The organism is Alkalispirochaeta americana (assembly GCF_900156105.1).
GTDB classification, from domain to species: domain Bacteria; phylum Spirochaetota; class Spirochaetia; order DSM-27196; family Alkalispirochaetaceae; genus Alkalispirochaeta; species Alkalispirochaeta americana.
Genome location: NZ_FTMS01000003.1, coordinates 1 through 115343 on the forward strand (window position 1 = coordinate 1; position 115343 = coordinate 115343).

Below are 115343 nucleotides of genomic sequence, written 5' to 3' on the forward strand. Positions count from 1 at the left end.
CCCACCCGTTCCCATTCCGAACACGGAAGTTAAGCCCTCTCGCGCCGATGGTACTGCCGCAAGGTGGGAGAGTAGGTCGTCGCCAGACGTTTTTTTTTGTATCCCCAGGAACCGCAGGGGCCTGGGGATACAAAAAGAACTCGATGGAAGGCGACGACCGTGCCAGGCGCGTACCGCAGGGACAAGGTCCCGAGGAACGCGCCGACGTCCGAACGAAGTGAGCGTGCTGCAAATTACAGTGGTACCGTGACTGGCGCAGGAGTAAAACGACAAATCGGCACCAAAAGCTCGCTTTTTCCGAGAGAGCGATCCTGGAAAATCTGCTCTGAGCGAAGAGTTCCCGGAAATCGTCAGCTACCGACTTGCCAACCATCGGTTGGGGCGCTATGCTGGGTATGGAAGGATTTCATGAGCGATCATAACGACGAACTACAGTTAGTGACATTTCAGCTTGGTGCTGAGTACTATGGGATCGACATTATGCAGGTGAAAAGTATTGAGGAAACCAAAGAGGTTCGCCCGATACCGAATTCGCCGGCTTATGTGGAAGGCATCTTTAATCTTCGCGGTGAGATCATCCCGGTAATAAACCTGCACAAGCGTTTTCATCTCGCCCGTGTCGCCGCCGACGAGGACGATGAACTCCTGCGGGGTTTTCTGATCATCCGGGTGGCGGGAATGCACGTGGCGATCATCATCGATAAAGTATCCCGGGTTCTCACGGTGAGCGCCGGCGAAATTCAGCAGCCACCACAAATGATCTCGGGAATTGGAGCTGAATACATCGAGGGTGTCGTGGCCCGTGAAGAGGGATACCTGATTATTCTTGATATCGACAGGCTCTTCAATATGCGTGAACTGGCTCAGCTGGAAACGATAGCCCGGTAAACAAGAGATCAATTCTCATGATTCCCACATTTCGACCTACTATCAGACGGGCTGACATGGATGCGGTCCTCACACGGCTTGCCGAAGACTCCATCGGTTCGGGCGTCTTGGCAAGCGAGTTTTCACAGAAGCTGGCCAAGTATCTCAACCGTCGCAGTGGGGTGTCCTTGCGTAGCTGGGGTTTGGCCTTTCGCGCGGCTCTCACGGCCTTGACTCTGCCTGCAGGGGCGCGAATCGGTTGTTCCGTCCTGGCGCCGGAAGCAGTTCGTCGTCAAATAGAGCTAATGGGCTTTGAAGCGGTGCTCCTGGACACACAAAAGGAAGTCCCTCTTCTTCCTTCTCCCCTGAACGTGGATTATGAGATATTCCGCCTGGATGCAATCTACGTTGACACTCGGTTGGGGTTCGTGGCCGATCTGGAAAGCTTCTCCCAACTTGGGATTCCCCTTATCGAGGACGTATCGGAGGGGCTCGGGGGAAACACGGGGAGCGTCATGGCCGGCAGTGTGGGCGAACTTGCCATAATCGGTCTTGAGCCGGATCATATCATTACTGCAGGAGGCGGGGCGGTGGTTGCTACAAGTAACACTCGCCGGGTCTCGGCCCTGAATAGCGCCGTGAACGGGGAGTCGGGTGATCTGCCTCTTCCCGACATGAACTCCGCCTTGGGGCTCACTCAAATGAAACAGCTCGAGACGTTCATAGAACGTCGCAGAGAGCTGGCTCGAAGATTCATGCGAACACTGCAGCGAACTCGCCACTCTCTGCCCGTGCAGCCGGGAGAGGGCGAAAACGTCTATTTTGCGCTTCCCGTGCTGGTGGAAAGCTCGCCCCGGGACGTGGAACACTACGCACGAACTCACGGGGTGACAGTGATCCGCGCCTTCCAGGAGACCATTTTGAATGCCCTCTCCGATGCCGACACCTCCCGGGAGGAGCCTCCTGAAGCCGACTCTGAATCCGGGACGGTTCTGGAACGGTATCCTCACGCCCTTTCCTTGGCGGGGCGAATGGTTCTGTTTCCTCTCTTTCCCACATTGAGCAAGGCTGACCAGGAGCGGATTGAACGCGTTCTCGCTACGCTTCCCTGACCGCCTGCTCATTCTGTGCATTGTATTGTTGCGAGAATAATCGGCGCGGGACAAGCTGCATTCCTTCGCGCACCCGTACTGAACTGCAGGGGAGTATGCCAGTGAAAGACCCAATCCAATCGGTGCTGGTCATTGCCAACACCGCAAAAGCCGGAGCCCGTGAACTTGCTGGTGAGATCGAATCCTATTGCATCCACCGCGGGTTGAGGGCCCTGGTTGTGCTTTACGAGGGAGAGTCCTCATCTCTCCCCGAAAAAGACGGCTTCGATCTGGCTATAACCCTGGGTGGAGATGGGACTGTCCTTTTTGCAAGCCGGGTCCTCGCCGGGCACAACGTGCCGATTCTCCCGGTGAACCTGGGTGATTTTGGTTTCATCAGCGAAGTTGGTCACGACGAATGGCAGCAAGCTCTGGAACGATATCTTGCTGGAGGGATCGATATCGGAGATCGTCTGGTGCTGGATGTAGAAGTAGTGCGAGAGGGGAAGCCTCTCTGCGCCTTCCGGGGGCTGAACGATGCCGTTGTTTCTTCGGAAGGCATATCCCGGATGATACGGCTCACGGTTCGCTTAAGCGATCAGTATCTGGGGGTCTATCGAGCTGATGGGGTGATGGTCGCCACTCCCACGGGCTCAACAGCCTATTCTGCTGCCGCAGGGGGGCCTATTCTCCACCCTGAGATGGAGGCAATGATTCTCAATCCGATCTGTCCGTTCACCCTGTCTCACCGACCAATTGTTATTCCTCCCGATGAAGTGGTGGAAATATCGATTGCGCAGGAGCAACGGACAGAGGTTGCCCTGACTGTGGATGGTCAGACCCTGACGCCTCTGGTCCAGGGAGATGCCGTAATCGTGCGGGCCAGCCCGAAAAAGGCGAGGATTGTTCGCTCCGATCGAAGAACGTTCTATGAAGTCCTCCGAAGCAAACTGAATTGGGCGGGTGGTTTGGATGATTGAGCGCATAACAGTCCGCAATTTTATTCTGGTTGAGCACCTTGAGCTGGATTTTACCCCGGGATTCACCGTGTTGACAGGAGAAACCGGGGCAGGAAAAAGTATTCTCGTGGGTGCCCTCTCGTTGCTCTTTGGCGGAAAGGGAGGGGCCGATCTGGTTCGTGCCGGTGCTCAGGAAGCGATGGTGGCGGGGGAATTCAATGTGGCAGGTCATACTGAGTGTGCATCCTGGCTCTCCTCCCGCGACATTGCCCCCGATGAGGGAGTCGTGCTGATTCGACGTACCGTGAAGACCTCCGGTCGCGGAACGATTTATATGCAGGATGTTCCTGTGACCCGGAGTGATCTGGAGGAATTTGCCGGATTCCTGCTTGATTTACACAGTCAGCATGAACACCAATCACTCTTTCATGAGAGTTCTCACCGCCGCCTGGTTGACCGCTATGCGGGAATCGAAGCGGACGTGGCCCGGTACGGCGAGGATTTTTCCCGTCTGGGAGATGTGCAACAGCAGTTGCAACGTCTGAGAGAACGGGAAAAAGATCGCCAGCGCGAAATTGAAATGCTCGAGTTTTCGCTCCAGGAAATAGAATCGGCAGGAATACGTCCCGGCGAGTGGGACGATCTGGAGATAGAGAGAGCAAAACTGGTCCAGTACGAAAAACTGGCAACTCACATTGAGGCAGTCTGCCACCTGACTGATTCTTCTCTTGCGGGAACACCTTCCCTGGTGGAACAGCTCAAAACAGCCAGGATCGAGCTTGCGGCTGCCGCCCGAATAGATCCATCCCTGGAGGGAGAGGCCTCACGACTGGAGAACTCCTACTACGAGATGGAAGATCTTCTTCAGTCGGTGACGGGGTATCGTGATCAAATGGTTTATGATCCGGCCCGACTGGATGTGATAGAAGAACGGCTGGGTCTGTTGCGGGGGCTCTTCAGGAAATACGGCGAGACGGAAGAGCAGGTTTTGCGCTACGCCGAGGAGGCAAGAGTTTCTCTGGCCGAGATAGAAAAGGCTGGAGAGAGCCGTGAAAAGCTGACTCATGATATCCTTCTGCTGGAGCAACGCCTTGGGCAGGAAGCCCGGCGACTCAGCTCCCTTCGCAGTGAGGCCGGTCAAGGCCTGCAGAAACAGATTCGGGAGGTTCTTGCAGAGCTGGCCATGGGGCGGGCGGAATTTATCGTCTCGGTTCAGATCAGAACAGGTGAATCAGGCCGGCTCATCTGTGGGCCCCACGGTGCTGATCGAATCCGATTCTTGATTTCCACAAACATCGGGGAAGAACCCCGTCCCCTTTCCCAGGTTGCTTCGGGAGGAGAACTCTCGCGGATAATGCTGGCTATCAAGACGGTCCTGGCCGGTAGCGATGATCTGCGCACGCTGGTCTTTGATGAGATAGATACGGGAATTGGAGGCCAGGTGGCGCTGGCTCTGGCAGCCCACTTGCGAAGTCTGGCAGACCACACCCAGGTGATTTGCATTACGCACCTTGCGACGATCGCTGTTCGTGCCGATAATCATATAGCGGTGGAGAAACATGTAGAGGGCGATCGTACGATTATTTCCGCACGGAAGCTCGCTGATCAGGATTGCGTGCAAGAGATAGCCCGGATGCTCTCTGGTGATGGCCAGGAGACGCACAGTGTGGAGCACGCCCGCGCCCTGCTTGACCGCTATCGGGGAGATGCTCATGGGAAAGATTAGTAATGAAGCGCGGCAACAGTACTTCGAGCGAATAAAAGAGTACAAGCATACCGCTGAAGCGATTTTGCAGCGTGAGAAGAGTCTTCTCAAAGTTATCGCAGGCGATCAGAGCGGGGCCAGTTATAAGTACCTTACGCTGGCGGAAGATCGCTTGAATATGGCCTCCTATTTCTTGTTGCAGAATGCCCTCTCGGTAACCCTTCTGGGGGTAAAAAATGAGGCCTTTCTCAACGACGCACGAAAGAGTTGTTATCAGTCGGTGATTTACCTGGAAGAAGTCGTCTCCAGTCACATCGATCTCCCTTTTTCGGAATATTCCGAATTTCTGGAGTCGATTGACGGTATTTCCGACGAGAATCGCTATCGGCTTGCACGAAAATTGGGCTTTACCATCCAGTCGGTTGTAGATGCTTTCGGGCGTAATTCAAAATGGCGCTGGTCTTTTGTGGAGCTCGAGGGGCGCTACGCTGCGGTAGCAAAGAACCTGGTGAATTTCAAGACCTTTCTGGCTGGAATGGATCCTCAGGAAGAGGGGTATCAGGCTCGAATGGGGATGCTGGAGCTGATCATCTACCTCTTGAGCCAATCGGCCGACCGATACCGGGAGAAGTACGAGCTTTCCACTCTCCGTATCGACGATTTCAAGAGGGCTATATCCTTTCTTGCTGCTTTGCGCCGCATCTACACAGTCCTGGGAGAGGCTGAAAAAGCAGAGGACGTGAAGAAGAAGATGGAAGTCTGGAAAGCGAAGATGGATGCCGACGAGAAAAACCAGGCGCAACAGCGGAAGCGCAAGGGATAGTTCTGGTGGGAGCAGTTTTACGGATACTTCTTCTCGGGCTGGCCGCAGTTTCCGTGGCCTTGGTTGTGCCTCGTGCGGCAGGTGACGAGCTCCAGGTGCGAATCCGTTGGGATCGGGTGATCTCTCAGGAGATGGTAGCCCTGTCCGAGTCAGGAGGGTGGTCCTTTGGAAAGGGCCTTTTCGCTGTCGGGCGAAGCACTCTGGGCGTTTTCTCCGAACCTGACGGAGAGATCCTCTCCAAGGCGATTCGCCATCGCGCTTTTTCAAGTTCCGGTGATTTTTATATAAATCAGGCGGGGACGATTGCTGATCGATGGGTTGTCACCAACCGACGAACCGGAGCTGTCAGCTTTCATGAGCGCCGGGGGGTTCCCCGCTTGTATGGCTCTATCCTCGCGCAGTTCGCAACGCGGACGATAACGCTTCGGGACAGCCGCTACGGAGGGAAAATCCATCTTCCCCGAAGAGTGGCTCTTTCTGCCTTTGATGCACTTCCTGGTCGGGGGGATGAGGGAGATTTCGGGTTTGCTGTTCTGGGCGACCTTTTTGGGGAAGTATCGTTCCACCGGCTGGATTTCAAGGGAATCGAAGAGGAACAGTACTTTTTAGCCTCCGCAATGGGTCCGGTATTCGGGATAAAGCTCATATCCGGAAACACTCCCCATGTGCTGGTTGTTCGTGGGCGTGATCCCCAGATGGTAGAGCTTTTTCGGTATGGCGATAAGGAGCCCCGGATGCGGGAAGAGATCCCCCCTGAAGCGGCTGTGAAGGAGCCTCTGGCATTTCACGAGATGAGTGATTTCCTGATGATGGTCGGGTTAAAGGAGCGCTTTCTTGTTCTCGACAGTCAGGCCAATGAGCTTCGGTATAGCAATGCTTCCATGGCGGGAGCTGTTGCAGCGGTGATCCCAGGTGCGGGGGGAGAACTCCTGGTCGCCGCCGCACAGGATCAGGGCCTCTCCCTGGCCTTGTGGACCCTTGCCGGCTTTGATCGCCCCCGAGAGGATCGCCGGGGACCTGTGGCCTGGTCCGTGCCGGGAGCCCGCTTTGCTGCAGCGGGAGAGGATCTTCTGGTGGTCGAGCGAAACGATCGCTTCTTTGCGCTTGAGGTGACACGATGATTGTGACTGTGGGCCTTCTTCTTCTCGCTTTGGTCCTTTCGCCTGCCGGGGCGCTTGAGGAGGGGTGGGGCTGGCCTGTGGATGGATCTTTTGATCTTGAAGAAGGAAATTCTGCAGCGGGATTTGTCTATCGCCTGGTTCCTCGTTCCCGGGACAACGCCCTCCGGGCCATCGCTCCGGGAGAGGTAATCTTTCGATCCAGCCCCCCCCGGACAGAATCGCTTCGAACCTCGGCTATACCTCGGGAGGCGAACTTTGTGGCGATCCGGCACCGGGAGGGGTTTATTTCCGGCTACTTTAGCGAAGGGTCGCTCGAGGGCTTCCCCCGGCAGGGAAGTGGCAAGGAGGAACATCTTGCCTGGATCGATGTAGTTCTGTGGGATGAAGTTCTTCAGGATCAGGTTAATCCCCGCCTTTTGTGGTCCGAGCCGGAAGTCTTTGGAAAAACCGGCTTGCCCCAGGTTGAGTTTGTTCAGCAGGGAGATCCGGTGCACCCCTCGGCTTTGATGGAAGGAGAGGTGGTCTTGCGCATTCCTCCCGGAAGCCTTGATGCTTCACGGTTGCCGTGGGAAATACGCCTTCTTGAAGGGCGAGAGAAAAAAGTACAACAACGATTTGTGTTTCCCCGGGATCTTGATCGGTTTGAAGAACCCTCCGGGGGCTTTGAGCTTTTTCGCTTCGACGCACGTCCTGGGCGGGGGGCCTTCGTGCTGGAGGCGGTGCGGTTTGATCGGACGTTGCAGCGAAGAACCCTGCGCTTTACCGTCCGGGAGGATCAGTCTGCCCAGCCCGGCCCTTGACACTTCCCGATGCTTTTTCCATGATGCGGTAATCTCTTTGGAGATGATTGCGTGATTAGACGTCGCCTGGAAGAACTGTCCCTGCAAGCCCTTTTTACCCTGGCAGAGCAGAACGGGCTGGATCTTGGGCCGGATACGGATCGTTCATCGGTTATCGAGGAGCTGCAGGATCTGATCGCTGAGAACCAAGAGGATCGGGAACAAAATAACAGTGTTACCGTTCAAATTCAGCAAAAAAAGTTTGCTCTGATCAACGATGACGATACGCCTCTGACAGGGGAGCAGCTGGATAGCTTTGAGCTTCCCGATGACTACGAGATAAACAAAATAACCCTGATGCTGAGGGATCCTCGCTGGGCCTTTGCTTACTGGGATTTAAGCTCGGCGAAGAAACGGGAGTACAGTGAGTCTTCCCGTTTTGACGGAATCTCCCTGCGGGTTATTGAGGTGGAGCGGGAAAAACAGGAGATCATCATTCGTGACTCCTTTGAGATTCCTGTGCAGCTGAGTGACTCAAGCTGGTACATACACATTCCCAGGCAACAGACTTCGTATCGAATTCAGCTGATCGGGCTGAACCAGCATCGTCGGGAACTTCTGGCTGTTTCCAATCGAGTGTACGTCCCGGCGGCTCATTTGCCGGTGATGCCCGAGGCGATGACGCCCCAGCAGATGGCGCTCTTTGAGCTCTGCGGTATGGAGTATCTGGAAGTGAGTCCCTTCGGCAGCGACGCTGCACAGTCGACGCAGGAGTAACATTATCGTGGGAAAATCTATCCTCATTCTTCATTCGCATTTGCCTTTGGTACGCCATCCTGAGTACGAAACGTTCCTGGAAGAGCGATGGCTCTTTGAGGCGATCAGCGAAACCTACCTTCCTTTGTTGCGGATGATGCACCGCCTTGATACCGAAGGAATTCCTTCGCCCATGGCGATGTGCTTTTCGCCTACCTTGAGTTTCATGCTCCAGGATCCTCTTCTGATGGAGCGCTACGGGCGCTTCCTGGACAAGAACATTGAACTGGCAGAGCAGGAACTGGATCGGACAGCGGGCGAACCGGCTGTTCATTCCCTGGCTCGCATGTATCATTCCCGTTACACCACGGACCGCGAAGAGCTTCATTCTCTGTATGGAGGAAATATCCTCAAGGGTTTTGACCGCTTCGCCCGGAAGGGGACCATTGAGCTGATCGCCACGGCTGCCACGCATGCCTTTCTTCCCAATTACCGCAGCTATTCCGAGGTGGTTCGTTGCCAGGTGGAGCTGGGGGTCGAGAGTCATACAAAGCACTTTGGGCGTCCGCCCCGTGGCTTCTGGCTCCCCGAATGCGGCTATTACGAGGGGCTTGACCGGATTCTCGCCGATGCGGGGGTCGAATATTTTGTTGGGGCTGCCCACGGGGTTCTCTTTGGCGAGCCCTCTCCCGATACGGGAACTTACGCACCTCTCGCTACAAAGGCGGGGGTTGCTGTTTTTCCTCGCGATGTCTACACAGCGACGTGGGTTTGGTCATCAAACCAGGGATATCCCACCAATCCCTCGTACCGGGATTTTTACCGCGATATCGGCTACGATCTCCCCCTGGAGCAGGTAGGGCCGTTTATCCACGATGGAAACGTCAGAATAGATACGGGATTCAAGTATCACGCCATTACCGGACCAACCGACGATAAAGAGCTTTATGACCAGGAGGCAGGACGACGAAAGGCCCGGGAACACGCCCGCGATTTCTACACTCGCCAAAAAGAGCATAGTGCACGACTGGGAGAGGTTCTTTCCGCAGAACCTGTAATAACCAGCCCCTTTGACACTGAGCTCTTTGGTCATTGGTGGTTCGAGGGGCCACAGTGGCTGGAAGAACTTTTTCGTGTTGCCCACGAGGATCAGCAGGAGTGTGTGAAGGCCAACGGTGCAGAGGGCGCTCCTTTTTCCATGACCACCCCGTCGTCCTATCTGGACGAGTTTGGCCCTGCCGGTGAGGTGGCTCCCACTTTTTCCAGTTGGGGGAGCGGGGGCTACGCCCAGGTTTGGATGGATGGAACCAATGACTGGCTCTACCGCCACACCCATCAGGCAGTAGAGCGAATGGCTGAATTGGTGGCCCGGTTCCCCGATGAATCGGGGTTGAAGGAACGCGCCCTGAACCAGGCAGCCCGGGAAGTCCTTCTTGCCATGGCCTCGGACTGGCCGTTCATCATGAACGCCCGCACCGTGGTGACCTACGCGGAACGAAGGGTCAAGGAACACCTGTACAATTTTACCCGGGTCTACGCAGCCCTCTCTCAGCGAAATATGGGAACCGAATGGCTCACGAGGCTCGAGAAAAAACACCCTCTGTTCCCTGACCTCAATTATCGCCGGATGAAACGGGCCACCACCGAGGCTTTGAGGGATCTGATCTGACCCTCGGGTGTCTGCTGGATCACGCCGGCGAGGCGTGAGGGATTGGTATCCTGAAGATTCCGATAGCCACATTGTTTGCCTGAAAGACTGACCGAGCGGTTCTCCGCTCGGTTTTTTTTGCTGTTATAACGCTCTCAGAGAAAGATGCTTCACTGAACCCCTGACAGACGGGGAATGTCAGGGGTAAACGTTTGTGTATCTCTTTCCCCCGTTTTTTTTTCCGGATCTGCAGAATTCTGTCTACAAACATTGACAGCTTTGTTTGGTGCGGTAGTATATAATGGAAGTGGTAAAGAGTGGGAAATACTAGGATTTTGTGGTGAAAAAGGGATGATTACTGGCCAATACCGGAGTGTTCTCGACGAAAAGGGCAGGGTGTTGCTACCCAGTCGCTTGCGGGGCGAGATTCCAGGATCATCTCTGGTGGTCACCGCAGGAATTGATCGTTGCCTGTGGCTGTTCCCCCCCGATGAGTGGAAGCAATTGTCGGATCAGCTCATGGAGGCTGCGTCTCCCTTTTCACGGCGCGCCAGGCTCCTGCAGCGACGTATTATTGCGCCGGCTCAGGAGATTGAGCTGGACAAGACGGGGCGGATTCTCATTCCGCCGAGCCTGAAGGAGACCGTGGGGCTCAAGAAGGATTGCGTCCTCCACGGAATAAAAAAATATATCGAGATATGGGATGTGGACGAATATTCTGCGTATCTCCGGGAGAATGAAGATGAATTTCAGGAGGCGGCCGAAGAACTGGGAGGAGCCGTCTCCTTCTTTTGATTCTCTTCATCCTTCCCGGAAGATGCTGGATCTGGCCGCATTGAGTATTGAATGAAGTGGGAAGCACGCGATCTGGACGTGGTGCGTGCAGACGGAAAAGCCCGTGACAATCGGGATATTTTGGCTATGGAGACGCTTGACCGCGGAGATGCTTTGATAATGACAGATCTTGTGCATGAGCCAGTTTTGTTGCAGTCCGTGGAAGAGTTCTTTTTTCCACTGCATCCGGGGGGGGTGATCTGTGATGCCACCCTGGGAGGAGGGGGCCACACTGCCCGTTTCCTGGAGCGCTCTCAATCATGTCGCGTTGTGGGGATTGATGTGGATAGTCAGATGCTGGCCCGGGCACGGAAAAGGCTTGGAGATGATCCTCGGGTGGAGTTTGTTTGTGGCTGGTTCGACGAGGTCCTGGCAGAGCGAAGCGGCTTTGACAGAATTCTGATCGATCTGGGGGTTTCGATGATTCATATGAAAAGCCCCGATCGGGGATTCTCCCTGCGAGAGGAAGGCCCTCTGGATATGCGGCTGGACGCGACAGGCGACGGCCTTCCGGCGGCCGAGTTTATCCTGCAGAGGAGCGAGCAGGAGCTGGCCGACGTGATTTTCCGTTACGGCGAGGAACGCTATTCGCGTCGTATCGCTGCCGCGATTGTGGATGCCCGCGATGCAAAGGGAATACATACCACGGCAGACTTGGCCGAGATCGTGCGGAGGGCTGTTCCCCCGGCCTACCGCCGGGGAAGAACGCATCCCGCAACAAAAACCTTCCAGGCTCTCCGGATTGCCGTAAACGATGAGCTCGGAAGGCTTGAACGGGTACTGCCCCGGGCAGCGGCGGCTCTGAACCCCGGAGGCCGTCTGGGGATCATTACCTTTCACTCGCTGGAAGACCGGATTGTAAAGCATCGATTTCGGGACATGTCCCGCGAAAAGAACTCTTCCGAACCTTCCCATATGCCGATGGTAGTGGAAGAGGAAAGCTTTCGGGTGATTACCAGGAAGCCAATCGTTCCTTCGGAGGAGGAGAGGGCAACCAACCCCGCCTCACGAAGCGCCAAACTCCGTATTCTGGAGCGAAAGCACCCAGGAGAGTCCCAGGGGGATAGATCATGACGAAAATCGTGATGATCGGAACGGCAATAACGCTGATCTCGACACTCTTTTTTGCGAATGTGTGGCAGTCCTACCGTTTCACCCAGCTGGAACGGGATGTTCTTGCTACCCAGAGGGATCATCGATTGCTTCTGGAAGAGAACAAACGGCTGGTTGTGGGCATCGCAGGGCTCCGATCTCCCCGGAGGATTCGGGCTCTTGCCGAAACAGAGCTGGCTTTGGAACCGCTTTCGGCGAATCGCATACAGCGGGTGGATATCTCGGGAGGTTTGAGTGCCTCTCCGTGAGTTGTTGCGCCTGGGGCAACTGCCCCTTGCTGTTCATGGGGAGGTGCTTTTCTCTGCTCCCGCCGTGGCCCGGGAGGAGGACTCCCTGCTGTCGGTGTGCATTGATTCCCGCGAATGTTCCCGGGGTTCTCTTTTTTTTGCGCTTCCTGGTGCGCGCACTGACGGTCATCGTTACGTCCAGGAGGCGATCAGTCGGGGAGCTGTGGCGGCAGTCGTGAGTTCTCAGGAGGATCCCCTGAGCGGGCAGGAATGGGCCGTGCCCGTGGTCTGCGTGCAGGATGTCCTCACGGCGCTGCACCAACTGGCCTCGTGGTATTGCAAGACACACCTGGCAGGGCCTGTTCGAATTGGCGTTACCGGAAGTAACGGAAAAACCACAACAAAAGAGATGATCGCATCGATTCTCCGGTGTGCTGGCCCCACGAGTTCCAGTTTCGGGAACCTGAACTCCGAGACGGGATTGCCTCTGGCCGTTTTTCAGACGGATCCCGACGCCCGTTATGCCGTGTACGAGATGGCCATGAGCAATCCGGGTGAGATGGAGGTGCTGGCAGACATCGTGCGTCCCGATCTTGCGGTGATCACAAATATTGGCGAGGCCCACATCGGGAATCTGGGGAGTCAGGAAGCTATCGCCCGGGAAAAAAAGGCGATCGCCTCCCGCTTCGATGGTCCCCAGCGCCTCATCATCCCTGAGGATGATCCCTTCTCGGCCTATTTGCGAGAAGAAATCCCGGGAGAGGTTCTTTTTTTCGGGATGCAGAGTCAGAAGGCTCGTCTTGAAGCCGGCGAGAATCCGGGTGCTCAGCGGCTGTTTGTAGATGAAGAATGCTACCCCCTCCCCCTGGAGGGTGCGCATAATGGTCGAAACGCTCTTGCGGCGGTTGCTGTGGCCCAGGCGTTGGGGATCGGTTCCGATTGTGTCCGCCAGGGTTTCCAGACACTTCGGTTGCCGTCGGGGAGAAGCGAGCTGCTTCAGGGCAAAAACGGGGGCCTTGTTCTGAACGATTGCTATAACGCGAACCCTGAATCGTGCATTGCTGCCTTGGAAACTGTGGCTGCTGTGCACAGCGAAAGACAGCGGCGGGTTCATGAGGGCGGAGGCAGGCTGGTTCTGATTTTGGGGGAGCTGGCCGAACTGGGGGCTGCCTCGATTCCTGGCCACAGGAGGGTTCTGGAAAGAGCTCTTTCTCTTGAGCCCGATCTGATTATACTGGTGGGGGTCGCAGACCAGATCGGTCCTGCGGGAACGGCTTCGGCCTGGGACGGCCTGGAGGAGCTGGAAGAGATAGCTCTTCCCCCGGGGAGACAGCTCTGCCGCTTTCCCTCGGTTCAGGAGGCGCTGGCTGGCGTGCCTCCGCTTCTGGCAGGGGGAGAGACGATCCTTCTGAAGGGAAGTCGTTCTGTTCAACTGGAGCGGCTTCTGCCTGAACTGCTTGATTCCATGTCTGCCGGGACAAGCCCGGGGGATAGTCAGGGATCGGTGGTCTCAAAATCATCTGATGCTTTACAACACCTCTTGAATCCGGAGGACTCTGACGATGCTTAAAGAACTTCTGTTCCCGTTGAGCCGGCATTTTTCGCCGTTCAACGTATTTCAATACATTACCTTTCGTGCTGCCTATGCGGCTGTGACGGCCTTGCTGATTACCTTTCTGTGTGGTCCCTGGGTCATTCAGTATCTGCGGCGGCTCCGCTTTGGCGAAGAGATACGCGCCGACGGACCGGAAACGCACCAGCAGAAATCAGGAACCCCTACCATGGGCGGGGTGCTGATTATTTTCTCGATTGTTGTATCGGGTATGCTCTGGCTCGATATCTCGGTGGCCTACAGTCTCATCGGTCTTCTTGCCGTGGTGGGATTTGGAGCTATCGGGATGGTCGATGATCTTCACAAGATACTTCGAAAGGACAAGGACGGGCTTAACGGGTGGGGGAAGATCCTCGGTCAGGTGACGGTGGCTCTCGTTATTGCGCTGTTGCTCTACTATTTTGGCGGGGAGCACACGACGCAGCTCTATTTACCCTTCCTCAAGCGTCCGCTGCTGGATCTGGGCCTCTGGTACATTCCCTTTGCAGTACTCCTTCTGGTGGGGACTTCCAACGCGGTGAATCTTACGGATGGTCTGGACGGCCTTGCTACGGGGCTGGTTCTCATGGTGAGTCTCACCTTCGGGGTTATCACCTATGTGAGTGGCCGTGTTGATTATGCCTATTATCTGCAGATTCCCTACATTCCCGGAGGAGGGGAGCTTGCCGTCTTGAGCCTTGCTGTGGCTGGGGCCTGCGTGGGTTTTCTCTGGTTCAACAGCCACCCCGCAGAGATCATGATGGGTGATACGGGAAGTCTCGCGCTGGGCGGTGTGATCGGCGTTCTTGCCTTGATGATTAAAAAAGAGATCCTCCTGATCATTGTGGGGGGGGTCTTTGTAATGGAGGCGGTGTCTGTGATTGTCCAGGTTCTCTCCTATAAAGTGCGGGGAAAACGGGTCTTTCGCATGGCGCCTGTGCATCACCATTTCGAACTCCTGGGGTGGTCCGAGACAAAGGTGGTGCTTCGCTTATGGATACTGGGAGGGCTCTTCGCGATTCTGAGTCTCTCCACGCTGAAGATTCGGTGACGGTGGTGATCGGACGAAACAGTTTTTTCGTGGAACAGAGTAACGACGAGATCTCCCGATTTGACCCCATTCTGATGGCTTTGGTGGTCCTTCTGCTTGTGGTGGGCCTCGGGATGCTTCTCTCGGCCTCCTGGTTTCGTGCAGAACAGCTCTACAATCAACCTCTGCGCTTTGTGCTGCGTCAGGCTCTATGGGTGCTGGCGGGGGTAGTTCTCTGCGCCGGTGCAGCGCTTGTTCCCCTGAATCTGGTTCGTCGCAAATTGTGCTACCTTGTTTCTGCTGTGGCGGTCCTTATGGCCATGACCTTCCTTCCCGGGATAAGCGCCCGGTATATGGGAGCGAGCCGCTGGATCATTTTATGGGGATTCTCATTTCAACCATCGGAGCTGGTCAAGTTAGTTCTGGTGATACATCTTGCGCATCTTCTGTCCAAACGGGAGGGGGATTTTCCCCGGCACCGCTTTTTTATTCTTCCACCTCTGGTGGTGGCGGTGGTGGCTGCCGTTTTTGTTCTGTTGCAGAACGATTATTCCACGGCGATTTTTCTGCTGTTGCTGACGGTTCTGATTTTCTTTGCAGCCGGCGTGCCGGTCCGGTATTTTTTTCGCTTCACCGCTCTTACGGTTCCTCTGGGTTTGATCGCCTTGTTCAGTCGGGAACACCGGGTCCGCCGGGTTGTCGCTTTTTTGAACCCCGATTTCGATCCTGCCGGCAGTGGCTTTCAGGTCATGGCAGCTCGTCGAGCTCTGGCTGAGGGAGGCCCCTGGGGTGTGGGGATCGGTCGGGGTGTGCGAAAAATGGGAGGGATTCCCGAGGTCCAGTCGGATTTTATCTTTGCCGTTCTGGGAGAGGAAATCGGGTTCTTTGGTGTCTTCCTGGTGCTCTCGGCGTTTCTGCTCTTCACCTTGCGGGGGATCGCCCTGGCGCGTCGCCAGGAAGACTGGTTTCGGTATCTCTTGATCTACGGCCTCACCATGAGCATAACCGTTCAGGTGATGATAAATGTAGCGGTTGTGGCTGGATTGTTGCCGGCCACGGGAATTCCCTTGCCCTTTTTCTCTTCCGGGGGGTCATCGCTGGTAGTAACCATGATCATGTGTGGTTTGATCATGAACGCCGCGGCTCCCTCTGCTCCCAAAGGACCGAGACTGTGGGAGGGATCACGTGTCTGAGGCCGCCTCATTCCGGCGAAACCGAAGCACTGCCTCTCCTGCGCCCAGGCGGATGCCCGCCGGTGGAAACCGGTGGAGAGTATTATGGGGTCTCGCCGTTACTGGTGCGTTGCTCCTGGGGGGGCTTCTGGTGGTGCAGGGCAGCTGGTTGAAAATCACCCGCATCCATGTCCACGCTGATTTCGATATGTCCCGGGAAGAGGTGTTGCACCAGGCTGGTATCACGGGGGGGATGAATTATTTTCTCCTTCGGCCCGCCGAGGTGGTGGCTCGACTCAAGAGGAATCCCCTGATTCGTGAAGCCCGGGCGGAAAAAATCTTCCCCAACGCGCTCCGCCTTGATCTTGTCCGTCGAAGGCCGCTGGTCTTGACGATCTTCTCCCGGGGCGACCGCGATGTTCTGGCGGCTGTTGACAGGGAAGGAGTGATCTTTGATGCTGGACAACACTTGGGAGGTGCCAATCTTCCCGTTTTCTCGGGTATAACCTTTCAGGGAGTTCCTGTGGGGTCTCGTATGCCCCGGATGCTAGAGCAGCTGCTCGAGGATTTGCACAGGCTCCGTCTGGAAGAACCCAAACTTTTTGAGCGAATATCAGAGCTTCGGGTTGTGCCCCGTAACAACGGAGGAGTGGATATACTGCTGTTTACCGCAGATTATCGGATACCCGTGCGCATTGGTGACAGGATATCACCGGAGTTATGCCGGTGGATTCTCGTTGTCCTGGATATCCTGTCGCAACAGGAGACGGCAGATCAGGTGGCGGAGGTCGATTTCCGGTCAGGAGAGGTGGTGTACCGCATGAAGGAGGGAGCCCGTGGCAGGTGAAAATATGATTGTGGGGCTCGATATCGGGACCAGCAAGGTCACTGTGGCAATCGCCGAGGTCCGGCCCGGGGAACCCCTGGAGATTATCGGAGTGGGGACATCCCCCTCGTCAGGTCTTCGTCGCGGGGTGGTTATAAATATCGAAGCCACGCTTCGCAGCGTGGTGGACGCGATCGAATCGGCTGAACAGATGGCAGGACGCGAGGTAAAGCGTGTTGTCAGTGGTATAGCGGGAAGTCATATCAGCGGACTCAACTCCAGTGGTGTTGTTGCCGTGACCGGACGGGGCCGAGAGATAACTCCGGCGGATATCGCCAGAGTTATCGAAAACGCCCGGGCTGTCTCGATTCCCATGGACCGGGAGATTCTCCATGTGATCCCCCGGAATTACGTTATTGATGAGCAGGGAGGAATCAAGGACCCTCTTGATATGATCGGTGTCCGCCTGGAGGTGGAGGTGCATCTTATCACCGGTTCTGTGACGGCAGCGCAGAACCTGGTGAAGTGTGTAAACCGGGCCGGTTTTGAGATAGAGCAGGTGGTGTTTAACTCCATCGCCTCTGCTGAAGCGGTGCTTTCCCAGGACGAAAAAGATCTGGGAGTTCTCCTGATCGATATCGGGGGAGGGACCACCAACGTCATGGTGTACCAGGACGGTGCTCCCTTCAGCAGTTTTGTTCTGCCCATGGGGGGGAGCCAGGTGACGGGGGATCTCTCCATCATGCTTCGCACCTCTGTGGAGTCGGCCGAGAAGATCAAGCGAGAGGACGGATGCGCCTATATGGCGCTGGTTGAAGAGGGCGAACCTGTTCTTGTTCCGGGGGTGGGTGGTCGAGCTCCTATCCAGTGCACCCGAGAGCAGATTTGCGAAATTGTTCAGCCCCGAATGGGAGAGATTTTCCGCCTGGTTCGCGAGCGACTGGACCGCCAGCGCATGCTGGATCGTGTGGCAGGCGGGCTTGTTCTTACTGGCGGAGGGGCTCTGTTGCCGGGAGTTGTGGAACTCGCCCAGGATGTGTTCGATCTGGGCGGGCGTATCGGCCAGCCCAGTCGTCATGGAGGATTGGCTGATCGTTATCAGAGTCCGGAGTTCTCCACCGCCGTAGGCTTGGTGTTGCGCACCTGGCACAGTGGTGGGGGAGATGTCCCGGGCGGAACGGAACGACGGAAAGCAGGTTTAAAGCGCGTCACCCAGTGGATGAAGCACTTTTTTTAATGGATTTGCACGCTTGAAGAAGCGGTAGAGGTTTTGATCCTGTGCACAAGGGGAGGGTAGTGCATGAATTTTCAGGTTTATGAGGACGATCTTTCGATCGCCTCAAGTGGGACGAGTCCCACGGTGATCAAGGTGATCGGTGTCGGTGGCGGCGGAAGCAACGCGGTGAATCGGATGATTCAGTCGGGGCTGACCAATGTCGAGTTTATCGCGGTGAATACCGATCTGCAGGCTCTTCAGGGGTCCCAGGCGGAGGTCCGGATTCCTCTGGGAACCAAGATAACGGGTGGTCTTGGTGCGGGGGGAAAACCCGAAATCGGGGAAAAGGCCGCCCAGGAAGACAAGGATCAGGTTCGGTCGGTGCTTGAAGGTGCTGACATGGTCTTTGTTACCGCCGGCATGGGTGGTGGAACGGGCACGGGGGCCGCGCCGGTGATCGCTGATATTGCCCGGAGTTTGGGAATTCTCACGGTGGCTGTGGTGACAAAGCCCTTCGATTTTGAGGGCCGGAGAAAGAAACAGCTCGCCGAGGAGGGGATTTCCCGGTTGCGCGATGCTGTGGATACGCTTATTACTATCCCGAACCAGCATCTGCTGAAAATCGTTCCCAAGGATACTCCCATAACCGACGCGTTCCTGGTGGCCGATGATGTTCTTCGCCAGGGGGTCCAGGGAATAAGTGATCTCATTACCAAAGAGGGAATGATCAACATTGATTTTGCCGATGTCCGAACAGTTATGGCGGGACAGGGTGACGCTCTCATGGGAGTCGGCTCCGGCGATGGTGATAATCGGGCTGTCGATGCAGCTACCAACGCGATCAATAATCCCCTGCTTGAAGATGCCCGGATAGAGGGGGCTGACAAAATACTGGTGAGCGTTACCGGAGGTACAAGCTTTTCTCTCTCGGAGTACGAGGAGATAATGAAGATTATCACCGCCAACGCCGACGCCGAGGTGCTTGTTATTGCCGGGACTACCGTTGACCAGACCCTGGATGAGCAGGTGCGGGTTACAGTGATCGCCACCGGTTTCGGAGAATCCGAGCAGAGCGGTCTTTGCCGGGAAGAGGAAACGGTAACGGTTTCTGCCGATCCAGGAAAATCCGAGCCCAAGGAAGCAGAGCCTGAGTTTATTACCCTCGATTCCTGGAATACCTACACGCGGTCGAACCCGCACCAGGACGACCTTTTTGCGGAAGATGGCGAGGAGGAGATTCGCCTGGGGGTCCCCGCAATTTTGCGTAATCGGCGCCTCTCGGGGAACCGCTGAGGATAGTTCTGGAGGAAGTGATGGTTTCCACGACGGTACTGGACCGATTTGCTGATTACCTTCGGGTGGAGCTGCGTCTCTCGCAGCAGACCGTGGAGACCTATCTGCGGGAGTGTGTTGGAGCCGAGGTGTATGCAAAGGATCGAAGTCTGGAGCTGTCGCTGCTCACTACGGCCGATGTGATCGATTATCTTCTTCACCGTCAGCATGCCGATGCTCCTCTGGATCACCGGACTGTGGCCAAGGGGCTCTCGGCTCTGCGGTCTTTCTTTCAGTTTTGTGTTCTGGAAGGGTTGCGTCCTGACAATCCAGCTACGACCATCAGCTCTCCCCGGGGTGAACATCGCCTGCCGGGGGTGCTCTCGGTGGAGGAGGTGGAACGTTTGCTCGAGCAGATTGATCTGGCTTCCCCCGGGGGGGTCCGCGATCGAGCTCTTTTTGAGTTGATTTACTCCTGCGGGTTGCGAATTTCTGAAGCGGTTGATCTGGAGCTTTATAATTTGTACCTCGACGAGGGGTTGGTGCTGGTTCGCGGGAAGGGTGATCGGGAACGTCTGGTGCCTTTGGGTGAGGAGGCGGCCCGCTGGGTTCAACGATATCTTGCCGAGGCCCGGCCCTGCCTTGTAAAGGTTGCCTCGGAGCGAGCTGTCTTTGTAAACCGTCTGGGGGGAAGGCTTTCCCGCAAGGGAATGTGGAAACGCTTTCACGAACTTACCCGGGCTGTGGGAATCGAGGCAAAGGTGCACACTTTGCGCCACAGTTTTGCCACCCATCTTTTGGAGGGCGGGGCGGATCTGAGGGCCGTCCAGGAGCTTCTGGGCCATGCCGACATTGGCACAACCCAGATATATACACATATCGACACCGAGGATCTGCGGGCCTATCACCAGCAGTATCATCCCCGGGGCGGGGCTGCCGACCGGGAAGACTCATCGGTGTGAGCAGGTGTGTCGGGGGAGGATGGATGTGATGATCAAGCTCCGGTTCCACCGCCTCGGGGGGGCGCAGCCGCTGCGGAGAAAGATTCCGGAAGTCTTTCTCTTCGTGGTGGCGGCGGTTGCGCTCGGAGGAGCAGTTCTGCTTCTTTCGGGATGTCCCGAGAAAAAGGAACCGGAGCTCGATTTTTTGCGTGCCACCGAAGGAGTTGAGTATCAGGGGGTTGAGGTGGCGCCCGAACGGATTGCGGAACTCCGCCGGGAGGCTCGCCGGTACCGATCCAAGGTGGAAGAGGTCACGGAGGCATTGGCCCGGGAGGCCTCCTTCCAGAAACTGCTTGCCAATGAACTGATGCAGCAGGGAATGCACGGCCCTGCCCTGGAGGCTCTGCAGCGGGCCTTGGCGATCCAGACGGACAACCCCGTGCTGTATTACCTGGCTGCTGTTGCTTCCGGCCGGGCTGCCCGGGCCCATCGGATCGACGGAGGCCGGGAGAAGCTCCTGGAGCAAGCCGAGGCTCTCTATCGGGATGCGATTGCTTTGAATCCCCGGTACCGGGCGGCTCTTTTCGGGCTTTCTGTTCTGCTCTCCTTTGAACTTGATCGCCCCCAAGAGGCGCTGGAGTATGCCCGACGCACGGCGGAGCTGGAAACAAAGGACCCGGCCGTTCGTTTTCTCCTGGCCCATGTCCTGGTTCGTACGGGAGAACTGGCTGAAGCGAGCCGGATTTATGATGATCTTGCCCGGACTGCGCCCGCTGCGGAGCAACGCCGACGGGCCGCTGCAAACCGTGACGAGTTGAGGAGGAACTGGCAGTGAGGGACCAGGTCTGCACCCGGGATGATGTGCTGAGCCGGGCTCTGGCGCAACCCGCTCCCGAGAGAGATGCCCTGCTCATGGCGGGCCGTTTCCTCCCGTTGCGGCCTCTGGAGCGGATCCGTCTGCTTGCGGAAGCACCCGGGACGGAACAGTTGCTGAAGCTGGATCACTACCGGGTGGAACGGATTATCGGGCGTCCTCTGCGCAAAACAGCCTGGAATCCCCGGCAGCTTCTGGCAGAGACGAAGCTCGACCTTGATTGGCTCTCTGGAGGGGAGCGATGGATTCTCTGGATTGGCGATGCCGGGTACCCCGCCCATTTGCGGGAGATCTACGACCCCCCGGCTGTTTTGTACGGCTGGGGGAATGCCCGGGAGGTTCAGCGCCGGGGAATTGCCCTGGTGGGGACTCGTCAGCCTGACCATGAGGGAGAGGTGGCGGCTTTCCAGGCAGGCTATGATCTGGCCCGGAGGGGTATTGTGTGCGTGAGTGGCCTGGCTCGTGGAATAGACGCTGCCGCCCATCGGGGAACGGTGGGTGCCCAGGGCGTGGCCGTAGCTGTTCTGGGAAGCGGAATTGATGCGGTATATCCAGCGGGGAATCGTCCGCTGGGAGCTGACATTCTGGATCAGGGGGGAGCGATCGTGAGCGAATATCCCCCGGGTGCGCCTCCCCGACGGTATCAATTTCCTGCACGAAACCGGATAGTGGTGGGACTCTCGGCGGGTGTGGTCGTTTTTCAGGCTCCTGAGCCCTCGGGAGCGCTTATCTCGGCGGAGTTTGGTCTGCAGCTTGGTGTAGAGGTGATGGTGCATGCTGTCGGGGCTGCCTGGACGGGGTGCCGCCGATTGCTCCAGGCGGGGGCTTCCCTGGTAGAGAACTCCGAGGCCGTGCTGGAACTGATTGGGCCTGGGGCCGTAGAATGCAGGGGTGAGGGGCTTTCTCCCGGCACTGATCTTTCTCCAGGGGATGCTGCAGAACGGGCAAAGCTGGCGCTCTTTGATCTTCCCGGGGAGGTGCGGCCGTGACAATAGGCGAAGAGGTTGCCCGTTACCTGGACTATCTGAGGAATGTTCGCCGTCTGGCCCCTGCCAGTATTGAGGCGTATCAAAGGGATTTGCATATTTTTTGTGCTTTCCTGGAAGAGCACAGATGCGATTCCCTCTCTTCCCTGGACTCCCGGCTGGTGCGGCGCTGGATACGGGCCATGGGGACCCAGGGAGTCGCCGCAACCAGTGTGAATCGACGGCTGTCGGCGGTGAAGGGGTTTTTTTCGTCTCTTCAGGAAGAAGAGAAGATACGATTCAACCCGGCGGAAGCTGTGCGGAGTGTCAAAACTCCCCGGCGTCTGCCCCCTACGATGTTCGAGAAGGAGATGGCCCAGCTTCTGGATATCGATCGTCATGACCTGGCGGGCTTGCGTACACGGGCGCTCCTGGAGATTCTCTATTCCACGGGAGCACGGATCAGCGAGATCTGTGGAGCCAACGTGGACGATCTGGTCTTTCGGAAGAGGGCGCTCCTGGTGCACGGAAAAGGCGGAAAAGACCGGTTTGTTTTTCTGGGAGATACCGCCTTTGAGGTTCTGCGGGAGTATTTACCGCATCGTCACGAGTTCCTGGTCCAGCGGGGATTGGTGACGACCAAGGCCCTGTTTATAAATCTGCGGGGGGGGCGCCTCACCCCCCGAGGAGCAGCGGGGATTATAACCAGGCGAATTGCTGATGCAGGGTTGGGGAAATATCTGACTCCTCACGGATTTCGCCATTCCTTTGCAACGCATTTGCTGAATCATGGAGCAGATATCCGGGTGGTACAGGAGCTTCTTGGGCATTGCCGTTTGTCCACCACCCAGATATACACCCAGGTAGGAATGGATCGGCTCCGTCAGATCTATCGCCAGGCCCATCCCCATGCACGATTGCGGCGGGACACAGCGATGGACCGGGGCACAGAGTGTGGCCGAGGTACAGCGATGGACCGGGACACAGAGATAAAAAAAGAACAATGAATTATACGATGAAGGATGGAATACAATGAGTACCACCAGGGGAACACCCCGGATTCGAAGCACTACAATCGTGGCGGTTCAGCGAGGTGATTCTGTTGCAGTTGCCGGCGATGGACAGGTTTCCATGGGAGAAGCCGTGGTAAAGGGAAACGCCCGAAAAGTTCGGACCATTTATGACGGGCGAATCGCCGTGGGGTTTGCCGGAGCCACGGCTGATGCCTTTACCCTCTTTGAACGGTTTGAAGCCCGGATCAAGGAGTATAGCGGAGATCTGATGCGCAGCGCCGTGGAACTTGCCAAAGATTGGAGAACCGACAGGACCTTGCGCCGCCTGGAAGCGATGCTCCTGGTGGCGGACAAGCACAAGGTTCTTCTCATCTCTGGTACCGGTGATGTGCTGGAGCCGGAACATGGAGTAATGGCAATTGGATCAGGCGGAAACTACGCCTTTGCGGCTGCCCGAGCGTTGCTAAACAACACTGATCTTTCGGCCAGGGAGATAGCCGAACGGTCCTTGCAGATTGCCGGGGAAATATGCGTCTATACCAACGGTCATATTACGGTGGAGGAGCTTTCGTGAAATTAGAGGATCTGACCCCAGCAGAAATTGTCGCAGAGCTGGACAAGCACATTATCGGACAGACCAAGGCAAAAAAAGCCGTGGCGATCGCCCTCAGAAACCGCATGCGGCGCCAAAAGCTCCCCGAAGAACTGCAAAACGAGGTGGCCCCCAAAAATATCATCATGATCGGCCCCACGGGCGTGGGAAAAACCGAAATAGCCCGTCGGCTTGCCCGTCTTACGGGAGCCCCCTTTGTTAAGGTGGAGGCCACCAAGTATACCGAGGTTGGCTACGTAGGGCGCGATGTGGAGTCCATGGTGCGGGATCTCATGTCGGTGGCCATCACCATGGTGAAAGAGGAGCTGCGCGAAGAAGTACGCGAGAAGGCGCAACAGCGCACGGAAGAGCTCCTGCTGGATCTTCTTCTTCCCGGAGGGGGGCGCAGCAGGGCCGATGAGGGGTTGGAGCCCGTGGCGGTGAATGCCGATCCCGAGGGGGATCTCGCCGCAGGAGGGGTTTCCGCTCACACCCGGGAGCGGTTCCGCGGGATGCTTCGTGAAGGAAAACTGGACGAAAAGGAAGTGGACGTTACCCTGAGCAAGCAGGCCATGCCGGCGATCGAGATCTTTTCAGGTAGCAACGTGGAGGAGCTGGATCTCAATCTGGGAAATTTGGGAAGCCTCTTTGGCGGAAAGAAACGAAAGCGTCGCATGACGATCAATCAGGCCCGGGAATATATCCTCCAGGAAGAGATGGACAAACTGGTCGATACGGAACGGGCCGCCGAGTTGGCGCGGGACCGGATAGAGAACACGGGAATTATTTTTATCGACGAGATTGACAAGATCGCCACCCGCGAGGGACGTTCCTCGAGCGACATTAGTCGCGAGGGGGTTCAGCGGGACATTTTGCCCATCGTCGAGGGTTGTCAGGTCAATACAAAACATGGGGTGGTCGATACCTCCCACATCCTCTTTATTGCCGCCGGAGCTTTTCACATGAGCAAGCCCAGCGACCTGATTCCCGAACTGCAGGGGCGCTTCCCCCTGCGGGTAGAGCTGGAAGCACTGGAGGCGGAAGAGTTCTATCGAATCCTTACGCAGCCAAAAAATGCCCTGATCCGACAATACAAGGAACTGCTACTCACCGAGGGAGTGATCCTGGAGTTCGAGGACGAAGCAATCCGGGATCTCTCCCGCATTGCCGCCGATGTAAACAGTCGCACCGAAAATATCGGGGCTCGCCGCCTTCAGACAATAATGGAGCTGCTTCTGGAGGAGGTCTCCTTCAATGCCCCTGATCTTTCAGGACAGACAATCCCCGTTACGCAGCAGTATGTGAAGGATCGCCTGTCCGATGTGGTGGAGGATCAGGATCTGAGTCGCTACATCCTGTGATATATCCTGTGATATATCCTGTGATATATCCTGTGGAGGGTAATAAACCCGGGAGGATGCGCCGATGATAGGAAAAAGGAACCCTTAAGATGAGGAGAAGGAGTCGGACATGATCGAAGGAACCAGCCTGGGGAGGCAGCTTGATATTCTTCATCGCTCCATGGATGCAAGCCTGTTGCGTCAAAACGTGATAGCCAACAATATCGCCAACGCAAACACGCCCAACTTCAAGCGAAGCGATGTGAACTTTGAATCTCGTCTGGCCTACGCCCTGGAGAGTTCTGCCCGGAAGCCCCGATTCCGGGAGCAGACTACCCATGATCGGCACATCCCCTTTCACAAGCCCCTGGACTATCGCGATGTGCGTCCGCGGCGCGTTCTGGATTTTGCCACAACGGCCAAAAACAATGGGAACAACGTGGATATCGACGTGGAGTCGATGGATTTGATGAATAATCAGCTGGCTTACCAGATGATGACCCGCTCCGTGGCAGATTCTTTTGCCCGGATCAACCTGGTCTTGCGGTAAGGCTTTCAGGAGTAGCATATGGGACTTTTTTCCAGTATTAATACAGCAGCTTCGGGCCTGACAGCCCAGCGATTGCGTCAGGATGTGATCGCTGACAATATTGCGAACGCCAACACCACGCGCACCGCCGAGGGTGGCCCCTATCGGCGCTCCCGGGTGGTCCTCAGGCCACGTACGGAAGGCGTCTCCTGGAAGAGCCCCTTCGTTCCCCGGCCCCTGGATGAGGGAGTGGGGAAGGGCGTCCGTGTCACCAGTGTGGAAAAAGACATGGACGCCGAGTTGCGGATGGTCTACGATCCCACTCACCCCGATGCCATACAAAGCGGCCCCCGCGAGGGCTACGTGGAGTATCCCAACGTGACAATCGTGAGCGAGATGGTGGACCTGATCGACGCATCACGAGCCTACGAGGCCAACGTGGCTGTGGTAAATGGAGCTCGCACCATGTTTCAGCGGGCCCTGGAGATCGGGCGGTAAGCCCGAGAGGAGACGCCATGAATATCATGAATCCGGCAGGAATGAATCGACAGGCCTTGCCCATTGCGCGGACGCACCGGAATCACCTGCCGGGGCGCACCGAACCGCTTCCGCCCCGGACAGAACCGTCTGACTTCAGAGGGGCTCTCCTGCGGGGCCTCGAGGATGTAAACACTCATCAAAAAGCTCACGAGTCGCTTTCGGTGCAGGCTATTGTGAGTCCCGAAAGCGTCGATGCCCATGATCTCACCATTGCAGCGGCAAAGGCCAACACGTCCTTGAGTATTGCAAAGAACGTGGTAGACCGGGTGGTTCAGGCCTACCGGGATATAACAAGTCTGCGTTAGCTTCTGTTCCGGGGAGCGAGAGTAACAAGGTGCGGCAGGTTCGCTGATCGGCAGCGGCGGGACCGGCAGAGGATGCACCACAAAGGGAGGGGAAGATGAAAGAATTATTTGCACGCCTGAGGGAACGGATCCAGTCCCTGTGGGGGCAATGGAAGACACCACAGAAGCTGATGTTTGGCGGGATCATTGCCGTAACGCTGGTGGCGCTGGTCATGCTGGTGGTGTTCAGTGCGTCTCCCACGCAGGTTCCTCTTTTGCGGCGTCCCATAACAGATCCCCAGCAACTCAACGATATCGCAAACCGGCTGGATCAGGAAAACGTTTCCTACACCATTACCCCCGACAACCGGATTATGCTCGACGACGAACAGACAGCCCAGCGAATGCGCTCCATCCTGACCAGGGAGGATCTGATTCCTTCAGGAACCGATCCTTGGGAGCTTTTTGATGTGGAGCGTTGGACCCTGACCGATTTTGAGCGAAACGTTAATTTACGCAGGAGTATCACGAGACAGATCGAGCGGCACATCACCGCCCTGAGTGATATCGATGCCGCCAGCGTATCCATTGTCCTGCCCGAGCGTCAGCTTTTCACTTCCGAACAGAACCCGGTGACTGCCTCGGTGATACTTACCCCCAGACCGGGCAGTGATATCAGGGAAAACCGGAAGAAGATCCAGGGGATCGAAAAGTTGATCCAGTTTGGAGTGGAAGGACTGCAGGCAGAACACATCACCATTACGGACCCCTCGGGGGTGGTGCTGAACGATTTCCAGAGCCTCCAGGAGTTTGACCGTCTTGAACTGACCCGGCGTGAACTGGCGATCATCCGGGAGCAGGAAACGCTCTATCGCCAGTCTATTGTGAACGCCCTGGCCGAGATATTCGGACGCCACCGTGTCCAGGTGGTGAATATCAACGTCGACATGGACATGGGAAAACGCACGGAAGAGACGGAAGAGTTCTTCCCGATCGTCACCGTTCCCAACAACCCGAATACTCCCTTCGACGAAACAGAGTTTGTCCTCTCAATTCCCCGATCGCGCGAGCGGGTTGACGAAAAATACGAGGGGACCGGCTTTAATCCCCAGGGCCCTCCGGGGATGGAAGGCCAAACGCCGCCAGCCTACCGGGACCTGGAGGGGCTGGTGGGCCGATGGTCCAACGAAGAGGACCGGACAAACTACGAGATCAACACACGCCGCACCATGGAAGAGAAGAGCCCTACCATCGAGCGTATTACCGCCAGTGTTGCGATCGACGGAACCTGGCGATGGTCCTACGACGAACGGGGAAACGTGAAGACCAACCCCGATGGAAGCATTCTCCGGGAATACACCCCGGTTTCAACAGAGGAGCTTCAGGCTGCCCGGGAACTGGTGGAGCACGCCGTAGGATTCAGCGACCGACGGCGGGATTCCGTAAGCGTTCGGCACCTTCAGTTTGATCGAAGCGCCCAGTTCCAGGAGGAAGACGAGCGATTTCGACGGCAGCGTCAGATTCAGATGATCGTGCTCTACGTCCTGGTGAGCATTGCCATAATTCTGGTTTCCTTCATCGTCTTTCGCCTGGTCTCCAGAGAGATCGAGCGCCGCCGCCGTCTGCGGGAGGAGGAGCTCGCACGGCAACACCAGGCAATGCGGGAAGCAGCCTTGCGGAGTGCCGAGGAGGAGAGCGCCGAAGTGGAGATGTCTGTGGAAGAGCGGACACGGATGGAGCTGGAAGAGATGGCTATCAATATGGCCCGGGAACATCCCGAGGACGTGGCTCAGCTCGTCCGGACCTGGCTCGCGGAGGAGTAGAAGGATATGGCGAAACAGCAGGCAGCGCAGGGATCCGCAGCAGCCGGGGGAGGCCTTGTTGGTGGCGGGGCCGCAACGGGCGGGAAACGCAAGAAAGATCTCTCGGGTCGACAGAAGGCGGCAGTTTTTCTGGTGACTCTGGGGAGCGAAATTTCCAGCGAGATCTTCAAGCACCTTCGGGAAGACGAGATCGAGACCCTGACTTTCGAGATCGCCCGGATGGAGAACTTCGGCAACGAGGAGAAAGAATCGGTCCTTCAGGAGTTCCAGGAACTCATGATGGCCCAGGACTTTATCAACTCCGGGGGTATCGAGTATGCACGGGAACTTCTGGAGAAGTCCCTGGGATCCCAGAAAGCGGTCGATATCATCAACCGCCTTACCACGAGTTTGCAGGTTCGCCCCTTTGATTTTATCCGACGGACGGACCCCACGCATTTGCTGAACTTTATCCAGCAGGAGCATCCCCAGACGATCGCTTTGATCCTGGCCTATCTTGAGCCCCAGAAAGCAAGCGTGATTCTGGGAAGCCTTCCCAACGAGATACAATCGGACGTGGCCAAGCGGATTGCTACCATGGACCGGACCTCCCCGGAGACGCTCCGGGAGGTAGAACGGGTTTTGGAAAAGAAACTGGCTTCCATCTCCAGCGAGGATTACTCCGTTGCAGGTGGTGTGGAAAGTATTGTGGAGATTCTCAACCTGGTGGACCGCTCGACGGAGAAGGTCATTATTGAAAGCCTGGAAGAGGAAGATCCCGAACTGGCCGAGGAAATCAAGAAGCGGATGTTCGTCTTCGAGGACATTGTCATGCTTGACGACCGGGCCATTCAGAAGGTCATGCGGGAAGTTGACACCGCCGAGCTGGGCAAGGCACTGAAGGCGGTGGATTCCGAGGTTCAGGACAAGATTTTCCGCAACATGTCAAAACGTGCTGCAGCGCTTCTGAAGGATGACATGGAGTACATGGGGCCGATCCGCATGAAAGATGTTGAAGAAAGTCAGCAAAAGATCGTCTCCATCATTCGCAAGCTTGAAGAGCAGGGTGAAATTGTTGTCGCCCGGGCTGGAGAAGACGAACTGGTTGTCTAGAAAGCAGGTTGCCCAGGTTGTGTGCCTGGCAACCAGGTCTGTGCAAACGTGACGGTGCAGGGGGGCGTTGGGAATATTCGGAAAACCTGCCGAACCCGGACCTCCAGGGGGAAAGGAAAAAATGGGAAAGAACGTTTTCAGATCGGGTGAGGTTCAGTACAAACCCCATAAAGTGTTTCTCCAGCCTCCGCGGCCGGTAATGCCTCACCAGAGAACGCCCGTTCCCGTTGAGACCATCGACGAAATCGATGAAGTTGAGAGCCTCGAAGACTACACGGGTCCAACTGCCGATGATCTGCGCCGCGAAGCCGAGGCATTCAGGGAACAGTGGGAACAGGAGCGGGAGGAGCTGGTCAGCGCGGCACGAGCCGAGGCGGAAGAAATTCTTCACAAGGCGGAAGAAGAGGCTTTTCGGCAGATTCGGGACAAAACAGAGCAGGCTGCCGAAGAACGCCGGCGGGCCACCGAGGAGGCTGAGGCTGCTCGTGCCGCCGCGCAGGCCGAGGCCGAGCGGATTATTGCCGAAGCCGAGTCCAGAAGTCAGACGATCGAGGCCGAGGCAGCCCGCAAGGGACACCAGGAAGGTCGCGAGGCGGGAATTCAGGAGGGGCTTGGGGAACTCCAGCGCGTGATCGATCGCTTCCACCTGGTCCTCTCCAAAGCTATCGAGCGGCGCAACGAGATCATCCAGGAAAGCGAGTCCCAGGTGGTAGCTCTGGTGTTGAGTATCGCCAAGAAGGTAATCAAGGTGATTAGCGAGCACCAGAAAAACGTGGTGATCAACAATATCTCCCAATCGCTTCAGAAACTTCAGCAAAAAAGCGATATTATCGTTCGGGTCAACCTGGCGGATCTGCCGCTGGTAACGAGTCATCGCGAAGAAATTCTTCGTATGGCCGAGCGGGTGAAGCACATTACCATCGCCGAAGACACCTCGGTCGATCCCGGCGGGTGCATTATTGAAACAGATTTCGGCGAGATCGACGCGCGCATCAGCTCGCAACTCCGGGAAATAGAAGACCGTATTCTTGAGATGGTGCCTATCAAGAACCGTCCCAAGCGGTCCGGAGGGGCGGTGTGACAGAGGAAGGACGGCCATGGCGATAGAGTTTCTGGAAAAGTATCAGGCTCTTGTTGATCAAACCGAAACAATTCGACAGGTCGGCCGTGTTCAGGCTGTGGAAGGTCTCCGCATCGAAAGCCTGGGGCCCCAGGCCCGGGTTGGCGAACTCTGCCAGATCCATATTTCCAGTATCGGACAGACCGTTCTGGCCGAGGTGATAGGTGCCCGCGAAGGGGTCATTCAACTTGCCCCTTACGGCGAGATCGAAGGAATTGAGGTGGGAAACCTTGTAATCGGCCTGGGAGAGACCTTGAGTGTCTCCGTGGGCGATCAGCTCCTGGGAAGAGTTCTGGACGGTTTGGGTAATCCCCTGGACGGATTGGGCGATATTGCCGGGGTTCATCGGTATCCGGCAATCCAGCGTCCCCCCGATGTGCTGAGCCGTCGACCCATTCAGGAGCAGATCGAGACGGGCATCAGGGCGATCGACGGTCTCATTCCTACGGGAAAGGGTCAGCGTTTGGGTATTTTCAGCGGAAGTGGTGTCGGTAAATCTACCTTGATCGGTATGATAGCCCGAAATACTTCGGCCGACGTGAACGTGATTGCCCTGATTGGTGAGCGAGGAAGGGAAGTTCGGGAGTTCATCGAAAACGATCTGGGTGAGGAAGGCCTCGCCCGAAGCGTCGTGGTGGTCTCCACCTCGGATACTCCCGCTCTGGCCCGTCTCAGAGCGGCCTATGTGGCCACGGCTGTGGCCGAGTTTTTTCGCGACCAAGGGCGGGATGTAATGCTTATGTTCGATTCAGTTACGCGGTTTGCCCGGGCCCAGCGGGAAATCGGCCTTGCCCGGGGAGAGGGTCCTGCCTCAAGGGGCTATCCTGCTTCGGTCGACGCTGTGCTGCCCCAGCTTCTTGAACGGTGCGGTACCAGTGAAAAGGGAACGATCACCGGGTTCTACACGATTCTGGTTGAGGGCGATGATATGGACGAACCCGTTTCCGACGCCGTCCGGGGTATCCTTGACGGCCATCTGGTGTTGAGCCGGGAGCTGGCCCAGCGGTACCACTACCCCGCAATCGATGTCCTGGCCAGTGTAAGCCGCCTGGTGAACAAGATAACCCTTCCTGATCATCGCGATGCTGCAGGGGCTCTGCGGCGACTTCTGGCGGACTATAAGGAAGCCGAGGATCTGATTAACGCCGGCGTGTATGTTGCCGGGAGCAATCCCGCCATCGATGAGGCGATACGGAAGCGGCCGATGATCCTGAAATTGCTTCAGCAGAGTTCGGACGAGTGCAGTTCCATTGAGGAAACCCGTAACGCTCTGCGGGAGATCGCGGGAATGGAGATGGCCGATGCGTAAGTTTCACTTTCGGCTCCAGGCAATTCTGGATATTCGTCGTCACCAGGAAGACCAGCGGCGTCTGGAATTAGGGGCGGCCACGGCAGAGTGCACCCGCATCACCGGGGAGATCGAGGTGCGCCGGGAGCTGTGCCGTCGAACGCTCACCGAGGGAGAACCCGGGGCTCGCCTTGAGGACCTGGGCTACCGCTCCGTGCAGGCTGCCTACGCCCTGCGCCTGCGCCACGAGGAGGCAACCCTTCAGAAGGAGCTCGAACAGGCCCAGGAGGTGCGCCAGAAGGCGGCTCTGCGCTATCAGGAAGCCCGCCGTGCCGCTGATGTTCTTGATCGGTTGCGGGAACGACGAGCTGCCGTCTATCGGCGGGAGCAGATCCAGGAAGAACAAAACAAGCTCGATGATATCGTAATGAGCCGGAGGATGGGTCATGGCAGCACGCTATAGCAGAATGGGAGCGCTTCCGCAGATCTTGCTTCTCATGCTCCTTGTGCTGGGGCTCACCGTGGGCGGCATGCTCTGGTTTGACTATCTCGGGCTGATCGATGCCCGGGATTCTTTTGCTCCCGTGCTGCGTCTTGTGGGCCGGGAGCCTCGGGAGGTCTTCGACGATCCCGATGATGTGATGCTCATGGATCGGTTGCGTCTGGAAGCGTTTCACGAGGCGCTCCGGCTTCAGGCCGAGGAACTGGCGCTCCAGCGGGACCAGCTTGCATCGTACCGGCAGGATCTGGAGAAACGGGAGCAGGAACTGGTTGCTACAGAAAAAGAATTGGAGGAACGTGAAGTTTCGCTCAATGAACGGCTCCGAGTGTACGAAAATAGAAGAGCAGTGCTTGAGCAGAACTCGCGGTATCTCACGAGTATGCGGCCCGCAGAAGCAGTAGAGATCCTGAAGGGCTACGACGATCAGTTGATGATCGAGACCTTTCGGGTTACGGAGGAGCTTGCAGCCCAGGCCGGCCAGATGTCACTGGTTTCGGTGTGGCTCTCGAGTTTGCCTCCCGAGCGGGCAGCTGATATTCAGCGAAAGATGACGCTTCGGCCTGACGAATAGAAGGAGGAGGTGCCCAGAACGTGCATACTATTGCACCGCTGGCAACGCCAGGTGGTATCGCTTCAGGAAACGCTCCCGGGGATTTTGTGCGAGAGCGCCGGGAGCCGGAGACCTCTTTTGCAGAGTATTTGCGAGCCATCTCTCGCCAGTCCGATTCCCGGGCCGAGGCTGATGCCCGGGCTGAAGCCAGCCGGAACGCCGCTGCCGACAGGCAAAGAAACACCGACAGGCAAAGAAACACCGACAGACTGGCTGGCCGCGACAAACCCGATGTCCCTGACGCATCTCTTCAACAGGAATCACCTGACACGTACGAAACATCGACGTTCTCTCGAATCTCCGGAAACCCTGAAGAGGAAGCCCGGGCGATGAAAGATCTGGCCCGGTCGGATTCTGGGAAAAGAAGCGCGGAACCATCGGGGGACTCGGAGAAAATCCGTGAGGAGCAGGACGCTTCGTCTTTGGCAACCTTTGCGACGGAAGAGCTTGCAGCCCTGGCAGACGTTCTCTCCCGTCTTGAACAACGTGAAGAGGACCAGAAGGCTGGTGAAAACCTGTTGGCGATCCCCGAGGGAGTTGCTTCAGAGATGGCTCTGTCCGGAGAGGTGTCCGACCCTGCCTCCATCGACGCATCGCAGGAAGATGCCGAAAAAAACAAGGTCTCCGCACTGAAAGAAGGGGAGACGGAATCAGAGCGGAGCATATCTCGCCGGAAAGACAGGGCCGAGGCAGGCCGAAACCGAACTTCCCCGGGAGAAGCCGGGGGGGGCCGAGTTGCCGCTGGACAGGCTGGGCACACGTCGAAGGTTCGGGAGGACACCGGCCAGAGGAATTCCGGAGAAGCATCTCCTCGGACCGAAGCAGCCCGTGGCACACCAGGTGTTGAGGCAGGGCAGGAAAAAGGGAGCTCTGATCCGGACGGGGCGACAGGCACTCTTTCCGGTGTTGTTGCACAACGAGGTCAGGGGACCTCTTCGGGACCTCCCCGGGGTCCATCCAGGGACGCCGGCGAGATTGCTCCCCTGGAAGGGCGTTCGTCGGCGTCTGCCGAGCGGTTGCGGAATCGTCGCAGCGGCGAACACCGTGACCAGCAGGGGGGGCAGCAGGATCGTGACTCCCTGGTACGTGAAATGGTGGTGAATCTCTCGGAGGAGCTGTCCGAGGAAGACTCCTCGGTGACCTCGGAGGGACGGGAGTTCTCTGTTCGACTGGATACAGCTTCATCGCCCCTTCAGGACCGGGGGGCTGCCTCGGTTCCCGAGGCCACGGCATCCCTGGCCCGGCGTTTAAATGGCTCGCTGGGCGATTCCATCGTTCGTCAGGCCGAAGTGATGATGAAAGACTCCGACCGGGGTGAGATCCGCCTGATCATTCGCCCCCCCGAGCTGGGGCGGGTGCGGATCCTGTTGCAGATGGAACAGGGCCATATAGCCGGGCGGATTCTTGTCGATAATCAAAACGTGCGCCAGGTGGTGGAACAGAACCTGGCAGCCCTGGAACGGGCCTTCGCCGAAGCAGGGCTGGAGATGGGATCCCTGGAGGTCAGCACCGGCGATGCCCGGCAGCAGGGCGATCAGAGCGCCCGGGGCAAGGCAGGCAGAGGTTCCGGACCCTCGCGCAGAGAGGGGGCAGAGGCCTTGAGCAAAGGTGTCCAGGATGCTGGAGCCTATGACTTTGGCCTCCGCCGGGTGAACCTCGTTGCCTGAGGTCTCCCGAGCACGACGGAACCGAGGAACTGAGGAGCAGAAATGAATATTTCAATGACGATGGATGCAACCGACAAGTCTCGGGTTCAGTCCCAGGCAAACGCCTTCAACCAGGCTCTCTCCGGGGCGAAGGGATCGGGCCAGGAGCTTGGACGAGACGATTTTCTGAAAATTCTTCTTACCCAACTCCAGAACCAGGATCCCACGAATCCCATGGAGGACAAGGAGTTTATTGCCCAGATGGCCCAATTTTCTGCCCTTGAGCAGATGACCAACGTGGCGACGGGATTCCGGGAGTTGAATGAGAGCCTTATGGCTGACCGGGCTGTGCATGTTTTGGGTAAAACCGTGGAGATAAGCCAGGGAGCTCAGACGACACGCGGAACCGTTTCGGCGGTCACCCAGGGGGGCGTCCCCCAGGTTACGGTGAATAATCAGACCTACGATTATTCCGAGATCCAGAGGATCTTGCAATGATCGCAATGGTAAAGGTGAAGAGGTTTATGAAGTTGATGAAGAGGAGAGCACCCCTATGATGCGATCATTGTATTCAGGCGTTTCGGGCCTGCAAAATCATCAGACGCGAATGGATGTGATTGGAAACAACATATCCAACGTAAACACCACGGGGTTCAAACGCGGAAGGGTCAACTTTCAGGACATGATCTCCCAGATGATGCAGGGGCCCGCCCGGCCGGGAGAGCGAGTGGGAGGCGTCAACCCCCAGCAGGTAGGGCTTGGCATGCAGGTGGCTACCATCGATACCCTCCATACCCAGGGATCGCTCCAGACCACGGGAGTCAAGAGTGATCTGGCCATCCAGGGAGAGGGCTTCTTCATGCTTCGTGCCGGCGACGAAAACTACTACACCCGGGCCGGGGCCTTCGGGCTCGATGCCCAGGGTAACCTGGTGAACCCCGCCAGCGGAATGCGGGTCCAGGGCTGGCAGGCCCAGACGGTAGACGGCCAGACCATGGTGAACACCTCGGCCCGCGTGGAGGATCTGGTGATTCCCGTGGGGAGCAAGGACCCGGCCCAGGCAACCTCCCAGGTCTTTCTGGCCTCAAACCTGAACAAGAACACCCCCTTGATTCCCGAAGATGCAACGGATGCCCAGATTCTTGATGGAACCTGGACCGCCGAGTACGACATTTACGATTCCTTCGGCAATACCCACACCCTGCGGATCGACTTCACCCGAAACCCCGATGCAGAGAATCAGTGGATCGCCACGACAACCCTGGGGCCGGAAGGCGACGAGGTTATCCCCCAGCAGCTCTCGGTGGGCGGTGTCGATAGCGTTGATGGAGCAACTTTTATTATCGAGTTTTCCAACGACGGAACGTTGCAGTCGGTGCAGAACGCCGAGGGCGGGCTCATGAACGACGATGATCTGGGAGTCCAGGTGACCTTCGAGGTTCCGCGCAGCAGCATCCCCCTGGATCCCGAGACGGGCCTCCCTGTGGATGAGGTGCAGCTTCAGACCTTTGACCTCAACTTGGGCAGGGCCGGGGCTTTCGTGGACAGTATGACCCAGTACGCTTCGGAAAGCTCTACCAAGGTATTTAACCAGAATGGCTTCACCATGGGCTACCTGGAAGATTACCGGATCGATCAGAGCGGGATCATCACCGGAATTTATTCCAACGGGAACAACCGCTCCCTGGGTCAGGTGGCCCTGGCATCCTTCACCAACCCCGGAGGGCTGGAGAAGACGGGAGAGACCAACTTCCAGGTTTCCATAAACAGCGGGCTTCCCGATATTGCTCCTGTGGGAGTTGCAGGAAAGGGAACGGTTATCGCGGGCGCTCTGGAGATGAGCAACGTGGACCTTTCGGAGCAGTTTACCGATATGATCGTTACCCAGCGGGGGTTTCAGGCGAACAGCAAGACTATCCAGACAGCAGACCAGTTGCTGCAGGAAGTCTTAACACTGAAGCGGTAAAGGGAGTACCCTGATCGGCGATGATTGAACTGACACGACTGGACGGGCGGGTATTTCACGTAAATCCTCATCACATTGAGTACGTGGAACTGAATCCCGATACCACCCTCGTCATGCTTTCCGGAAAGCGTCTGGTTGTGAGTGAAGACTACCAGACGCTCTTTCGCCGCATTGTCGAGTACCGGCGCATGATCGGTCTGTTCAAGAACGAGGAGTAGTTCTGATGGATCTGGGAACAATAATTGGAATTACCACCGGGATAGTTATGGTTTCTGTGGGAATCATTCTCGGTGGTGTGGGGATCGGTCCCTACATAAGCATAGACTCTGTTCTTATTACTCTCCTGGGATCCTTCGGAGCCATGATGGTGGCGAACCCCCTGAGTCGTATGTTGGGGATCACCAGCTACCTGCGTCATGTCTTTACCGTGACAACCTGGAACGAGGAGGAGCTGATCAGTCAGCTCGTTTCGTTTTCCGACCGGGCCAGGAAAGAGGGCCTGCTGGCCCTGGAGGACAACCTGGACGCCGTGGAAGACGAGTTCATGCGCAAGGGTATCCAGCTGGTGGTGGACGGAACGGATCCGGATATTATCAAGCGTATTCTCTACGCCGATCTGGATCAGCTTCAGGAGCGCCACGCCACGGGAATCAAGGTTTTTGACGACTGGTCCAAAATTGCGCCTGCCTTCGGTATGATCGGAACCCTGGTAGGGCTCATAGCCATGCTTGGAAACATCGGTGGTGATGCCACGGCGATCGGACGGGGTATGCAGACGGCGCTCATTACCACCCTCTACGGGTCATTTTTTGCAAACCTCTTTCTTATTCCCATGAAAAGCAAGCTGGAAGATCGGGACAAGGAGGAGAGCCGGGTAAAGGAAATCGTCATCGAAGGAGTCCTCTCGATCCAGAGCGGTGATAACCCGAGGATCTTGCTGGAGAAACTCGTCTCCTTCCTTCCTCCGAGTCAGCGGCAGGCCGTGCGGAGCGAGAGCGGCGCTGATTGATATGCGCAGAAGCAGGTTGATATGCGCAGAATAGAGGATAGCTGCCATGGCAGGTGATCGGAAAAAATGCAAGAAATGTCCTCCCGAAGGCGCGCCCGACTATATGCTCACCTACGGAGACATGGTGACGCTGTTGCTTACCTTCTTCGTGATGCTCCTTACCACTGCCACCATTGATGGCCATCAGTTGCGGCTTATACTGGCCGCCTTTCCCGGTCTGGGAAGCCTCGAGGGAGGAAACACCCTTGAGGCGGGGCCACTGGCAGAACTTGGTAATACTATAGAATCTCTCCCCTCCATGGAGCGGGGCAGGGCCCTGAGCGAGGCCCGCCGCGAGGCGATCAGCATTTTTCAGCCCGAGATACAGTCCGAGATGGTGCGTGTCCAGGAAGATGAACGGGGGCTCGTGATATCCCTGGCAGGTGATTCGTTCTTTGAGACCGCCAGTGCCCGGGTCCGGATCGAGCAAACCCGGGGGATCCTGCAACGTCTCTCTCGTCTTCTCTCTCTGGAAATACTTTCCGAGAGGACTTTTCGAATAGAAGGTCATACCGATAATATCGCGACTGACCCCAATGGTCCCTGGCCGTCGAACTGGGAGCTCTCCACTGAACGGGCTCTGGCAGTGTTGCGGTATCTGGCGGAGTTTGGTGTGGAGGAATCCCAGTTCCAGGTGATGGGGCTTGGTGAACACCGCCCTCTTTACGATAATACAACTGCCGAGGGACGGGCGTATAATCGCCGGGTTGATGTTATAATACTTACCGACGGTCACTTGTGATCGTCTGGGGCAGAGTTGTTCTGCTCCGGGAGGATGTGCGATGTCTGATGACTTATTTGATCCGGAAGATGAATCGGGCGGTGAAGACAAGCCTGCAGCGGGGAAAAAGAAAATCGGTTTTCTCCCCGCCGTTGTTATTGATATTCTCAAGTGGAGCGCCATCGTTATTGGTGCCATAGTATTTATCGTAGTGGTGGTGGTAATCACCGTCCGGGCCATGGGCGGAGGTGCCAGGGCAGATACCACACGCCTTCCCCTGCATAGCGAGTACGAGCGGGGCGGCGCCGAAATGCTGGACTGGTTCAGCCAGATTGGCGATGTCCGGGGCACCACCAGGGATGAGGTGCGGCGAACCTTTATCGTCACCCCCCACATCGGATATCGCCCCGAGTCGGACGCGACCCTGCAGGAATTAATCCGGCGGGAGATCCAGATTCGTGAGGCGGTTGCGATATACTTTTCTTCCCGGTCTATCCGGGAACTGGAAGGGGTAGAGAACCGCCTGCGGGTAAAACAGGATCTCCGGGAAGAGATCAACAGGATCATGGTGAACCGGGTCCGCGACGTGGCGTTCAGTCGCTATGAGTTCATCGAGTTCTAGGAGTCTGACGCTCCCGGAGGGGTTTCTCTTTTTGGCAAAAGACGGGGCCTGAATGGCTCGTTTGGTCAGAAAGACAGGAGCCGTGCCTTGCAAAAGGCCGAGGGTTATGCAAAAAATGGTATGAAGGGGGCCTGAACCGGTATGAACGAAGTTCTGTCTCAGGACGAGATAGACCAACTCCTCACAGCGATCTCATCGGGAGATGTGGACACTGATGATTTTTCTCAGCCCACAGAATCGCGGAAGATCAAGATCTATGACTTCAAGCGACCCGACAAGTTCTCCAAGGAGCAGATCCGCACTGTCTCGATCATGCATGAAACCTTTGCCCGACTCACAACAACCGCCCTGAGCGCCCAGTTGCGGAGTCTCGTACAGGTTCACGTGGCAAGTGTGGATCAGCTCACCTACGAGGAGTTCATTCGCTCAATTCCGAACCCCACAACCTTGGGGGTGATCAATATGGATCCCCTGAAGGGATCGGCAATCCTGGAGATCGACCCGGCAATCACCTTCTCCATCATCGATCGGCTCTTTGGCGGCCAGGGTGAGGGAACCAAGGTGACCAGAGATCTTACCGATATCGAAACCTCCGTGATGGAGGGAATCATCGTGAGGATTCTCGGAAACATGCGAGAAGCCTGGTCCCAGGTGATTGATCTGCGGCCCCGGCTCGGGCAAATCGAAACAAACCCCCAGTTCGCGCAGATCGTGCCGCCCACAGAAATGGTCGTTCTGGTTACGCTTGAGACAAAGGTCGGTGAGGTTGAGGGGATGATGAACTTCTGTATTCCTTACCTTACCATTGAGCCGATTATCTCCAAGCTTTCGGCTCAGTACTGGTACTCCTCGGTGCGGCGTGGAGCCACCACGGAGAACCTGAATATCCTGAGGGAACGCCTCTCTACCATTGCGGTTCCCATGGTGGTAGAGATCGGATCCATGGATCTCACCGTCCGGGACGTCCTTTCCCTGACGGTGGGGGATGTCATTCGCCTCCAGGATTCTCATATTTACGACCATATGGCGCTCCGCGTGGGAGACCGAAAAAAGTTCTGGTGTAAACCGGGGCAGATCGCAAACAAGCTTGCCGTTCAGGTGACCGGGCGGATCGAGGCGATCGAGACGGAAGAGTTTGAAGAACTCGTGGCGGAAGAAGGAGAGTAGGGAATGAGTGATGGATCCCTGTCCCAGGATGAAATAGATGCACTGTTGGCCGGTACAGGCAACATAGATCTCGGTGAAAGCTCCTCCGGTGGATCGTCCTCTTCGGGAGGGTCTCTGGAGGGGCTGAAGGCGGCCCTTTCCGAGACGGTGCAGCAGCAACAGTCCAACATGGCCATGATAACCAGTCAGGACGTCAAAATGAATGCCCCCACGGTGAACTCCGGAGTTCCCAGCGGGTTTAGCGGTCAGGTGGTTCGTATCAGCTACCGCTTGGGCGACGCCGGGGATCATGCCTATATCCTCTCTGCGGACGATGCCGTCAAGATCGCTGCCGCCTCGATGGGGCTTGACGGGGTGGAGCTCGACGATGCCTCGCTGAACGCAGTCCAGGAGGTTTTTGCCCAGGTTTCGGGGCCGGTGATCAATACTCTGAGTGAGAAAACCGGTGCCACCATCATGCCTGAGCCTCCCAAGGCGGAAATCGTAACGGCCGATTCCCTTGGGTTGCCCGGTGATCCTGTCTACGCCCGCTACGCCGTCACACTGGGCGATAGTGATTCGGTGGTGATCTACGAAATCTTTGAAAGCTCCTTTGCCGCCCGTCTTGAGGGCGGCGCCGGTGCTCCCGACATGATGAACGGGGGGATGGGCATGGGCATGAACATGGGGGGCATGTCCTCTCCCGGAGGCCAGATGGGCCAAATGGGTGGGGGCCAGATGGGCGGAGGCCAAATGGGCGGAGGCCAGATGGGTGGCGGATTTCCTGGTGGAGCCATGCAGCAGCCTCCGGGCGGAGGAGGAATGTTCGGCTCCGGGGCTAACGTCCAGTCTGTGCAGTTTCCGAATCTCCAGCAAAGCACGGGCATTTCCGAGCACGGTAATATCGGGTTGCTCATGGACGTCTACATGGAGATGACCGTTGAGCTGGGCCGCACCAAAAAGCTTATTCGTGAAATTCTCGGAATGGGAGAGGGTACCATCATCGAGCTGGATAAACTGGCTGGAGAGCCCGTAGATATTCTGGTGAACCACAAGCTGATCGCGAAGGGAGAGGTTGTGGTCATCGATGAGAACTTTGGTGTCCGTGTAACCGAAATCGTATCGCCCATGGAGCGGGTTTCCGATATGACCTGAGAAGGGCTTTCCCCGCCGGGGCGGCAGACCGGGCAGGGAAAATACAAAGGGAGGGGAACATTGTTTCAACCACGTGGTGTAGCGGCTCTGGTCGCGGTGGCGCTTGTATGTGCCGCCGTGGCGTTGGTTCCAACACAGAATATTGTTGCACAGGAACACTCTGAAGCACCGACATCCGGGCAGGAGATTTCCGCGCAGGATGTGCCGGTGATTGATGAAGCGCCTCTTCTCCAGGAGGGACGTGACGAGAGCGTCTTCCGGTTTCAGGGGGCGCCTGCAGAAGGGGCTGCTGAGGCAGCCGGTGACGGGGGCAATACCAGGGCCTTTGGGATCGGTGATCTCCTTCGCATGGTGCTGGTCCTGCTTCTGGTCATTGGGGCGGTCTATGGAATCATCTCTTTCCTTCGCCGGAGGGTTCCTCATGTCCGGACCGAGGAGGATTCTCCTCTGCGGCTTCTGGCCTCGCGGGACTTGGGGACAAACACCTGGCTCTACGCGGTCATGGTCGGCCGGGAGGTGCTTCTCCTGGGCGGCGGAGAGGGATCGCTTCAGCTTATCTCCCGTGTGGAAGATCAGGAAACAATAGACGAGCTTGTCCTGGCGGGGTCGCAGAAAACGGCAAAAGACGAAACCCCGCCCTCCTTTGGAGTTCTTCTGGGCCGATTGGCGGGGAACGCCGTTGCTCCCGGCAACGGAACCGCAGCACAACCTCCCCGCTCCTTTCTGGCAGCTCAACAGGAACGGCTGAGAAAGATGCGGCGATGAGACGGCCCTGTTTTCTGGCTGTGGCGGTTCTGTCGCTTCTCCTCCTGTCGACAGCGTTGCCTGTATCGTTGTCGGCCCAATCTGTGCGAGACCGCGATGTGAATACCCTGGGTGATCCTCTCCTCTCGCCGGCGCCGGGTGAAACAGGGCTGCAAATTCCCTTTCTGGATCTGCAACTTCGTGGACCCGATGGCGGGGCCGAGGTTGCCTTTTCGCTCCAGCTTCTGCTGATGCTGGCCGTTTTGAGCCTTTCCCCGTCGATCATTATTATCATGACCTGTTTTCTGAGGATCGCCATCGTCCTGGACTTTGTGAAACGGGCGCTCTCGCTTCAGCAAGTTCCTCCCACCCAGGTTCTCATGGCGATTGCTCTCTTTATGACGGTTTTTATCATGATGCCTACTCTGACGGAGATCTACGACGACGCCTACGTTCCGCTGAGAGACGGGGAGATTGGTCTGGACACTGCCTACAGTCGCTTTGAAGGACCCTTGCGAATCTTCATGTTTCGTCAAATGGAACGGGATACTCGCAGTGTGGAACTTTTTATGCGCATGGCCGATCTGGACCGCCCCGAGACACTCGCTGATGTCCCCACCCATGTGCTGATCCCGGCGTTTGTTCTGAACGAGCTCACGGTGGCGTTTAAAATCGGGATACTCCTTTTTATTCCCTTTATCGTGGTTGATATGGTGGTTGCTTCAGTGCTCATGTCCATGGGTATGATCATGTTGCCGCCGGTGATGATCTCCATGCCCTTCAAGTTGATTCTTTTCGTGCTGGTTGATGGTTGGAATCTGATCATCCAGCAGCTTGTGGTAGGTTTCGGAGGGTTCTCATGAGTCTCGGCCAGGCGGTTACCATTTTCAGGAGCGGGATTTTTCAGCTGTTGATTGTAGCTTCGCCCATCCTCCTGATTGCCATGGTGACGGGTTTGATTATCAGCATCCTCCAGGCTACCACAAGCATCCAGGAACAGACCCTCACCTTCGTGCCCAAGATCGCGGCGATTCTTCTGGCTCTGATCTATTTTGGCCCCTGGATCATGCAAATGCTGATGCAATATACCCTGACGCTGCTGAATCAGATCGGGAGCATGTAACCGCTATGGTACTCGATGGGATCGTCCTGAACGCACCAATCTTTCTCCTGGTTTTTGTCCGGGTCTATGCGTTGCTGAAGGTTTCGCCCATCACTTCTTCCGAGGCGATTCCCGGTCTGGCCCTGTCGGCTGTGGCGTTTTTTACCGCCTTTGCGGTGCTTCCCTCGGTGATCTCCGGAGGTTATCCCCTGCCGGAAACGGGCCTGGATTTTATTCTCCTGGCCGTGGGAGAGATGCTGATCGGTATCCTCACGGGGATGTTTCTGGTGTTGCTTTTCTCCGTTTTCCAGCTGGCGGGTCAGTTTTTTTCGCTCCAGATGGGATTTGGAGCGTCCCAGGTCTTTGATCCCATGGCGCAGATCGAGATCCCCCTGGTGGGACAATTTCTCAATATGATCGCGATGATGGTCTTCATTATCTCCGGAGGGATGCAGCGGATTTTCCTTCAGGGGGTCCAGGGAACATTTTCGGCAATGACCGCCCCCAGCCTTGCCACGGCCGGAGCCGATGTGATGCCCCTTGTGACGGGTAGTTTGGGAAGGCTCTTTGAACAGAGCCTGGTCCTCTCGTTTCCCATTCTGGGTACTCTTTTTCTGCTACAGGTAACGATGGGGCTTTTCGGAAAGGCTGCTCCCCAGATGAACCTGCTCATGCTGGGCTTTCCCATGGCGATCGGCCTGGCCTTCCTGCTGATCTTTCTTACCATGCCCTTTCTGGTGGAGGCCTTCGAGATTGTGATCGACGGTGCATTCCATCAGATAGATATGCTTTTCAGCGCTTCCGCAGGGCCAGGGCTTTCCCCGGGAGGCGGTCCGTGAGAGAGTGCGCCCCCTCTGCATCGGAAGAGTCGGCTCTCCTTGTTTCTGAAGAGCTCCTGCGGGATCAGCTCGCGGCCATGCATCTCCAGTGGTTCGCTGCCGAGGAGGAAGGACGAACCGAGGACCCCACCGAGCAGAAGATCCGCAAGTCCCGGGAAGAGGGAAAGGTTGCAAAAAGCCCCGACGTGAGTTCCGCCGTGGTGATGCTTTTCTCTGTGGTGGCTTTGGGGCTTCTGGGGACCTATATGCTGGAACTGATTCTGGAGATGACCCGTTTCTATCTTGCCCGGGCGGGGGAGCTTGATCCGGGAGAGTCGGGCTTGCTCATGAGAGCTTTCTACGGTTTCTTTCCGCGTATTATTTTGCCCCTTGCGCTGGTCTCCTTTGTTGCGGCGATTTTTGGGAATGTTGTTCAGTTCGGGTTTCTCTTTACCACAAAACCGATCAGCCCTGATATAAACCGTGTGGCACCCAATGTGGGGAAATGGGCGAAACGCTCCTTTCTTTCGGTGGAAGCGCTGTATAATTTTATGCGGAATATTGGTAAAGTTATTCTTATCGGGACGGTTTCGTATCTGCTGGTGAGAAGTCGTTTTGACATGCTGACCAGTATGATCCGGCTGCCCTACCAGCAATCCTTTGCATTTGTGGCGCAGACTGTCTTCATATTGCTGTTGACAGCGTCGTTGCTTCTGCTTTTTATCAGTCTCTTTGACTACGCCTTCCAGCGGCAACAGCATCGGGAACAGTTAAAAATGACCAAGCAGGAAGTGAAAGAGGAGCGCAAGCAGTTTGAGGGTGATCCTCAAGTGAAGAACCGCATGCGGCAACGAATGCAGGATCTTCTCTCGCGCAACATGGTTCAGAATGTCCAGACTGCCGATGTGGTGGTTACGAACCCGACCCACTTCGCCGTGGCGATCCGTTACGATCCGGCCACGATGAGCGCCCCCACGGTTACGGCCAAGGGGCAGGACGAAGCGGCTCTGCGGATACGGCGTATTGCCCAGGAGGCGGGGGTTCCCATGATAGAAAACAAGCCCCTGGCCAGAGCCGTCTATGCCGAGGTTGAGATAGGGGACGAGATCCCGGAGAAGTATTTTGAAGCGATGGTTATTGTTTTGCGCGAGGTCTACCGGATGACGGGGAAAAAGGTGATGTATGGCTGATTCTCCCCGGACAGAGCAGACAGGTTTCCTCCCGGGAGCCGGACGGAGGAGCGATCTGATCGTGGCGATCGGCGTTGTGGTGATCATCATGATGCTGATCATTCCGCTGCCCACGGTCCTTCTCGACACGCTCATGATAGCGAACCTCCTCCTGGGGCTCTTGACGATCCTGATTGTCCTCTATACTCGGGACGCTCTGGATTTCTCTGTCTTTCCCACGCTGCTCCTGGTAACTACTGTTTACGGTCTGGCGTTGAACGTCTCATCGACACGGCTCATCCTGAGTCAGGGAGAGCTTTTTTCAGGACAAATTGTCCGCGCCTTTGCCGCCTTCGTTGTAGGTACCGAGGGTTCCGAGGGGCTGGTGATCGGGCTGATCATCTTCATTATCCTGGTGGCGGTCCAGTTTGTGGTTATCACCAAGGGAGCAACCCGGGTTGCCGAGGTTGCTGCACGGTTCACCCTTGACGCGTTGCCAGGAAAGCAGATGGCGATCGAGGCTGAGTACAACAACGGCTCCCTCTCGGAAGAGCAGATGACCAAGAAGAAGCTCGCCCTGGAACGGGAAGTTGACTTCTACGGAGCCATGGACGGAGCGAGCAAGTTCGTCTCGGGAAACGTAAAGGTCGGTATTCTGATCACCGTGGTGAACATTATTGGAGGGCTCATCGTGGGAACATCGATCCACGGTGAGTCCATCAACAATGCCCTGTATACCTATGTATCTCTTACCATTGGCGATGGTCTGGTTTCGCAGTTTCCGGCGCTTTTGATCAGCACCGCCACAGGTTTGATCGTGACTCGGGCGATCTCTGATGGCACCTTTGGCGAGGATGTGGCAACCCAGTTCAGTAACCAGTCCCGGGTGTACTGGATTGCTTCGGCCTTCCTTCTGATTCTGGCTGTCCTGCCGGGGTTTCCCTGGTATGTGCTGGTGCCGCTCGCCGCGTTGACGGCTTTCACAGCATACCGGCTTCAGAACAGGGACCGGGAAGCTGCCGAGGCTGAGGTAGCCCTGGCAGAAGCGGCTCCCCAGGCCCCGGCCCAGGCGGAACCCACCCACGTTGCTCCTCTGGATCCGCTTTCCATGGAGTTGGGGTATGGTCTGATCCCCCTGGTGGACAAGGAAAAGGGGGCAGAGCTTCTGGACCGGATTACCAGTATTCGCCGGGAAATGGCTTTGGAGCTGGGACTTGTGGTTCCCAGGATCAGAATAATTGATAACATGAGACTGGGGCCCAACGATTACAGTCTGAAGATACGAGGGGTCGAGGTGGGGCGCGGCACGATCCGCATGGGGCGCTACCTGAGCATCAACCCCGGGGGTGTTCGGGAAGAGGTTGAGGGAGAAGCCACCCAGGACCCGGCCTTCGGGCTCCCTGCCCTGTGGATTGCCGAGGCAAATCGGGAACGGGCTGAACGGGCGGGGTATACTGTGGTAGATCCGCCTTCGATCGCGGCGACGCATCTGACGGAGGTGATCAAACGCCATGCCTCAGACCTTCTGGGCCGACAGGAGGTTCGGCAGATGCTGGATCAGCTGAAACCTGATTATCCGGCCGTGGTGGATGAGGTGAATAATGTTCTGGGCTTGGGAGAGATTCAGAAGGTGCTTCAGGGGCTGCTTCACGAGCAAGTTTCAATCAGGAACCAGGTAGTTATTCTGGAGACCCTGGCAGATTACGCGCCGATGAGCAAGGAGATCAGCTTTCTGATCGAGAAAACCCGTCAGGCTCTGGGGCGGCAAATCTGCCTTCAGTACGCTGATGAAGATCGCCTGCTTCGTGTGATCACCATTGACCCGGCCCTGGAGCAGCAGATTGTGGATAGCCGCGTCGATACCGCCAGCGGTCCCGTGAGCGCTCTTCCTCCGGCGCAGCACCGGGAATGGGTGAGTGGTGTTGCCGGAATGGTGCGCCGGATGCAGGAGCAGGGTGCCTTGCCGGTGATCCTCTGCTCCGAGGCAGCCCGAAGGCTTGTGAAACAAAGCCTTCTTCGGGATATTCCCGATGCTGCCGTTCTCTCGATTCCCGAGATCTCTTCGGATATCTCGGTGGAATCCCTGGGACAAATTGAGATACAGCCACAGAGTGAGGATGGATAGATGGATTATTTTGTGGAACAAGCACCCACCGACCAGGAGGTCCACGCGATTATTCGCCAGAAGTATGGTGATCGCGCGCGCATCCTTGCCCGCAAGGAGATTCGCGTTGGTGGCATCCTGGGGCTGTTCCGGCGTACGGCCGTGGAGGTCACAGGGTATTGCAGTCATGCCCCGCAGGCACAGAAAGTAGTCACGCGGGGGTCTGTGGCCGAGGAGAGGAGCAAAATTCTGGAGCAGGTTCTCAATCGCGAGGGAACGGGGGGAGCTGCTCGGGGTAATCCCCGGGAGAAACCGGCCGGGCCTTCATCGGCTGGGGGTGAATCCATGGAATCGGTTCTCTCGGAAATCAGAGCATTGCGGGATACCCTGGTTCATCAGGGATCGGGGAAGGGAGGGAACGATCCTCCTGCGCTTCAGACGATCTGCGACGTTTTGGAGGAGAATGATTTTTCTCCTGTCTATATCCGGAAGCTGGTTGATTCCCTGCGTCGGGACTGCACTCTGGATCAACTCTCTGATACTGATCACCTGGGGCAAGAGGTGGTGGCACGAATCAAGGAATCGATCTCGATCTATCCCTGGCAGGAACGGCGGCGGAGTCCTCACGTTTTTGTTCTGGTAGGGCCTACGGGGGTGGGGAAAACCACCACCATCGCCAAGCTGGCCGCTATGTACGGTGCGGTGGCAGATCCTCCCTTCGATGTGCGGATACTGACCATAGATACGTATCGAATCGGGGCGCTTCAACAGATTCAGAAATACGGTGAGATCATGAATATTCCTGTCCATGCTGTAGAAAGTGTGGGGGACATGAAAAACCAGTTGGCTCTCCACCAGGATGCTGACTTTATCTTTGTTGATACCATCGGGAAGAGTCCCAATGATTTCGGAAAACTTGCCGAAGTGAATCACCTGGTGCAAGCCTCGGGTGGGGAGGTTCATCTGGCGGTGAGCGCCACAACCAAGCGCTCCGACATGGAAGAAATTTTGCGCCAGTTCGAACCCTTTCATTACCAGGCCGTGGTGGTAACAAAAATTGATGAAACGGCCTGTGTCGGGGGGATCATCAGTGCCCTCAAGGAGAAGCAAAAATCCGTGAGTTTTCTCACCGATGGTCAAAGTGTTCCCCAGGATATAGAGCGGGCACGGCTGGAGACGTTTCTCCGCCGACTGAAGGATCTTCCCGGAGGCCCTGCTGAATCTTCGGGGTCCGATTATCAAGGCTATGAGTTCCCGAAAGCCAAGGAAAGGCAGGAATAGGCATGACAGATCAGGCGGAAACACTCCGGGCGATCATGCGCCAGCGCGAGGGTCAGACTGGAGCGGACGCGAAGCGAACGAGGATTATCACCGTGGCGAGCGGGAAGGGCGGAGTGGGGAAGACCAACGTCTCTACTAATCTGGCTTTGAGTTATGCTGCCATGGGGAAAAAGGTGATTCTCATGGATGCTGACCTGGGGCTGGCAAATGTGAACGTCGTCTTGGGGATCATCCCGAAATACAATCTCTACCACGTAATCCGGAAACAAAAGCGGATGAGCGATATCCTTATGGATACCGACTACGGAATACAGATTGTAGCGGGAGCTTCGGGGTTTGCAAAGATTGCGAACCTGAGTGAAGACGAACGACAGGGGTTTATTGAGGAGTTGTACCATCTTTCTCACGCAGACATTATCATTATTGATGCCGGGGCGGGAGTCAGTAACAATGTTCTGGCCTTTGTGGGAGCTGCCGATGAGGCGCTGATCGTCACAACACCGGAGCCGACGGCGATAACCGATGCCTACGGGATCATCAAGATTATTGCCACCGAGATTGATAACCTCAATTTAGGGCTCAAATTGATTGTAAATCGTGTAAAATCGGTTACAGAGGGAAAAAAGGTGGCCGAGCGGGTGATCAACATCGCCGGACAGTTTCTGAACCTCAAGGTGGATTACCTGGGATATCTCTACGAAGATCCCACGGTGCAGGAGGCAATTCTCAAGCAGAAGCCTTTTCTTGCCCTGGATCCCAAATGTAAGGCGTCCATCTGTATTAATCAGATTGCGGGACGGCTGGAGCGGGTAGAGTATCGTGAGGGAGGGGGAGTTGGTCAGTTTCTCAAAAAACTCTTTGGCCGTTTGGAGTAACTCCGGGGGCAACTTGACGGCAATTTTCAATTTGCCGTACTCTGGGGGGTAGGCAATGGAAGAGTATCTCAAGGTTGCCGGAGTGGCGGCTGGATTAGCGGTGCTTATCGCTGTTCTTGCGGGCATCCTCGCGGGTGTCGGCTTTGGGACGGTGGTGGTGCGTGCCTTGGGTGCTGCCCTTGTATTTGCCTTGGGATCATTGGGGATAACGCTTTTTGCACAGCGCTTCCTGCCGGGGCTGGTGGATCCCCTGGATTCCTCCCCTTCTTCGCCTGATCGTACCGTCCGGGAGAGTTCGTCCGGCAGGGGTGATGCTTCTTCTGCACCGGGAAGCACCCTGAACATTGTTGTTGAGGATGAGCAGTTCCCTTCTGATGCGCAGGAGATGGGCGACGACGGATTGGAAGGTGAGGCCTCTTCGGAGAAGACTTCCCCGCCGGATGAAAAACCTCTGGTGGAAGAAGTGGAGGAGCAACGGGCTGACGGTGATGAGGCAGTGGCCGAGCCACCTGACAGGGGTGGTCCTGGCGATCGTAGTCAAGGGGTAGACGAATCCGATCTTGACGAGATGCCGGACATCGGCAGTTTTGCCGGTTCCTTTGTCTCCCGGAGCGACGATGAGCAACAACAGGAGGGGGAGGGGTTTTCCGATGATTCCCTCCCTGAGGCACGTGGGAGCTCCACCTCCGGGGGGAGTGGTGGACAGGATACAGCGCAGATCGCAAAGGCGTTGCGGACGATGATAGCCCGTGATGAGTGAGGGAACGATCCCGTGAACGGGCACTGGGGAGGGGAATGAGCGACCGCGTTCTGACGGAAAAAACCGAAGAAGATCTCTGGAAAGCGTACCGGAAGACGAAGGACGATGCGATCCGCAACCGCCTGGTGAAGCAGTACCTGCCGCTCGTGAAGTATGTGGCAGGAAAGCTTGCCGTGGGCATGCCTCAGAACGTGGAATTCGACGATCTGGTGAGCTATGGCGTCATCGGTCTTTTCGATGCGATCAGCAAGTTTGATCCGGGGAAACATGTAAAGTTCAAAACCTATGCGGTCACCCGGGTGAGGGGCGCCATTTTTGATCAACTGCGGCAGCTTGATTGGGTGCCGCGGTCGGTGCGGCAGAAGACCCGGGAGCTGGAAGATACCATCCGGCGCCTGGAGTCTCAGCTGGGGCGCGCTGCCACGGATCAGGAAATATCGAGCGAGTTGGGGGTTACCCCAAAAGAGTTCGAAAAGATCATGTTGAAGATCAGCGGCACCACGGTGTTATCCCTGAACGATGTCTGGTATGCCGGTGATGACAATGACCGCATGACCATTGGTGACAGCATTGAGAGTCCCCAGGGCAGGAATCCTGATTCCCTGGTGGAAAAGATGGAAATCAAGCGGGTCATCATTGAGGCGATCAATGAGTTGCCCGATAAAGAAAAGAAGGTGCTTGTCCTGTACTACTACGAAGATCTCACGTTGAAAGAGATCGGAGCTGTCCTGGGAGTGACGGAATCCCGCATATCCCAGTTGCATACGAAGGCAATTTTGCGCCTTCGCGGGCGCCTGACAAATGTAAAGCGGGGAATTATGTAAATGGTGACCATGGAGCAGCTTCAGGAGTATATGCGGACACGCGCTCGCGAGGATAGCGAGCGGAAGTACGTGAACGTCAGTGCTGCAACTCTGGAAGAAGCGCTCCGGGAGGCCTCGGTCGAGCTGAGCCTGCCCCTGAAGAAAATCGAGTACGAAATCCTTGAGCGTGGGAACCGGGGTGTTCTTGGGATGGGCAAGAAGCCCTTTCTTCTGGTGGCCTATCCTGCCCGGGAAGAGGGGGGTGCCTCGGACGATGCAGATTCCATGGACATGGATTTTGGGTTTGAAGATGACGATTCTTCCGATGCCGATGGAGAAGCCCTGGTGAGAATGGCCCCTGAAGGGATACTGCTCAAGGTTCTTCCTCCCCAAGGCAAGGGTGATGCGGTCTCGGAACGACAGGCCTTGATGGTCATAGAAAACCGCACCTCTGAAAAGGTCGATACCTCCCTGGTTTCCCGGGTTGTGAAACGCGCCGACGGCGAGTGGGTGCCCGTGGGAACTTTTGCCTACAGTCCTGTCCATGATTCCTCCATAAACTGCGATATTATCGAAGGAGAGATGAAGGCTCTTGTAACCATGAGTCCTCCCGGCGAGGGTGGCGCCGATCCCGGCGCCGAGACCATTCTTCGCGCTCTGGAAAACCAGGGCGTGGTACACGGCGTGAAGGAGGATGTTCTCCAGGCGCTGGAAGAGCGTCCCCGCTATCGAGAGCCAATCCTGGTTGCCGAGGGGACGCGCCCCACCAACGGGGCCGATGCCCGGGCATCTTTCAACTTCCGGACGAACAGTCGAGAGGTTCATCTCCAGGAGAGCAAGGACGGCAGGGTTGATTTCAAGGAGCTGAACCGCATCGAAAATGTGGTGGAGGGTCAGGTTCTGGCCCGGATGGTTCCCGCCGAGGAAGGGCAACCCGGACAAACGGTCACAGGCAGGATGATTCCTGCCAAGGATGGGAAAGCAATTGAGGCGCCCATCGGCGAGAACACGCGTCTCTCCGATGACGGGAAGATGATCCTCGCTGGTATCAACGGCATGGTGAAACTTGTGAACGGCCGGGTAACAGTGGAGCCGATCTACGTGGTAAACGGTGATGTCAACGTGAAAGAGGGCAATATTCGCTTTCTGGGAACAATCATCGTGAAAGGAAACGTGGATGACGGCTTCAGCATCAGCGCTGCCGGAGATCTTGAGGTTATGGGTAGCGTTGGTCGGAGTACGCTGGAGGCAGAGGGCGATGTGATCGTCCATCAGGGTATTGCCGGAAAGGGGAGTGGCGGGGTCACTGCCGGAGGAAGCATCTGGTCCAAGTTTATCGAGAACGCCCATGTGGAGGCCGGAGAGATGGTGGTGGTCTCCGATGGTATCATCAATAGTGTGGTCTACTCTGACAAACGTATTATCTGCCGGGGGAAGCGTGCCAGCATTGTAGGTGGCCATATCCGCGCTGCCGAGGAGGTCGATGCCAAGACGCTTGGCTCTGTTGCGGGCGTGGAGACCCTGGTTGAAGTGGGGTACGATCCCAAGAGTCGTGCCCGATTGCTGGAGCTTGAGGAAAAAGACGGTGAGTTCTCGAAGGAACTCGAAGAAATTGTCCTGAACATGTCCACCATTGAAGGAATGCGCAAGAAAAAGCGGCCCATTACGCCGGACAAGATCAAGCACTACAGCGAGATGAAAACCCGCAAAGAGGAGATACAGAAGCATCGGCAGAAGCTGGGCAAAGAGATCTCTGCGATTCATGCATACCTGGAGGAGCTGAAGACGACGGGCCGCGTGAGTGCCTCGGGAACGGTTTTCCCCGGTGTAAAAATCATGATCAAGGATGCCCAGCTTCCGGTGCGGCGAGAGACCCGGGCGGTGACGTACATCGCCGAGGCGGGACTGGTCAAAGTGACAAAATACGAGGAGAGTCGGGTCGATATAACTGTTCGGAACAGGGGGGGCGGAAATGGCGATGCAGCCCATTGACCTGCAGACACTCTTTGTTCGCTTGAGCACCGTGGGTCGTGAACAGGCCGCGTTGAAGCAGGCCGTTGCGCAAAACCAGATTGTTACGGGCGAGGAGATCGCCCGGCGCTCCCAGGATTCGGGCCATACCGTCCGGGAGTCCAGCGATGTGTCGCCTGGACCCGAGACGGTGGACGATCAGGAAACGGGCGGCAACCAGCGTTCGTCATCGGATAAAAAAGAAAATCATGAGGGGGAGTCCGGAGACGACCAGGAGAGAGAGGATCGAACATTCCGCGACCCCGATCTCGGCCAGCATATCGATCTTTCCGGCTAGGCTATGACGATTGGAATGTATGTTCTCACAACGGGGATTCTCTTCTTTGGCTTCGCTCTCTGGCTCCGGGGTGTGGTTATTGCCAGGGTCAGGCCGGAGCGAATCCTGGAGGATCTCAGCCAGGAGGTCCAGACCCTGGTGGCTGATCTGGATCGGACGAGCGACCATCACATCTCGCTTCTGGAAGATCGAATCTCTACCTTATCAGCTCTTCTGGATCGGGCAGACCGCCAGATAGACGATGCACGGATGCTTCTGGAACACCTTCAGGCTCATCCCTTGCGAAAGGATTGGGCTGTCGGGGCCCGCGGGGTTTCCGAACTGACACCTGCTGATCCTGGTTCTGATGCTGATCCTGACTCTGGTTCTGGTCCGGACTCTGGTTCTGATGCTGGTGCCTCCGGCTCCACTTTGTCCGAGGGGGGATCTTTCGGGGACGGAGTTTCCCCGGGGACGGATCAGCGACTTCCTGCCGGTGCCGTTTCGGCACCATCGGAGCAGCAACCCGGGCAGGATACTGCAAGCGACCAGGGGAGTGATCAACGTGCCCAGGTGATCGCCTTGTATAACCATGGCCTTTCAAGTGACCTCATTGCTGCCAGAACCGGAATTGCCATTGGAGAAGTGGAACTTATCATCTCTTTAAGGGAGAAGCGTCTATGGCGCTGACTGTGGGGATCGATCTGGGGACGACCAACTCTTCCATCGGCTTTTTCGAGGGAGGACAGGTTCATCTGGTCCCGAACGGGCGGGGCAAGATTCTTACTCCCTCGGTGATTGGTCTGGACAGTCGGGGTGCAATGATTGCCGGCGAAGCTGCCCGCAACCAGATAGTGAGCGCCCCCGGCCGAACACTTCAGCAGGTGAAGCGTTCCATGGGTGAGCGCGTTACCCTGCCCCTGGGTGAGCAGCGAATAAGCCCCGAAGAGGCGGGGGCCACCCTCCTGGGGGTTCTCCGGGACGATTATGTCCGCTACACCGGTGAAGACGCTCCCGGGCAGGCGGTGATCACTGTTCCTGCTCACTTCGATGATCGCCAGCGGCTCGCTACGGTTGAAGCGGGTCTCCTGGCGGGATTTCGGGAGGTCCGGCTTCTCAATGAGCCCACTGCGGCAGCCCTGCCCTACGCCTCTCGCGATATTCCCCGGGAGAAGATTGTGGTCTTCGACTTCGGGGGAGGTACGCTGGATATTACCTGCCTCGAGCGGGAAGGGCGCGATTTCTCGGTGATCGCTACCGTGGGGGACGGGGAGCTGGGTGGGATTGATATTGATCGTATCGTTTTTGACCGGCTGGCCCGGGAGGTTCAGGCTCAGACCGGCTTTGATCCACTCAGGGATCGCTCCTTCGCTCATATGCTGGAGGGGATGGCCGAGACTGCAAAGATCGAGCTCTCCGACCTTTCGCAAACCACCGTTTCCATTCCTTTCGTGACAGGCCCTTCGGGGTTGGTTCATGTTGCTGTGGAACTGACCCGCCAGGAGATGGAGGAGCTGATCGCTCCCGTGATCGATCGGGCTTTGGCGATGCTGGACCGCGCCGTGGCAGATGCCTCTTTTGACCGCCAGGGCTTTGATACACTGGTCTTCTCCGGAGGAAGCAGCCGGCTTCCCGTGATTCGCCGAAGGATTGCCGAGTCTTATCCTTCGGTCGCTGCGGCATCGAAGATCAACCCCGATGAGGTGGTGGCCGTGGGAGCCTCCCTGCAGGCGGACTCCCGCCGGTCCGGTGCCTTTACCCTTCACGATGTGGTGACAGGAACGCTGGCCCTGGAGCTCTCCGACGGGAGCTGTGTGCCGATCGTCCGGAAAAACCAGACGATCCCCACCCAGAGGACCCGGCTCTTTACAACGGTCTCGGACTGCCAGGAGCAGGCCGAGATTCATCTCCTCCAGGGAGATCGCTCCGAGGCATGCCATAACCGCTCTCTGGGAAAGTTTGTCCTCTCGGGGCTCTGCGCTGCGGCCAGGGGCGAGCCCCGGATCGCCGTCACTGTTGATGTAAACGCCGACGGGGTTGTCTCGGTTCGGGCCGACGATCAGCAGTCGGGGGCGTCCCGGGAGATGGTGGCCTGGACGCGTCCCCAGGGGAGAAAAGATCCTGTTCAGGGCGATCCCGGGGCCTGGAGGGAAAGCTTGCTTCGCCGTGCCCGCCGTCTCCATGATTCTGCTCCTGCGGCGATCGCGGCGGAACTGGCCGAGGTGGTGGCTCTGGTGCAGAGCTCTTCCGGGGAGGAGTTGCTTCACGAGGGGACCCTTGCCCTGGAAACGCTGGTTTTTGAAATTGTGGCCAAAACGATGGCGCGTGGCGGATCTGGAGGGGTATATGCGGATCGATGAGGCTTTTCGTGAGTTGGGAATTTCTCCCGATACTCCGGTGGCGGAGGTGCGGCGTCGCTATCGTCGTCTGGTGAAGGAACTCCATCCTGACGCAGCCGGGGGGGCTTCTCCTGCCGAAGCGCTGAGGAGCGCCCGGGTTGCCCGGGTGGTGCAGGCCTACCGCAGAATTTGCGGGGAAGAGAGATCCTCCGACGCTGAGGGGCGCGCCTCCCGGGAGGGCTCACAACGAATCTTTCTCCTGGGCCGGACAGCTCTTGAATCGTCCAGCCGCAAGGAGCGTCTCCAGGCTGTTCAGGAGCTGGGAGCTTCGGGAAAGCGAATTGCGGCGCTCTATTTGCAGCGGGCCATCGCTGACAAGGATGCTGATATAGCAGCCCGGGCGGCCCAAGGGTTTCTCCGCTGTGCCGGGGTTCGTGTTGAGGAAGAGGCTCTGGAGCTCTTTGATCAGCTCCCGGCCTCTCGCCGGGTGCTTTTGGTCGAGGCAATTCCGTCTTCAGGGCGACCTCTGCCCCGGCTCCTTGCGTGTGCCCGGATTGATTCTGATGAACGAGTCCGAAGGGCCGTGGAATGTCTTTCGATGCGGCCGGTACGGCCGGGGCAGCGCTCGGCATGAGGGAAGAACGTGCGATCTCAGCGGTGGTGCAGCCAGTTCTCGAAGAACTCCAGGGATGTCTTCTGGCCGACGAGGGGGGTGAGGCCCGCATTGCCGGGCTATCCGGCCTGAATGAGATGATCGCCGGGGCGATCGGGGAGGCCCGGTTTCTTCAGGAGGATGCGGTTCTGGAGGCGCTGGAGGAGCTGGAGCGGTTCCTCCAGGGGGTCGGGGACGATCTTCCCAGTGAGGATCTCTTGCCGAAACTCTTCGCGCTCCAGGAAACGATTCAGTCCGTTGAGGTGACCCTTCCTCCCCGGGAAGAAGGTCGGTGTGACCTTTCCCCTTTTGTCGACTGGGATGCGCAACTTGACCTGCACGAGGTGAGTCGCCTCGACGAGCAGGGCCGCTTTCTCCTGGATGGTGCCCTGAGTCGGGGACAGGAGCCGTACCTGGTGCGCCTGGTTCTTGCTGGGACCGATTTGTCCCCATCCCGGGTGGTCCAGGTCCTGGAAGATCATTTTTTCGTCCTCAAGGGGGTGGTGACGGAGGCGCGGGCCCGGGTTACCGCTCTGGTGGTTCATGCCGGTGAGCCTCCCCTGGAATCGGTTCTGAGAGAATCCTTTGGGGATCAGGCTGGCGGGATTGATAGCGAGATCCGCCTGGTTCCCTCGCAGTGGTTTTCGGGATCAACCGAAGGTACAAATCCCTGGGTACAGGCCGGGCCTGTTCTTCCTCTGTCCCTTTCCCCGGCCCTTCTTGACCGTCTCCGGTTTCTCACCAGTTGGTGCCCCGAAGCTCAGGGGGGCGATCCGGAAGGGCATCCCGAAAGCTGGCTCAGGAATAATCTCTGCGAGGCTGTGGAGGAACTTCTTTCAGTTCCTCTGGGAGATCTCACGGAGCGGGTGCGAGCCGGGCTGAATCAGATTGCCGCTGATCAGGAAAAACCTCTCCTGGTCTCTTTTGGCGGGGGGGTCGAGACTGTCCCCGTGGAGGTGGGGCCTTTTCTGCGGGATGCCCTGGAGGAATTGCTGAAAAACGCGCTTACCCATGGGATCGAGGAGGCTTCGGAGCGGGAACGTGCGCAGAAGCCGCGTCAGGGACAGGTGCGGGTCTTTATCAGTCGTGAAGAGGGTCAGCTCCTGGTGAGGGTCTCCGACGACGGACGGGGGCTGGACGAGGATCAGCTTCGGGATCTCTTTGACTCCCCGGAGCAATCCAGTGGGTTGTTCCGGCTTCGCGATGCTCTGGAGAACGGTCTGGGAGGACGTCTTGCCGTAAAGGGTGGGGCTCGGGGGACAACGGTAACTCTGGCAATTCCCTGGCAGCCGAGGCCCTGGCGGGGGTTGTTGGGTGGCCGGGGCGATTCCCGGTTTGTCGTTCCCGTCGCTCTAGTGGAGGATATGGTGCCAATTCATTCCTCCGACGTGGTGCGTGATTCATCCGGGGGTGCCTTTATCCGCTACCGGGAGCAACTGGTTGCGCTGGAAGATCATGGCGCCGACGAAGCTCCTCTGGCCTTGATTGTGCCCGGGCCGAAGGATGCCGAAGGAGGAAGGGCCGGGGTCAGCTATCGCGCCTGCGCCCTGGATTACGCGCCTCAGGAGGTTGCGGTCTTTCCTGATGGTGCCGGCACGGTGTCGATTCCTTCAAAAAATGCCCGGGGAATTCCTGTGGTGATTCCCGGAAAGAGTTGAAGCCAGGGGGCGTGGGCTCCTTGCGACGGGGCTTGCCTGTTCGGAGCGGATAAAAAAAGGGGTGGCGTGTCTGGACGTCGGAAACACACACCACCCCGGAATCATGCTTTGTGATTCTCCCCTCAGTATCGGATCTGTAACGTGGTGACTTGAATAAAAGACCAGAAAAAACCGGGGAAAATTATTTCAGCGAATCGAGGCCGTAGCGGGTCAGGAGATCCTGATGGTAGGTGCAGGCCTGCGAGAGGGCCGAGTAGATCTCGCGGGCTTGAGCTACGGCTTCCCGGGGTGATGATGGTGCGTGGGCAGCCGCCTCCTCCAGCCCCTGGTTTGCCAGAAATCCAGCCAGCTCCCGATCGCTGCAGGAACAGAGGAGCTGATCGATCCGGTCGAGTCGGGCCAGGTCACGGGGGTCGATGTTCCGGTGGTTTTGCAGGGTTTGACACAGGGCTGCTCCCTGGCGGGCGATGGTGTGTACCTTGGTCAGGCTCTCCCGGAGACCCTGGAGAATCTCTTGCGGCATCGTTTTGCGGCGCGACACCGTTTTGAGTATTCTGGCCAGAACCTGATCCACGGCAAGGGCGGGGGGCTCTTTATTCTCCGGGCCTGGATCAAGCTGTTTTTCCAGCTCCTTCGGGCAGATCAGTCCCACACCATCGATTGCTGACGACTCGGGGGTAAGAAGCCGGGTCGTAACGTCGGGGTGCTGTCGGGCTTGTTCTGCAAACCAGCTGCGGTATACCTCCATGCGCTTATCGCTCAGGAGTGAGCCCCCCCGGGCTGCCGGAACTGGTTCGGCGTGAGCCCCGTGAAGATAGCGGTAGAGTCCCTGTTCTGCCGGTTCCAGCCGGTGGCCCCGCAGGATAAGACGTTCCTCGAAGAAAGAGCCTTTGCAGTGGGTTCGGGAACCGGGAAATCCCAGGTCTATTCCTGCCAGGTAGATCTCCCGGGCTCCCATGAGACGGGCCAGATCCCAGGCTGATGTGGCCACAGATCCTCCTGCTCCCAGTTTCTGCGTGCGCCCCAGACGGTGATCGATAAATGAACCCAGGGGAAAGAGCGATGCCGCCAGAACGCCTGCACCGCCCCAGAGGCGAAAAATCCGCGGATGGGTGGCGGGTTCTGCGACAACGATAGTTTTTTCCCGGGAATTGATATTGTCCAAGTGTCTGGTGTTCCAGTATTGGGGGTCTGCCACAACTGCACAATGGGCGTGGATCCCCTCCCTCTGGAGGACTTTCAGGGCAGTATCAACGGCGATAATGAGGCACCGTTCCTGAAGAATGGCCAGGTTGGGCAAGACGGTATCCAGAGAGGGGCCTGCGCCGCAGATGATCGCGGGAACCCCCGGGAGAGATCCTGCCAGGTCGTCGATGCCGGGCCAGATCCCCTCGGAAGGGCTTTTCCCGGAATTGCCCCAGGTGCGACCCGAAGAGGCCAGGTTTCGCAGGGTATTGCGCACCCAGAGTTTGCCGAAGCGCCGCAGGGTGTTGCGGTTCACCTCGCGTCTCTTCTGGTAGCGCCGAAGGGTTTCCCTGAGGTTCTGCTCCTCCCCGGGGCAGTGCCGGGCAACACCCTGAAGGACTACCAGGGCCGGGGTATATGATCCCCATTGGTTGAGGTGCAGGGTGAGGTCTTCCAGGTTTTCCGGGGTGGTTATCAGATCGGGGCGGTATGTTTCCCACCAGGTCTGGCCGTTGTGGCTGATTGAGAGATCCAGGAGCTCCCGGGATGGCTCCACCAGGGCTACTGGCAGGGATGGGGCCTGGCGGCGAAGCTCCTCCAGATGATAGCCCAGGCCGATTCCAAGAATTACGAGTGCATCAGGTGCTTCCTGAAGAACCCGTTCAGCCAGGCGCCGGGCCTCCCGGCGAGGCGCGACGGAGCTGTGAAGGAACCGCCCCTCCCAGAGGAGGGTCATTTCACCGCTGCGGGTGGGCTGCAGGGAAAAGGTTTCTTCCCGAGAAGGCTCTGGAGGAGACGCAGGCCGGGGGCTCGTCCGGTCGCTGTGGTTTCCATCGTTGTTGCTGTTGTGGATCATTCAAGCTCCAGCGTGATGGTTGCTCCTTCCCGAAGAGCTGATCCGGGAGGAGGATTCTGGCGTACCACGTAGCCGCTTCCTTCGATGGTAACCGCCAGATCGTCTCTTCCCAGGAGCGGAATGACCGAGCGCAGGGGCAGGCCCGAGAGATCGGGCATTCGGTCCTGGACTTCGGGAAGAGGGTTCGGCCGGATCACGATCCGCCCCGGGTGCTGCAGGGTGGTGTCGCTTTCCCGGGGAATGCCGTAATAGGGAGCAAGAACGTTCAGAAGCTCTCCCACGGCGGGTGCGGCGATTCGCCCCCCCAGGTATTCTCCCCGGGGATGGTCGATCACGAGATAGACAATGAGCTGGGGATCGTGGGCCGGTACCAGAGCCAGGGTGGAGGCAAGAAAATGACTGTCGGAGTACCTCCCCTGGTGGACATCGAAGACTTCGGCTGTCCCGGTTTTTGCCGCCACGGCTATTCCCTCAAGGTTGATTCGCCGGGCTGTTCCTCCGGGGCCGGTGGCGCTTTGCATGTAGGAGAGCATGAGTTCCACGGTGTGTGGTGAGAGAACCTGCCGGACCGGGTCCCGGCCAAACCGTTGCAGAACCTCTCCCGAGGGAGAAACGATGCGGTCGACGATCTGGGGCCGCAGGAGAATCCCTTCGTTGGCCAGAGGGGTCGCGGCGGCCACCATCTGAAGAGCAGTTACTCCAATCTCCTGACCTATGGCCAGGGTGGGCTTGGTTCTGCTGGACCACCTGTCGGGACGGGCCAGCAAACCCCGCTCTTCACCGTTGAGATCAATCCTGGTGGGGCTTCCGAAGCCAAAGGCAGAGAGCATGGTATAGAACGCACCCTCTTCCACTGTTTCGGAGGCAAAGGCCGCTCCTACGTTGCTTGAGTATTTGATAACCTCTTCGGGGCCGATGATTCCATACGAGGCGATATCGGTGATTCTGAATCCGCTGTCGCGGGTGGTGTAGGCCCTGGATGCGTTAAAACGGGCCTCGGGGGTGATTCCTCCCAGCTCCAGGAAGGCTGCCATGGTATAGGCCTTGAAAACGCTGCCGGGCTCATAGATGCGGGAGATCGCCGGATTTTTGCGGGATTCCCGGGGATAGGACTGGAAGGAGTTTGGGTTGAACGAGGGCTGGCTGGACATGGCCAGAAGAGCCCCTGATTTTGCTTCGGCCACAAGGATCATCACTGTGTCGGCCTGATGCTCGCTCAAAAGGCGTTTTCCCAGATCATCGGCGGCTGTCTGGATCGCAAGATCCAGGGTGAGGAAGACCTGGTTTCCCATGGATGCGGTGTGTTGCCCGGCGGCTTTTTGTCCAGTGGCTTGCTGCTGCCGTGCGGTCTGTGGCGATGGATAGAGGTACTCCGAGAACATGTACTCGATCCCCGCGAGTCCTGCGTTATCCACACCGGAATAGCCGATCACTGCGGCGGCTGCCTCTCCTTCAGGGTAGCTTCGTCCCAGGTCGGGCTGGAGGTGGACACCGCGAAGATTCCCCTGTTGGAGCTCTGCCCGGATTCTCCTGCTCTGGCTTGGGGTGATTGTTCGTTCAATGGTGACGAATCCCGAGGAGGCTGCCAGTCGTTCTGCAATGATGCGGTGATCCTGATCCAGAATGTCGCCCAGAACACGAGCCGTGTGATCGATTTCCCGGATGTGGGGTCTCCAGGCCGTCACCGTGTCCAGGTTGGTCTGGATTGCCAGGATTCGACCTCGCCGGTCCAGGATCGGTCCCCGCTCAAAGAGAAGCGGCGTGGGGCCCCGGGCTGCTGCGGGAGTTCCGGGGATCATGATATTGCCGTACTGAACGATCAGAACCGTCCAGACAAAGATGACTGTGACGACGGTGATCCTCGTCCGCCTGGTTCGGTTCTCCCGGGCTCGCTGCGCGGTGTTACGGTGATACTCGACGGCCAAGGGATTCGACCCTCCCAATTATTGCGTCCCGAGAGATCCATCCAAAATGACGGGAGTCCAGGGAATCCCGGTGGTTGTCGCCGACAAGATGATAGCGGGGGCCTGGGGCAACAGCGGATACTCGTTTCATCGCAAGCTCTCCTGAATCGGGGGTGCGAAAAGCCACTACATCTCCGGCATCGGGAGCGGAGAAGCGATAAACATACCTGTTCACCAGAACAATCTGGCCTGACCTCGCAAAAGGGTACATACTGTTGCCCGATACGATAAGGAACGCCGCCGGAAGCTCCTGTACTGACCAGGCCAGGGTGGCGACGAGCAGAGCGGTGACGATGATAATTCGCACTGTTTGACTATAATATGCTCCCTTTTTCTTGTCGATACTGCTATGGTATGCCGAACGTGATAGAACATCAGAAAGTTGCACGTCGCAAACGGCGTGCCCAGCGTGTTACACCTTCAGAACGGGGTTCCTTCGCAGGGGCTTCGACCATTCTTCGGTTTCGGCAGCCCCGGCGGCGTAAATTTCGGAGAGGCGCTTCTCTGTTTTCGTTTCTGCCGGGCTTGTCCCGACAAAACCCGAAGGCCAGGTTCCCAAAAATGGCGTTCCCGAAATTGCGGCTCCTTGCCCCGGCGACTCCCTCCTTTTCGTTGCCTGCCGGGCGGATTGGTTTCTTTACCCTGGATGAACGGGATATCCCGCTCCACGCGGCGGCCATTCTTTGTGCTGTTCTGGTGAACATGCTCCTGTTGTCCGTGTCGGTGGACAAGATCATTCTCTCCCGGATAATTCCCTCGATTACTCTACCCGACGTTTCCGGGGTGGTTGTTCGCTCTCCCCTGAGCCGCGAAGAGAGCGATTTTTCCGTGATCGGAGAGGTTTTGGGGGTCGATACCGACGAGTTCTCGCAGCTTCAGGTTGAGACCTACCAGCTGCAACGAGGCGATACTCTGGGAGAGATCGCGCTTCGCCATAATCTCTCCATGGATACGCTGATCAGTTTTAACCGCATCGAAGATGTGCGGCGGATTCAGGCGGGGGCCACCTTCCAGATTCCTGATCGGGACGGGCTTCTCTACACGGTGCGTCGGGGCGATACCCTGGCCCGGGTTGCCGATCGGCAGGGATCATCGGTGAACGCCATTCTCGATGCCAACGATCTGCGTAGCGAGGTTCTTCAGGAAGGACAGGTTCTCTTTGTGCCGGGAGCGCGCCTGAACGAGACGGAGCGCCGGATTATTCTGGGCGAGCTCTTCGCCTGGCCCATGCGGGGACGGATCAGCAGCGGTTTTGGCATGAGACCCGATCCGTTCACAGGGCAACGGCGGTTTCACAACGGCCTTGATATCGTGAACTCCATGAGAACTCCCGTCCGGGCGGCTGCCTCGGGCAGGGTCGTTCATGTCGAGAGCCAGATAGGCAACTACGGGCGCTTTGTTATTCTGCGCCATGCCGATGGGTTCCAGACGCTTTATGCGCATCTGGATAGTTATTCGGTTCGGGTGGGGCAAAACGTTTCCCGGGGGCAACAGATTGGGGCCATGGGAAACTCCGGGCGAAGTACCGGTCCCCATCTGCACTTTTCTGTGATCCATAACGGGCGATTTGTGAATCCCATGAGGTACCTGCACTGACCTCGGAAGGACTGACCCCGAGATGATTGGCCACCCGAGAGGATTGCCCCCCGAGAGGAGTGAGAAGATGAGAAAGACTGTTGTTGCCGTGACGCTTCTGCTGGCGCTATTCTCGTTCATCAACGCCTACTCTCTGATATAGCGCCGATAGAGCCTGGTCAACAGGGGGAGTCAGTTGGAAGAGGAGCCAGCCCCGCAGGGCTGGCCCGGAGAAGCTACTTGCCGTGGCAGTGTTTGTACTTCTTGCCGCTGCCGCAGGGGCAGAGGTCGTTTCTGCCCACCTTGGGCACGGTCCTGCGGACCTGGCTCTGGCGGGGAAGGCTTCCTTCCTGCGGAGCCGGCCCCCGGCCGCCTCCTGCCGGGCCTGATCCCAGGAGGCTGGTGCTGCTGTGTTGTGCCGTACCCTGGGCAACCCCTGCGGGACGGCGCTCTTCCATGCCCGTGGCCCTGATGGCAAACATGAGCCGGGCAATTTTTGTCCTGATATCGGCCAGGAACTCGTCAAAGATGCGGAACCCCTCCAGCTTGTATTCCAGCAGGGGGTTTTTCTGGGCGTACCCCCGCAAATAGACCGCCTCGCGGAGCTCCTCCAGGTTTTCCAGATGCTCCTGCCAGCGCTGATCGATGGTGCGGATGTACTCGATGCGGATAATGTAGTTCAGCCGCTCCTGCCCCACGACCTCCTCTTTCTGGGCCAGCTCCTGGCGCATCTCCGTGAGGATAGTCTTGCGGAACGCCTCCTGATCCAATCCTGCGTAGTCTGGTGCTTCCCGGGGAGCAAAAAAGAGCAACTGCTCCTGGAGCAATCCCAGGAGATGCTGCGCCTGGGCCTCCTGAAGTGAGCCGCTTACGGGGTGTTCCTCAAGGATCTCTTCCAGGACATCCTCGGCGGTATTCATGATGCGCTGGATCAGCGCTGCGTCTTCCATGATGGCATCGCGCTGGCTGTAGACAACCTTGCGCTGTTCGTTCACCACATCGTCGTATTCAAGGAGGTGCTTCCTGATATCGAAGTTCCGCTCCTCTACCTTGTTCTGCGCCCGCTCGATGCTTTTGTTGATCATGGAGTGGTTCAGCGGTTCACCCGGCTCAAGGCCCCGTTCCATGATGGACTTCAGGTTGAACCGGCCGCCGCCAAAGAGGCGCATCAGGTCGTCGTCCATGGAGAGAAAAAAGCGGGATTCGCCGGGATCGCCCTGGCGACCGCTTCGCCCCCGGAGCTGGTTATCGATCCGTCGTGATTCGTGACGTTCTGTTCCCAGGACAAAGAGCCCTCCCAGGGATTGCACTTCCTGGTAATCCTGGCGCCATTTTGCGCGCTCCCGGGCGATTGCCTGCTGGATCTCTTCGGGCGAGGCCTCTTCCGGAAGGGAGCGGCGGGCCCTGAACTCGGGGTTTCCTCCCAGTTTGATGTCCGTACCGCGACCAGCCATGTTGGTGGCGATGGTGATAGAGCCTTTGGCACCCGCCTCGGCAACAATGAGGGCTTCCCGGGCGTGGTTCTTGGCGTTCAGAACCTCGTGACGAACGCCCCGTTTTTTGAGCATCTGCGAGAGTTCTTCCGATTTCTCGATGGAGATTGTGCCGACCAGCACAGGCTGTCCCTTTTTGTGAAGCCGCTCCAGCTCGTCGCAAATGGCGTTGTATTTGTCCCGGGAGGAGACGTAGATCACGTCGTCCTGATCAATCCGCGCCACGGGGCGGTTTGTGGGGATCACCACCACGTCAAGGCCGTAGATGTTTCCGAACTCCTTGGCCTCGGTCTCGGCGGTTCCTGTCATGCCCGAGATCTTGTTGTACATACGGAAGAAGTTCTGGAAGGTGATCGTTGCAAGGGTGCGGTTGCGGGCGGCCACGCGGATTCGTTCCTTGGCTTCGATCGCCTGGTGGAGCCCCTCGCTGTAGCGACGTCCGTGGAGAATTCGTCCGGTGAACTCGTCCACGATCTCCACCTTGCTGTCCTTTACAACGTACTGCTGATCCTTGTGAAAGAGGCGGTGCGCCCGCAGGGCCTGTGTGGCGTAGTGGATATACTCAAAGTTTTCCTGGTCGAAGATACTGCCGCTGATGATCTTGCGCCGTACCAGAAGCTCTTCCAGGTGGTTGAGCCCCTGATCGGTGAAGCTGATCTTGCGGGTCTTTTCCTCAACCTTGTAATCACCCTGGGGCTCTTCGGGATAGTCTCCCGTCTCGGGGTCCTTGGCTGCTTCCTGGAGATCCAGAACAACCTGGTTGACCTCGCGAAACTTGCTGGTATCGTCGTTGGTCTGGCCCGAGATGATCAGGGGCGTTCGGGCTTCGTCGATCAGGATGGAGTCGATCTCGTCGATGATACAGTAGGTATGGCCCCGCTGGACCTTGCCGCTCTGGTCGTAGCGCATATTGTCCCGGAGGTAATCGAACCCGAACTCGTTATTTGTTCCGTAGGTGATGTCCTTGCGGTAGGCCACATGGCGGGCATCGTTGTCCATGTCGGAAACGATGTACCCCACGGAGACCCCCAGGTATTCGAAGACGGGGCCCATCCAGGATGCGTCCCGTTCCGCCAGGTAGTCGTTCACGGTAATTACATGAACGCCCTTGCCGGTGAGGCTGTTCAGATAGGCCGCCGAGACCGACGAGAGGGTCTTTCCTTCACCGGTCTTCATCTCCATGATCTTGCCCTGGTGGAGAACAATGGCTCCCAGGAGCTGAACATCGTAGGGACGTTCTCCCAGAACCCTGCGGGCGGCCTCGCGGGCCACGGCAAAGGCCTGGGGGAGGATATCGTCCAGGGAACGGCCCTCCTGAACCTCCTTTCGCCACTGGGCAGTGCAGCTGAGGATCTCCTCCCGGGAGAGTTTTTGGGCCCACGACTCCTGGGCATTGATGTTCCGCAAGATTGGCAGAAGCTTCTTGAGGTCCGCTTCCGATTTGGACCCGAATAGTATCTGGATGACTGTGTCGAGCATAGCGTTTTAGACTATACTGCAGGAACCTGAGCGGTCAAGGACAGCGTTGACAGGTACAGCGGCCGGTCGGTACTATTCCCCTCACCATGGCTGATGCAACGCGCCCTTTCCCTGTTCTGTCCCTGACAGGCTTGTCTGCTCTTCTTCTATCACTTCTCTTCTCCCTTCTTTTCTCGGGGTGCGACGATTCTGCGGCGGTGATTCTTGAGCGGGAGGAGCGATTTCGGCTCGGCCTGGGGTTTCTGGAAGACGAGCTGGGGCTCTTTGGCAGAGACAACACGGTGCCCCAGCAACCCAATTCGGTGGTCATGCGCGATGGCCTTGTTTTTGTGGGGAACGGCAGTGCCAACAAGATCATGGGCTTTACCTCCTTCGGCGATCTGGTTCGTCTGATCTATCAGCCCCGTGACAACCCCCGGCCTGTAACATTATCCGAGGGTAACTTCGGCGAGGAATCGGGAACTCGCCGGGCCGTGCCGTTTCCTTTCGAGGGCCTTGGGCGGATCGCTGTGGATTCCCGCCGATTTCTCTACGCCGAGGATCGGATTCCCCGTAACCGGGCGATCTGGGACGAGGAGCTGGGGGTGCATTTAAATCGTCAGATCTTCCGGTTCGACAACAACGGCCAGATGGTTGATTACCTGGGGCAGGAGGGAATAGGAGGAACCCCCTTTCCCTTCATTCATGATCTGACCGTGACCAAACGGGACGAGTTGGCCGTGATCACCCGGATCAAAGAGGGATTTATCTCCTTTTTTTATTCATCGGAAGGTGATTTTCTCACAGCTGTGGAGATTGGTCGGGACCGGTTGCCCCTGCCCTCGGAGGATGAAGGGTATATACCGGTTCTGAACGAGGTGGTTGCCGGAGTGGATGAGCCGCGCCTGTATGTGAAAATATCCTATTACCGGGCGCAAAAGGATGCTGCTGCGGGCAGGGATCACGGGATTGCCCTGGATCACGCCCGGGTCTATTGGATCGATCTGGTATCCGGGCGCTACGAAGGCTTTGTGGAACTGCCCCGGGGTAACGGTGAGGAGCATTTTGAGCTGACGGGAGTTGCCCGGGGAGAACATCTCTTTCTGCTCTCCCGGGAGAACCCCTCCAGGGTTCAGCTGGTGATCATGAACGACGAGGGGCGCGTCCTGCGACGGCGGTCTCTTGAGGTTTCCGAAGTGGATCTGACAGCACGAAGCTTTTATCTCTGTTACGATGGGGTTCTTACCGCTCTTCTGGGCTATCACGACCAGGCCCAGGTAGTGTGGTGGCGGAGCGATCGGCTCTTGCCACAGCCCTGATAGTTTGCTGCGGGAGGTGTGCCCATGCGCGAGCAGGATCTTCTGGTTTCCTCGGCCGTTATGGCGGGAATAGACGAGGCTGCCCGGGAAAAGCTGGGTATCCCCGGGGCGGTTCTTATGGAAAACGCCGGCCGGGGAGCCTGGGAGGTGCTCCGGCGGGTTCTTCACACAGAAAAGAACGATCTCTCCCCGGGGCCTCTTGTCTTCTGTGCAGGCCCGGGAAACAATGGAGGCGATGCCCTGGTGATGGCACGCTGGGCGCTCATGGAAGAGGAGTTCCCTCTGGCGGTGGTCACGTCCCGGGCCAGCCTGGGTGCTGCTGCGACGGCGCAGTGGGACATCCTGGAGCGTATGGGTGTCACCCGGCTGGTATGGGACGAAGAGCCTGTTCTGGTGAAGGAGCTTCTGGGCAGAGCCCGGATGATCGTGGACGGTCTGAGCGGAACGGGACTCGCCGGCGCACTTCGAGGGAGCCTCGTCTCGCTGGTGGAGGCCATGAACGCCTCGCCGGCCCCGATCGCTGCGGTCGATCTCCCGTCGGGTTTTCGCGATGGTCCCGATCCCGCAGACCCCCGGGTTCAGGCCGATGTGACCATTGTGACGGGATACCTCAAGCTGTCCCTTTTTACTCCCCTGGGACGGCCCGGGGCGGGGCGGCTGTTTCAGGTAGATCCGGGATTTCCTCCTGCCCTGGTGCGGGACGCCAGGGATTCCGGAGATACCGACCGGTTTCAGGTGCGGCTGGTGAATCCTGAAGACCTTCCGGTTCCGCTTGTGCCTGCTGACGCCCACAAGGGTATGCGCGGCAGGGTGGGGGTGATCGGCGGTGCTCCCGGTACAGAGGGCGCGCCCCTCCTGGCAGGGTTGGGGGCTCTCTACGGCGGAGCCGGAATGGTGAGAATCTGCAGCGGGGGCGGCCAGGCAGCAGGCGGCTACGATCCCTCTCTTATGGTGAGCAGCGATACCCGGGAGAGCAGAAACGAGACGGTTGCCTGGGCGTCAGCCCTCGTGATCGGCCCGGGGTGGACCGGTGCCAGCCGGGAGGACCTGCAGGAACTGCTCCAGGAAGCTCGGGAACGTTCCCTGCCTGTTGTGGCCGATGCCCAGGCTCTTCGCCTTCTGGGAGAGGATCTTCTTTCCGGGGGGGGCGGGGGGGATAGCTCCCGGGGGGGCGGGTTTCCCCTGATTCTGACTCCCCATCCGGGGGAACTCTCGGCGATGCTGGGCTGGTCTGTGCGGGATCTGGCGTGCAACCCCTGGGAAGGGCTTCGACGGACTGTGGAAACCTGTTCTGCTGTGGTTGTTCTGAAGGGAGCCGTCACCTTCGTTGCTGATCCTGGTGGTCAGATCACGCTTTTTGACGGCCGTTGTCCTGCGCTGGCAACGGCTGGAAGCGGTGATGTTCTGGCGGGGCTTGTCGGGGCCTTTTGTGCCGCAGGGATGGAGGCGAGCAAGGCTGCCCGGACCGCTGTGGCGATCCACCTCCGGGCAGGCCGACATCTGGCCTCGCAACGAGGGTGGTTCACGGCCCGCGATCTGGCCCGTTCGCTGGGCACTTTTTCCGGAGGTCTTTCATGAAAGAGGACGATCCTCCGCTCTCTCCTGCTCCCTGGAGAAACGCGGGGTCCGAGGAACTGCATTTTCACTCCCGCCGGACCGAGATGGAGGCGTGCCGGTCTCGCCGATGGCAACCTCCCCAGGGCAGTTTTTTTCGCCGCAACCGGGGTCTCGCTATCGCCCTGATCGACGTGGTGGTGGTGATGATTCTCTTTTTCATCTATCTCTTCTTTCTTCGTCCCCTGGCTGGCCAGGTGCGTCTTGGAGAATATCGCCTTTCCGGGGAGACCTACCTGCTCGCCGAAGAAATTCTGGTGGTGGTGACGATCCGGAATTCCTCGGGCAGCCGCTCCGGTTCCGATGATCCCGAACCACGGGCCCGGGAACTCGAGGCCGGTGGTTTCCAGGAACCTCAGCCGGTGGTGACCGTTTCCTCCTCCGGTCAGAGGATCTCCGATCTGGCCCCCCGGGCGGGGCAGGAGCGAAGTATTCCTCTTCGTCTTGCCAGGGAAGACCTTGAGGATGAAGAATCTCTGGAGGTTCTGGTTGTCATCGGCCGGGATCAAACTGTGTTGTCCATGAAGATCTCCGGCGATTGATCGATTCGACTCAGCGATTTGATTGACCGACAGCCAGGAACAGGGTATTTTTATAGTATGTACCAAATTTACTTCCTCTCAATTCTTGCTAACGTAATAGCCGGAATCGTTCTTGCCTTTGACCGCATGGACGAGCGTATGCGCCTCCACGCAGTATTTAATCCGGAAATGTTCAAGCACACCGGGTTTCGTCTTGCCATGGGGGTTATCGCCTTTGTGGTGGGTTTTCTGAAACTTCTCTCGGTGACCCCTGGTACCCCGCCCGTTGTGGGTGATCTTTTTCCCGCTGTGGCAGGAATGCTCATGGGTTTTGCCCTCTGTTTCCAGTATTATCAGGAACGCACCGAGGTAACGAGTGCTGCCGTGGAATCCCTGGACAGAGTCTTTGGCCGGCATAGTGCAAACCTGGGAATGATCGGCGCTTTTTCCGGAGTGCTTCACTTCTTTCTCCATCGTGTGCTCTTTCTCTGAACAACGGGTCTTGAATACCGTGCTTCCGGAGAACCTGTAGATGGGGTGTTGTGGACGTTCCGGACGGAAGCTCTTCCGTCAGGGCCGACTGGTAACGACTGCTGCCGTGGCGTATCAGGAGGGCCGTTTCTTTGCCGCCCAGCGCAAGGAGACGGGAGCCCAGCCCCTGCGGTGGGAGTTTCCGGGAGGCAAGTGCGACGAGGCAGACCCGGACGAACGCTCCTGTCTTGAACGGGAGTTTCGGGAGGAGTTCGGGGTTTCCGTTACCGTAGGAGACGAGGCAGGAAGTATCCCTTTCGATCACAAGGGCGTCTCCTACGTGCTGGTGGGCTATTGGGTGCAGATTCCCCCGGAACCGCTGATCCTGAGGGAGCATCTCCAGGCGGGGTGGTATACTCCCGGGGAGTTGCTTGAGCTGGATCTCTCCGATTCCGATCGTTCCCTGGTGAAAGAAATTCTCCCGTTGGTTGAATCCTCAAGGAGGTAGAGATATGGCGGAGATCGTACCGGAAATTCTCAGCCGCCGGGCCAGACGGGCCTACGGGCCGCGCACGCTTGAGAGGGATCTCCTGGAGAGACTCTTGGAAGCGGCGGTGCTTGCCCCCAGCTGCAACAACAAGCAACCCTGGCGGTTTCTGGTGTGCCACGACGATGACGCCCTGGAGCTTGCCCGGGGAGCTCTTCTTGGCGGAAACTACTGGGCCCGGGAAGCGCCGGTGCTGCTGGTGGTGACCACCCGGGACGATCTGGATTGCCAGTTGAGCGACAACAGGGAGTATGCTCTCTTTGATACGGGCCTGGCTGTGATGAACCTCATGCTTCAGGCAACACGGGAGGGGCTCTACGCGCACCCCATGGCGGGTTTTGACCCCCAGATCCTGCGGAACGCCTTTGCTATCGAGGAAGGAACCCGGATTGTCACAGTGGTGGCTCTGGGGTATCCCGGCGATGAAGGGACTCTGAACGAGAAGCATCGGAAGTCCGAGGACTCTCCCCGGGAGCGAAAGCCGCTGGTTGAGGTGGTGCAGTGGAACCGATGGGAGCCTCTCTAGCCGGGTTCGGTAGTGGGGCTCGGCCAGGCAAATTGCCCTTTCGGGGCAGATATTTTATTCTCCGACCATGATACCACAAATTATCGGTACAAAAAAATCAGCTGCTTTCCGGCGTTGCCTTCGTTTTTGCAAGGAGCGGGGTATCACCGTTCAGGAACGTGATCTCTATGCCCAGCCGCTTCAGCCAGGTGAGCTCGATACGATCGCTGCCGGGTGCGGAGGCATGGAAGCCCTGATCGATACAGACAGCAAATCCTACCGGCAACGGGGCTTTGCCTGGATGGACTACGACCCCCGGGAGGAGCTCCTGGAAGACCCGGGACTTCTTCGCCAGCCTCTGGTCCGATGTGATCGGGGGGTCTGTCTTGATCCCGGCGAGGCAGAACTCAAGAAACTCCTTCTTTGAACTGTCCGGGGAACTGTCCGGGGAACTGTCCGGGGAACTGTCCGGGCGCTGCACCGTCTTTCCCGAAACCAGCTCTCTTGTTATGATAGAGTGGTGAGTGATAGCGACGTGAGTGAGAAAGCCCCCCTTTGTGATCAGGTCCCCCGGGAGCTTGGAGAATACCGGGCTTCTATCGACAACCTCGATGCGGCCCTGGTGCATCTTCTGGCCGAACGGTTCCGTGTGACCCGCAAAGTAGGTGAATTGAAGCGCCAGGAAGCGCTTCCCCCGGCAGACGAAGGCCGGGAGGAGCGGCAACTGCTGCGTCTGAAGGAGATTGCCACCACCGCCGGGCTGGACCCGACCGTGGTGGATCTGATTTTCCCGGCCCTTATGTCGGAGGTTCGCCGACGGCATCAGGAATTGCGCGGCGACGGTCCCCGGCCATTGTGAAGGCTCCTTCGCCTCCCAGGGGGCCTCAGGGGGCTTCAGGGGGCTTCAGGTCGCCTAGAGGGGGCGTTTCCGGGCAGTCTCGGGCAAGTCTCAGGCCAGCTTGCCTGCGATTCGAGCCACGTAATCCCCCTGGAAGCGAGCTCCCGCCAGTTCAACCTCGCTGGGCATGCGACTGCCGTCAGCTCCGGTAATGGTTGATGCTCCGTAGGGAGACCCGCCGTTCATGGCGTCGATCTGCATCTGCTCCTGGAACGTATAGGGCAGCCCGGCCAGAATCATGCCGTGGTGGAGGAGGGTTATGTGGGTGGAGAGAATGGTTGATTCTGCCCCGCCGTGCTGGGATCCGGTAGAGGTGATCACGCTTCCCACCTTTCCGACAAGCGCCCCCTTGACCCAGAGCGGGCCTGTGGAGTCCAGGAACATCCTCATTTGCCCCGGCATATTGCCGAAACGGGTGGGCACACCGAAGATGATTCCGTCGGCATCGGTCAGGTCCTGGTGAGTTACCTCTTCAACGTGGGAGAAGGCTTTTTGCGCATCCACCGCCCCCATGGCAGCCAGAATATCCTCTCCCAGCAGTTCCGGCACCCGGCGAATTTTCACCTCGGCTCCTGCGGCCTCGGCTCCTTCTGCTGCGGCCTGGGCCATGGCGTACATATGACCATAGGTGGAATAAAAAACAACAAGAACTTTCATGTTTGTCTCTCCTTATGTCGTCAAGATAGGCCACCCGGGGAGGGTGGTCAAGGAAAGAAGACAAAAAAAGTAATATTTTAAGGAGCCATAGTGGACAGCGAACCAAAGGAGAAAAGCTCATGAAAAGGCCTGACGTATTGCACGATCCTGTAGGGCCAGCCCTGGTCCGCCTGGTGATTCCCATGGTGGCCGGAGCCCTGGGGATTGTGCTCTTTAATGTGGTTGATACCTTCTTTGTGGGTCGTTTGGGGGCTTTGGAGCTGGCTGCCATGAGCTATACCTTCCCTATCGTGATTGTGGCAGGGAGTATCGCTTCGGGGCTCGGTGTAGGCGCATCGGCCTGCGTCTCCCGGGCCTATGGTGCCGGTGATCTCCCCCAGGCCCGACGGCTTACCCTTCACGCCCATCTTCTTTCGCTGGCGGTGATACTGGTTCTGGCAGCGCTGGGGCTTGTCACAATCAAGCCGTTCTTTACCTTCCTGGGGGCCGAGGAAAAGCTGCTCGGGCTCATAGGGGATTATATGTTCGTCTGGTATCTGGGCATGCCCTTCATGATGCTCCCCATGGTGGGGCAGAACATCCTCCAGGCCCTGGGTGACAGCAAAACTCCCAGCGCGGTAATCGTTTTTTCGGTGGTGCTCAACATGGTTCTGGATCCTCTGCTGATTTTTGGTGCGGGGCCGGTGCCTGCTCTGGGAATCCAGGGAGCTGCCATTGCCACGGTCATTGCCCGGGGAAGCACCATGGTGGCAGTCCTCTGGATTCTTGGGAGCTCCAGAAAAATGTTCCCCCACCGGGCCGAGCGGTCGGGATTCCTGATCAGTTCCCGGCGAATACTCTTTGTGGGGCTTCCGGCGTCGCTTACAAACCTGGCCTTGCCAATCTCCATGGGAGTGGTGACCCGCCTGATCTCGCCTTTTGGAGCCGAGGCGATCGCGGGTTTTGGCGTGGCCACGCGGCTGGAGTCGTTTTCTCTGGTTTTCACCATGGCTCTGGCCATGGTCTTTACCCCCTTTGTGGGGCAAAATCTGGGGGCCGGGAAGGTCCATCGGGCCCGAGAGGGATATCGGGTGGCGGTGATACTCTCCCTGGTCTGGGGGGTAGTGGTCGCTCTGGTCTTCGGAGTTGCCGGGCGGCCTATCGCTGGAATTTTTACTGATACCGGGGAGGTTGTGGTTGCCACCACGGGATATCTGCGCACTCTGGCTCCCACCTTTGGTCTTCTGGGGGTTGTCATGGTCACATCGGCGGCTTTTAACGGGTTGCACCGGCCCTTTGCTGCTGCAGCGGTGGCCTTCATGAGGCTTGTAGGGCTGTATCTGCCGTTGGCGCTTATCGGGCGTAGTCTGGGAGGGCTTCAAGGGCTGTTTTGGGGGCTGGCCGGGGCAAACGGAATTGCCGGGGTTGCGGCGGTTCTCATTTTCCGGCGGGCATCGCGCACCTTTCCGGTTCCGAACAAAAGGAAGTGCAACGACGATAGAGTGTTTTGTTCACCCCGAAATCCTGGTAAATCCTTGTTTTCCATCGGTGATTGTGGCAAATTATAGGAACCGCCGGTGGAGATGTGTCTCTGCCTGGTTAAAAAGTGTGGAGCCCGATGCATCAAAGAGTATCTCGCCCGAAAAAACGGAAGTCTTTCTCCAGATGGGGTCGGCTCCGCCCTGTCTTTCTCCTCGCTCTGTTGGTGCTGTTCCCCTTTTACGCACTCCCGGCCCGGGAAGGGGCTCACAGGGCTCTCATTGTATCTCTGGACAGCAACTGGCCACCCTTTTCCTTTCTCGATTCCCAGGGCAACCCCCGGGGGGTGCTGGTAGATATCTGGAGGACCCTGGAGGAGCCTCTGGGAAGGCCTGTGGAGTTCCATTTCGGGTCCTGGCCCGAGAGCCTCTCCTGGGTCCTGGAAGGAAGTGCCCATGTTCAGGGGGGGCTCCTGCGCTCGCCGGGGCGGGAAACGTTTTTTGAGTTTTCCTCGCCCCTGCTGCCTCTCAAGGGGTATCTCTTTGTAGCGGCCGAGGCGATGCCCCTGACGATGCAGGATCTGGCCGGTCGGCTTGTGGGGGTAACACGGGGTTCCTTCGAGGAATATTACATGGAGCGGTCCTACTCCCAGGTGCCTCTCCGCCGTTTCGACAATAACGATTATATGGTTCAGGCTGCTCTCCGGGGGGAGTTGGTGGCCTTTGTCGCGGATTTTCCCGTGGCAAACTACCTTCTGGACCGGTATAACGCGGTTACCGCCTTCTATCCCGTCCATGGCCTCTATTCCCGATCGCTTCGGGCGGGGGTGCGCAGGGGCGAGCCCGAGTTACGGGCCCGGATCGATGCGGCTCTGGCTGCGCTGGGCGAAGAGGAGTTGCGGAGGCTTACCCAGCGGTGGCTTCGCAGCGAGACCAGAGAGGTCCTGCCCCGCTGGTTCTGGCCTTTTGTGGGAGCCGGTGGCCTGGCCGTTCTCCTGGGATCCCTGGCGCTGTATAATGCGGTTCTTCGCCGCCAGAGGAGGCACCTGCTCCAGGAGGTCCAGCGGAGGACGGGAGCCGTCCGGGAGAGCGAGGAGCTCTTCAGAACCCTCTCTGATCACGCTGCCGCCGGAATATTTATCCTGAGGGGGAGCAAACTGGTGGTGGTGAACCCCGCCATGGTGCGTATTTTCGGCTATTCCCGGGAAGATATGCTCTCTATGGAGGCGCTGGAGCTGGTGCACCCCGATCAGCGGGAGCTGCTCCGCAATCGCGTTCGTTCCCGCCACGACCAGAAGCTGGTGGCTTTCCGCTATGAGGTGAAGGGACGAACCAGGTCAGGAGAAACTGTCTGGGTGGAACTCACCGCCGGAAAGGCTTCCTATCAGGGAAAAACCGCCAGCATAGGCACGATCTTTGATATCACTGCCCGGAAACGAGCCGAGGAGCGAATCCAGGAAGACGAGTACCGGCTACGATCGATCCTGGAAAACCTGCCGGGCTTTGTCTATCAGCTTCTGCGCAACCCCGACGGGTCCATTGAGTATCCCTTTGCCAGCGACGGACTGCGCTCCTTCGGGGTGACCCCCGAGGAGCTTCAGGCAGATCCCCAGGCGCTCCGGCGCATGATTCCCCGCGATGATTACCGGAAACTGCTTCGCGAGAGCGAACGGGCTGCCAGAACCATGGGGCAGTTCCAGTGCCAGTACCGTCTGATTCTGCCCGATGGAACGGTGCGGTGGGTTGAAGCCCAGGATTCCCCCCGGCAGATGGCCGATGGCAGAGTCCTCTGGACCGGTCTGGCCGTGGATATAACACGAAGGAAACGGCTGGAGCAGCTTCTTCAGGAGAGTGAGGAGAAGTTCCGCACCATCGTGGAGAACGCCAACGATATCATTTACAGCGTCACGGCCAAGGGAATTTTTACCTACGTATCACCCAACTGGGTAGAGCTTTTGGGGCACGATGCAGCCGACGTTCTGGGGAGGTCCCTGACGGATTTTGTTCATCCCCAGGATTTTGAGCGGTTCTGGGAGTTCCTGGATCGGGTTTTCCACACCCGACAAAAGCAGAGTGGCGTGGAGTACCGAATTCGTCACAGTGACGGCTCCTGGCGCTGGCATACTTCCAACGCCTCGCCCTATTTTGACGCAGCCGGGCGGGTTGCGGAGCTCCACGGAATTGCCCGGGATATCACCGAGGCAAAGGAAGCTCAAGAGGCTCGGGAGGAAGCGGTGGCGCTTCTCCACCGGGTATCGCAGAACGTGCCGGGTGTTATCTTCAAGCTCCGCCAGGAGCCGGACGGAAGGCGTTCTGCGCCCTACGTGAGCTGGCGCGTGAAGGATATTTTCGGGGCTGCTCCGGAAGACCTTCAGCAGGATGCAGGCAGATTTTTTGATGCTGTCCACCCCGAGGATCGTTCCCTGGTAGAGGAGGGGCTGCAGGCAGCTCTGGAACAGGGGGTCCCCTGGCTTCAGGAGTTCCGCATCAGGACCGCATCGGGGAGCTACCGCTGGCATCAGGGCCAGGCATCCTGCGAACGAAGCGCCGACGGCGGGGCAGGCTGGTACGGGTATATTGGCGACGTCCAGGAGCGCCGCGATGCCCAGGAACGGTTTTCTTATCTGGCTTTGCACGACGCGCTCACGGGTCTGGCAAACCGCATTCTCTTTTCCGACCGGGTAGAAACTGCCCTGGCTGCAGCACGGCGTGAGGGTGAGTCTCTGGCGTTGCTCTTTCTGGATATGGATTCCTTCAAGCCTGTGAACGATACCCTGGGGCATGCCGTGGGAGATGCGTTGCTTCAGGAGGTGGCCCGCCGGATAGAGAATACCCTGCGGGAATCGGACACGGCTGCCCGTATCGGGGGGGATGAGTTTCTTCTGCTTCTTCGGAGAGTTGACCGCCGGGGGGCGTTGCGGGTGGCCGAGAAGGTTCGTCAGGCCGTGCAGGAGCCCTGTACGATCGGTGACCATGTGGTGTCGGTAACGTCCAGTATCGGGATTGCTCTCTTTCCCGATCACGGCGAATCTCTGACAGAACTTTCGGCCAGCGCCGACAAGGCGATGTACCGTTCAAAAAGAGAGGGCCGGGATACAGCAGCGCTGTACGATCCTGCTCTGGATTCCTCCGAGGCGGGCTAGCGGTATTGTGTGCCGGGACGTCCAGGGCTATTCTTTAAAGAAAGGGGTATCCCGGGCATGACGATCCTTGTAGCGGGAGGGGCGGGGTTTATCGGCTCGCATCTCTGCGAGCGCCTTCTGGGGCTGGGTCACGACGTGGTTTGCGCAGACAACTTCTCCACCGGGTTCCGGCAGAATCTGGACCATCTCCGGGCGCAGTCAGCCTTCACCCTGGTGGAGCAGGACATGACAGACCCGGCGAGCTCGCTTCCCGCGAGTGATATGATCATGAACCTGGCCTGTCCCGCCTCGCCCCGACAGTACCAGCTGGACCCTCTGGGAACCCTTCGGGCCAATCTTCTGGGGACGATGAACCTTCTGGAGCTTGCAGGCCGCTGGCGCGCCCCCTTTTTTCAGGCCTCCACCAGCGAGGTCTATGGCGACCCCGGAGTTCATCCCCAGAGCGAGCTGTATTGGGGGAACGTGAACCCCCTGGGCAGCCGGGCCTGTTATAACGAGGGGAAGCGCTGCGCCGAGACTCTCTGTGTTAATTACCATCGCCATCGGGGCCAGCCTCTGGCGATTGCCCGGATCTTCAACACCTACGGGCCGCGCATGGATCCCGACGATGGCCGGGTTATCTCATCCTTTATCGTGCAGGCTCTGCGGAACGAGCCCATCGAGCTCTTTGGCGGTGGCCACCAGACCCGGTCCTTTTGCTACATCGATGATCTGCTGGAGGGGATTCTGGCCTGCGCCTTTTCGGTGGAGGCCTTCTCCGGTCCGGTGAACCTGGGAAACCCCCAGGAGACATCCATCCGGGCCGTGGCCGAAGAGATTATCGAACTCACCAACAGCCGGTCTCGCCTGATCATGCGACCCATGCCCGAAGACGATCCCCGCCGGCGCTGCCCCGATATCTCCCTGGCGCGGCACCTCTACCGGTGGGAACCCCGGACGGCCCTCACCGCAGGGCTTCTGAAGACGATCTCCTGGTTCGATGGGGTCCTCTCCCGGTAGGTGCCTGCCGGGGGGTCAGGGCAGGCCCGTTTGCCCGCCCTGACCCGGGGTTAGTCGCTGATCCACCAAGTATCAACAAAGTCACTGGTGTTGAGGATGAGGGGGGCTCCCTCGGAGAGCATGAAGGGGTCTGAAAGGGCGGCATCACCGTAACTCGTTGTCTCCTCCCGCTCGCTCCAGCTGGTCAGAAGTATTCGCCATTCCTTGCCGGGAGCAAGGCCCGTCAGGGCTCCAGGCTCAAACTGGGGGCGATCTCCTTCTTTGGCTTGCAGGGTTTCGCCGTCTTTCTGGAGGAGCTGGACGTTCCCATCTCCGTACCAGCCATCGAAATCCTCGGATGTTTGTCCTGAGCCCCACCCAGACCCCTGATGCGCATAGCCATCGGCATCAATGAGATCGTAGTAAACGATGGTGCCTGTGCCGAAGATTGTATCCAGGGTCTCGGAGGATATCACCAGATTGGCGACCCACTGGCCCTGCAGGAAGACATCCCTGCCGGGCATGGTGAAGGTCGGGGGATCACCCTCGCCATCCCATTCAATGAGGGCCATGGGGCTGTCTGTTCCGACTTCCTGCCACCCCAGAAAGGAGCTTGAGTCCGGTAGCGGCACCACGTGAGGAATGGTCACGGGTTCTCCCTGGCTGTGGAACCGGGGAGGATGGTTTGTGCTCGTGTAGAGAGACATTCCCCAGTTCTCATCGGCAAGCCCGGGGTCGTAGAAGACGATATAGGTCTCTTCGGGCCCGGCAAAGCCCCGGATCACTCGGGAGGGAAGGAGATCAGTCAGGGGAGGATCTGTTATGAAGCCCGATCCAGTATAAAAATAACGTGCTGCGGCACCATCATGTCTAAGATTTGAGTGCCAAAACCAGCTGCTGTCCTGAATTCCCGCACGGTTGCGGAGATCCTCATTCTGAAAGATCTTTGCATCAAGAATAGCCAGCTCTTCTTCCGAAGGAAGGAACCAGTCGGAGAAACCTCCCCCCGCGTAGTTCCGGGCTTCCAGGGCCGCGTAATCTCCTGTACCTCCCTGGGCTGCGATGACCGCAGTGGTATTGTGCCGTCCCAGTCCCGATGCTTGTCCTATCTCTTCCATATACTCGAGGTTTTCGAGGTCTCCTGTCTCGATGCCACTCCTCAGCCAGGGAAGCGGGGCAATCTGCTCCAGAGAGATTTCCAGATAGCGCCATCCCACCAGGTTGCTGGTGCGGTTGGATTCGTGCATGGGGTCGCTATCATCATCGGTGTCAAAAAACACGAGTCCCCCGGCGGGGCCTATCTTCCCGATTACCTCGTTATCGTTGGTCCATTGGGCGGTGAGGGTGATATCGCCAGTAATCGTCAGGGAATCCCCGGGTTGGTACTCATCATCGCCCTCAAGCCAGCCCAGGAAACGCTGGGTGATTCCCGAACCCTCGTGGCCTGTCAGGCCGGGGCCGCGCAGGGCCTGGGGTTGCAGTATCTCGTGAGGGTCGGCGTCGGCCATCAGATAAACCGGGCCCGGGGGCGCCCCGCTGGAGCCATCGCCCCCCAGATAGGTCACGGTGAAGACCCCGCCAGCCTCGAAGGGCTCCGGGGTCTCTGCTCCCTGGGACTCGCCGTAGGTGTTATAGGCAACCACGCGATAGTGCCAGGATGAGTCGGGAGGGACCCGGTCGGTATAGAGGGAACTGTTGGAGGGTAATGAGCCAGCTCCGGGAAGGGCCGTGGCGAACTCGTCCGCACCGGCCTCCTTGCGGTAGATTCGGTACCCCAGGGCGGTGTTGGCCGTTCTGGTCCAGGAAAGATGAACGGCCCAGCCTTCGTCGGGGTCAAAAGCTCCTTGAGTTGCCTGAAGATCCTCCGGTGCCGAGGGGGGGAGCCCGATGCGCCCGGTGATATCCAGAGTCTTCTCCGAGCGTCGGCCGTCGTAGATGTGGATGATATCGCGGTAGGTCGCCACGGGGATGCCGTTTCTCTGCAGGGGGATCACGATGCGGTAGAAGCCGCTCTCCAGGAGGCTGTCGGGGCCGGTCTGGTGGTAGCGCAGGGTTCCTGCCCCGGAGTCAAAATCAATGTTTGCTGTGGGAATATGGATCGGTTCGTCAGGGGTCTGGCCCGGTCTGAGCCGCTGTAGAGAAGGCGTGGGGACTCCTGCATCGTTGTGGTATCCGGTGATCAGCCCGGGAGGGTCCCAGGAGAGTTCTATCTCCACGGAGCCTTCTCCGTCTTCGGTCCTGGCAGCCTGGAGATCGGCGGTCCAGGTGACGATCTGGCCTGCAATGATATTGACCTCCCCGGAGGCCCCAAAGGTTTCCACCTCGGTGTCATCGGGAAAATAGCCCCGGAGCGAGATGTTCCAGGTTCCTGGGGGGATGCCCGGCAGGGAGATCTCCGAGACAGAGAGATCTAGCGCTTCAAGCTCTTCCTGATCCGGGTCATCTGGGGTAAGGGTAAGATCAAAGCGCAGGTCTTCAGGAGATGCCTCCGGGGGAAGCACCGTGGCAGCGCCCACGGGAAAGGTGATGATCAGGGTGCCTGTGGCACCGGTCCCGCCCCGCAGTGCCGGTGAGCGATCGTTGTCTGACTTTTCAAAAGGTGAGAGTACGGCGCTACAGGCAGCTACACAGACCAGGGAACACAGGACATATACTTTAACGTTTTTGTACCAAGAGACCATAAGGTTCCTCCTGGGCCTCGATATACTTTTTAAAAGGCCTTACTCGATAGTATAGCGCATGAGGGGAGAATATACTGTATTTTTGTATTCATAATTTGGTTATGGCAGAGATTTCCGGCTTGGTGCCGGCCTCGGGGTCGTCCCCGAAGGGAAAAAAAGCGGGAGGGTGCTCGAACACAAAAGGCAGGGGTTTTGAGCTACCCTCCCCGGGGCAGGCCGGGGGCCCGCCCTGACCCGGTGTTAGCTGTCCCAGTCCCAGGCCACAAAGTCATTGTCATCAAGAGTGATGGTGCCTCCCTCGGAGAGCGTGAAGGGCTGCGAGAGGTTTGCTCTTCTGAATGCTGATGCAGGGCCTCTGTCGGGCCAGTTGGTCAGAAGTATGCGCCATTCCTTGCCGGGAGCAAGGCCCGTCAGGGCTTCCGGCTCAAACTGGGGTCGGGTACCCGTCGTCTTCACCACGTTCGTCACACCGTCTTTCTCGAGGAGCTGGACGTTTTCATCTTCGTACCAGGTATCGAAATTCCAGGGTGATGTTCCTGAGCCCCACCCAGACCCCTCATGGTCATAGGATTCGGCATCAATGAGATCGTAGTAAAAGGTGGTGCCTGTAGGAAATATTGTATCAAGCGTCCCGGAGGATATCACCAGTTCCGTGGTTTTTTCTTCGATGATGTCAGAATACTGGTTCCACCCGTCGGCTTCCTTGTAGGCGGTCTCGGAACCTGCGGGCACCAGGATGCTCCCGGTTCCGCCTGCGATGGGGGAACCCTGGAACAGGTCAACCCCAGCGGTGGTTATCCCGTCGGGAGCCTCCCAGCGGTTTACTATGACGGTTTCGAGGTTGGCCATGAGGGTGAAAGCCTCTGCTCCGACAGACTCAACACTGGCGGGTATAAGGAGTTCCGTGTTCTCGAAGGTGTTTTCTGCAAAGGCACCGACCCCGATAGTTGTAACCGACTCGGGAATTGTGAGCTGACCCGAGAAGCCGCTACCACTTGGGCTAAAGGCAGTACTGCCAATTGTTACAAGATTTTCTCCCAGGGTAAGAGTTCCGTCAAAAGCTCCCCTCAGGGCCTGATTGCCCACAGAGATAACCGAATCTGGTACGACCAGATCGCCTGTGAATCCGGTTCCAACAAAGGCGAATGCTCCAATTGACTGAATTCCTTCATTCAGGGTGAGGGCCCCGGTGAATCCGGCGTTCGAAAAAGCGCTGATCGCTACAGAGGTTAAGGTGCCGGGAATCTCCAGATTTCCTGTGAAGTTGTTAGTCCTGAAAGCACCATTGGCAAGTCCGGTGAGCCCCGAAGGTAGCGTGAGAGTACCGTCGAATTTGGAATCTTCGAAGGCAGAGATCCCAATGGTTGTAACCGAAATGGGGATCTCCAGGCTTCCCGTGAATCCGGTGGCCTGGAAGGCATTGTCCGGGATCGATGTGAGCACGAGGCTTTCCAGATTGAGAGTGCCGGTGAATCCGGAGCTCTGAAAGGCTCTGGGACCCATGGAGGCAATCGAACCGGGGATCGTCAGCCCTCCTGTGAACTGGTTTCCCCTAAAGGAGTCGGATCCAATGGTTTCGAGGTTTTCTCCCAGGGTCAGGGTTCCATCAAATCCAGCGGTCCGGAAGGCGGCATTTCCAACGGTTGTAACTGCATCGGGAATCACCAGGTTGCCCGTGAAGTTGGTGTTCATGAAGGCTTGCCCTCCAATGGTCTGAACCGACTCGGGAATTACCAGAGTGCCCGTGAGTCCGGTATCGGCGAAGGTGGTTATTTCGATCGACGTGAGCGAGAGGTTTTCCAGATTGAGGGGGCCGGTAAATCCGGCGGTACGAAAGGCACTCGCACCAATAAAGGCAACCGAACCGGGGATCGTCAGCCCTCCTGTGAACTGGTTGTTCCTGAAGGCCTCAGGTCCAATGGTTTCGAGGTTTTCCCCCAGGGTCAGGGACCCATCGAACCCGGCGTTCTGGAACGCGGCGTTTCCAACGGTTGTGACCGAATCGGAGATTACCAGGCTACCCGTGAAATTGGCGTTCTGGAAGGCTTGCACACCAATGGTCTGAACCGACTCGGGAATTACCAGAGTTCCTGTGAACCCGGTATCGGTGAAGGTGTTCGCCTCGATCGACGTGAGCGAGAGGTTTTCCAGATTGAGGGGGCCGGTGAATCCGGCCTCCTGAAAAACTCTCGTGCCCATGGAGGTAATCGAACCGGGGATCGTCAGCCCTCCTGTGAACTGGTTGTCCCTGAAGGCTCCCACCTCAATGGTTTCGAGGTTTTCTCCCAGGGTAAGGGAACCACCGAATCCAGCGTTCCGGAAGGCGTTATCCTTGATGGTTGTAACCGAGTCGGGGATCACCAGGTTTCCCGTGAAGTTATTGGTGTTGAACGCAAGACGGCCGATCTCTGTGACCGAATCGGCGATAGTAAGGGTGCCAGTGATCTGTTTGCCTTCAAAGGCCGAAGCAGCAATCGTCCTGACCGTTCTCGTAACCCCACCCACCTCTGCAGCGGGGGGTATAATCACGTCATCCTCAGCTGCACCGGTGTAGCCCGTCAGGATCAGGTAGTCCGAGTGAACAGTAAAAAGGAAATCACCCTCATTTCCTTCGGGATTTGCCGAAAGAACAGGGGATGCCAGTGGAGAAGAGGTTCCGTAGCTGTTTGCAGCGATCACTCGGTATTGATAGGTGTCGTCCAGATCAGCGGGTTCGAAGGTGTCGCTGAAGAAGGATGTATCTCGCGGAAGGTCGGTGGCCCCGTCAAGAACTTCGAAGGCCCCATCGTTTACCCGGCGGTAGATTCGGTAGCTCAGGGCAGTGTTGGCTGTTCTGGTCCAGGAGAGCCCCACCGTCCATTCTTCTTCGGTCTCGTCAAAACTCACCGGTGAGAGTTGAAGATTCTCCGGGGCCGAGGGCGGGGTCCCGATCAGCGGAGTGATCTCCAGATCCTTTTCCGAGCGTCGTCCGTCGTAGATATGGATCACGTCGCGATAGGTTCCCACGGCATAGGTCTGGCCGGTCTCGCTGTCGTGCCGTTCCAGGGGAATCGCGATGCGGTAGAAGCCGCTTGGCAGGTTATCCTGTTCGTAGGTAAGGGTGCCCTGGTCTGCGTCGAAGGTGATGGTGATCCCTTCATCGGCGGGATCGATATAAAAGGGGGGCTCCCGGTCTTCCGGGGCTTGCCCTGGCACGAGCAACTGCAGCGAGGGTGTCAGTGCGTCTGCGTCGTCTTCGTAGTTCGTAACGCGTGAAGTCCCGGGATTTCCGGGAAATAACTCCGGGTTCCAGGAGAGTTCGATCCTCACCGAACCCTCTCCTTCATCGGACTGGATGGCCAGCAGCTGGGCCACCCACGTGGTGGGGAGACCTGCGGTGATTTCGATCGGGTCCTGGGAGGACGCGCCGAAAGCGTAGACATTAGGGATGACCCCCTCCAGGGGTGTTCCCTCGGGGAAGTAGCCCCGAAGCGAAATATTCCAGGTCCCCTCGGGGATGCCCGGCAACGAGAGTTCTCCGGCGGGCAGCTCCTGTACCTCGATAGGTTCCTGAGCGGGGTCAGCGGGGGTGAGGGTGAGATTGAACTCCAGGTCATCCGGGGCTACCTCGGGGGGAAGGACCGTGGAAATTCCGGTCTGATTAAAGATGATCTCCAGGGTGCCTGTTCTGTCTGCTCCCGGGCGAGATGGCATGGCGCTGTCTTGTTCAGATTTCTCGAAAGGGGACAGAATCGCGCTGCAGGCAGCGATACAGACAAGGGAAAAGAGCGAATAGACTCTCGGATTCTTGTGCCAGGTGGTCATGAGATTCCTCCCGGGCCTTGGTGTGCTTTTTTACAGGCCTCACCTGAAAGTATAGCCCGAAGAGAGAATATATACTGTATTTTGGTATATATTATTTGGTTTTGGCAGAGATTTCCGTCTTGGTGTTGGCCCCGGAATCGATCTTCCCGGTGATGGGCTTGTCGGGGTAGCGGAACCACCTGCCGTCCAGGCTCTGTAGATGGTGCCAGCCGGGTTCTTTTTTGCTCAGGCTTTCGGGGTAGAGGGGGGATCTTTTCACCGCCCCGGGCAAATCCACGGCAAAGGCGGGCCGGCCGATCCCCGAGAGACGCCGCCGCAGGAGCCGTGAAGTATCGCCGAAAGCAATGAGGGCAGTGCATCGCGCAGGTATCGGTGATAAGGAAGAGGGCCCGGTCGCGGTATCGGGGCTTCCCGGCTTCTCAACACCTGCGGCCGAGAGTGGTTCCCAACGATGGCCGGGTTGCTTCGTCCTGTATCATGCAGGCTCGAAGCCCTCCCGGCCGTGGTGGTTAGCTGCCCCAGCCCCAGGTCTCAAAGTCATTGTCATCAAGAGTGATGGTGCCTCCTTCGGAGAGCGTGAAAGGCTGCGAGAGGGCTGCTTTTTTGAATGCTGATGTAGCGCCTCTGTCGGGCCAGTTGGTCAGAAGTATCCGCCATTGCTTGTCCGGGGCAAGGCCCGTCAGGGCTCCCGGCTCAAACTGGGGGCGATTTCCTTCTTTGGCTTGCACGGTTTCGCTGTCTTTCTGGAGGAGCTGGACGTTCCCATCTCCGTACCAGGTATTGAAATTCCCGGGTGATGTTCCTGAGCCCCACCCAGACCCCTGATGCGCATAGACATCGGCATCAATGAGATCGTAGTAAACGGTGGTGTCTGTGCCGAAGATTGTATCCAGGGTCTCGGAGGATATCACCAGGTAACTCCACTGGCCAGCCTCGACAAGCTCCGGGGTCTCTGCTCCCTGGGACTCGCCGTAGGTGTTATAGGCAACCACGCGGTAGTGCCAGGAGGAGTCGGGATCGATCCAGTCGGTATAGAGGGAACTGTTGGTGGGCAATGAGTCAGCTCCGGGAAGGGCGGTGCCAAACTGGTCGTCACCTTCGGCTTTGCGGTAGATCCGGTAGCCCAGGGCAGTGTTAGCCGTTCTGGTCCAGGAAAGGTTGGCAGCCCAGGCGCCTTCTGAACCCTCATCCGGATTAAACTCCCCCAGTTCGACCAGAAGGTTCTCCGGTGCCGAGGGAGGGAGCCCGATGCGCTCGGTGATATCCAGAGTCTTCTCCGAGTGTCGGCCGTCGTAGATGTGGATGATATCGCGGTAGGTCGCCACGGGGATGCCCTGCCTCCGCAGGGGGATCACGATGCGGTAGAAGCCGCTCTCCAGGAGGCTGTCGGGGCCGGTCTGGTGGTAGCGCAGGGTTCCTGCCCCGGGGTTAAAATCAATGTTTGCTGTGGGGATATGAATCGCCGCGTGAGTCTCGCCCGATATGATCCGCTGTAGCGAGGGAGCGGGGATTCCCGCATCGTTGTGGTATCCGGTGATCAGCTCGGGAGGGTTCCAGAAGAGTTCTATCTCTACGGAGCCTTCTCCGTCTTCGGTCCTGGCAGCCTGGAGATCGGCGGTCCAGGTGACGATCTGGCCTGCAATGATATTGACCTCCCCGGAGGCCCCAAAGGTTTCCACCTCGGTATTATCAGGAAAATAGCCCCGGAGCGAAATATTCCAGGTCCCCTCGGGGATGCCCGGCAGGGAGATATCCGAGGCGGAGAGATCTAGCGCTTCAAGCTCTTCCTGATCCGGGTCATCTGGGGTAAGGGTAAGATCAAAGCGCAGGTCTTCAGGAGATACCTCCGGGGGGAGCACCGTGGCAGCGCCCACGGGAAAGGTGATGATCAGGGTGCCTGTGGCACCGGTTCCGCCCCGTAGTGTCGGTGAGCGATCGTTGTCTGACTTTTCAAAAGGTGAGAGTACGGCGCTGCAGGCAGCTACACAGACCAGGGAACACAGGAGATATACTTTAACGTTTTTGTACCAGGTGGTCATAAGGTTCCTCCCGCGCCTTGCTATACTTTTTAGAAGGCCTTAACCGACAGTATAGCGTAGGGGAGGCGAAAATACCGTATTCTGCTATAAAGAATCCCAAATATTCTGCGTGGCCGTTGATTTTGCACCGGCGAGGCAGGATTGGTTATACTGAATAATCTGATCATGGAGGGCTCATGGTTTCCTTTGTTATTCCCACGCGTAATCGTCCTGCGACGCTTGCCGGAAGCACCGCAAGCCTCCTGTCGTGGCTTGCCACATGCCCTGATGAGCCTCTCCCCCTGCTCATCCTGGACGACAGTGATCAGGCCCGGAGCCTGGAAGAGAACCGGGCCCTGGCACAGACTCTGGCCGACTCGTCTCCGTCGGGGCAGGGGGTGTTCTATCTCGGCCCAAAGGAACGCCGTCGCCTGGTCTCGGCACTGGCTCAGGGCGACCCGGAGCGGGAAGCGCTTCTCGGCTTTGCCTGCCTCAGGAGGGACGGAGAACTCGCCATCTCGAGCCCCGGCCGAAACCGCAACTGTGCCGTGCTGGCTTGGGCGGGCAGAAAGATCCTCTCTTTGGATGATGACGCACGGTTCTGCTTCTCCCGCCTGTCGGTGAGAGACCTTGAGTCTCCTGCCGAGTATAGCGCCTGTGTAGTACCTGCCATGGATGATCTGGCGGGGTATCTGGAACCCTTTCCCGGAGATCCCCTGAGGGAAATGGTGGAATCGCTCCAGGGCAGACAGGTTCCTCTGGTGATGACCGGTATGGCGGGGAACCGCTGGTTCAGCAGGCCTCAGCATTTTCTGACCCTCCACGAACCCCTGCGGGACCGGGTATACCTGCCAAAAAAGAGTTACACCCGTTCGCGGCCCGCTCCCTTCGCATTCTTCCAGTATCCCCGGGGAAAAGCCAGCGAGAATTCTTTTCTGGTAACCTGTTGCCACGGGGCGGACGCCGGGATTCTGCTCCCTCCCTTTCCCCCTCAGGGGCACGCCGATGACTCGGTCTTTGGTGTGCTGGTGCGGTTTTGTTATCCCGGGAGTGTTACCCGGCACATGCCCTTCTGCGTGCACCACGATCTTGGCGATCCTCAGCCCTTCGCTGACCGGGCCTGGTACGAGACGGGCCTGACAACAGCGCTTCTCACTCGCCTGGTTTTGCAGTACCTGATAAAACGTGTCCCACCAGATCTGATCGGGGCTCCACAGCGGATTGTCTGGTTGGGGGAGCTGATGTGTGCGCTGGCAGAGATGCCGCTTGAGGATTGGCAGGACCTGGTGCACGAACTCTTTCTGCTTTTTGCAATGGCAGAGCGGGAAAAATTTGGCGAACTTCTTGATCGGTACCGGGGAGAACCCTCGTGGTGGGCCCGGGATGTGGAGGACTACACGGAGCGGTTGATCCAGCAGGGGGCTGCTCCCGAAGGCGCCTTGCCCCGGGAGTATCGCGATGCCGGGCTATCTCTGGGGCAGGGTCTGGAGCAGTACCGGGCCTTTTGTCGCTCCTACGGGCAGCTTATGATGATTTGGCCCCGGGTTTGGGAGGATGCCTGCTCCAGGGTGGCAGAGCCCGGGCTTGAGCTTCCGGGGGCCTCCGGGGCGAGGTAAGCCCCCGGGGAAGGCTCCGCACTCCTGGTCTCCCGCAGGAGGCGGGTACTGGTTCCGAATTTGCAGGGGATGAACTAAACCTCAGGAAGGAGCCTCATCGGGGTAGCGAAACCATCTGCCGTCCAGACTTTGCAGGTGATACCAGCCGGGTTCTTTCCTGCTCAGGCTTTCGGGGTAGAGGGGGATTTTCCCTCCCCCCTGGGGCAGATCCACGGCGAAAACGGGGAGGGCGATCCCCGAGAGGCGCATGCGCAGGCACCGGAAGATCTCCATGGCTTCTCCCAGGGGAACCCGGAAGTGAGCCGTTCCCGGGGCCAGATCTCCCTGAAAGAGATAGTAGGGGGTAACCCGTCGTGCCACCAGCCCCTGGAAGAGCTCTTCCAGGGTGTCAGGGTGATCGTTCACCCCCCGGAGAAGCACCGTCTGGTTAAAGAGGGGGATTCCCGAATCAACCAGAGATTCCACAGCCTGTGTGCTCTGGGGTGTTATTTCCCGGGGGTGGTTGAACTGGGTAACCACCACCAGTGGTGCCCACCGCCGCAGGAGCCGCGAAAGTTCCGGTGTGATTCTCCCGGGAAGCACCACGGGAACGCGCGAGGCAACCCGGAAGACCAGATCGGGCCGGGCTTCACGGAACGTCGAGAGAAGTGTCTCCAGGTCTTCGTTGTGCAGGGTCAGGGGATCTCCGCCCGAGAGGATTATTTCCCGTAGTGAGGGGGTCGCTCCTGCGTAGGCGGCGGCCAGGATGATCTCTTCCCTGGTGGCACCACCCTGACGTTTTCCTGTGAAATGCCGGCGGAAGCAGTGTCGGCAGTACATGGCGCAGGTATCGGTGGCAAGAAAGAGAGCCCGATCGCGGTAGCGGTGAATCAGGCGGGGCCGGGGGGTGTGGCTTTCCTCGTGAAGGGGATCGTCCTGTTCCCAGGGGCGCTGCTCGAACTCTTGTCGTCGGGGAACGCACTGCCTGCGGAGGGGGTCATCGGGGCTGTCCGTGCAGAGATTCAGGTAATACGAGGGGATGCGCAGGGAGAGGCCGGCGCCGTCTGCATCGGGTTCAGGAGAGGATGCGAAGTAGCCTTCCTCTTCCCCGGTGAGGGAAAAGAACCGACGGAGTTCCCCGGGCGATGTGAGCGCCCGGGCAAGGTCTTGAATCCAGGGGGGGGAGGACATGGTCTTTGTGTACCATGTCCCGCAGGAGGCGGGCAACCGTGGTGCACCTCCTGCGGTTTTTTCCGTGAAGAACGTTACTCCTGTTCCTCTATAGTGTATTCATTCCACCCGTCGGCATCGGTATAGTCCGGCCCCCTTCCCTCAGGAACCTTGATGGTTCCGGAACCAAGATCAAGCAGGCTGCCCATGAAGAAATCATACTTTCCTTCAACGGGGGTTCCCGTAGCCTCCGGAGGCGCTGGTGCGTTCACCGTGACGGATCCGAGGTCTTCCATGCCGGCAAAGGCTCTTAAGCCAATAGAGATAACCGTTTCAGGGATGGTCAGATTGCCTGTGAAACTGTTGTTCTTGAATGCCCAACTCGCGATGGTTGCCAGGTTGCTTTCGGTGGTTTCCAGGGTAAGGTTTCCATCAAAGCCGACGTCCTGGAAGGCGCGAATTCCTATCGTCGTAACCGAATCGGGGATGGTTAGATCGCCCCTGAAGTTGGTGGATCTGAAGGCACTTGATCCAATAGTCTCGAGGCTGTCGTGCAGGGTGAGCGTGCCTTCGTTGAAATTGTTGCTCCCGGAGTTAGACTCGAACATGTTGTCGGGGATCGCTGTGATGTTCCCGGGAATCGTTAGATCACCTGTGAAGCCTGTCGCCCAAGAAAAGATGCTTGTCTCGATGGTGACAAGGCCTGTTCCCAGTTCGAGGGGTCCGTCGAAGGTGGCATATCTGAAGGCACTGTTACCGATGTGTGTGACCGAGTTGGGGATCGTGAGGCCATTTGTAAAGCGGGAACTCTCGAAGGCGGAGCTTTGTATCGTGAGAAGGCCTTCATTCAGGGTAAGGTCTCCTTCGAATTCGATACCCAGGAAGGCGCTACCCCCGATAGCTGTAACCGAAGCCGGGATGGTCAGATCGCCTGTGAAGTTGTTGCTCTCGAATGCCCAACTCGCGATGGTCGCCAGGTTGCTTTCGGTGGTTTCCAGGGTAAGGTTTCCATCAAAGCCGACGCCCTGGAAGGCGCCAATTCCTATCTCCGTAACCGAATCGGGGATGGTTAGATTGCCCCTGAAGTTGGTGTATCTGAAGGCCCTTAATCCAATAGTCTCGAGGTTGTCGTGCAGGGTGAGCGTGCCTTCGTTGAAATTGTTGCTCCCGGATTTAGACTCGAACATGCTGTTGGGGATCGCTGTGATGTTCCCGGGAATCGTTAGATCACCTGTGAAGCCTGTAGCGTGATAAAAGATGCTTGCCTCGATGGTGACAAGGCCTGTTCCCAGTTCGAGGGGTCCGGCGAAGGTGGCCTCTTTGAAGGCATTGCTACCGATGTGTGTGACCGAGTTGGGGATCGTGAGGCCATTTGTAAAGCTGGAACTCTCGAAGGCGGAGCTTTGTATCGTGAGAAGGCCTTCATTCAGGGTAAGGTCTCCTTCGAAATTGATACCCAAGAAGGCGCTAACCCCGATATCTGTAACCGAAGTCGGGATTGTAAGGTCGCCTGTGAAGCCCGTGCCCTGGAAGGCCCTTAATCCAATAGTTTCGAGGTTGCTTTCGGTGGATCCCAGGATGAGTGTGCCCCCAAATCCGGCGTCTGTGAAGGCCCTGCTTCCAATGGTCACCACCGAGTCGGGGATTGTCAGGTCGCCTGTGAACGCGTTCACTTCGAATGCCCAAGATCCGATGGTTTCGAGGTTGCTGTCTACCGTCCCCAGGGTGAGGGTGCCGCCGTTAAAACCTGCAGACCCGAAGGCTAGGTTGCCGATGGAGGTGACCGAATCGGGGATTATCAGGTTGCCCGCGAAGGCGTTGTTACTGAATGCCGAAGATCCGATGGTTTCGAGGTTGCTTTTGGTGGTTTCCAGGGTGAGGGTGCCGTCAAAACCTGCAGACCCGAAGGCTAGGTTGCCGATGGAGGTGACCGAATCGGGGATTGTCAGGTTGCCCGCGAAGGCGTTGTTACTGAATGCCGAAGATCCGATGGTTTCGAGGTTGCTTTCGGTGGTTCCCAGGATGAGGTAGCTCCCGTCAAATCCTGCGTTTTTGAAGGCGTTGTCTCCAATGGTCACCACTGAGTCGGGGATTTCCAAGTCGCCTGTGAAGGTGTTATTCTCGAATGCCTCGGCTCCAATCTCCGTGATCGAATCGGGGATCGTGAGCCTTTCCGTGATTTCCTTGTTCTTAAACGCACCGGGACCAATCTTTGTGACCGGTCTGTTCTCACCGTTCACCTCCAGTGCGCCGGGTATCACAACATCAACCGAGGGGGCGCCGGTGTAGGCCAGGAGGACCAGGCGGTCCGGGTAGACCAGGAAGGTAAAATCTCCGTCTGTTGCCTGCAAGTCACCCGGCACGGCTGGTGAGTCCAGAGGTTGGGCGTTGCCGTAGGTATTCCGGGCGACCAGCCGGTACTGATAGGAATTGATACTCGTGCTTTGGGTGGTATTGAAGGAGCTGGTGGTCCGCGGGAGCTCTTCTGCGCCGGCCAGGAGCTCAAAATCACCCTCGTTTTCGCTCCGGTATACCCGGTAGCCTTCGGCGGTGACGGATCTGGCCCAGGAGAGCCCCACCGTCCATTCTCCTTCGGTCTCGTTAAAACTCACCGGCGAGACCTGAAGGTCCTCCGGTTTTGAGGGCGGGGTTCCGATCCGGTCGGTGATATCCAGGTCCTTCTTCTCCGAGCGCAGGCTGTCGTAGATGTGGATCACGTCGCGGTAGGTTCCCACGGAGAAGGTCTCATTGGTGTCGGCATCGTGCCGTTCCAGGGTGATCACGATGCGGTAGAAGCCGCTCTGGAGGTCTTCCTGGTGATAGGTGAGGGTTCCGTTTTCCGCATGAAAGGCGATATCGATATTCGCATCGGCATCGTCGATGTACACTGGGTCCTCAGGGGTCCCGCCCGGTATGAGCCTCTGCAACGAGGGTGAGGGATTGCTGTCGTCGTCCAGGTAGTTTGTGACACGCAGGACCTCGGGAAATAATTCAGGGTTCCAGGTGAGTTTGATCAGCACGGAGCCCGTTGCCTCCTGGAGTGCCCGGAGCTGGGCCTGCCAGTAGGTTGGTTCGCCTGCATAGATAGCCACAGGATCCGCAGAAGATGCACCGAAGGCGTAGACCTGGGGGGTGACCCCCTCCAGGGGAGTGTCCTCAGGGAAGTAGCCCCGGAGCGAGATGTTCCAGGTCCCCTCGGGGATGCCCGGCAGGGAGATCCCCGAGGCGGAGAAGCCCACTCCCTCAATAGATTCCTGAGCGGGGTCATCTGTCTCAACAGGGGTAAGGGTAAGATTAAAGAGCAGATCTTCTGGAGATACGCCCGGGGGAAGCACCGTGGCAGCGCCCACGGGGAAGGTGATAATCAGGGTGCCTGTGGCACCGGTTCCGCCTCGCGTTGCCGGAGGGCGATCACCTTCAGATTTCTCGAAGGGTGAGAGAAGGGCGCTACAGGCAGCAAGGCATATCAGGGACGCCACCAGACAGCCTTTCAGGCATCTTATCAGGGTCAGCATGAGATAACTCCTTTGGACCCCGGCGAAGGTCATGCTTCGCCGGGGAGGGGCAACCCTGTAGCCGGGGGGCTGCGGGGTGCGGATTATTGCGACTCTATTCTAGCTGCATATTCAGCCCACCCGTCGGCAGTTTGGTAGGTCGCTACCGAAGCCTCCGGAACAAAAATGTTACTGCTTTCTGTATCCGCAATTGGAGTTTCCGCAAAAATACCGGTTCCGGCGTCTGGCGGATCTTCCCGCATCACCGTGACAGTTGCGAGCGCCGACCAGCTCCGGAACGTGCTACCTCCGATGTTGGTAACCCGCGCAGGGATGGTTATCTCAGTGATCTGGGTGCTGGCGTTCTGGAAGGCTCTCACGTTAATCTCCAGATCAGAACCGCCTTCAAATGTCAGACTTTGGAACCCTGGGCTTACGATATCTCGGAAAGCGTCGCTCCAGATACGAGTAACCGAACCGGGGATCGTCACGCTTGTGAAACCGGTGCCTCGGAAAGCGCTGGTAGAAATATCCGTAAGGTTTCCCAGAGTGAGCGTTCCGTCGAAGCCGGACTCTTGAAAGGCGGCGATTCCAATTGTCACCGGATCGGGGGTCGTTACGGGGATCGTCAGGTCGCCGGTGAAGCTGTTGTTCCCGAAGGCTTGTTGTCCGATGGAGGTGACCGAATCGGGGATCGTCAGGCCGCCTGTGAAGTTGTTACCCTGGAAGGCACCGTTTCCAACCGTTTCAAGGCTCGTTCCCAGGGTCAGGGTTGCTCCATCGAAGGATCCGTTGAAGGCGTTCTCTCCGATGATCTTGACCGAGTTGGGGATCGTCAGCTCGCCGGTGAAGTTGCTGACCCGGAAGGCCTCGCTTCCAATCGTTTCCAGTTTGCTGTTTTCAGTACCCAGGGTGAGGATCGCTTCGCTGGGGCCAAATTGCGGGGTGTTAAAAAAGGCCCTGTCTCCGATTGTTGTAACCGAATCGGGGATCGTCAAATTGCCTCTCAACCTGGTTGACTCGAAGGCGCTGGCTCCAATCGTTTGAAGGCTCGTGCCCAGGGTGAGATTGCCATGCATAAAGGCCATGTCGTTAACATTATCTGGTTGAAAGGCTCCCTCCCCGATAGTGATAACCGAGTCGGGGATCACCAGGTTGCCGTAGAATCTGTTGTCCCGGAAGGCGCTGGCCCCGATCGTTTCCAGTTTGCTGTGTTCAGTACCCAGGGTGAGGGTGTGCCTAAAATCCGGATCATCATTTCTGAAGCTGTTGTCACGGAAGGCTTCTGCCCCGATCGTGATAACCGAATCGGGGATCACCAGATCGCCCGAGATGCCGAGCTCAAAGAAAGCCTTCTCTCCGATGGAGGTGACTGTACCGGGGATTTCCAGAGGGCCCCGCAAGTTGGTGCCCTCGAAAGCCCTGTTCCCGATGGTTTCGAGGGCGCTTTCGGTGGTTCCCAGAGAGATGTACCGGTGGGAGTGTCCTGTGAACTCTCTATTCAGGAAGGCGCTGTCCCCGATCGTGATAACCGAATCGGGGATTGTCAGATTGCCTGCGAAGGGTCTGGTTGCGTTATCTAAGAAGGCGCTGTTCCCGATGGTTTTCAGCCCTGTTCCCAGAGAGAGACTTCCCCCTGTGAAAGTCGCCCACCGGAATGCCTCTTGTTCGATAGTAATAACCGAATCGGGGATTGTCAGATCGCCCGTGAAGATGACGAACTGGAAGGATCTTGTTCCAATTGTTTCCATCCCTGTGCCCAGGGTGAGATTTCCTCCGAATTCAATACTCCGGAAGGCATCGTGCCCGATCGTGGTAACCGAATCGGGGATTGTCAGATTGCCCGTGAACCCGGTGCCCTGGAATGCCGTAGCCCCGATGGTTCCGAGGTTGCTTCCGGTGGTTCCCAGGGTGAGGGTTCCATCAAAACCAGCAGAACGGAAGGCATCTAGCCCGATCGTGGTAACCGAATCGGGGATGGTCAGGTTGCCTGTGAAGTTGCTGTCCCTGAATGCCGAAGCCCCGATGGTGTCGAGGTTGCTTTCGGTGGTTTCCAGGGTGAGGGGGCCATCAAAACCTGCAGAACTGAAAGCGCTGCCGCCGATGGAGGTGACCGAGTCAGGGATTATCAGGCCGCCCGCGAAGTTGTTTTCTATGAATGCCCCAGCTCCGATGGTTCCGAGGTTGCTTCCGGTGGTTCCCAGGGTGAGGTTGCCTTCATCAAAACCTGCAGAACGGAAGGCGTTGATGCCGATGGAGGTGACCGAATCGGGGATTATCAGGTCGCCTGTGAAGTTGTTGTCACGGAAAGCTGCCGCACCGATCTCCGTGATCGAATCGGGGATTGTGAGGGTTCCCCCGATCTCCTTATTCAAAAATGCCTGGGCAGCTATTTTTTTGACTGTCCTTTCTACTCCTCCTATCGTTGCAGTCGCGGGAATCTCCACGTCCGCTTCGGGGTCGCTGCCTATGTATTCCGACAGGATCAGGTAGTCCGAATGAATGTGAAAGGTAAAATCCCCTTCTATTGCCTGCAAGTCACCCGGTACGGTTGGTGAGTCCAGAGGTTGGGCGTTGCCGTAGGTATTCCGGGCGACCAGCCGGTACTGATAGGAGTCGATACTCGTGCTTTGGGTGGTTTCGAAGGAGCTGGTGGTCCGCGGGAGGTTGTCTGCCAGGAGCTCAAAAGCACCCCCGTCTTCGCTCCGGTATATCCGGTAGCTTTCGGCGGTGACGGATCTGGTCCAGGAGAGCCCCACCGTCCATTCTTCTTCGGTCTCGTCAAAACTCACCGGCGAGACCTGAAGGTTCTCCGGGGCCGAGGGCGGGATCCCGATCAGCGGGGTGATATCCAGGGTCTTCTCCGAGCGCAGACTGTCGTAGATGTGGATCACGTCGCGGTAGGTTCCCACGGAGAAGGTCTCATTGGTGTCGGCATCGTGCCGTTCCAGGGTGATCACGATGCGGTGGAAGCCGCTTTCCAGGCCACTCTCCTCATAGATGAGGGTTCCTGCGTCCCCGTTGAAGGTGATGGTTTGGGGATCAATATGAACTGGTTCCTGGTGGGTCCCGCCTGGTATGAGTCGCTGTAGCGAGGGCGAGGGCTCGGCAGAGTCATCCATCCACTCTGTGACGAGTTCGGAATCGTTCCAGAAGAGCTCGATTTTTACCGATCCCTCACCCTCGTCTGTCTGGAGAGCCAGAAGTTGGGCTGACCACTGGGTGGGAACGCCCTGGAGGATTGTCACATCCTCGGTGGCGCTGAAGGCGTGGACCTCGGGGGTAACTCCTTCCGGGGGTGTTCCCTCGGGAAAATAGCCCCGAAGCGATACGCTCCAGGTTCCGGGGAAGATCCCCGGTACAAAGAGTTCCGACTCGGAGAGTCCCTCCAGGTCGATTTCCTCCTGACCAGGAATATCTATGGGGTTCAGGGTAAGGTCGAATTTAAGATCCGCCGGGAACACCTCGGGGGGGAGGACCGTGGAAATTCCGGTCTGATTAAAGATGATCTCCAGGGTGCCCGTGTGGTCGGCACCGGGGTGGGACGCCGTGGCGCGGTCCTGGTCTGATTTCTCGAAGGGTGAGAGAAGGGCGCTGCAGGCCGCGAGGCATATCAGGGGAACGATCAGGCCGAGGCTGGCTCTTTTTAAACGGTTCGCCATGGGGGGACTCCTTTTTTCCCCCGGTGAGGTCTGCTCCGCCGGAGGGGGAACCCCGCAGGCCCGGCGGGCCTGCGGGACAGAGGGTTAGTCGGATATAGCGGTGAAGGTGAAGCGGTGGCTGTAGAGTGCTCCCGCTTTCTCTACCACCAGATCCACGGTGTTCTGGCCCAGCTTGATAACGTCGCTAATATCACTTTCGGGGATAGTGATGGTGTTTGAATTATCCCAGCCCTCCATGTCGTTCACCGTCCATTCGTAGGAGTCGTAGCCGGTGGGAGCGGTGAAGGTGAGCTCGGTGATCTCGTCGATGTTCACCTCGGTATCGGCGGTGAGTTCAATTTCCTCGTCTTCGGGGTTCACCAGGATGGCCTCTATAACCAGCTCACCCAGGATCGTCTCGATTGCGGTGAAGGTGAAGGTTCCGTGGTAGACCTCGCCGCCGAGTTCCACCTCCAGGTCCACGGTGTTCAGGCCCGGGAAGATAACGTCGCTAATATCACTTTCGGAGATGGTGATGGTGTTTGAATTACCCCAGTCCTCCATGTTGTTCACCGTCCAGTTATAGGAGTCGTAGCCCTCGGGAGCGGTGAAGGTGAGTTCGGAGATCTCGTCGAGGTTCACCTCGGCATCGGCATCAAGCGTGATCTGCTCGTCTTCGGGGTTCACCAGGATGGCCTCTATAACCAGCTCACCCAGGATCGTCTCGATTGCGGTGAAGGTGAACGTTCCGTGGTAGACTTCGCCGCCGAGTTCCACCTCCAGGTCCACGGTGTTCAGGCCCGGGAAGATAACGTCGCTAATCTCACTTTCGGAGATGGTGATGGTGTTTGAATTATCCCAGCCCTCCATGTTGTTCACCGTCCATTCGTAGGAGTCGTAGCCCTCGGGAGCGGTGAAGGTGAGTTCGGAGATCTCGTCGAGGTTCACCTCGGCATCGGCGGTGAGTTCAATTTCCTCGTCTTCGGGGTTCACCAGGTTGGCCGTAATCTCGATACTTCCATCTGAAGGATCGTCGGGTTCGCTCAGGCCGTATCGGGCGTTAAGAAATTCCAGGTACTGATTGAGAGTTTTGTCCAGGTCCAGATTTACCGTGCGGTTCTCCCCCGACCGCACCGTGGTGGTGCGGAAGCTATAGCGGGAGTCTTCTTGTCCCTCTCCAACCAACTCTTCAAGGCTGTGAACTTCGGCTACCACCAGATAGGAACTATCGGGATTCAGGTTGCTGAAGAGGATGGTTCCGCCTGCTGATGACTCGTAACCCAGAAGCTCGGCAAATCCCTGAAACTGCGAGGCCAGGGCCGAGGTGCCCAGCGAGATGGATCCCAGAGAACCCGGAGATGAATCGGCTCCCTCGAAATCTTCCTCGTCAAAGGAAGCTTCCCAGAGCCCAAAGATATGCTCCATGTTCCCTTCGGGATCCTGGCGAATAAAGGCCTCCTCGATCACGTAGACCAGGAGCAGGTACGCCGGTTCACCCACGGTATCGCTGGCCGTCACCTGTTCCCCCGATGAGGGGGCCTGAATACGCAGGGAGATCGAGCCACGGGATTCATCGGGGGTCCAGTAGCACCCTCCGAGAGCCAGGAAAATCAGAAAAAACCAGGCCACGCCCAGGAAGAACGACGAATGCAGAGAAGGGCACGCCGAAAAAAGGGCATTTTTTGTCTTCATAAATATAATCATACCCCCCCGAGGCCAGTATATCCAGCGTGGCGGCATTTTTGTCAAAGTTTCTTTTCGTTTTCTGTTAGTTTCCCCTGCTCGGATTCCCCTGCTCGGAGCGGGTGAGGGCGTCAGGACGATGATCCGGGCTATCAGGCGCGTTGGGAAAAATGCTCGGAGCGGGGTATAATTTCCATTGTGTACGAAAGGTTATTCAAAAAGGAGAAAAACGAATGATGAGAAAAATGCTGAGTATCTGTCTGGCCCTGCTGGTCCTTCCTCTTGCTCTGGGGGCCTTCGCCGGGTGCGGTGGCGGTGGTGACTCCCTGGCCGGGACCTACGTCTGCACCGAGCACTGGAACGAAGGCATGGTGGGGAGAATCACCTTTGAGTTCCGCTCGGACGGTACCGTGAAGATGGCCCCCCTGGGAGGAGAGGGCACCTACGAGATTACGAACGGAACCGTGACAGTGGTGAATGATCTCATGGAAGACGGTGTGACACTGCAAATCCAGGACAATACCCTGAGGATCGAGAATCCCCTGGGAGATGTGGTTTACACCAAGCAGTAGAGGCCGGTCCAGTGAGAGAAATCCCGTCCGGGAGGGGCTATCGCGTTGTGACGTCTGAGAGGTCCTCCCGAAGGGAGATCGCTGCAACGGGGAAGTTTTCCAGCAGGGCAGCAACAGAGCATAGGGCCGATTGCTTGTCCAGAGAACGTTCCCGGGATGTGCAGAGGTCTTGTGTGATCCAGCGTTTCTCCTGAAGAAGGGGAGCGCAGTCCACAGCGGTGTCGTGCCACCGCTCTGGAGGAACGAGTGGCAGTTCCGCTCCTTCCGTCAGGGGCACCGTGAGGCGGGGACATACCACAAGGAGAGCGCTGTCGCGCCATCGTCGGGCAAAAGCCAGGATGTGTTCTGCCCAGGTGCCGGAGGTTTCCAGGGGCAGATATTCCCCCAAGGCAAAGAGGTCCGGGTTCTGACGCCGCAAGTTGAGCAATGCCGCCACGACCAGCTGCTTGGGTGCGCCGGAACGCCATTGATGAAGTGCTGCAGCACATCCCCGGGGCGTGAAGGACAGATCGTCGAGTATCTGCTGGTGGGACGAAAAATCCACGGGGCGCCGATTGTCGGGGTCCACCAGGGAGAAATCCCATCCCGTGGTTCCCTGGTAGATGTCGGGCACACCGGGAACGGTGAGGGTGAGCGTTTTCTGTGTCAGGCTGTTGATTGCGCCGGGGACCATGATCGAGGTGATGAACTCTTCCAGAAATCTCATGATCGTCGGGCTGCGGTGAGGCGCGATGAGACTCTCGATGAGCCGATCAAGGGCTTCCTCGTAGTTTTCATTGGGCGAGGTCCAGCTGGTATGCAGTTTTGCTTCCCGGGCTGCTTTACGCATGTAGGCTGTAATCCGGTTTCGATATTCCTCGTGTCCCCGGTAATCGGGGCTTGTCATATCCAGGGGCCAGGTTCCCGCGAGGGTTTGTAAAAGGAGATACTGATCGTGACGGGATGGTGCAGGGGTTTGTTCCTGGGAGCTCTCCGGAGTGGTTCCCGCCGCTTCGGTGATCCGTGTTACCCAGGATTGCCAGGCTCCGGGTACCTCGCTGAGCACGTTCAGGCGGGCCCGGGTATCCTCCCCCCGTTTATGGTCATGAGTCGCTGTGGCTACCATTCCAAAGGGATGGGACTGAAGGCGGTCTGTGTTTCCATAGTGAAAGGCCTGCACGGACAGATAGAACCGGTCGGGCTCAGCCCCCACCTCGTTTCGGGCAACGAAACGGCTGTCCCGGTAGAATGCTGTGTCTTCAAAGGATTTGGCCATCACGGGAGCGGTGAATTGCTGCACCTTCATGGCCAGTTCCAGGATCTCGCGCCGGCGGAAAGATTTCGGGTAGGTCTTGAGGATGTCCAGGGTCAGGACGTCCTGGATAAAACTGTATGCGCTGGTATCGGCCTGGGTGCTCTCTTTTCGCGCGATAGCAACGGCCCATTCGATATCGCGGCGATCCTGTTCCGAGATGCCCGAGGCGTCCACATAGCTCCGGTACACAGGAAAACGGGCGACGATGTCCATCAAGGCTGTTCGCAAGGCGAGTCTGGACAGATCCCGGGTGTGACGACTGCTCTTTGCCAGCCGGCTGAGCCGGTTGGCCAGAACGTTGAGTTCGCTTGCCAGGGTTTCCTGCATCGTCCGGTATTTTGCCTGCAGTACGAGAGAGGGGAAATCGCGGGGTTCTCCGGTGAAGTGCTGGTATATTTCTGTCAGAGGGGTTTCCCCGGCAGGATCGGTGAGCACTCCGGCGACAGCGGTCATGTGTTCGTATCCTGTGCTGCCACTGACTTCCCAGGATTTCCGCAGTTTTTCGTGGTGGGCGAGAATCTTTTCCACCACCACGTATACCGGGTGGCGCAAGGCGCCTTCCAGGTGAGGGCCGGAAGGAGAGATCGAGCTGTCCCGGTCTGCTGGTTCCCTCTGGCGTGATGAGGCGGCCATCAACCGGTAGGCGGCTGCTTTCTGGAGGCGGCTCAGGTATTCACGAGGGTCCAGAAGGCCATCGACATGATCCAGGCGCAGGCCCTGGATGGAACCCTCCTGGATGAAGCGGAGCATGAGCTGGTGGGTGATTTCGAAGACCTCGGGCCGCTCCATGCGTATGGCAGCCAGATCGTTGATGTCAAAAAACCGGCGGTAGTTAATTTCATTCGCCGCCATGCGCCAGTAGGCCAGGCGGTAGGCCTGGCGCTCAAGGAGCCGGTGGAGGCGGGTGCCTTGCCAGTCCCGGCAGATCTCGGTGAGTTCTGCTGCAAGATCGCTGTTCTCCTGGAGAAGGCGCGCCAGAGTAGCCGAAAGCTCCCGGCTGCGGCGGATTTTCAGGGCCATGCGCTGGGGAGATTTGCCTCCGTCGGCGAGGCTGGCGAAGCCCTTTGCCAGTTCTTGCAGGCTCCTCCTCCCGGAGTCTGCCAGGGCTTGCAGGACAATGCTGTAATCCCGGGGTGACAAGGGGAAGCGGTGTTGATAGTAGTGTACGCTGAAGGTCCCCGCCTGGGTATCGAGGCAGAGTTCAAGTTCGCCCTTGTCCAGGACTGTGCCGTATTGGGCTCCCAGAATGGGTATGAGAACTTTGCCGCGCAGGGACTGTTCCGATGGTTTCCAGTCAATGTCGAAGAATTGTGCATAGGGAGAGCTCTCCCCCCATTCAAGAACGTCGAGCCACCAGGCGTTGTCAGAAAAGCCCACTCCCATATGGTTGGGGACAAAATCGACAATGAGACCCATGTTGTGATGATGAAGGGCCTCGGTGAGGAGGGCAAACCCTTCCTCACCGCCGTACTCTTCGTTGAGGCTGTTGTGATCCACAATATCGTAGCCATGGGTTGATCCGGATCGGGCCGTTAGAAAGGGGGATGTGTAAAGATGACTGATCCCCAAACGGGCCAGGTACGGGACAAGTTCTGCCGCAACGGCAAAGGAGACATCCCGGGAAAGCTGCAATCGATAGGTTGCCCGGGGATAGGGGAGGGGCAGGCTCATGGGGTCCTCCAGAAGACAATACAACTCCAGGGGGGCATGTGTCCGTTATCGGGCCAGCCCTGATCTGGAAGGCGAAAGATCTCCCCCGGCAGGGGATTGTCTTGTTCGATAAAGAGATTCTCGGGAAGCGGGCGGGCTCTGTTGTGTAGATTGAGGTGCATACCCCAGGAGGGATCCCAGAGGACTGTTGCAGCGGTTTCTCCTCCGCCGGTAGCCCTTCCTGCCTTGAGGTGAGGCAATAGGGGAACAAGGTGCTCCCGACGGAGGGTCAGGAGCTTCCGGTGCAGGTGAAGCCACTGCCCGTTTTCTGGTCCCGGGGGGTGTTGCAAACGGCTTGCCTGCCAGGTGCCGGGTGCTCCGGGGTCGGGCAGGTCCTCCAGTCCGAACTCGCTGCGACGGCCTGTTTTTACCGCTTCTGCCAGGTCTGCGCTGAAGTCACAGAAAAACTGGAAGGGTGTGGAGCATCCCCAGGGTTCGCCCATGAAGAGCAGGGGGATTTGAGGAGCCAGGAGGAGAACGGCCGTTGCTGCCTCAAGTGCTTCCTTTGGGGCAAGGGTGACCAGGCGTTCTCCAAAGGCTCGATTGCCGATCTGGTCATGATTTTGCAGAAAGGCGATGAATCGTGCAGGGGGCAACGTCGTGGGACCGTGTCGTATGAATCCGCCTGCCAGGGCTTGGAGAAGCAGTTTTTCCGGATCGTTCTGGTATTCGCTATAGTAGCCGTGATCCTCCCGGGTGAGCAAAACATGAAAGACATGGTGTATGTCATCGTTCCATTGTCCATCATATTCCGGGGCATATCCCGGGGGTGAATCTGTTTCCTGGAGGTATAGCGCTTCATTTTGATCATTTTCGAGTACCAGGAAGATGGTTCGTTTCTGCTCTTGTGAGGCATGGAGGTCCCGGGAGAAGCTGCTGAGAAAGTGCTCTTCCGATGGATCGTGGATAGCGTGGACTGCGTCAAGACGGAGGCCGTCAAACCCCATGTCTCGAGTCCAGTAGATGCCGTTCTCCAGGAAGAACCGGCGTACTTCGGGCACGGTGAAATCAATCGCGGCGCCCCAGGGTGTCTGTTGGTCGGTTGTGAAAAATTGGGGCGCGTAGAGGTGCAGATAGTTCCCCTCCGGACCGAAGTGGTTGTAGACAACATCCAGCCACAGGGAGAGTCCGGCCCGGTGTGCAGCCTCTGCGAGGTGTTTCAGTTCTGCCGGTGTGCCGTAGGTTGTGTCTGGTGCAAAGGGCAGGACGCCGTCGTATCCCCAGTTCCGTTTTCCCGGAAAGTCTGCCAGGGGCATTAGTTCCAGGGCGGTAATACCAAGAGCCGCCAGTTCAGGAAGACGCTCTTCCAGCGCGGCGAAGGTGCCCTCGGGGGTTGCGGTGCCCACGTGGACTTCGTAGAAGACCAGCTCTTCCCAGGTTCGCCGTGAAAACGATGGAGCCCGGGAGTTCGGGGCAACCAGCAGGCTGGGGCCGTGGACGTCCTGAAGCTGCTGGCGGGATGCGGGGTCCGGGACCAGATGCTCGCCGTTGATGCGAAACAGGTAGGGTGTCCCTTCCGGACGTTCCAGGGCCGTGCTGCGCCACCATCCTCTCTCCTGGCAACTCATGGGGTAGCAGCTCCGTGGGGCGCTGCCTGCCGGATTCGGGCCAGGGTCTTCAAGGATAAGCTCTACCCGGGAAGCTGCGGGTGCCCAGAGGCGGAACTCCACACCCTGATCTGTCCATCGAGGACCGAAGTGGTACGTCATGGTTTCTCCCATTGCAAGAGTACTGCCGAGCGCTCAGAGAGGGTATACGTGCCTCTCCGTGCGGTGCAGGTTCCGGTGCATAGTGTCTCACGCCAGCGTCCTGAGGGGGGGAGTGTGGGAGCTTTGAACCGTATGGGTTCATGGCCGCTGTGCAAGACCATCAGGAAGGTGTCGTCCGGTTCCGGCTCTCCCTCCTCGGTAAGGAAACGGTTGCCCGCTTCGCCGCTGATGAGCGCGATAAGGGTATGGAGATTGTCGTTCTTCCAGTCTTGGTCTGTCATTTCCCGGCCTGAAGGGCTCAGCCAGGTGATGTCCTTGACCTCTGTCCCGGGAATAAGACCTCCATGAAAAAATCGCGACCGTCGAAAGACGATATGGTCCCGTCGCAGGGCTATGAGTTGTCGGGTGAAGGCCAGAAGATCGGTGTTTTTTGCGTCCTGATCGTCCCAGGGTATCCAGCTCAGGGTATTGTCCTGGCAGTAGGGGTTGTTGTTCCCTTCCTGGGTGCGTCCGAGTTCGTCTCCTGCGGTGATCATGGGGACGCCGCTGCTGAGAAGGAGAGTCGTCAGCATGTTCCGCATCTGGCGATTGCGCAGGTCCAGGATCTCCGGGTCGTCAGTGGGGCCCTCAACGCCGCAGTTCCAGCTGTTGTTGGAATCCGAGCCGTCGCGGTTCTCTTCCCCGTTTGCTTCGTTGTGCTTGTGGTTGTAGCTCACAAGATCCCGGAGGGTAAACCCGTCGTGGGCGGTGATAAAATTGATGCTGGCCCAGGGACGGCGTCCCCGGCGGTTATACATGTCGCTGGAACCGGAGATGCAGGAGGCCAGTGTTCCCAGGAGTCCCGGGTCGCCCTTCCAGAAGCGCCGTACCGTGTCGCGATACCGGTCGTTCCATTCACTCCATCCTGGAGGGAAATTGCCGACCTGGTATCCGTCCGGTCCGGTATCCCAGGGTTCGGCGATGAGTTTTACCCCGGACAGTGCAGGATCTTGCGCAACGATGTCGAGGAAGGCGCTGTTTTCGCGGTATTCCCCCGAGACCCGTGCAAGGGTTGTGGCCAGGTCAAACCGGAACCCGTCGACATGCATGTCCTCTGTCCAGTATCTCAGGGAGTCCGTGACCATCCGCAATACCTGGGGATGTCGCAACTCCAGGGCGTTGCCTGTTCCCGTGAAGTCATTGTAATAGCGGTGGTCGTCGTTCATGAGATAGTAGTAGGAGAGATTGTCGATTCCGCGAAGCGATAGCGTCGGGCCCAGGTGGTTTCCTTCTGCGGTATGGTTATACACAACGTCCAGAATGACTTCGATTCCCCGATCGTGCATGACCTGAACAAAGTTTTTGAAATCCCGGATATCGCCGTCATGGAGGTATGCCGGTTCCGGAGCGAAAAAGGCTATGGAGTTGTACCCCCAGAAGTTGGTTAGTCCCTGTTCTTCCAGGTGGCGATCTCGAAGAAAGGCGTGCACTGGCAATAACTCCACGGCGTTTATGCCCAGGTCTTCCAGGTAGTCGGGAATGGTTGGATGAGCCAGGGCTGAGAAGGTGCCCCGTGTCGCTTCGGGAATGTCGGGATGGCCCATGGTATAGCCACGGGGATGCATTTCGTATATCACCGAGCGGTCCCGGGGGACTGCCGGTTTCGGGTTGCGGCCCCAGGTGAAGGCCGTGTCAACGACAACACTCTTTGGCACAAAGGGTGCGCTATCCCGTTCATCGAAGGAGAGATCTTCCTCTTCCGATCCCACGACGTATCCGAAGAGGGCGTCATCCCATATGAGCGAGCCCGAGAGTTCGCGGGCATAGGGGTCGATGAGGAGCTTGTGGTGATTAAAGCGGTGGCCAGCCGGTGGATCGTAGGGGCCGTATACCCGGTAGCCGTAGCGCTGACCGGGTCGGACATCAGGCAGGTAGCCGTGCCATATTTCGTGGGTGAACTCCGGGAGTGTGATCCGTCCTGTTTCCTGGTTGCCTGAAGGGTCAAAGAGGCATAGTTCCACCCCTTCGGCGTGGGCGGAGAATAAGGCAAAGTTGGTGCCGCTTCCGTCCCAGGTTGCTCCCAGGGGATAGGGTCTGCCGGGCCACAGCCGGATGTCTCTGTGTTGGTTCGTGCCTTTTGCCATTATCCTTCTAATATAGGGCCTGATCGGCACAGAAGAAAGGGATATTATGCCGAATCAGGCGTTCCCGGGCGTCAGCTACTACGAGGGGTATAGCGTTCTGCCGTCCCGGCAAACCATTGTCGGGCGCGTTTCCGCAGTTCTGGTGGTTCCAGGATTTCTGCGGCGGGTCCCCACTGGGATACCCAGAAAAGCACTTGGGACTGCTGGTTTGTGCGGAATCTCACGATGATGGCGTGGTCGTGAAGATGCTCCACTTTCTGATCCCAGTGCCACTGGCGTTCCGGGATCATTTGTGCCACTTCTCCGTCAAACCGGATGGCGATGTCCACGGTCTCCTCGTTGATAAAGACTCCGAAGGAAGGGTCGATGTACTCCTCGATGCGAAATCCCTGGGGGCGGGTAAAGATATCGTTCCGCAATCGCGCTTTCTTGATCCGGAAGAGAGCGTAGATCCGCACGGTTTGATGGTGGTGGGACCAACCCAGAAGATACCATTCGCCCCGGTGTCCCACCAGGTGCAGTGGATCCACGATACGAACCACGCTCTCGTCGCGGCCCGGGGCCTGGTAGTGGATCGCGATGGTGCGGTTTTGGTGGAGGCCTTCTCGCACGGGCTCCCATACGGTTGGGTCTATCCGGGTGACGGGATCGGAGATGACAGAAACGTGGGCGATGAGATCACGGGAACTGACGCTGACCTTCGCCGGCAGGAGGGTGGTGAGGCGCTCGAAGACGGACCGGAGTTCGTCGTAGTAGGGGCTGTTACGGTATCCTTCCAGGGCGCGATCCCCTACCATGAGCGCCAGGAGGTCTCCCTCGGTGAGGCTGATCGCCGGAAGTTGCCAGGTCTTGTTGGTATAGCAGTAGCCGTGACGGGAGGGGTCGTACTCGATGGGGGCTCCGCGGTCGCGCATTTTTTCGATGTCCCGCTGGATTGTCCGCGTGGTGACTTCTTCGCCGTATTCTTCTTTCAGGCTCCGGGCGATATCGGCGGCAGAGGGATAGTCCTGTCTGTGCCGGAGACGGGAATCGATATAGCTGGTTCGTCGGGTGATAGCTCGGTAGCTCATGGTCGTAGTATCCACGGAAATGTCTTTTTATTCAAATTTATCGGGTGTTGGTTGCTTCCCGAGAGGGTCTGCAATTGAGGCAGCCCGGAAAAGGGTCTGCCCTTGCCACTATGGCAGAGCGGAAGTCCTGCGCCAGGATGACCGGAAGATGACCGGAAACAGGTGAGCTTTCTACAGGGTTCTTTGTGTGAAGTGCGTGAGAAAGATATGCGCCAAATGCCTGGCTGCTTTCATGATGAAACGGTGAAGATCCGAAGAAATGGCTGGAAAACGTAATGGTTGGGCGATACTGGATTTGAACCAGTGACTTCTACCGTGTGAAGGTAGCACTCTCCCACTGAGTTAATCGCCCGCGACGAAACGATGCTGAGCCCTTGTGAGGCAGTCACCAACGTTCTTTTCCTGAAGATATACGGTTTATTCCGTTCTGGCAACCCCTCAGAAGGCGCCGTGAAGTACGATTTCCGGGCTCGGCTTCCGAGCTTTCCGGGACGGAAAATTTTCCGCCGGAAAGGCTCCTGCGGTTGCCCGATTGTCCTGGAATCGCTATGCTTGTACAAGGGAAGGATTTCACCATGCACGACGAAACGGGGTTGTACTACTGGCACGACGAAAACCGGCTGGTGCTTTTTCTTACCGGCAGGGTTACGGCCAACGAGGCTTTCTCGCTCTATCAGCATATCGAGCCCTGGCTTGCCGAGCATCCTGGCAGTGTGCTTGTCGCGGATATGGACGGTACCAGCTACATCGACAGCACAACTATCGGAACCCTGATCCGTCTGCATAAAGAGATGAAACGGGAGGGCGGGTCCTTCAGTCTTTGTAATCTTTCGCCACCTGTGGAGGAGATCATCCGCAAGACAAAGCTCCTGAACTATTTTCAGGTTCTGCAGGACGAGGAGTTGCGTAGCCTGGAGCACGAGCTTTTTGATCGAATGCCCCGTCGTTCCGCCACCGATGTGGATAGCTGTTTTGTGCTGGAGGCGCACAATGATCTCTGCCAGGTGGTTCCCGAGTTGCTGCCCCGGTTCGAGCGTCTCATGGCGATTCTGGCGGCCGAAGCAGGTTGTCCGGGCGGAGAATCCCCGGGAGCTGCTCGAGTCTGACTTCCTTCCGCTACTGGTTTTTCCTGTTCTGTCTGATACCTGACGGCTGATACCTGACATCTGACGGTTGATACCTGACGGCTGATAGCGGACAACCCGATGCACCTGGGTGCACCGGGCTGCCGGGCTGACAATCGGAGGTGACTACTGGCAACTGCAGATCAGGTGCCGATCCCCCTGGACATTATCTACCCGCCCCACGGGGGGCCAGAACTTGTTCTCCCGGCACCAGGGAGCGGGGTAGACCGCCTCTTCTCGGGTATAGGGCCTGTCCCAGGGGACTGCAATATCTGCTGCTGTGTGGGGGGCATTCCGCAGGGGGCTCTCGTCAAGGCTGATCTCCCCCCGGGCGATGGCCTCAATTTCCCGGGTGATGCTGATCATGGCGTCGCAGAAGCGGTCCAGTTCCTCCAGGGATTCGCTCTCGGTGGGTTCCACCATGAGTGTGCCCTGAACAGGCCAGGACATGGTTGGTGCGTGGAAGCCGTAGTCGGCCAGCCGTTTTGCCACGTCTGCTACGGTGACGCCCGTTTCCCGCTCCAGCCTCCTGAAATCAAGAATGCATTCGTGGGCCACGCGCCCGCCGGGGCCGGTATAGGCCAGGTCAAGGTATGGGGCCAGGCGGGAGGCGATGTAGTTGGCGCTCAGAATTGCCTGTTCTGTGGCGGCCCGGAGGCCTTCTCCGCCAAGCATGGCGATGTAGGCGTAGGGGATGGGCAAAATTGAGGCGCTTCCTGCGGGAGCTGCCACCACAACTCCCGTGGGGCCTGGAGAGTCCAGGGTGCCGGGGAGAAAGGGTGTAAGGTGCGCCGCTGTGAGAACAGGCCCCACTCCGGGCCCTCCTCCGCCGTGGGGGATCGCGAAGGTCTTGTGGAGGTTCAGGTGGCACACGTCGGCCCCGATCGCTCCGGGGCTGGTGAGGCCCACCTGGGCGTTCATGTTGGCCCCGTCCAGATATACTTGCCCTCCCTGACGGTGGACGATCTCCAGGGCGGTCACGATGTCCTCTTCGAAGATTCCGCAGGTTGAAGGGTAGGTGACCATCAGAGCTGCCAGATTATCCCTGTGGAGAAGGGCTTTCTCTTCCAGGTCCGTGAGATCGATTCGCCCCTGGGGAGTGCTTTTTACTACCACCACCTCCATTCCTGCCATGGCGGCGCTGGCGGGGTTGGTTCCATGGGCGGAATCGGGGACCAGACAGACCCTGCGGTTCGCATCACCACGGCTGAGATGCCAGGAGCGGATGATCATGAGCCCCGTGAATTCTCCGTGAGCACCGCTGTTGGGTTGCAGAGTGCAGCCGTCAAAGCCGGTGATCTCGCAGAGCCAGGCCGAGAGTTCCTTCATGAGCAGCCGGTACCCTTCGGCTTGTCCCGGAGGGGCGTAGGGGTGGAGCGAGGAGAACTCCCTCCAGGTGATGGGCATCATTGCTGCCGTGGGGTTGAGTTTCATGGTGCAGCTTCCCAAAGGAATCATGGATTGAGCCAGGGAGAGATCGCGACTGCGAAGTCGGGTGAGGTAGCGCAGAAGCGCCGTCTCGCTGCGGTGTTGCCGGAAAACGGCTTGTTCCAGGTAGGGGGTGCGCCGCTCAAGCCAGGGGTGGGGACGCCAGGAGGTTTCTCCCAGGATTGTCTCCAGGGAGTCTTCGCTGAGGGTTACTCCCAGGGCCCGGAGAAGACGCAGGATTTCCTCGGGGGTGCTGCGCTCGTCCAGGGTTATGCCGATTCCCCGGGGAAGTTCCCGCAGGTTAAACCCCGCAGCTTCTGCCGAGGCGAGAAGGGCGCTTCGGGCAGGGCCCTCCACCAGAAGTGTCACGGTGTCAAAGATGGTGCCGGGTAGTACGGGGGTTCCCTTGCGGTGCAGGGCCTCCCGCAGGGCGTTGGCCAGCAGACAGACGCGTCGGGCGATTGTGCCCAGGCCTTCCGGGCCGTGGTAGATCGCGTAGAAGGCTGCCAGGATCGCCGGCAGAACCTGGGCGGTGCAGATGTTGCTGGTGGCCTTGTCGCGGCGGATGTGCTGCTCCCGGGTCTGGAGGGCCAGACGAAGGGCAGGGTTGCCCCCCTGGTCGAGGCTTTCTCCAACCAGGCGCCCCGGCATGAGTCGTTTAAGCTGTTCCCGGGTCGCCAGAAAGGCTGCGTGAGGTCCTCCAAAGCCCAGGGGTACGCCGAAGCGTTGGGTATTCCCCAGGACGATGTCCGCTCCCCAGGCGCCGGGGGGCGCGAGGAGGGTAAGGGCCAGAAGGTCCGTCGCCACGATCAGAAGTGCGCCTGCCTGATGAAGACGTTCTGCCAGAGAGGTTCTGTCCCGGGCGATCCCCAGGGTGTCGGGGTATTGGATGATTCCTGCGAAGGTGGTTTCCCGGGGTTCCCACTCTTCCGGGGGAGTTTCCTGAAGCTCAACCCCCAGGGGAGCTGCCCGCAATCGCAGGTGGGCGATCGTCTGGGGATGAAGGGCGGGATCTACAAGCAGTGTTTTTCTTGCTTCCTTTCCCCGGTGGTGGCGCAGGGCCATGGTCATCGCCTCGGCTGCCGCCGTGGCCTCGTCCAGAAGCGATGCGTTGGAGATGTCCATCGCGGTGAGGCTCACGATCATGGTCTGGTAGCTCATAAGTGCTTCCAGGCGGCCCTGGGATATCTCGGCCTGATAGGGGGTGTATTGGGTGTACCAGCCCGGGTCTTCCAGGACGTTTCGCTGGATCACCGGAGGGGTGATGGTGTCGGCGTATCCCTGGCCGACGAGGCTTCTCAAGGGATGGTTTCGGGAGGCGATCTCTTGCAGTCGTGCCAGTACCTGGTCTTCCGTGAGGGCTCGGGGAAGATTCAGGGGCCTTTTGAGGCGGATTTCGGCGGGGATCGTCTCGTTCAGGAGCTCTTCCATTGAGGCAACGCCGAGTTGGTTCAGCATGGTCTGCTGATCTTTTCGGGAGGGGCCAACATGGCGGCAGGAAAACTCCCCGCTCCGTTCCAGCAGGTCCGCCGCAGCCGGTTGAGGCTGGTAGGAGGGGCGGTAGAAGGGGCCCCGGTGCTGACGTGCCCCCAGGGAACGGTTTCGCACTTCCAGAACGAGCGGCTCCTGCGCCGATACCTCCCGGTCCACCAGGGCGTTGGCGATGAATACCCCCAGCGAGGGGGCCTTCCCGCCGGAGGTGACAACCCCCCGGGGTGTTCCGTCCCGGTCCAGGATGGGGCACCCCGGGCGGGGCACCCCGGCGTCTTCCAGGATGAGCCTCCGCAGGGTGCGGGCAGGGCCCTCTTCCCGGCGGCGAAGGATCGCTTCCCGGCCCAGGAAGGGATGGTCCAGATCGCAGGCCCAGAGGAGCCGGGCCTCCACGGGAGTGATTTCCCGGGTGAGCTCCTGTCCGTAGAGCGGAAATCCTGCTTCCAGCCTCAGGCTGTCCCGGGCTGCCAGACCCGCCGGGAGGAGCCGAATACCCGCAGCTCCGGCGGTTTTCAGAAGATCCTTCCAGAGGGAAGGGGCCTGGTCCCGGGGCAGGATGATCTCGAAGCCGTCCTCGCCGGTGTATCCCGTGCGGGCAATAATGAGGTCTCCCTCCCGGTGGCATCCAAAACGGGCGATACCGGAGATGTCAGTCCGGGGAAGAAACCGGGCAAGGATCGCCTCGGCCCGGGGTCCTTGAAGGGCGATCATTCCTGTCTGGTCCGAATGATCCTCCCAGGAGTCCAGGTGCCGGTTCAGCCAGGCCGTATCCTCGGCGCGCCGCGAGGCGTTGCCCACCAGAAGGAAGGAAGGCTCGGTTTTTTCGTCACGGCGGTAGACAAAAAGATCGTCGATGATCCCGCCTTCCTCATCGCAGAGCAGCCCGTAGGTGCTGGATCCCGATGACAGGGCCGAGACGCGGGCCGTGAGAAGGCGGTCAAGCTTTTCCCCTGCATCGGCTCCGGTCACGACAAAGCGGGTCATGTGGGAGATATCGAAGAGGCCCGCCGAGGAGCGGGTGGTCTGGTGTTCTTCGATCGCCCCGGCGGTGTAATGGAGGGGCATTTCCCATCCGGCGAAGGGGGCAAAACGGGCTCCGGCTTTCTGGTGTTCTTCATAGAGACTGGTTTTTTCTGTGCGCATAGATCCTCCACTGCGCCGAAAACCCTGTCCCGTAACCTGAGAGATTATCCTGCCCCGGCTGACGCTGGTGTCATGCTGCGGCAGGTCCCCTTCGGTGCGCCCCCGCAGGGGCGGCTCTCCAGAGCGGTTGATGCGCCTCTGCCGATCCTTTCTGCCTGAGAGTTTCGGTGTCGGTTCCGGCTGGACCGACCCTTGCCCCTTCGGCGGCACCAGGAGTGCGCTCTCTCGGCAGACGCGCTGGTATTGACCTTCACTGAAAGATTAGGCGCTCCCGGGCGTCTTGTCAACGAAGATGGCCCTGGCGCCCGGGCAAAGCGGCCCCCGGCCCCCGGGCAGAGCGCCCCCGGGCAGAGCGCCCCCGGCCCCCGGCACAGATGCCCCCGGCACCCCGGCAGAGAGAACCCCGGCCGAGAAGTCGCGATAAAGACGATCCGCCGAAGACGACCCGCGAAGGGCGATTACATCTGGGCTCCGATGGTAAAACTGAAGACCACGTCGGGATCAACCAGATTGGCCGCCACGTCAAATCCCATGGCAGGAATCGCCACCTCCCGGAGGTAGACCCGAAACCCGCCTCCGGGACCGGCAAAGTACTGGCGGCTGTGGCCCGAGGCGTCGAAGGTACCCGCTTCCCAGTAGTGAGAGAGCACGAAGGCTCCCCAGGAGCGGTTCAGCAGGGGAACCTCGGCAAAAATAGCCGTCCCGGCCCATTCGTCAGCCACGGTTTTCTGGTAGGGCAGGGTTCGGTAGCCGTCGCGGGCAGAGACCTCGGCCTGTTCTCCCAGGGGCATATCTCCGATCCCCCCCGAGAGAAGAAGCCTCAGGCGGCCGCCCCGGGATGGCAGGAGCGGGAGGGCCAGTTCGGCCTTGGCCGAGGTCTCCCACCCCAGGTCATCGATATCGCCCGAGTGATTCTCCCCTGTTACCAGCGATGCTTCCAGGCTGGCCTTGGGGCCCAGGCGCAGGACTCCCCTGGGACGGGTTGCGTTATAGTCCAGAAAGACCGAGGGGACTACAAAGAGACCCTCCTCGGGAGGCTGTGTATTTTTCCGGCCCCGGAAGGATGAGATATCCCGGTCTGTCAGGCGCAGACCCGCTCCGGCGCGGATATCCCGGGTAAAGCGGTAACCCAGACGCCCCGACAGATGCTGCTCCCGCAGGGTGTAATCCCTGAGGCGGGTGTCGTCGGGGAGGCGATGATCCTCCTCGGTTTCCATCATGCCGGTAGTGAGCGAGCCGAACCAGTTGCTCCCGGCGATAGAGGGGTCTGTGTAAATAAGTATCCCGTTGAACCCTTCCGTTCCGGCTATGGCCACAGTGATCAGCTGCTTGTTGAGCCCCAGAAGGTTGCTTTCCAGCAGGATGAGCCCTCCCGTTGCGGCGGATCCGTCGGTGGCAAAGAAAGGAATCGGCACCAGGGTAACCTTTTCGCGCAGGGTGATCACCAGATCGACCCGTGCCGGATCGGTCCCGGAGGGTGCTGCGGTTGCGGGCGAGGGTTCCCCCGGGGCCGGGCGGGTGGTGAGGGTGACCTCGGAAAAGATCCCCGTATCAAGGAGGATCTCCTCAAGATCGGTGAGGGTCCTGGCCGTTAGGGGGTCTCCCCGCTCCAGGGGGATCTCCTGAAGGACCACTGCCTCCCGGGTCTTTCTGAGCCCCTCCAGGATGATTTCTTCGAGCAGGGGGGGGCTGGCCTCGCCGAAGGCCGGCGCAAGGGGCAGGCCCGCGAGAATCGCCCAGACCAGGACGGTCCTGGAAAAGCTGATCCTCCGGGAGTGGCGGGGCAGGGTCTGCCGGTCCCGGGAACCTCCTGGGGGGGGGCTCTCTCCCGGGTCGATTGCTCCCGGGGCACTGCTGCCCCGGCTGTGGATGAAAGGCATTGCCACAGGATGTTTCACAACGTTCTCCTTGCTCCGGTGCTCTCACGACCCTGTGTTCTAGCGAATGAGCACAAAGTCGACCCGACGATTTTGCCAGCGGTTTTCCAGATCACTGTGGGGGACTACCGGCTCGGTTCCGCCCCTGCCCACGATAGTGATGCGATCGGTATCCATGCCCCTGCTCACCAGGGCGTCCCGCACCGAGGCGGCCCGCGATCGCGAAAGGGGTGTCAGAGTCTCTCGCTCTTCCCGTTCCGTGCCGGTGATATTTACGGCGTGGCCCTCTACCTGGATACGGTAGGTCTGGTAGCGGTCGAAGATCTCCACCAGCCGATCCAGGACCTCGATGTTTTTTGCCCCCGTGTCGGTGGCGGGGTTGATCTGCAACCTCGGACTGTTGGGCTCGAAGGTAATATTTGCGATCTGGATAAGCAAGCGGTCGCCGTCACGGACCACCAGAATGTCTACGGGAATGATCCCCGTGACGGTGCTCTCATTTCCGGCCCGGTCGGTTACGGAAAAGCGGTAGGGGTAGTCCTCGGCGCTTCGTACCAGCTCACCCGAGGCGCTGCGGCCGTCCCAGATCAGGCGTTCCCGGGGAGAGCCGGTGCCACGGAACTCCTGGAAGGGGCGCTGGTTACGGTCCAGAATCTCAAACCGCCAGGATTCGATCCCGCTGGCGTCGCGGGCCGAGAGAAGGATCGTGAGCTCATCGTTTATACCATCGTTGTCGGGCGAGAAGGGAAGCCCCTCAAGCTCGGCGGATATGTCCGGTGGCGTGGTGTCCACCACCACCGTGGGTGAGATTACCTGGGGAAAGGTGCCGTTTCGCAGGGCCAGGCGGTAGCGAACCCGGTAGGTGCCGTCCTGGATCGTTCCGTCCTCGCGGGTTCCGTCCCAGCGGAGGGTCTCCCGGGGGAGAACCTGGTCGGAGCGGAGAGTTCGTACCACCCGGTCTTGCTCGTCAAGGATTTCCACCAGCCGGTACGCGGCTCCCTCGACACGGCTTGTTATGGTGCCGATGGAGAGCTCCCGGGACTCTTCCCGGGGACCCCGGGGGGCAAAAATGCGCCGGTCCAGGGTGACAAAGAGGCGTGCCGGTACGGTATCAACCTCGATCAGGGGGATCTCTCCCCGGGTGGTGTTTCCTGCCGCGTCGGTGCCGGAGATCTCATAGCGGTAGATTCCGTCGGGAACCTGGTTGCCCGCGGCGTCGGTGCCGTCCCAGGTGAAGGAATCGGCCTGGCTGCTCCAGGTGAAACGACGGATCTGTTCGCCCTGATCATCGAGGATTCGGCCCTCCCAACCCTCGGCAGGGTCGCTTGTCTGAGTAACGGTGATGCGATCCCGCTGGCTTCCCTGGCCGGGAGCAAAGACTGTGTGGTCTGCGGAGAGGGAGAGTTCGGGTGGTGTGATATCCAGGGTCACGGTCTCGCTTCGGGCCTCGGGCCGGTTTCCATGGCGGTACAGGAGGGTGAGGGTCGCCTGATAGGTTCCCTCATCGGCGGGGCCTTCGGGGGTTGTGCCGTCCCAGAGAAAATCCTCGGGCAGAGAGGTCCCGCTGCGCTGGACTACCGGCCTGGCTGTGGCGGTATCGGTTATGGTAAAGGTGTATTGCTCCAGTCCCCGGGCA

General features: G+C 58.2%; 93 protein-coding genes, 1 tRNA gene, 1 rRNA gene and 2 riboswitches (1 of these 97 running past the window's edge). Of the genes, 74 read left to right on the top strand and 21 right to left on the bottom strand.

The features are described 5' to 3' along the window. The 59 genes from rrf to BW950_RS03155 form a co-directional block, all read left to right on the top strand. A 5S ribosomal RNA gene (rrf, locus tag BW950_RS02860) occupies window positions 1-88 on the top strand; the annotation flags it as partial. A 320-nt stretch (window positions 89-408) separates the two neighbouring features. Beyond that, window positions 409-888, top strand: a complete 480-nt coding sequence (locus BW950_RS02865; RefSeq protein WP_076487792.1) for a chemotaxis protein CheW — start codon at window positions 409-411, stop codon at window positions 886-888. 17 nt (window positions 889-905) lie between these two features. Next, entirely contained in the window at window positions 906-1979 is a 1074-nt protein-coding gene (locus BW950_RS02870) for a DegT/DnrJ/EryC1/StrS family aminotransferase (RefSeq protein ID WP_083943672.1), read from the top strand. Between the two features lie 95 nt (window positions 1980-2074). Continuing rightward, window positions 2075-2938, top strand: coding sequence for an NAD(+)/NADH kinase (locus BW950_RS02875; protein WP_234969012.1), 864 nt, complete (start codon window positions 2075-2077; stop codon window positions 2936-2938). Then, window positions 2931-4643 carry a DNA repair protein RecN gene (gene recN / locus BW950_RS02880; RefSeq protein WP_076487795.1) on the top strand — a complete coding sequence of 571 codons (1713 nt, stop codon included), beginning with the start codon at window positions 2931-2933 and terminating at the stop codon, window positions 4641-4643. Before BW950_RS02875 ends, recN begins: the two co-directional genes overlap by 8 nt. After that, complete coding sequence (locus BW950_RS02885; protein ID WP_076487956.1) at window positions 4630-5445, top strand: TP0443 family flagellar-associated protein; 816 nt, start codon at window positions 4630-4632, stop codon at window positions 5443-5445. Before recN ends, BW950_RS02885 begins: the two co-directional genes overlap by 14 nt. 5 nt (window positions 5446-5450) lie before the next feature. Further along, entirely contained in the window at window positions 5451-6566 is a 1116-nt protein-coding gene (locus BW950_RS02890) for a hypothetical protein (RefSeq protein ID WP_076487796.1), read from the top strand. Further along, entirely contained in the window at window positions 6563-7366 is an 804-nt protein-coding gene (locus BW950_RS02895; RefSeq protein ID WP_076487797.1) for a hypothetical protein, read from the top strand. Before BW950_RS02890 ends, BW950_RS02895 begins: the two co-directional genes overlap by 4 nt. Window positions 7367-7417: 51 nt before the next feature. Then, window positions 7418-8122 carry a DUF4912 domain-containing protein gene (locus tag BW950_RS02900; protein ID WP_076487798.1) on the top strand — a complete coding sequence of 235 codons (705 nt, stop codon included), beginning with the start codon at window positions 7418-7420 and terminating at the stop codon, window positions 8120-8122. Window positions 8123-8129: 7 nt separating this feature from the next. Next, window positions 8130-9770, top strand: coding sequence for a glycoside hydrolase family 57 protein (locus BW950_RS02905; RefSeq protein ID WP_076487799.1), 1641 nt, complete (start codon window positions 8130-8132; stop codon window positions 9768-9770). A gap of 330 nt (window positions 9771-10100) precedes the next feature. Then, the gene (mraZ, locus tag BW950_RS02915) at window positions 10101-10544 is read left to right on the top strand and encodes a division/cell wall cluster transcriptional repressor MraZ (protein WP_076487801.1); all 444 of its coding nucleotides are present in this window, start codon (window positions 10101-10103) and stop codon (window positions 10542-10544) included. Window positions 10545-10595: 51 nt separating this feature from the next. Continuing rightward, window positions 10596-11657 (top strand): 16S rRNA (cytosine(1402)-N(4))-methyltransferase RsmH, encoded by a 1062-nt coding sequence (gene rsmH / locus BW950_RS02920; protein ID WP_234969013.1) that lies wholly within the window; start codon window positions 10596-10598, stop codon window positions 11655-11657. Further along, the gene (locus tag BW950_RS02925) at window positions 11654-11944 is read left to right on the top strand and encodes an FtsB/FtsL family cell division protein (protein WP_076487802.1); all 291 of its coding nucleotides are present in this window, start codon (window positions 11654-11656) and stop codon (window positions 11942-11944) included. Before rsmH ends, BW950_RS02925 begins: the two co-directional genes overlap by 4 nt. After that, a complete protein-coding gene (locus BW950_RS02930; protein WP_076487803.1) occupies window positions 11931-13493 on the top strand; it encodes a UDP-N-acetylmuramoyl-tripeptide--D-alanyl-D-alanine ligase in 1563 nt (520 codons plus the stop codon). The genes BW950_RS02925 and BW950_RS02930 overlap by 14 nt, the downstream gene beginning before the upstream one ends. Further along, window positions 13486-14565, top strand: a complete 1080-nt coding sequence (gene mraY, locus BW950_RS02935; protein WP_076487804.1) for a phospho-N-acetylmuramoyl-pentapeptide-transferase — start codon at window positions 13486-13488, stop codon at window positions 14563-14565. Before BW950_RS02930 ends, mraY begins: the two co-directional genes overlap by 8 nt. Further along, window positions 14508-15737 (top strand): putative lipid II flippase FtsW, encoded by a 1230-nt coding sequence (ftsW, locus tag BW950_RS02940; RefSeq protein WP_083943673.1) that lies wholly within the window; start codon window positions 14508-14510, stop codon window positions 15735-15737. Before mraY ends, ftsW begins: the two co-directional genes overlap by 58 nt. After that, window positions 15730-16563 carry a cell division protein FtsQ/DivIB gene (locus BW950_RS02945; protein ID WP_143559102.1) on the top strand — a complete coding sequence of 278 codons (834 nt, stop codon included), beginning with the start codon at window positions 15730-15732 and terminating at the stop codon, window positions 16561-16563. The genes ftsW and BW950_RS02945 overlap by 8 nt, the downstream gene beginning before the upstream one ends. Continuing rightward, window positions 16553-17779: a cell division protein FtsA gene (gene ftsA / locus BW950_RS02950; protein ID WP_094336437.1), complete on the top strand. Its 1227-nt coding sequence runs from the start codon at window positions 16553-16555 to the stop codon at window positions 17777-17779. The genes BW950_RS02945 and ftsA overlap by 11 nt, the downstream gene beginning before the upstream one ends. A gap of 63 nt (window positions 17780-17842) precedes the next feature. Beyond that, window positions 17843-19051 (top strand): cell division protein FtsZ, encoded by a 1209-nt coding sequence (ftsZ, locus tag BW950_RS02955; protein WP_076487806.1) that lies wholly within the window; start codon window positions 17843-17845, stop codon window positions 19049-19051. Window positions 19052-19071: 20 nt separating this feature from the next. Beyond that, the gene (locus BW950_RS02960) at window positions 19072-19992 is read left to right on the top strand and encodes a site-specific tyrosine recombinase (RefSeq protein ID WP_076487807.1); all 921 of its coding nucleotides are present in this window, start codon (window positions 19072-19074) and stop codon (window positions 19990-19992) included. Between the two features lie 28 nt (window positions 19993-20020). Then, entirely contained in the window at window positions 20021-20806 is a 786-nt protein-coding gene (locus tag BW950_RS02965) for a tetratricopeptide repeat protein (protein WP_159438705.1), read from the top strand. Next, a complete protein-coding gene (dprA, locus tag BW950_RS02970; RefSeq protein WP_076487809.1) occupies window positions 20803-21834 on the top strand; it encodes a DNA-processing protein DprA in 1032 nt (343 codons plus the stop codon). The genes BW950_RS02965 and dprA overlap by 4 nt, the downstream gene beginning before the upstream one ends. Then, window positions 21831-22817 (top strand): tyrosine recombinase, encoded by a 987-nt coding sequence (locus tag BW950_RS02975; protein ID WP_076487810.1) that lies wholly within the window; start codon window positions 21831-21833, stop codon window positions 22815-22817. Before dprA ends, BW950_RS02975 begins: the two co-directional genes overlap by 4 nt. A gap of 25 nt (window positions 22818-22842) precedes the next feature. After that, window positions 22843-23397 carry an ATP-dependent protease subunit HslV gene (gene hslV, locus BW950_RS02980; protein WP_076487811.1) on the top strand — a complete coding sequence of 185 codons (555 nt, stop codon included), beginning with the start codon at window positions 22843-22845 and terminating at the stop codon, window positions 23395-23397. Next, a complete protein-coding gene (gene hslU, locus BW950_RS02985) occupies window positions 23352-24776 on the top strand; it encodes an ATP-dependent protease ATPase subunit HslU (protein WP_076487812.1) in 1425 nt (474 codons plus the stop codon). The genes hslV and hslU overlap by 46 nt, the downstream gene beginning before the upstream one ends. 109 nt (window positions 24777-24885) lie before the next feature. Then, on the top strand, window positions 24886-25305 hold the full coding sequence (gene flgB / locus BW950_RS02990; RefSeq protein WP_076487813.1) for a flagellar basal body rod protein FlgB: 420 nt from the start codon (window positions 24886-24888) through the stop codon (window positions 25303-25305). Window positions 25306-25323: 18 nt separating this feature from the next. Beyond that, window positions 25324-25782: a flagellar basal body rod protein FlgC gene (gene flgC / locus BW950_RS02995; RefSeq protein WP_076487814.1), complete on the top strand. Its 459-nt coding sequence runs from the start codon at window positions 25324-25326 to the stop codon at window positions 25780-25782. Between the two features lie 17 nt (window positions 25783-25799). Next, window positions 25800-26129: a flagellar hook-basal body complex protein FliE gene (fliE, locus tag BW950_RS03000; protein WP_076487815.1), complete on the top strand. Its 330-nt coding sequence runs from the start codon at window positions 25800-25802 to the stop codon at window positions 26127-26129. Between the two features lie 95 nt (window positions 26130-26224). Next, on the top strand, window positions 26225-27931 hold the full coding sequence (gene fliF, locus BW950_RS03005; RefSeq protein ID WP_076487816.1) for a flagellar basal-body MS-ring/collar protein FliF: 1707 nt from the start codon (window positions 26225-26227) through the stop codon (window positions 27929-27931). 6 nt (window positions 27932-27937) lie between these two features. Next, window positions 27938-29023: a flagellar motor switch protein FliG gene (gene fliG / locus BW950_RS03010; RefSeq protein WP_076487817.1), complete on the top strand. Its 1086-nt coding sequence runs from the start codon at window positions 27938-27940 to the stop codon at window positions 29021-29023. A 121-nt stretch (window positions 29024-29144) separates the two neighbouring features. Continuing rightward, window positions 29145-30104 carry a flagellar assembly protein FliH gene (gene fliH, locus BW950_RS03015; RefSeq protein ID WP_076487960.1) on the top strand — a complete coding sequence of 320 codons (960 nt, stop codon included), beginning with the start codon at window positions 29145-29147 and terminating at the stop codon, window positions 30102-30104. Between the two features lie 16 nt (window positions 30105-30120). Then, on the top strand, window positions 30121-31452 hold the full coding sequence (locus tag BW950_RS03020) for a FliI/YscN family ATPase (RefSeq protein ID WP_076487818.1): 1332 nt from the start codon (window positions 30121-30123) through the stop codon (window positions 31450-31452). Further along, window positions 31445-31894 (top strand): flagellar export protein FliJ, encoded by a 450-nt coding sequence (locus BW950_RS03025; protein ID WP_076487819.1) that lies wholly within the window; start codon window positions 31445-31447, stop codon window positions 31892-31894. Before BW950_RS03020 ends, BW950_RS03025 begins: the two co-directional genes overlap by 8 nt. Further along, window positions 31878-32504, top strand: a complete 627-nt coding sequence (locus tag BW950_RS03030; RefSeq protein WP_076487820.1) for a periplasmic-type flagellar collar protein FlbB — start codon at window positions 31878-31880, stop codon at window positions 32502-32504. The genes BW950_RS03025 and BW950_RS03030 overlap by 17 nt, the downstream gene beginning before the upstream one ends. A gap of 20 nt (window positions 32505-32524) precedes the next feature. Further along, the gene (locus BW950_RS03035; RefSeq protein ID WP_076487821.1) at window positions 32525-34210 is read left to right on the top strand and encodes a flagellar hook-length control protein FliK; all 1686 of its coding nucleotides are present in this window, start codon (window positions 32525-32527) and stop codon (window positions 34208-34210) included. 42 nt (window positions 34211-34252) lie between these two features. Continuing rightward, a complete protein-coding gene (gene flgD, locus BW950_RS03040; protein ID WP_076487822.1) occupies window positions 34253-34687 on the top strand; it encodes a flagellar hook assembly protein FlgD in 435 nt (144 codons plus the stop codon). Between the two features lie 55 nt (window positions 34688-34742). Then, on the top strand, window positions 34743-36155 hold the full coding sequence (flgE, locus tag BW950_RS03045; RefSeq protein ID WP_076487823.1) for a flagellar hook protein FlgE: 1413 nt from the start codon (window positions 34743-34745) through the stop codon (window positions 36153-36155). Window positions 36156-36175: 20 nt separating this feature from the next. Beyond that, a complete protein-coding gene (locus BW950_RS03050; RefSeq protein ID WP_018525956.1) occupies window positions 36176-36373 on the top strand; it encodes a flagellar FlbD family protein in 198 nt (65 codons plus the stop codon). 5 nt (window positions 36374-36378) lie between these two features. Beyond that, window positions 36379-37164, top strand: coding sequence for a motility protein A (locus BW950_RS03055; RefSeq protein WP_076487824.1), 786 nt, complete (start codon window positions 36379-36381; stop codon window positions 37162-37164). Between the two features lie 46 nt (window positions 37165-37210). Further along, entirely contained in the window at window positions 37211-37945 is a 735-nt protein-coding gene (motB, locus tag BW950_RS03060) for a flagellar motor protein MotB (RefSeq protein WP_076487825.1), read from the top strand. A 40-nt stretch (window positions 37946-37985) separates the two neighbouring features. Further along, on the top strand, window positions 37986-38546 hold the full coding sequence (locus tag BW950_RS03065; protein WP_076487826.1) for a flagellar basal body-associated FliL family protein: 561 nt from the start codon (window positions 37986-37988) through the stop codon (window positions 38544-38546). 141 nt (window positions 38547-38687) lie between these two features. Further along, a complete protein-coding gene (gene fliM / locus BW950_RS03070) occupies window positions 38688-39713 on the top strand; it encodes a flagellar motor switch protein FliM (protein WP_076487827.1) in 1026 nt (341 codons plus the stop codon). A gap of 801 nt (window positions 39714-40514) precedes the next feature. Next, complete coding sequence (gene fliN / locus BW950_RS15670; RefSeq protein WP_499697503.1) at window positions 40515-40847, top strand: flagellar motor switch protein FliN; 333 nt, start codon at window positions 40515-40517, stop codon at window positions 40845-40847. A 207-nt stretch (window positions 40848-41054) separates the two neighbouring features. Continuing rightward, on the top strand, window positions 41055-41612 hold the full coding sequence (locus tag BW950_RS03080) for a flagellar biosynthetic protein FliO (RefSeq protein ID WP_143559104.1): 558 nt from the start codon (window positions 41055-41057) through the stop codon (window positions 41610-41612). Continuing rightward, window positions 41609-42454: a flagellar type III secretion system pore protein FliP gene (fliP, locus tag BW950_RS03085; protein WP_076487830.1), complete on the top strand. Its 846-nt coding sequence runs from the start codon at window positions 41609-41611 to the stop codon at window positions 42452-42454. The genes BW950_RS03080 and fliP overlap by 4 nt, the downstream gene beginning before the upstream one ends. Continuing rightward, a complete protein-coding gene (fliQ, locus tag BW950_RS03090; RefSeq protein ID WP_076487831.1) occupies window positions 42451-42714 on the top strand; it encodes a flagellar biosynthesis protein FliQ in 264 nt (87 codons plus the stop codon). Before fliP ends, fliQ begins: the two co-directional genes overlap by 4 nt. Window positions 42715-42719: 5 nt before the next feature. After that, entirely contained in the window at window positions 42720-43532 is an 813-nt protein-coding gene (fliR, locus tag BW950_RS03095; protein WP_076487832.1) for a flagellar biosynthetic protein FliR, read from the top strand. Beyond that, on the top strand, window positions 43529-44701 hold the full coding sequence (gene flhB, locus BW950_RS03100) for a flagellar biosynthesis protein FlhB (RefSeq protein WP_234969014.1): 1173 nt from the start codon (window positions 43529-43531) through the stop codon (window positions 44699-44701). The genes fliR and flhB overlap by 4 nt, the downstream gene beginning before the upstream one ends. Continuing rightward, window positions 44694-46805 (top strand): flagellar biosynthesis protein FlhA, encoded by a 2112-nt coding sequence (gene flhA / locus BW950_RS03105; RefSeq protein ID WP_076487833.1) that lies wholly within the window; start codon window positions 44694-44696, stop codon window positions 46803-46805. The genes flhB and flhA overlap by 8 nt, the downstream gene beginning before the upstream one ends. Then, window positions 46806-48065 (top strand): flagellar biosynthesis GTPase FlhF, encoded by a 1260-nt coding sequence (gene flhF, locus BW950_RS03110; RefSeq protein WP_076487834.1) that lies wholly within the window; start codon window positions 46806-46808, stop codon window positions 48063-48065. Between the two features lie 2 nt (window positions 48066-48067). After that, window positions 48068-48940, top strand: coding sequence for a MinD/ParA family protein (locus BW950_RS03115; RefSeq protein ID WP_076487835.1), 873 nt, complete (start codon window positions 48068-48070; stop codon window positions 48938-48940). 55 nt (window positions 48941-48995) lie between these two features. Further along, a complete protein-coding gene (locus tag BW950_RS03120; protein WP_076487836.1) occupies window positions 48996-49700 on the top strand; it encodes a hypothetical protein in 705 nt (234 codons plus the stop codon). 35 nt (window positions 49701-49735) lie between these two features. After that, on the top strand, window positions 49736-50524 hold the full coding sequence (whiG, locus tag BW950_RS03125; protein WP_076487837.1) for an RNA polymerase sigma factor WhiG: 789 nt from the start codon (window positions 49736-49738) through the stop codon (window positions 50522-50524). Beyond that, a complete protein-coding gene (locus tag BW950_RS03130; RefSeq protein WP_076487838.1) occupies window positions 50525-52495 on the top strand; it encodes a FapA family protein in 1971 nt (656 codons plus the stop codon). Then, a complete protein-coding gene (locus BW950_RS03135) occupies window positions 52476-52811 on the top strand; it encodes a hypothetical protein (protein ID WP_076487839.1) in 336 nt (111 codons plus the stop codon). The genes BW950_RS03130 and BW950_RS03135 overlap by 20 nt, the downstream gene beginning before the upstream one ends. A 3-nt stretch (window positions 52812-52814) precedes the next feature. Beyond that, a complete protein-coding gene (locus tag BW950_RS03140; RefSeq protein ID WP_076487840.1) occupies window positions 52815-53480 on the top strand; it encodes a hypothetical protein in 666 nt (221 codons plus the stop codon). Then, entirely contained in the window at window positions 53471-55150 is a 1680-nt protein-coding gene (locus BW950_RS03145; RefSeq protein ID WP_076487841.1) for an Hsp70 family protein, read from the top strand. Before BW950_RS03140 ends, BW950_RS03145 begins: the two co-directional genes overlap by 10 nt. Continuing rightward, window positions 55137-55763 carry a J domain-containing protein gene (locus tag BW950_RS03150; RefSeq protein ID WP_076487842.1) on the top strand — a complete coding sequence of 209 codons (627 nt, stop codon included), beginning with the start codon at window positions 55137-55139 and terminating at the stop codon, window positions 55761-55763. Before BW950_RS03145 ends, BW950_RS03150 begins: the two co-directional genes overlap by 14 nt. Continuing rightward, window positions 55718-57439 carry an ATP-binding protein gene (locus BW950_RS03155; protein ID WP_094336439.1) on the top strand — a complete coding sequence of 574 codons (1722 nt, stop codon included), beginning with the start codon at window positions 55718-55720 and terminating at the stop codon, window positions 57437-57439. Before BW950_RS03150 ends, BW950_RS03155 begins: the two co-directional genes overlap by 46 nt. Before the next feature lie 181 nt (window positions 57440-57620). Here BW950_RS03155 and BW950_RS03160 read toward each other — a convergent pair whose 3' ends face one another. From BW950_RS03160 to BW950_RS03170, 3 genes are read right to left on the bottom strand one after another with little or no spacing between them, the layout of a single operon-like run. Continuing rightward, complete coding sequence (locus tag BW950_RS03160; RefSeq protein ID WP_076487844.1) at window positions 57621-59480, bottom strand: motility associated factor glycosyltransferase family protein; 1860 nt, start codon at window positions 59478-59480, stop codon at window positions 57621-57623. Then, window positions 59477-61405 (bottom strand): PASTA domain-containing penicillin-binding protein, encoded by a 1929-nt coding sequence (locus tag BW950_RS03165; protein WP_083943675.1) that lies wholly within the window; start codon window positions 61403-61405, stop codon window positions 59477-59479. The genes BW950_RS03160 and BW950_RS03165 overlap by 4 nt, the downstream gene beginning before the upstream one ends. Further along, entirely contained in the window at window positions 61383-61751 is a 369-nt protein-coding gene (locus BW950_RS03170; RefSeq protein ID WP_083943676.1) for a S26 family signal peptidase, read from the bottom strand. The genes BW950_RS03165 and BW950_RS03170 overlap by 23 nt, the downstream gene beginning before the upstream one ends. A gap of 254 nt (window positions 61752-62005) precedes the next feature. Here BW950_RS03170 and BW950_RS03175 point away from each other — a divergent pair, with 254 nt between their 5' ends. Continuing rightward, complete coding sequence (locus BW950_RS03175) at window positions 62006-63040, top strand: peptidoglycan DD-metalloendopeptidase family protein (RefSeq protein WP_076487845.1); 1035 nt, start codon at window positions 62006-62008, stop codon at window positions 63038-63040. Between the two features lie 215 nt (window positions 63041-63255). Here the strand turns inward: BW950_RS03175 and secA are convergent, their stop codons facing one another. After that, the gene (gene secA, locus BW950_RS03180; protein WP_076487846.1) at window positions 63256-65991 is read right to left on the bottom strand and encodes a preprotein translocase subunit SecA; all 2736 of its coding nucleotides are present in this window, start codon (window positions 65989-65991) and stop codon (window positions 63256-63258) included. 86 nt (window positions 65992-66077) lie between these two features. On the opposite strand from secA, the gene BW950_RS03185 reads away from it, so the two are divergent. The 8 genes from BW950_RS03185 to BW950_RS03220 all read left to right on the top strand — a co-directional run bounded on the left by BW950_RS03185 (window position 66078) and on the right by BW950_RS03220 (window position 71806). Next, a complete protein-coding gene (locus BW950_RS03185; RefSeq protein WP_076487847.1) occupies window positions 66078-67289 on the top strand; it encodes an LIC_12708 family protein in 1212 nt (403 codons plus the stop codon). Between the two features lie 24 nt (window positions 67290-67313). Continuing rightward, window positions 67314-68867, top strand: a complete 1554-nt coding sequence (locus BW950_RS03190) for an NAD(P)H-hydrate dehydratase (protein ID WP_076487848.1) — start codon at window positions 67314-67316, stop codon at window positions 68865-68867. Next, the gene (locus BW950_RS03195; protein WP_076487849.1) at window positions 68864-69445 is read left to right on the top strand and encodes a hypothetical protein; all 582 of its coding nucleotides are present in this window, start codon (window positions 68864-68866) and stop codon (window positions 69443-69445) included. The genes BW950_RS03190 and BW950_RS03195 overlap by 4 nt, the downstream gene beginning before the upstream one ends. Before the next feature lie 57 nt (window positions 69446-69502). Then, window positions 69503-69916 carry a hypothetical protein gene (locus tag BW950_RS03200; protein WP_076487850.1) on the top strand — a complete coding sequence of 138 codons (414 nt, stop codon included), beginning with the start codon at window positions 69503-69505 and terminating at the stop codon, window positions 69914-69916. Window positions 69917-69956: 40 nt separating this feature from the next. Next, the gene (locus BW950_RS03205; protein ID WP_083943678.1) at window positions 69957-70403 is read left to right on the top strand and encodes an NUDIX domain-containing protein; all 447 of its coding nucleotides are present in this window, start codon (window positions 69957-69959) and stop codon (window positions 70401-70403) included. A gap of 4 nt (window positions 70404-70407) precedes the next feature. Further along, entirely contained in the window at window positions 70408-70968 is a 561-nt protein-coding gene (locus BW950_RS03210; protein ID WP_076487851.1) for a nitroreductase family protein, read from the top strand. 67 nt (window positions 70969-71035) lie between these two features. Further along, window positions 71036-71374: an arsenate reductase family protein gene (locus BW950_RS03215; protein ID WP_076487852.1), complete on the top strand. Its 339-nt coding sequence runs from the start codon at window positions 71036-71038 to the stop codon at window positions 71372-71374. A 93-nt stretch (window positions 71375-71467) separates the two neighbouring features. Continuing rightward, window positions 71468-71806 carry a chorismate mutase gene (locus BW950_RS03220; protein WP_234969015.1) on the top strand — a complete coding sequence of 113 codons (339 nt, stop codon included), beginning with the start codon at window positions 71468-71470 and terminating at the stop codon, window positions 71804-71806. Between the two features lie 90 nt (window positions 71807-71896). On the opposite strand, the gene wrbA is transcribed toward BW950_RS03220, so the two are convergent. Next, the gene (gene wrbA, locus BW950_RS03225) at window positions 71897-72502 is read right to left on the bottom strand and encodes an NAD(P)H:quinone oxidoreductase (protein WP_076487854.1); all 606 of its coding nucleotides are present in this window, start codon (window positions 72500-72502) and stop codon (window positions 71897-71899) included. 119 nt (window positions 72503-72621) lie between these two features. On the opposite strand from wrbA, the gene BW950_RS03230 reads away from it, so the two are divergent. From BW950_RS03230 to BW950_RS03240, 3 genes are all read left to right on the top strand, one after another. Beyond that, window positions 72622-74049 (top strand): MATE family efflux transporter, encoded by a 1428-nt coding sequence (locus tag BW950_RS03230; RefSeq protein WP_076487855.1) that lies wholly within the window; start codon window positions 72622-72624, stop codon window positions 74047-74049. A gap of 137 nt (window positions 74050-74186) precedes the next feature. Next, window positions 74187-77102, top strand: a complete 2916-nt coding sequence (locus BW950_RS03235; protein WP_159438706.1) for a PAS domain S-box protein — start codon at window positions 74187-74189, stop codon at window positions 77100-77102. A gap of 57 nt (window positions 77103-77159) precedes the next feature. Continuing rightward, window positions 77160-78101 (top strand): UDP-glucuronic acid decarboxylase family protein, encoded by a 942-nt coding sequence (locus tag BW950_RS03240; RefSeq protein WP_076487857.1) that lies wholly within the window; start codon window positions 77160-77162, stop codon window positions 78099-78101. A 50-nt stretch (window positions 78102-78151) separates the two neighbouring features. Here the strand turns inward: BW950_RS03240 and BW950_RS03245 are convergent, their stop codons facing one another. The 4 genes from BW950_RS03245 to BW950_RS03260 form a co-directional block, all read right to left on the bottom strand. Continuing rightward, window positions 78152-80761, bottom strand: coding sequence for a fibronectin type III domain-containing protein (locus BW950_RS03245; RefSeq protein ID WP_076487858.1), 2610 nt, complete (start codon window positions 80759-80761; stop codon window positions 78152-78154). 240 nt (window positions 80762-81001) lie between these two features. Next, window positions 81002-84565, bottom strand: coding sequence for a leucine-rich repeat protein (locus tag BW950_RS03250; RefSeq protein WP_076487859.1), 3564 nt, complete (start codon window positions 84563-84565; stop codon window positions 81002-81004). A 91-nt stretch (window positions 84566-84656) separates the two neighbouring features. Further along, window positions 84657-84824, bottom strand: coding sequence for a hypothetical protein (locus BW950_RS15060; protein WP_159438707.1), 168 nt, complete (start codon window positions 84822-84824; stop codon window positions 84657-84659). Window positions 84825-85074: 250 nt separating this feature from the next. Beyond that, a complete protein-coding gene (locus BW950_RS03260) occupies window positions 85075-86604 on the bottom strand; it encodes a fibronectin type III domain-containing protein (RefSeq protein ID WP_076487861.1) in 1530 nt (509 codons plus the stop codon). A gap of 176 nt (window positions 86605-86780) precedes the next feature. Between BW950_RS03260 and BW950_RS03265 the strand changes: the two genes are divergently transcribed. Beyond that, window positions 86781-88199: a glycosyltransferase family protein gene (locus BW950_RS03265; protein WP_076487862.1), complete on the top strand. Its 1419-nt coding sequence runs from the start codon at window positions 86781-86783 to the stop codon at window positions 88197-88199. A gap of 81 nt (window positions 88200-88280) precedes the next feature. Here BW950_RS03265 and BW950_RS03270 read toward each other — a convergent pair whose 3' ends face one another. The 4 genes from BW950_RS03270 to BW950_RS03285 all read right to left on the bottom strand — a co-directional run bounded on the left by BW950_RS03270 (window position 88281) and on the right by BW950_RS03285 (window position 98175). Next, window positions 88281-89369, bottom strand: a complete 1089-nt coding sequence (locus tag BW950_RS03270) for a KamA family radical SAM protein (protein WP_076487863.1) — start codon at window positions 89367-89369, stop codon at window positions 88281-88283. 74 nt (window positions 89370-89443) lie between these two features. Beyond that, a complete protein-coding gene (locus tag BW950_RS03275) occupies window positions 89444-92863 on the bottom strand; it encodes a leucine-rich repeat domain-containing protein (protein ID WP_076487864.1) in 3420 nt (1139 codons plus the stop codon). Window positions 92864-92946: 83 nt separating this feature from the next. After that, window positions 92947-96504, bottom strand: coding sequence for a leucine-rich repeat protein (locus BW950_RS03280; RefSeq protein ID WP_076487865.1), 3558 nt, complete (start codon window positions 96502-96504; stop codon window positions 92947-92949). 84 nt (window positions 96505-96588) lie between these two features. After that, window positions 96589-98175: a hypothetical protein gene (locus BW950_RS03285; RefSeq protein WP_143559106.1), complete on the bottom strand. Its 1587-nt coding sequence runs from the start codon at window positions 98173-98175 to the stop codon at window positions 96589-96591. Between the two features lie 224 nt (window positions 98176-98399). Between BW950_RS03285 and BW950_RS03290 the strand changes: the two genes are divergently transcribed. Beyond that, window positions 98400-98738, top strand: coding sequence for a hypothetical protein (locus BW950_RS03290; protein ID WP_076487867.1), 339 nt, complete (start codon window positions 98400-98402; stop codon window positions 98736-98738). 37 nt (window positions 98739-98775) lie between these two features. On the opposite strand, the gene treY is transcribed toward BW950_RS03290, so the two are convergent. The 5 genes from treY to BW950_RS03315 all read right to left on the bottom strand — a co-directional run bounded on the left by treY (window position 98776) and on the right by BW950_RS03315 (window position 106996). Further along, entirely contained in the window at window positions 98776-101703 is a 2928-nt protein-coding gene (gene treY, locus BW950_RS03295) for a malto-oligosyltrehalose synthase (protein WP_076487868.1), read from the bottom strand. Continuing rightward, on the bottom strand, window positions 101700-103451 hold the full coding sequence (gene treZ / locus BW950_RS03300) for a malto-oligosyltrehalose trehalohydrolase (RefSeq protein ID WP_083943680.1): 1752 nt from the start codon (window positions 103449-103451) through the stop codon (window positions 101700-101702). The genes treY and treZ overlap by 4 nt, the downstream gene beginning before the upstream one ends. Then, entirely contained in the window at window positions 103448-105574 is a 2127-nt protein-coding gene (glgX, locus tag BW950_RS03305) for a glycogen debranching protein GlgX (protein ID WP_076487870.1), read from the bottom strand. The genes treZ and glgX overlap by 4 nt, the downstream gene beginning before the upstream one ends. A gap of 71 nt (window positions 105575-105645) precedes the next feature. Then, entirely contained in the window at window positions 105646-106644 is a 999-nt protein-coding gene (locus BW950_RS03310; RefSeq protein ID WP_076487871.1) for a helix-turn-helix transcriptional regulator, read from the bottom strand. Window positions 106645-106924: 280 nt separating this feature from the next. Continuing rightward, window positions 106925-106996 (bottom strand) — tRNA-Val (locus tag BW950_RS03315). 196 nt (window positions 106997-107192) lie between these two features. Between BW950_RS03315 and BW950_RS03320 the strand changes: the two genes are divergently transcribed. Then, window positions 107193-107750 carry an STAS domain-containing protein gene (locus tag BW950_RS03320; protein WP_076487872.1) on the top strand — a complete coding sequence of 186 codons (558 nt, stop codon included), beginning with the start codon at window positions 107193-107195 and terminating at the stop codon, window positions 107748-107750. Between the two features lie 144 nt (window positions 107751-107894). On the opposite strand, the gene gcvP is transcribed toward BW950_RS03320, so the two are convergent. The 3 genes from gcvP to BW950_RS03340 all read right to left on the bottom strand — a co-directional run. Next, the gene (gene gcvP / locus BW950_RS03325; RefSeq protein ID WP_083943681.1) at window positions 107895-111830 is read right to left on the bottom strand and encodes an aminomethyl-transferring glycine dehydrogenase; all 3936 of its coding nucleotides are present in this window, start codon (window positions 111828-111830) and stop codon (window positions 107895-107897) included. Between the two features lie 14 nt (window positions 111831-111844). Then, window positions 111845-111962, bottom strand: a riboswitch (glycine riboswitch). Next, window positions 111963-112068: riboswitch (glycine riboswitch) on the bottom strand. 220 nt (window positions 112069-112288) lie between these two features. Beyond that, window positions 112289-113728: a POTRA domain-containing protein gene (locus tag BW950_RS03335; RefSeq protein WP_143559107.1), complete on the bottom strand. Its 1440-nt coding sequence runs from the start codon at window positions 113726-113728 to the stop codon at window positions 112289-112291. A gap of 39 nt (window positions 113729-113767) precedes the next feature. Beyond that, window positions 113768-115343: the end of a FlgD immunoglobulin-like domain containing protein gene (locus BW950_RS03340; protein WP_076487874.1), read on the bottom strand. The gene runs 3755 nt beyond the window's last position; 1576 of the gene's 5331 nt are visible here — the last part of the coding sequence; its start codon lies off the right edge, out of view — the gene reads right to left on this strand; it ends in the stop codon at window positions 113768-113770.

Coding starts and splice junctions, on each gene's coding strand:
- fliQ (WP_076487831.1), top strand. CDS start 42,451: ATGAGTCTCGGCCAGGCGGTTACCATTTTCAGGAGCGGGATTTTTCAG.
- hslV (WP_076487811.1), top strand. CDS start 22,843: ATGAGTACCACCAGGGGAACACCCCGGATTCGAAGCACTACAATCGTG.
- BW950_RS03245 (WP_076487858.1), bottom strand. CDS start 80,761: ATGGTCTCTTGGTACAAAAACGTTAAAGTATATGTCCTGTGTTCCCTG.
- BW950_RS03030 (WP_076487820.1), top strand. CDS start 31,878: ATGGCAGCACGCTATAGCAGAATGGGAGCGCTTCCGCAGATCTTGCTT.
- BW950_RS03150 (WP_076487842.1), top strand. CDS start 55,137: ATGCGGATCGATGAGGCTTTTCGTGAGTTGGGAATTTCTCCCGATACT.
- fliF (WP_076487816.1), top strand. CDS start 26,225: ATGAAAGAATTATTTGCACGCCTGAGGGAACGGATCCAGTCCCTGTGG.
- flhA (WP_076487833.1), top strand. CDS start 44,694: ATGGCTGATTCTCCCCGGACAGAGCAGACAGGTTTCCTCCCGGGAGCC.
- BW950_RS03145 (WP_076487841.1), top strand. CDS start 53,471: ATGGCGCTGACTGTGGGGATCGATCTGGGGACGACCAACTCTTCCATC.
- flgB (WP_076487813.1), top strand. CDS start 24,886: ATGATCGAAGGAACCAGCCTGGGGAGGCAGCTTGATATTCTTCATCGC.
- BW950_RS03050 (WP_018525956.1), top strand. CDS start 36,176: ATGATTGAACTGACACGACTGGACGGGCGGGTATTTCACGTAAATCCT.
- BW950_RS03065 (WP_076487826.1), top strand. CDS start 37,986: ATGTCTGATGACTTATTTGATCCGGAAGATGAATCGGGCGGTGAAGAC.
- BW950_RS02885 (WP_076487956.1), top strand. CDS start 4,630: ATGGGAAAGATTAGTAATGAAGCGCGGCAACAGTACTTCGAGCGAATA.
- BW950_RS02870 (WP_083943672.1), top strand. CDS start 906: ATGATTCCCACATTTCGACCTACTATCAGACGGGCTGACATGGATGCG.
- rsmH (WP_234969013.1), top strand. CDS start 10,596: ATGAAGTGGGAAGCACGCGATCTGGACGTGGTGCGTGCAGACGGAAAA.
- secA (WP_076487846.1), bottom strand. CDS start 65,991: ATGCTCGACACAGTCATCCAGATACTATTCGGGTCCAAATCGGAAGCG.
- BW950_RS03120 (WP_076487836.1), top strand. CDS start 48,996: ATGGAAGAGTATCTCAAGGTTGCCGGAGTGGCGGCTGGATTAGCGGTG.
- BW950_RS03260 (WP_076487861.1), bottom strand. CDS start 86,604: ATGACCACCTGGTACAAAAACGTTAAAGTATATCTCCTGTGTTCCCTG.
- ftsZ (WP_076487806.1), top strand. CDS start 17,843: ATGAATTTTCAGGTTTATGAGGACGATCTTTCGATCGCCTCAAGTGGG.
- BW950_RS03290 (WP_076487867.1), top strand. CDS start 98,400: ATGATGAGAAAAATGCTGAGTATCTGTCTGGCCCTGCTGGTCCTTCCT.
- BW950_RS03265 (WP_076487862.1), top strand. CDS start 86,781: ATGGTTTCCTTTGTTATTCCCACGCGTAATCGTCCTGCGACGCTTGCC.
- BW950_RS03320 (WP_076487872.1), top strand. CDS start 107,193: ATGCTTGTACAAGGGAAGGATTTCACCATGCACGACGAAACGGGGTTG.
- BW950_RS03215 (WP_076487852.1), top strand. CDS start 71,036: ATGATACCACAAATTATCGGTACAAAAAAATCAGCTGCTTTCCGGCGT.
- BW950_RS03020 (WP_076487818.1), top strand. CDS start 30,121: ATGGCGATAGAGTTTCTGGAAAAGTATCAGGCTCTTGTTGATCAAACC.
- BW950_RS03115 (WP_076487835.1), top strand. CDS start 48,068: ATGACAGATCAGGCGGAAACACTCCGGGCGATCATGCGCCAGCGCGAG.
- ftsW (WP_083943673.1), top strand. CDS start 14,508: ATGGATACTGGGAGGGCTCTTCGCGATTCTGAGTCTCTCCACGCTGAA.
- BW950_RS03240 (WP_076487857.1), top strand. CDS start 77,160: ATGACGATCCTTGTAGCGGGAGGGGCGGGGTTTATCGGCTCGCATCTC.
- BW950_RS03160 (WP_076487844.1), bottom strand. CDS start 59,480: ATGATCCACAACAGCAACAACGATGGAAACCACAGCGACCGGACGAGC.
- BW950_RS03275 (WP_076487864.1), bottom strand. CDS start 92,863: ATGCTGACCCTGATAAGATGCCTGAAAGGCTGTCTGGTGGCGTCCCTG.
- fliM (WP_076487827.1), top strand. CDS start 38,688: ATGAACGAAGTTCTGTCTCAGGACGAGATAGACCAACTCCTCACAGCG.
- mraY (WP_076487804.1), top strand. CDS start 13,486: ATGCTTAAAGAACTTCTGTTCCCGTTGAGCCGGCATTTTTCGCCGTTC.
- BW950_RS03175 (WP_076487845.1), top strand. CDS start 62,006: ATGGCGTTCCCGAAATTGCGGCTCCTTGCCCCGGCGACTCCCTCCTTT.
- hslU (WP_076487812.1), top strand. CDS start 23,352: ATGCGTCTATACCAACGGTCATATTACGGTGGAGGAGCTTTCGTGAAA.
- BW950_RS03280 (WP_076487865.1), bottom strand. CDS start 96,504: ATGGCGAACCGTTTAAAAAGAGCCAGCCTCGGCCTGATCGTTCCCCTG.
- BW950_RS02895 (WP_076487797.1), top strand. CDS start 6,563: ATGATTGTGACTGTGGGCCTTCTTCTTCTCGCTTTGGTCCTTTCGCCT.
- BW950_RS03185 (WP_076487847.1), top strand. CDS start 66,078: ATGGCTGATGCAACGCGCCCTTTCCCTGTTCTGTCCCTGACAGGCTTG.
- BW950_RS02865 (WP_076487792.1), top strand. CDS start 409: ATGAGCGATCATAACGACGAACTACAGTTAGTGACATTTCAGCTTGGT.
- fliH (WP_076487960.1), top strand. CDS start 29,145: ATGGGAAAGAACGTTTTCAGATCGGGTGAGGTTCAGTACAAACCCCAT.
- glgX (WP_076487870.1), bottom strand. CDS start 105,574: ATGGCAAAAGGCACGAACCAACACAGAGACATCCGGCTGTGGCCCGGC.
- wrbA (WP_076487854.1), bottom strand. CDS start 72,502: ATGAAAGTTCTTGTTGTTTTTTATTCCACCTATGGTCATATGTACGCC.
- BW950_RS03310 (WP_076487871.1), bottom strand. CDS start 106,644: ATGAGCTACCGAGCTATCACCCGACGAACCAGCTATATCGATTCCCGT.
- BW950_RS02960 (WP_076487807.1), top strand. CDS start 19,072: ATGGTTTCCACGACGGTACTGGACCGATTTGCTGATTACCTTCGGGTG.
- BW950_RS03155 (WP_094336439.1), top strand. CDS start 55,718: ATGTCTTTCGATGCGGCCGGTACGGCCGGGGCAGCGCTCGGCATGAGG.
- fliR (WP_076487832.1), top strand. CDS start 42,720: ATGGTACTCGATGGGATCGTCCTGAACGCACCAATCTTTCTCCTGGTT.
- BW950_RS03210 (WP_076487851.1), top strand. CDS start 70,408: ATGGCGGAGATCGTACCGGAAATTCTCAGCCGCCGGGCCAGACGGGCC.
- recN (WP_076487795.1), top strand. CDS start 2,931: ATGATTGAGCGCATAACAGTCCGCAATTTTATTCTGGTTGAGCACCTT.
- BW950_RS03230 (WP_076487855.1), top strand. CDS start 72,622: ATGAAAAGGCCTGACGTATTGCACGATCCTGTAGGGCCAGCCCTGGTC.
- fliE (WP_076487815.1), top strand. CDS start 25,800: ATGAATATCATGAATCCGGCAGGAATGAATCGACAGGCCTTGCCCATT.
- flgC (WP_076487814.1), top strand. CDS start 25,324: ATGGGACTTTTTTCCAGTATTAATACAGCAGCTTCGGGCCTGACAGCC.
- BW950_RS02875 (WP_234969012.1), top strand. CDS start 2,075: ATGCCAGTGAAAGACCCAATCCAATCGGTGCTGGTCATTGCCAACACC.
- flgD (WP_076487822.1), top strand. CDS start 34,253: ATGAATATTTCAATGACGATGGATGCAACCGACAAGTCTCGGGTTCAG.
- treZ (WP_083943680.1), bottom strand. CDS start 103,451: ATGACGTACCACTTCGGTCCTCGATGGACAGATCAGGGTGTGGAGTTC.
- treY (WP_076487868.1), bottom strand. CDS start 101,703: ATGAGCCTGCCCCTCCCCTATCCCCGGGCAACCTATCGATTGCAGCTT.
- flgE (WP_076487823.1), top strand. CDS start 34,743: ATGATGCGATCATTGTATTCAGGCGTTTCGGGCCTGCAAAATCATCAG.
- motB (WP_076487825.1), top strand. CDS start 37,211: ATGGCAGGTGATCGGAAAAAATGCAAGAAATGTCCTCCCGAAGGCGCG.
- BW950_RS03205 (WP_083943678.1), top strand. CDS start 69,957: ATGGGGTGTTGTGGACGTTCCGGACGGAAGCTCTTCCGTCAGGGCCGA.
- BW950_RS03130 (WP_076487838.1), top strand. CDS start 50,525: ATGGTGACCATGGAGCAGCTTCAGGAGTATATGCGGACACGCGCTCGC.
- BW950_RS03055 (WP_076487824.1), top strand. CDS start 36,379: ATGGATCTGGGAACAATAATTGGAATTACCACCGGGATAGTTATGGTT.
- BW950_RS03190 (WP_076487848.1), top strand. CDS start 67,314: ATGCGCGAGCAGGATCTTCTGGTTTCCTCGGCCGTTATGGCGGGAATA.
- BW950_RS03025 (WP_076487819.1), top strand. CDS start 31,445: ATGCGTAAGTTTCACTTTCGGCTCCAGGCAATTCTGGATATTCGTCGT.
- BW950_RS03140 (WP_076487840.1), top strand. CDS start 52,815: ATGACGATTGGAATGTATGTTCTCACAACGGGGATTCTCTTCTTTGGC.
- mraZ (WP_076487801.1), top strand. CDS start 10,101: ATGATTACTGGCCAATACCGGAGTGTTCTCGACGAAAAGGGCAGGGTG.
- BW950_RS03250 (WP_076487859.1), bottom strand. CDS start 84,565: ATGACCACCTGGCACAAGAATCCGAGAGTCTATTCGCTCTTTTCCCTT.
- BW950_RS03200 (WP_076487850.1), top strand. CDS start 69,503: ATGTACCAAATTTACTTCCTCTCAATTCTTGCTAACGTAATAGCCGGA.
- fliN (WP_499697503.1), top strand. CDS start 40,515: ATGTTCGGCTCCGGGGCTAACGTCCAGTCTGTGCAGTTTCCGAATCTC.
- BW950_RS02965 (WP_159438705.1), top strand. CDS start 20,021: ATGATCAAGCTCCGGTTCCACCGCCTCGGGGGGGCGCAGCCGCTGCGG.
- BW950_RS03195 (WP_076487849.1), top strand. CDS start 68,864: ATGAAAGAGGACGATCCTCCGCTCTCTCCTGCTCCCTGGAGAAACGCG.
- BW950_RS03270 (WP_076487863.1), bottom strand. CDS start 89,369: ATGTCCTCCCCCCCCTGGATTCAAGACCTTGCCCGGGCGCTCACATCG.
- BW950_RS03135 (WP_076487839.1), top strand. CDS start 52,476: ATGGCGATGCAGCCCATTGACCTGCAGACACTCTTTGTTCGCTTGAGC.
- fliG (WP_076487817.1), top strand. CDS start 27,938: ATGGCGAAACAGCAGGCAGCGCAGGGATCCGCAGCAGCCGGGGGAGGC.
- BW950_RS03285 (WP_143559106.1), bottom strand. CDS start 98,175: ATGAAGACAAAAAATGCCCTTTTTTCGGCGTGCCCTTCTCTGCATTCG.
- BW950_RS02925 (WP_076487802.1), top strand. CDS start 11,654: ATGACGAAAATCGTGATGATCGGAACGGCAATAACGCTGATCTCGACA.
- fliP (WP_076487830.1), top strand. CDS start 41,609: ATGAGACGGCCCTGTTTTCTGGCTGTGGCGGTTCTGTCGCTTCTCCTC.
- whiG (WP_076487837.1), top strand. CDS start 49,736: ATGAGCGACCGCGTTCTGACGGAAAAAACCGAAGAAGATCTCTGGAAA.
- flhF (WP_076487834.1), top strand. CDS start 46,806: ATGGATTATTTTGTGGAACAAGCACCCACCGACCAGGAGGTCCACGCG.
- gcvP (WP_083943681.1), bottom strand. CDS start 111,830: ATGCGCACAGAAAAAACCAGTCTCTATGAAGAACACCAGAAAGCCGGA.